Origin of the sequence: Dactylosporangium aurantiacum, from assembly GCF_000716715.1 — a bacterium.
GTDB lineage: Bacteria > Actinomycetota > Actinomycetes > Mycobacteriales > Micromonosporaceae > Dactylosporangium > Dactylosporangium aurantiacum.
The window spans coordinates 1-115,343 of record NZ_JNYJ01000020.1 but is presented as its reverse complement, the minus strand read 5'-3'; the positions used below and the strand labels follow the sequence as shown (position 1 = coordinate 115,343).

Here is a 115,343-nt window from a genome sequence, read left to right as displayed (position 1 = left end):
TCGTCGGTGAGCCGCTCCGGCGCCAGGTAGGACGGGGTGCCCAGCACCTCGTCGGGCAGGGTCCCGTCACTGCCGGGGCTGACGGACGCGGCGATGCCGAAGTCGACGACCTTGGCGCCGGTCTCGGTCACGATCACGTTGGACGGCTTGATGTCGCGGTGGACGAGGTCGGCGGCGTGCGCGGCGGTCAGGGCGGCGGCGACCTCGGCGCAGATGCGGAACGCGACCCGCGGCTCGACCGGTCCCTCGGCCATGCGCTGCTCGAGCGTCTGTCCCGGGACCAGCTCCATCACCACGTACGGGACGGTCTGGCCGTCCTCCTCGGCCTCGCCGTAGTCGTGGACCTGGGCGACGTTGGGATGCGACAGGGTGGCCGCGGTCCGGGCCTCGGCCCGGATCCGGCGCAGCGACTCGGGCTTCGCGGCATGGTGCGGCGCGAGCATCTTGACCGCGACCACGCGCTGCAGCACCTCGTCGGTGGCGGACCAGACCACAGCCATGCCACCGCTGCCGAGCTGCTCCCGCAGCCGGTAACGGCCACCCAGCACCTGCCCCTGCACGTCCGGCTGCCTCCCAGCGTCGACGTCGTCCCGCACGCCGTATCCTGCGGGAGATTCCATCGCGGCGCCAGTCCGCTGATGGGCACCTGGCAAGAGCCTACATTTGTATCCAAACAAATATACACTCGCCCATACGCTCAGTCGACCAGGCCGGCCCGGAACGCGGCGATGGCGAGCTGCACCCGGTTCGTGGTGCCCAGCTTCTCGAACAGGTGCGTGACGTGGCTTTTGACGGTGGCCTCGCTCATGTGCAGGCGGGCGGCGATGTCGGCGTTCGGGTGGCCGCGACCGATCTCGACGAGGACCTGCCGCTCACGCTCGGTGAGCGGGTCGAGACGGGCGAGCGCCTCGCGGCGGCGGCGGCCCGGGTCCTCGGCGGTGAGCCGGGCGATGACCTGCCGCGTGACGGCGGGGGAGAGCATCGAGTCGCCGGCCGCGGCCATCCGCACCGCGTGCAGCAGCTCCGCCGGCGGGGTGTCCTTCAGCAGGAACCCGGTGGCGCCCGCGGCGAGGGCCTGGACCACGTCGTCGTCGGTGTTGAAGGTGGTCAGGACCACGACCGCCGGTGGCCGCGGTAACGCCCGGATCGCCCCGGTCGCCGCGATGCCCCCGTAATGCGGCATCCGCAGGTCCATGAGCACCACGTCGGGCCGCAGCCGGGTCACCGCGTCGAGGGCGGCTTGCCCGTCGGCGGCGTCCCCGACCACGGTGAGGTCGCCGGCGGTCTCCAGGATCATCCGGAGCCCGGCGCGGACCAGCGCCTCGTCGTCCACGAGCAGCACCGAGATCACCGCGCGGTCGCCTCCTGCCACGGGACGACGGCCGCCAGCCGCCACCCGCCGCCGGCGGGCCCGCTGCGCAGCGTGCCACCGGCGAGCCGGACGCGTTCGGCCAGGCCGACCAGGCCCGCGCCGGAGCCGGGCAGGTCCAGGGCGGCGCCGCCGGCGGGGTTGGCGACGGTGACGGCGACCGCCCCGGCCGGGTCGCGCTCGACGGTGACGGTCACGGGCGCGCCCGGCGCGTGCTTGCGCGCGTTGGTGAGGCCCTCCTGCGCCACCCGGTACACGACGCGGGCGGTCCCCGCGGGCAGCGGGCCGGCCAGGTCGCGCAGCTCGACCCGCTGCCCGGCGCGGGTCGCGGCGAGCACCAGCGCCGGCAGGTCCGCGAACCCGTCGTCCGGCGCCGCCGGCTGCCCGGACGGGACGGGCGGCGGCGAAGACGCGGCGGGCGGGGACGCCTGCAGCACGCCGAGGACCGTCCGCAGGTCCTGCAGCGCCTCCCGGGCGGTGCCCCGGATCAGCCCGGCGCCCTGCTGGAAGCGGGTCGTGTCGGTGGTGACCTCCAGCGCACCCGCGTGCAGCGCGATCAGCGACACCTTGTGCGCCAGGACGTCGTGCATCTCCCGGGCGATCCGGTTGCGTTCGGCGGCCCGGGCCTGCTCGTCGCGCAGGAGCCGTTCGGTGTCGGCGCGTTCGGCCCGCTCCTGCCACGACGCCCGCAGCTCCCGCAGCGCCGCCACGTACAGGCCGAGCCCGGTCACCAGGACCGCGCCCACGGCGGAGAACACCACGTCGTCGGCGTCGAGGCGGCCCTCGTCGACCCACGACCAGCCGGCGATCCCGGCCCACCCGGCCACCCCGGCGCCGGCGGCGCCGCGGCGGGAGCCGTGCACCGCGCCGGAGTAGACGCCGACGAGCAGCGGCCCCGGGTTGCCCGACAGCGGGTACGCCGCCGCGCCCGCGACCGCGGCGAGCCACGGCAGCCGGCGCCGCCACCACTGGGCGCCGGCGCCGGCGACCCCGGCCGCCGCGATGACCGGCGCCGGCAGCACCGACCACGACGCCCGCACCGCCAGGGCGGTCAGCGCCAGGCAGGCGAGCACCAGCACACCGTCGGCGACGTCGCGTCGCTGCAGGAGCCTCATGTCCGAGCAGCGTAGACAGCCGGCGGCCGGCCGCGCATGCGCCGAGGGTCGACGGCGGCACCGACCAAAGTCGGAGCCGGGTGCCGACCCGGCGGCGATGTGCGGGCCCGGGCCGCGGCGGCAGGCTCGGGACCGTCCCCGCCCCCGACGTGGAGGTTCCCGATGCGCCGTGCCCTGCTCGCCCTGTGTCTCGCCGTGCCGCTGCTGCCGGTCGCCCCCACGGCGGCCTGGTCGGCGCCGCCCGGGTGCGCCGACCCCGCGGGCGCCGCCGCGTTCTTCGACGGGGCGCTGCCGCCCCGGCTGGAGCGCTTCCGCGTGCCCGGGGCGGTCGTCGCGGTGACCGGCCGGGCCTCGACGGTGTTCGCGAAGGGCTACGGCCTGGCCGACGTGGCCGCCGGCAGGCCGTTCGACCCCGAACGGTCGCTGGTGCGCATCGCCTCGGTCACGAAGACGTTCACCTGGGCCGCCGTGCGCCGCGAGGCCGCCGCCGGGCGGGTCGACCTGGACGCCGACGTCAACACCTACCTGCGCGGCTTCGCCGTGCCGGCGACCTTCCCGCGGCCCGTCACGCTGCGGGCGCTGATGGACCACACGGCCGGGTTCGAGGACCGGTTCGTCGGCGTCGGTGCCCGTACCGCCGCCGACGTGGCACCGCTGGAGACCTACCTGGCGCGGCACATGCCGGCCCGGATCCGGCCGCCGGGGGAGGTCTCCGCCTACTCGAACTACGGCGCGGCGCTCGCCGGGTACGTCGTCGCCCAGGTCAGCGGCGAGCCGTTCGACCGGTACGTGCAGGCGCACATCCTCGACCCGCTCGGCATGGCGCACACCACGGCCGCCGAGCCGGTGCCGGCCGCCCTCGCCGGTGACCTCGCCCGCGGCTACGACTCCGACGCGGCGCCACCGGCCGCGATCCCGTTCACCTTCGACCGGATGCCGCCGGACGGCTCGATCAGCGCCACCGCCGCCGACATGGCCGTCTACGCCCGCGCGCAGCTGGCCGAGCCGCCGGCCCGGTCGTTCGCCGCGGACGCCGTGCTCGGCGGGTACGCCGGCGGCTGGATGGAACGGTTCCGCAACGGCCACCGGGTGCTCATGCACGACGGCAGCTGGGAAGGGTTCCAGAGCGTGCTGGTCCTGGTGCCCGGCTGCGACCTGGGGCTGTTCGTGTCCGCCAACGGCACCGGCGGGATCGAGGCGTTCGGCGAGGTCATGGACGCGTTCTTCGACCGGTTCACCCCGGCGGGGCCGGTCGCGCAGACCCCGGCGGCCGCGACCTGGCCGGTGCGCGTCACCAGGTCGGCGCCGCGGGCCGGGTTCTACCAGCCGGCCCGGCACGCCGAGTCGACGGTGGAGAAGCTGACGACCCTGCTCGGCTCGCTGCGCCTCAGCGTCGACGCGGCCGGCGCGGTGCACCTCAAGGGCAGGACATGGCTGCCGCAGCCGGACGGCACGTTCACCGCCGAGGACGGCCGCGACCACCTGGTGTTCCTGACCGGCTCCGGCGGCCGGCGCTACGCGGCCACCGACGGCCCAACCTACGAGCTGCTCGACCGCACCGAGACCCTGCCCTTCAACCTGCTGGTGCTGCTGGGCTTCGCGCTCGTCGCGCTCAGCGCGGTGGCGAACCTGCGGCGCCGCACCGGGGCGAGCCGCCGGTGGCGGGTGTCGCGGGCGCTGGCCGCCGGCGCCTGCCTGACCGGTCTGGTGTTCCTCGCCGGGCTGGCCGTCGAGGTGCTGTACAACCCGGGTGCGTTCCTCTACGGCGTCCCGGCGACCTTCACACTGCTGCTGGTGCTGCCGCTGCTCGCGCTCGCCGGGTGGGCGGCGGCCGTGGCCGGCACCGTCACCGGCTGGCGGGCCCGCGGCGCCCGGACCGCGGCCAGGGTCCACCAGGTCGTGCTGCTCGCCGGGGCGCTGCCCTTCGCCTGGTTCACCTGGCAGTGGCACCTCATCGGCTGGTGGTATCCGTGACCGCGCGCCATCTGCCGTCCAGGGCCGGCACGTCGATGCTCCCCACCGACCTCGGCCAGACCGTGCGCGGCGCCTCCCGCCGCACCGACCCGCCGTTCGACCGGGAGCGGCCCGAGACGCGGGTGGCGCGGCGCCGCTCAGCGCTGGGCGGGCCACTCCAGGTCCGGGTCGACCGGCTGCGCGTAGTCGACGCCGGGCACGTCGAAGCCGTACAGGCCGCGGAACTGCGCGCGGAACCAGTCGACGTCGGCGACCTCGGCGATCGTGTCCGGGGTGATGGCCCGCCAGCGGTCGGCGACGGCGGCCTGCACCGCCGGGTCGAGCTCCCACCGGTCCAGCCGCAGCCGGCCCTGCTCGTCGAGGTCGAGCGGGGCCGCGCCGGTGAGCTGGTCCCACAGCCGCACCGACTGCTCGACCGGGGACTGCAGCGCGTCGCCGAGCACGGCGCGCAGCAGGCTCACGTACAGCGCGATGCCGGGGATCGCGGTCGACGCCTGCGTGACGGCGGCCCCGTTGACCGAGGTCAGCGCCCGGCCGCCGACCGCGGCGAGGCGCTCGTCGAGCTCCCGGGCGGTCTGCTCCAGGTGCAGCTTCGCCGCGCCGATCGTGCCGTCGCGGTAGATCGCCGAGGTGAGGCCGGAGCCGATGTACGACAGCGCGACGGTGCGGAACCCGTCGCCCAGCAGCCGGCGCTCCCGCAGCGCGTCGATCCAGCGGGACCAGTCCTCCCCGCCCATCACCCGCACCGTGTCGGCGGCCTCGGCCTCGCCGGCCGGCTGGGCGGTCACCTCGCGCAGGACGGGGGTGCCGTCGCCGTCGAACTCCAGCGTCCTCGTCGTGTGCGCGGCGCCGAGCGGCTTGATGACCGACTGGTACGTCTCGCCCGTGCGCGGGTCCGACCGGCGCGGCGCGGCGACGCTGTACACCAGGAAGTCCACCCGGCCGAAGCGCTTGGCGAGCAGCTCCAGCACCTCGTCCTTGGTGGTGTCGGCGAACGCGTCGGCGTTGACGAACGTGAAGTCGCTGCCGGCCTCGGCGGCGACCGCGTCGGTGGCGATCGTGCGGTACCACCCCGCGGTCGCGGTGCGCCGCCCCGGCGGCCGCTCGAACGCGACCCCGGCGCCGTGGATGCCGTGCCGCCGCAGCCCCGCCACGGTGGCGGCCAGGCCGTAGCCGGCGCTGGAGCCGATGACGAGCGCGACGGGCCGCTCGCCGCCCGCGGGCACCGCCGGCACCCGCGCGACCATGTCGGTGACGCTGCGGAAGCACCCGGTCGGATGCGCGTCGAGCAGCAGGAACCCCCGCCCGGTGGGACTGACGACACGTGCGGCCACGACGCTCTCCCTCGGTGATCACCTGGTCCGCCCACATCCTGTCATGCCGCCCGGCCGTGTCCGGATCCCGGCAGCGGTCGCGGGCCTGACCTGCGTACGGTGACGGTCGTGGATCTGATCGCCAGCGCCGATGCCAGCGCCGACAACATCCTCGACTACTCGGTGACGCCGGCGTGCCAGGCGTACGTCATCGGCGAGCACGTCGTGCGGATCCCGCGCTGCCAGGTCCTCGCGGTGGCGAACCTGTCCAACCACCAGCCACCGGCGTTCCCGTTCCCCCGGGTGCCGTCGGCCCCGCCGGACCTGCGGGCCGGTGCGCATGCCTCCGTCGGGCTGCGCGACGGCGCGACCGGCGCCTGGGACCACACCGTGCTGGCCCGGGCCGAGTCCGACGACTGCCGTGCCGTGAGCTTCCGGGTGTACGTCGAGCAGGGCTGGGCCGGCGTCACCGGGCTGGTCTTCCGCACCGGCGCGGTGCTCCCCGGCTCGGCCAGGGTGGAGCTGGAGTCGCACCGGATCGTCTTCGACGCCGTCACCGGCCTCATCTTCTTCGCGGTCACCACGTCACGGGCGGCGGAGGCGGAGGCCGACGACACCGACCCCGACGAGTACGCCCTGACCACCGCCCGCGACCTCGCCCCCGACGGCCTGCACCTGCGGGTCCGCTCCCTCGACCGGCCGCTGCCGCCCGGGCGCAGCTTCCGCGTCGACCCCGACACCGGCGCCGTCATCGAGGTGCGGAGCCGGGCGCAGCCGTAGTCCAGGCCGGCGTCAAGGAGTGGGGAAGGGCGACGGCATGACGATGGAGCCGAGGGAGGCGTCGCTCAGGCCGCAGTGGATCCGCACGAGGTCGCCGTCGAGGGGCTCCATCGAACCGGGGAAGACGACGTCGGTGAGGTCGGCGCGCTTCGGTGGGGCGGGCGGGAAGTCCGACCGCATCACGATGACGCGGGGTGTGGTGGTGGTGCGGGCGGCCGGGTCGATGGTCCAGCAGGCGCCGGCGTACTCCTGCGGGCCGCCCTCTTCGCCGACGGCGATGTGGCCGAGCACGCCGATGCGGTCGCCGAGGTCGTACAGCTCGTTGACGCCCAGCTTGGTGTCCTCGGCGACCTGGTCGTGGAAGACGTGGGCCTTGGCGACCAGCTCCGCCGACAGCTCGGTGTAATCATCGGCCATGATGAGGCTGACCCGGCCGCGGCCGGCGGTGCCGCCCTGTGGACGCCCGCAGATCGCCAGGCCGTCGGGGCGCTGCAGCAGGCGGATGTCCTTCATGTCCGGCACCTCGACGAACGGGTCGGCCGGGTCGAGCCGTTCCACGTCCGGCGCGGCATGGAAGCGGGTCACGACCCGCGGCGGGTCGTGCCGGAAGTCCAGCGACACGACGCCGAACACCAGGACCGGCTCGCCGTCACGGCCGCGGACCCAGGCGGCGAACGGGTCCTCGGCCGCGGTGAACACCGGGGTGCCCGGGGCGGGTCGCCAGCCGCCGGCGGTGCGCTCGTAGAAGCGGATCTGCGGATCCCATGATGCGGCGTCGCGCCAGTAGCTGTCCGGCGACTCGACGCGTACCGCGAGCAGGGTCCGCGTGCCCTGCCGCACCACGCACGGGTTGTAGGCGAGCCGGTCGCCGACGTCCGGGATCACCTCGGCGACCCCGGACGGGCGGTCGGGCCGGCGCAGGTGCTCGGCGACGAGGGCTCGGTACCCGGTAGCGGGCGGCGTCATGGCACTCCTTCGGCGCAGGACGGACACAAGCACCGTAACGCCGGATTCGCGGCCGGATGGCCGGAAGCGGGGTGAATGTCGAAAGCGAAACGCCCGTCGTGCCCGTCGGTCCGGGCGGTGGTCGCCGCACTAAGCTGCTCTGATGGCACACGACGGTGCGCGGCGCGGCGGCGCGCCGACCACTGCGGGCGGTGACGACGGCACCGTCACGGCGGTGGTGCGCGCACTGCTGTCGGCGGTGCCGGCCAGCTGCACCTGGCTGCAGCCGCTGACGGGTGAGGACGGCCGGGTCGACGACTTCCTGATCGCGGCGATCGGCGGGCGCGGCGACGACCTGTACGGCCGCGGCGTCGACCGGATCGGCGAGCGGGTCGGCGAGCTGTACCCCAGCATGGTCGGCGGCCCGCTGTGGCTGCTGTACTTCCAGGTCCTGGACACGGGCGTGCCCGCCGAGCTGCCCGACTTCCGGTATGCCGAGCAGCGGGCCGGGATCGTCGCGGACTCGCTGTTCGAGGTGAGTGTCCAACCCGCCCTCGGCGGGCTGCTGGTCTGGTGGCAGCGCACCGACGAGGCCCGCCGCCGGCTGGAGCGCACCGAGCTGCTCGGCAGCCTCGGCTGGGCGGAGTACGACCTGATCACCGGGCGCAGCGAATGGTCGCCGGGCATGTTCCGGATCTTCGAACGGGACCCGGCGCTCGGGCCGATGTCCCGGGCGGAGCAGTCCGCGGCGCTGTTCGCCGACGACCGGGGGATCAGCGAGACCGCGTGGCAGACCATGGACAGCGGCGCCGCGTCCGACGTGACCGTGCGGGTCCGGACCGGCGACGCGGTGAAGTACCTGCGGATCCTGTCCGACGTCGCCCGCGACGCCGACGGCAGCCCGCTGAAGGTGTATGCCGTCGTGCAGGACGTCACCGCCCGCGAGGACACCCGCACCGCCATGGAGCGCCTCAGCGACCAGCTGCGCACCCGCGAGATGACGGCCCTCGCCGAGCACCGCCTGGCCGCGCAGCTGCAGACCATGATCCAGCCCGTGCCGCCGGAGCCGTTCGACCTGGCCGGGCTGCAGGCGGTGGTGAGCTACCTGCCCGCGGAGCGGGCCGTGCGGGTCGGCGGCGACTGGTACCACGCGCAGACCCTGCCGGACGGCCAGGTGGCCCTCGCGGTCGGCGACGTCGCCGGGCACGGCATGGACGCCGCCAACGGCATGGCGCACCTGCGGTTCTCCCTGGTGGCCTGGCTGTCGATCGGCATCCGCGACCCCGGCGCGCTGCTCGGCCACATGAACCTGCTGTGCCTGCAGCTGGGCATCACCGGCACCGCCGTGATCGGCGTCTACGACCCGGCCGCGCGGACGCTGTCGTGGGCGCGGGCCGGGCACATGCCGCCGCTGCTGGCCCGCGGCGGCGCCGTCAGTGAGCTCGACCGGCCCGCCGGGCTGCTGCTCGGCGCCGCGGGCGACACGGTCTATCCGGTCCTCGCCCCGACGCTGCAGGACGACGACCTGGTCCTGTTCTACACCGACGGCCTGGTCGAGCGCCGCTCCACCGACACGGACGTACTACTGGATCAGGTGAAACAGACCCTCGCGGAGGTCTCGGCCGACCCCGACCGGCAGTCGCTGGACCGGCTGCGCGCGCTGCTGCACCACCCGAGCCCCGACGACGACACCTGCACCCTGGCCGTGCGCGTGCGGTCCTGACCGGTGCTCAGAGGTGCAGGCGCAACCGGACCGTGGTGCCGTCGGGGCCGCTGACGGAGTCGACCTGGTCGCAGATCCGCTCGACGATCGCCAGCCCCCGGCCGCGGACCGCTTCGGGTGCCGGCATCGGTCGCTGGAACGTCCGCGGCGGCCCCTGGTCGACGACGTCGCAGACGACCTGCCCGGCGTCGGCCCACACGCGGACCCGGCCGCCGCCGGTGGTGTGCTGCATCGTGTTGGTGGCCAGCTCGTTGACGGCGAGCATCAGCAGCTCCGTGCGCGCCTCGGACATGCCGAGGGCGAGGGCGTGGCCGCGCACGAACTGCCGGACCGCGTTCAGGTCACCTGCCTCGCGGTAGGACAGGGTTTTCGGGAGCGCGCCGCCGGCGTCCGGCTCCGGCGGGTTCACGACACCGGCCCGGTGCCGTTGACCGGCGGTGCCAGCAGCTGACCGATCCCCGTCATCTCCAGGACCTGCGCCACGGTGCCGGAGGCGTTGACGACGTGCAGCCGGTGCCCCTGCCGCTGGGCGGCGTGATGGCCCTTGACCAGGCCGTGCACGCCGCTGGAGTCGATGAACCGCAGCCCGGCCAGGTCGACCACGGTGACCGGCGCGCTGTCGACGGCCGCGAGCAGCGCCGCCGTCAGCTCGTCACGGACCGTGAGGTCGCACTCGCCGACCAGGGACACGACGGCCCGGCCGTCCTCGGCCGACGTCCGCGCCTCGAACAGCGCCATCGCACCACCTTCCGCGTCGTCAGGAGCCGTCCCGGCCACCATCATGGCATCTGCGGCAGGCCTCGGCGCGCGGCGCGTCACCCGCGCCGGGGCCCGCTCACGCCGGCGGCGGTGCGGTGCCGCGCGGGGCCGGCACGACCAGGCCGCTCTCGTACGCCACGACCACCGCCTGCGCCCGGCTGCTCAGCCGCAGCTTCGCCATGAGCCGCTTGACGTGGGTCTTCACCGTCGCCTCGCTGAGCACCAGCCGCTGCGCGATCTCGGAGTTGCTCAGCCCGTTGCCGACCAGGCACAGCACCTCGGTCTCCCGGGCGGTCAGCTCGTCGAGGCGGGCACCGTCCGGGGCGCGGCGGTGGTGCATCGCGTACGTCTCGATCAGCCGGTGCGTGATCCGCGGCGCGATGAGGATGTCGCCGCCGGCGACGGTGTGGACCGCCGAGATGATCCGCTGCGGCGGGGTGTCCTTGAGCAGGAACCCGGACGCGCCGCCGGCGAGCGCGGCGTACACGTACTCGTCCAGGTCGAACGTGGTCAGCACGACCACCCGCGGGTGCTGCTCGCCGGGCGCGGCCAGGATCCGGCGGGTGGCGGCGATGCCGTCCAGGACCGGCATCCTGATGTCCATCAGCACGATGTCGGGCGCGGTCGCGGCGGCGAGCGCCACCGCCTCGGCGCCGTCGGCGGCCTCGCCGGCGACCTCCAGGCCGGGCGCGGCGCGCAGCAGCGCCACCAGCCCCGCGCGGATCAGCGCCTGATCGTCAGCCACAAGCACTCGCACCGTCATGGCGTCACCTGCGCTGCGCTGGCGTCACCTGCGCTGCGCTCCGGCGCCGCCCTGACCGCGAAACTGCGCCCATGATGCCCGGCTCCTCGCTCCGCTGCGGGCCGGTCATGGCCCCACCTCCACCGGCAGGCGCAGCTCGACCGCGAACCCGCCGCCGGCGGCCGGTCCCGCGGTGAGGACGCCACCGTACAGCTCGGCGCGCTCCCGCATGCCCAGGATGCCGTGCGCCGTCGGCGAGCGGTGGCCGCGCTGCGGCGGGCGGCCGGCGCCGTCGTCGGTGACCCGCACCGTCAGGGTCCGGTCGCCGTGCTCGACGTGGACCCGGGCGGTCGCGGGCCCGGCGTGCTTGAGCACGTTGGTCAGCGACTCCTGCACCACCCGGTACGCGCACAGGTCCGGCCCGGGCGGCAGGGGGCGCGGCGTGCCGGCCACGGCGACCTCGACCGGCAGGCCCGCGCCGCGGACCCGCTCGACGAGGTCGTCCAGCTGGGCCAGGCCGGGCTGCGGGGCCAGCTGCGCCCCGTCGACGTCGTCGACGCGGAGCACGTCGAGCAGGCGGCGCAGGTCCAGCAGCGCGTCCCGGCTGGCGCCGCCGACGGTGGCGATCGCGGTCCGGGCGGTCGGCAGGTCGGTGTCCAGCACGTACTCCGCGACACCCGCCTGCAGCGAGATCACCGACATGTGGTGGGCGACGATGTCGTGCAGCTCCCGGGCGATGCGGACCCGCTCGGCGGCGACCAGCCGCGCCGCCTGCGCCGCGAGCCGCTCGGCCCGCCGCGCCCACCGCCGGGTGCTCTCGCCGAGGACCCACGCGCCGAGCATCACCAGCAGCGACTGCGCGACCTGCGACCACACCACGGCGGAGGCCGCGGTGGCGAACGCGATCGACGTCGCGACGACGGTCGTGGCGAACATGACCGCGGCGACGGGCCGGGACCGCAGCGTCGCCACGGTGAACATCGCCACGACCATGCCGATGCCGCCGTTGGGGAAGTCGCCGAAGCCGGCCAGGCTGTACGCGACGAGCGCGGCCACGATGACGAGCATGGTCAGCACCGGGGCGCGCTGGCGCAGGGCGAGCGGCGCCACGGTCAGCACGCCGAGCACGGCCGCCCGCCAGTCGGCCGGACCCGCCTGCCCGGCGAGGGTCGCCACGCTCAGCCCCGCGAGGACCGCCGCGAGCAGCACGTCCACCAGGGCGGTGTTCAGGGGGAGCCGCACCGTGCCCACGCTAGCCGCGACCGCGCCGGGCATCGACCGCCGGCGGTGGTATCCGGGCGTACCCCCAGGAGGGTAGCCGCGGTTGCCGTCCCGGGGCGACGACGGGCGTCGATGCGCCGCCTAGCGTCGAGGACATGAGAAACCTCGTGATGACCCTGACGGCGATGACCGCCGTGACCGCCACGCTGGGCACCGCCGGGGTGGCCGCCGCCGCCCCGCGGGTGGACACCCGGGCCGTGCTGCAGCGCGACAGCGACGCCCTGCTGGCGCAGGGCGCGCCAGGGGTGCTGGTCGAGCTGGACACCGCCCGCGGCGACGTCCGGGTGCGCAGCGGCTACGGCGACACCGCCGCGCGGACCCCGGTGCCGTGGGACGGCCGCTTCCGCGTCGGCAGCTACACCAAGACGTTCGTGGCCGCGACCCTGCTGCAGCTGGTCGGCGAGGGCCGGCTGACGCTGGAGGACCCCGTGGAGCGGTGGCTGCCCGGCGTCGTGCGCGGCAACGGCAACGACGGGCGCGCCGTCACCGTACGGCAGCTGCTGCAGCACACCAGCGGGCTGCCGGAGTACCTGGCCGGGCTGCCGTACCTGTTCGAGCGGGAGGGCTTCGAGCGGCACCGGTTCGACACCGTCACCCAGGAGCAGGCGGTCGCGCTGGCCATGGCGTTCCCGCCGGAGTTCGCGCCCGGCACCCGGTGGAGCTACTCGAACACCAACTACGCCCTCGCCGGGATGATCATCGAGCGGGTCACCGGGCACACCTGGCAGCACGAGGTGCGGCGGCGCATCGTCGGGCCGCTCGGGCTGCGCGACACCGTCGTGCCCGGCACCGACCCGGACGTCCCGCGGCCGCACGCCGTCGGCTACGAGCGTTTCCCCGCCGGCGGTACCCCGGACGACCCGAGCTACGGCGAGCCGATCGACGCGACCAGGCTCAACCCGTCGTGGGGCGGCGCCGCCGGGGCGATCATCAGCACCGCCGCCGACGCCAACCGCTTCCTGCGCGCCCTGCTCGGCGGGAAGGTGCTGCGCCCGGCCGAGCTGGCCGAGATGCGCCGCACGGTGCCGACGAACGACGAGTTCCGCGCGAACTGGCCCGGCGCCCGCTACGGGCTCGGCCTCATGTGGGTGCCGAACTCGTGCGGCGGCTCGTGGGCGCACGGCGGCGACATCCACGGCTACCGAACCCGCAACGGCGTCACACCCGACGGCACCCGCAGCGTGGTGGTGTCGATGAACACCGACTCGTTCCAGCGCGCGCCCGGCGTACCGAAGCCGACCAAGGACATCACGATCGACCTCATCGACCACGCCCTGTGCGGCGGGCACTGACGCCTGGTTTACTGCCACATCGTGGAGCACGTGCTGGAACCCGACGACCGGACGCTGCACGGTTACTTCTCGCCGGACTATCCGCCGGTGCTGACCGTGCGGCCCGGCGACAGCGTCACCTTCCGGACCCTGGACTGCTGGTGGTCGGCCGGCCCGTCCACCGGTGAGGCCCCGCCGGACCGCCCGCGCGTGCCGCAGCACCGGCCCGAGTACGGTCACGCGCTGGTCGGCCCGGTCGAGGTGGCCGGCGCGAAGGCCGGGCAGACCCTCGAGGTCCGCATCGACGCCGTGGTCCCGGCGCCGTGGGGGACCACGGTCGCGGGCGGCTGGCCGAGCGGGCCGAACCGGCGCTACCACCTGGAGGCCGAGGGCGTCGTGCACGCCTGGCAGCTCGACCCGGCCGCGATGACCGGCCGTAACCAGCACGGGCACACGGTGCCGCTGCGGCCGTTCATGGGCGTGCTGGGCATGCCGCCGGCGGAGCCCGGCGAGCACTCGACGATCCCGCCGCGGGTGCACGGCGGCAACCTCGACTGCAAGGAGCTGGTCGCCGGCACCACGCTGCTGCTGCCGATCCCCGTCGACGGTGCCCTGTTCTCCGTCGGCGACGGGCACGCGGCCCAGGGCGACGGCGAGGTCAGCGGCACCGCGATCGAGTGCCCGATGGACCGGGTGACGCTCACGTTCGGGGTGCGCGACGACTTCCCCGTGACAGGACCGGTCGCCCGTACCGGCGACGCCTGGCTCACGATGGGGCTCGGCGACACCCTCGACGACGCCGCGTACGCCGCGCTGGAGTCGATGTTCGCGCTGCTGGAGCGGCTGCACGGGGTGGCGCGCGCGGACGCGGTCGCGCTGAGCAGCGTCGCGGTCGACCTGCGGGTCACGCAGATCGTCAACCAGGTCGTGGGCGTGCACGCGGTCCTGCGCGACGGCGCGGTCACCTGACCGGGCGCATCGACGGCGGTTGACCCGTCGCGGGCCGGTGGCTACGGTGTCGTCAGGAATACGCTTTCCTCGCGTGTCGACGGCAGACCCGCCCAGTCACCGGCCGTCCACCCCGGGCGCGCGCCCGCCGCCCCCATGGAGCTCCCTCGTGGACAACCGAGTCCCCATCCGCCGCCGCTGGCCGGTGCTCGCCGCCGCGGCCGTCGCGGCCGCCGCCGCCGTGGTCCTGTCCGGCCCGCTCGCGTTCGCGGCCACCCTGTTCACCGACGACTTCGCCGACGGCGCCGCCGACGGCTGGTCGAAGTCCGGCGGCACCTGGTCGGTCGTCAACGACGGCTCGGCCGTGTACCGGCAGTCCAAGGCCGCCAGCGACCTGGCCCGCGCGTTCGCCGGCCAGTCCGGCTGGAGCGACTACACCGTGGTGGCCAGGGTCCGGCCGCTCGCCTTCGACGGCGCCGGCACCGACCGCTTCGCCGGCCTCGCCGCCCGCTCCACCGGCTCCACCAGCTACGACCGGCTCGTGCTGCTCAGCGGCGACCGCGTGGAGCTGCAGGCGGTGCGCTCCGGTGCGGTCACCGTCCTGGGTGTGGTGAGCCTGCCGGTGAGCACCGGGCGCTGGTACACGCTGCGGCTGGAGGAGTCCGGCACGACCGTGCGCGGGTACGTCGACGGCGCGCTGGTCGGCAGCGGCCCCAGCCAGTCGGCCACCGGGCGGCTCGGCGTGCAGACGTTCCGCGCCTCGGCGGACTTCGACGACGTGGTCGCGCAGACCGGCGGCGGCACCGGCCCGTCACCCGGCACCCCGGCGAGCGGGTCGCCCAGCGCGCCGGCGAGCCCGTCGCCCAGCACCTCGGCGAGCGTGCCGCCCGGCAGCACCCTGATCGTGGCGCCGACCGGTGACGACGCGGCCGCCGGCACCCTCGCCGCGCCGCTGCGCACCATCCAGCGCGCGGTCGACCTGGCCCGGCCCGGCACGACGATCGCGCTGCGCGGCGGGACGTACGCGCCGGCCACCAACGTGCAGCTGGTGAAGAGCGGCACGGCCGCGGCGCCGTACACGATCACGAACTACGCGGGGGAGCGGGTGCTGCTGGACGCGGAGCAGATGCCGCACACGCCGGCGCCGCTGGACGCCAGCATCCCCAACGCCGAGCGGGGCGCGATCCACATCGAGGCGTCGTACTGGCGCATCGTCGGCATCGAGATCGCGCACGGCCCGTACGGCATCTTCTGCCGCGACTGCTCCGACAACGTCTTCGACCGCCTGGTCACCCGCGACAACTACGAGACCGGGCTGCACATCCAGGGCGCCTCCAGCCGCAACCAGGTCCTGAACCTGGACAGCTACGGCAACCACGACCCGCGTAAGAACGGCGAGAGCGCCGACGGCCTGGCCGTCAAGGAGGGCTCCGGCACCGGCAACGTGGTGCGCGGCGCCCGGCTGTGGAACAACGTCGACGACGGCTTCGACGCCTGGGAGTTCCTGTCGCCGATCACGATCGAGTCGTCGGTGGCGTGGGGCAACGGCGTCAACCGGTGGAACTTTCCCGATTTCGCCGGCGACGGCAACGGGTTCAAGCTCGGCGGCGGCGACGAGGACCTGCCCGCCGGGCACGTGGTGCGCGACAGCATCGCCTTCGACAACGCCCAGGGCGGCTTCATCGACAACGCCAACCCCGGGGCGCTGCGGCTGGACCACGTCACGGCCTGGCGCAACGGCGGCACCGGCGTCGACGTCGCCGACGCCGCCGCGACCGTGACGGCGAGCCTCGCGGTCGCCAACCGGGTCCAGGTGTCGCTCGGCTCGTCGGCGAGCAGCGGCAACTCGTGGGACCTCGGCGGCACGTGGACGCCGCAGAGCACCGACGCGTCGGTGATCACCGGGCCGCGCACGTCGTCCGGCGCCATCGCGTCCTCGCCGTTCCTGCGCCCCGCCGGCGGCGCGGACGTCGGCGCCCGCATCTGACCACCCGGGCCGGGCGGCGACGCCGTCCGGCCCGGCACCCGCGTTTGCCGGACAGACCTCCGCGCGCAGCGGATCGCGGCCGGGTCCCGTCCCCGCCTACGCTGGACGTTCCTGGGGGCACGGACCGCGGCCGGCCGCGGCGCCGCCGCCGACCGGGGAGCTCAACCCCCTCGAGCTCGCGCCAACCGGTCGTCATGGCGTCCGCGGCCGGCCGCCGACGATCGGAGTCATCCTTGCCGCACCCAGCGTCCGTCCGGTTCGAGATCGCCCAGATCGTGGCCGCGCTGGAACAGGTGGCCGCCGCGCTGGCCACCGGGCCGGCCGGTGACGCCGAGCGGCTCGCCCCGGCGGTGCGCCGCGCGCACGGCGCCGCGCTGCGGCTGTCCGCCTACCTCGACGACGAGCTGCGACCGGGCCACGACCCCGGCGCGTAGCCCCCGGCTCACCGGTGCAGGGTGGCCGACGGGGTCTCGCCGAACCGGGCCCGGTACGCCGCCGCGAAGCGCCCGAGGTGGCCGAAACCCCACCGGTGCGCCACCTCGGCGACGGTGACCTCGTGCGGTCCGGCGGCCAGCAGCTCGTCGCGGGCGCACCCGAGCCGGATGCGGCGCAGCATCGCCAGCGGGGCGAGCCCGACGTGCCGGCGGAACCCCTCCTGCAGCGCCCGGACGCTCACCCCGGCGACCGCGGCCAGCTCCGTGACCGTGAACGCGCGCGCCGGGTCGGCCCGTATCGCGTCGACGGCCCGCTGCACGGTGCGCGGCCGGGCCGGCGCGGCGGGCTCGAGCAGCTCCGTCAGGTGGCGGTGGCCGGCCGCGTACAGCAGGCCACGCAGCGCCTCCCGGCCGAGCCCTTCGGCGATCGGGGCGCGGGACACCAGCCCGCCGGCGTTGTGCAGGTCGGTGCTGAGCAGCCGCAGCAGCCGTACCCAGCTCAGCGCCGCGCCGCTGGTGACGCCCATCGCGGGGGCCAGCTCCAGCGGCCCGCGGACCGGCCGGCCGAGCAGCGACTCCAGCTCCTCGTGCAGGGCGGCCCGGTCGAGCTTCACGCACAGCACCCGGTCACCGCTGCCCCACCGGTCCAGCCGGATCTGGCCGTGCGGGCCGAAGACGACCGCCCGGGTGGGGTCGGCCTCCACCTCGACGCCCCGGTGCACGGCGCGCAGCGTGCCCGACAGGGGGACGTTGACGTGGTACGCGGTGTCCAGGTCGGTGTGGCTCATCCGGATCGCCGCGCCGAACTCCAGCTGCGCGAGCGTGACCGGCCCGGCGACCAGGGCGTCGAAGGAGAACGGCAGCGGCGCCGACGGCTCGACCGGCTCCAGGCGGATCGGGTAGAAGTACTCGTGGCACAGGGCGCGGGCCTCGTCGACGCCCTTCACCCTTCGTGACATCCGCTGTGCTGGGTGCATCCGTTCGATCCTGGCAACACCCGTCACCGCACGTCAAGCGGCTGGACCGGGGACGGCCGGGTGCCCGCCGGGACCATGCGCCCCGGTCATTCCGGCCGGGTGAGACGCCGTCGTGACGGCACGGCGAGCCTTGGAGTCGGCCGTGCCCGTCGAAGGTCCGGCGGCAGGCGGCCGAAGGGCGGCTGAAGGGCTCGAGAGGGGACGCACACATGGCACGCGCTGTGGGAATCGACCTCGGCACGACCAACTCCGTGATCGCCGCGTACGAGGGTGGCCGGCCGACCGTCCTGCCCAGTGCGGAGGGCAGCAGGACGACGCCGTCGGTGGTGGCGTACACCGAGGGCGGCGAACGGCTCGTCGGGCAGCTCGCCCGCCGGCAGGCGGTGCTCAACCCCAAGGGCACGATCTACTCGGCGAAACGCTTCATCGGCCGCAGGTTCGACGAGGTGAGCGAGGAGACCCGCGCCGTCACCTACGACGTCGTGTCCGGCGCCGACGGCACGGTGCGCTTCGACGTGCGCGGCAAGCAGCTGTCGCCGGAGGAGGTGTCCGCGCAGATCCTGCGCAAGCTCGCCGACGACGCGGCCAAGCACCTCGGCGAGAAGGTGACCGAGGCGGTCGTCACGGTCCCCGCGTACTTCAACGACGCGCAGCGGCAGGCGACCAAGGACGCGGGCAGGATCGCCGGGCTCAACGTGCTGCGGATCATCAACGAGCCGACGGCGGCGGCGCTGGCGTACGGGCTGGACAAGAAGGGCCACGAGACGGTCCTCGTGTTCGACCTGGGCGGCGGCACCTTCGACGTCAGCATCCTCGACGTCGGCGACGGTGTCGTCGAGGTCCGGGCCACGTCCGGCGACACGCACCTCGGCGGCGACAACTTCGACCACCGCCTCGTCGAGCACATCGCCGGGCAGTTCCAGCAGGAGACCGGCATCGACGTGCGCACCGATCCGCAGGCGCTGCAGCGGCTCACCGAGGCCGCCGAACGTGCCAAGATCGAGCTGTCGTCGGTGACGCAGACGCAGGTGAACCTGCCCTTCATCACCGCCGACGCGACCGGGCCGAAGCACCTCACGATGACGCTCACCCGCGCGACGTTCGAGGAGCTGACCCACGACCTGCTGGAACGCACGATGGGGCCGGTCCGGCAGGCGATGCAGGACGCGAAGATCACCGCCGGCGACCTCGACGAGGTGATCCTCGTCGGCGGCGCCACCCGGATGCCGGCCGTGCAGGCCCTGGTGCGCCGCCTCACCGGCGGCAAGGAACCGAACATGACGGTCAACCCCGACGAGGTCGTCGCGCTCGGCGCGGCCATCCAGGCGGGCGTGCTCAAGGGCGACGTGCAGGACGTCGTGCTGCTCGACGTGACGCCGCTGTCGCTGGGCGTGGAGACCCTCGGCGGGCTCATGACGAGGATCATCGAGCGGAACACGACGATCCCGGCCCGGCGGGCCGAGACGTTCTCCACCGCCGAGGACAACCAGCCCGCCGTCGACGTCGTCGCGCTGCAGGGCGAGCGGGAGCGCGCGGCGGACAACCGGGTCCTGGGCCGCATGCGGCTGGAGAACATCCGGCCCGCCCCGCGCGGCGCCCCGCAGATCGAGGTGACCTTCGACGTCGACGCCAACGGCATCCTCAACGTGTCGGCGAAGGACAAGGACACCGGCGCCGCGCAGCAGATCACCATCACCGAGAGCGGCACCCTGGACACCGCCGAGGTGGAGCGGATGGTCCGCGAGGCCGCGGAGCACCGGGCCGAGGACCAGGAGATCCGCCAGCGGGTCGACGCCAGCAACGAGCTCGACGGTGCGGCGTACCAGCTGGAACGCGGTCTGCAGGAGCGCGGCGACGTGCCCGAGCACGAGCGGGCCCGGGCCACGGTGCTGATCGGCGAGGCCCGCGAGGCGGTACGGGAGCAGGCGCCGACCGCGCGGATGCGGCAGCTGACCGAGGACCTGCGGCAGATGACCCTGGCGCTGAGCAGCCAGGCCGCCCAGCCGCGGGCCGCCGCCGGCGCGCAGGGCGCCGACGACGTCATCGACGCCGACTTCAACACGGGGTGACGCCGTGGCCGACGACAACGCGGTCGCGTCCGCCGAGGACGTCGCCGAGCTCACCGAACGCTGGCGGCGGGCGGCCGCCGACGTGGAGAACACTCGCAAATGGGCCGACCGGAACTCGGCCCGGCAGCGGGAGGAGGAGCGGCTCACGGTGACCGCCGCGTGGCTGCCGGTGCTGGACAACCTGGACCTGGCGCTGCAGCACGCCGGCGCCGACCCGGCCACGATCGTGCAGGGCGTCGCCGGGGTGCGTGAGCAGGCGGTCGGCGTCCTCGCCCGGCTCGGCTTCGCCCCAGTCGGCGAGGTCGGCGAGCCGTTCGACCCGGTGCGGCACGAGGCGGCGGAGGTCGACCGGGACAGCGACGCGCCGCCGGGCACGGTCGTGCGGGTGCTGCGCCCCGGGTACGGCGACGGCGACCGGCTGCTGCGCCCGGCGGTCGTGGCGGTGAGCGCGCCGCCGGGCCTGGAGCCGGCGGACCGGACCGAGCCCGGCGCGGCGCACGACACCGGGCCCGACCCGCAGCCGGAAGCGGGCCGCGACGGTGGCTGAGGACCGCGACCCGTACCAGGTGCTCGGCGTGGCCAGGGACGCTACGCCGGAGGAGATCCAGCGCGCATACCGCACCCTGGCCCGCCGCCAGCACCCCGACATCAACAAGGACCCCGGCGCCGAGGAGCGCTTCAAGCAGATCAACGAGGCGTACCACGTGCTGTCGGACCCGCAGCGTCGCGCCGCGTACGACCGTTCGCGCGCCCGCCGGCGGGCCCGGGCCACCGCCGGCGCGTCGCCCGGCACAGGCCGGCCGGGCGCGGCCGCGGGTTGGCAGCAGCCCGGCGCCGCCGCCGGTTGGCAGCAGCCGGGTGGCGGGTGGCCGGGTGCCGGCGGCACCTCCGTCGACGTCGACCTGGAGGACCTGCTCGGCAGCATGTTCGGCGGCGGGCACGGCACCGGGCCCGGCCCGGTCCCCGGCGCCGACACCAGGGCCGGCATCACCATCGGCATCGAGGACGCCTTCCGCGGCGGCCGGCACCAGGTGAGCCTGCCGGGCCCCGACGGCCGGCCCCGCCGCTACGACGTGCGGATCCCGGCCGGTGTGGTCGACGGCCAGCGGATCCGGCTCGCCGGCCAGGGCAACCCGGGCGTCGCCGGCGGCCCGCCCGGCGACCTGTACCTCGTCGTGCACCTCGCGCCGCATCCACGCTGGCGGGTCGAGGGCCGCGACGTCGTGCTGGACCTGCCGGTCGCGCCGTGGGAGGCGGCGCTCGGTGCGCAGGTGCCGCTGGACGCGCCCGGCGGCCCGGTCCGCGTCGGCGTGCCGGCCGGGACGCCGTCGGGGCGCCGGCTGCGGCTGCGCGGTCAGGGCCTGCCCAACCCGCGCGGCGCCGCCGGTGACCTGTACGCCGAGGTGCGGATCACGGTCCCGGCGACGCTGACCGAGCCGGAGCGTCACCTGTTCGAGCAGCTGCGCGCGGCCTCCACCTTCGACCCGCGGGCCTCCGGCACGTCGTGATCAAGCGGCACCGCCGCTGATCGCGTACCGTGCCTGCTGTGATCGGCACGGCTGAAGCCCCACGGGCGCGCAGGTGGGACCAGTGGAGCACGTCCCGCTGGTTCGCCTCGGTCCTGATCGTGATGGTGGTCCTGGTCCTTGCCGGCGCGGCGGTCGGCACGGCGGTGCTGTCACGCACGGCGTCGGTGTCCAACCGGCTCAGCGACCGGATCTCCCCGGCCCGCACGGCGGTCGTCGAGCTCACCGCCGCCCTGGTCGACCAGGAGACCGGCGTGCGCGGGTTCCTGCTCAGCGGCGACGAGCGGTTCCTGGAGCCGTACGCCCGGGGGCTGGCCGGCGAGCGGGCGCTGCTGGCCCGGATCCGGCAGCTGCTCGAGGACGAGCCGGTCGCCCTCGCCGACCTCGACCGGGTCGAGCAGCAGGCCCGCGAGTGGCGGACCACCGTGGCGGACCCGTCGATCGAGACCCGCCGCCGCGCCGGCGACCCGGCGGCCGCGGTCGACGCCGTGCTCAGCGGCAAGGCCGCGTTCGACGCGGTCCGCGCCCGGATCGGCACCCTCGACGGGCACCTCGCCCAGATCCGGGACCGGGCCCGCGCCGACCTGGACGAGGCCCGCCAGCTGCGCGACCTGGCGTTCCTCGGCATGGTCGGGTTCATGCTGCTGTTCATCACCGTGATCGCGGTGCTGCTGCGCCTGGTGGTGGTGCGCCCCCTGGACCGGCTGAGCGTCGGGGTGCGCCGGGTCGCCGGCGGGGAGTTCGACCACCGGCTCGCCGTGCAGGGCCCCGCCGACCTGGCCCGGCTGACCGGCGACGTGGAGACGATGCGCCAGCGGATCGTGGACGCGTACATCGCCAGCCAGCGGGCCCGGGCGGCGCTGGAGCAGCAGCAGCTGGAGCTGCACCGCTCCAACGCCGACCTGGAGCAGTTCGCCTACGTCGCCTCGCACGACCTGCAGGAGCCGCTGCGCAAGGTCGCCTCGTTCTGCCAGATGCTGCAGCGGCGGTACAGCGACCAGCTCGACGACAAGGCCCGGCAGTACATCGCGTTCGCCGTCGACGGCGCGACCCGCATGCAGCGGCTCATCACGGACCTGCTGACGTTCTCCCGCATCGGCCGGGTCTACGACGACAGCCGCTCCGTCGACCTCGACGAGGTCGTCGAGCAGGCCGAGGCGAACCTCGCCGGCGCCATCACCGAGCGGCGGGCCCGCATCGAGCGCCCGCCGCTGCCGACCGTGCCCGGCGACATGACGCTGCTGACGATGCTGTGGCAGAACCTCATCAGCAACGCCATCAAGTTCCGCGACCCCGACCGGGACCCGGTGGTGCGGGTCGCGGTCGGCGAGGCCGACGGCATGTGGCAGTTCAGCGTCGAGGACAACGGCATCGGCATCGACCCCAAGTACGCCGACAAGATCTTCGTCATCTTCCAGCGGCTGCACTCGCGGGAGACGTACACCGGCACCGGGATCGGGCTGGCGGTGTGCAAGAAGGTGGTGGAGTTCCACGGCGGCACGATCCGGCTCGACGAGACGTACCGCGACGGCGCACGGTTCGTGTTCACGCTGCCCCGCGCGCCGGCCGGCGCGGAGCCGTCCGCCGAGCCCGCCGCCGGCGGCACCGCGGAGACCGCCGGCGCCGAGGACGGCAGCGCGCTGACCGTGCGCTGACCGTGCTCGGCCGGCGGTGAGCGGCGTTGCGGGGCGGGCCGTGGCGGCGCGGTGCGTCGGCTTGCCGTCCGTGCGTGTGGGTCCTTCGACGCAGACGCGGCGCCGCCGGGGGCGGATCGTCCGGGGTGAAGGAGGTACACCCCATGACGAAGCATCATCCGGACCACGCGGTGGTCCTCGGCGGCAGCGTCGCCGGGTTGATGGCGGCCGCCGCGCTGGCACAGCGGTACGCCCGGGTCACCGTCGTCGAACGTGACGTCCTGCCGCGCGGCGGCCCCCACGCCCACCGCCGCGCGGTGCCGCAGGGCCGGCACGTGCACGGGCTGCTGCCGCAGGGGCGGCGGGTCGTGGAGGAGCTGCTGCCCGGGTTCACCGAGCGGATCGTCGCCGCCGGCGGGCACCGGGGCGACATCCTCGGCAACACCCGCTGGTACCTCAACGGCCGGCGGCTGTGCCAGGCGCACACCGGGCTGACCGCGGTGTCGGCGAGCCGCCCCCTCATCGAGGGGACCCTCCGCGACCTCGTCCTGGCCCTGCCCAACGTGACGCTGCTGGACGGCCACGACGTCGTCGGCGTGTGCGGCACCGCCGAGCGGGTCACCGGCGCCCGGGTCACCAGCCTGCACGGCGCGGGCTCCCGGGTCGTGCCCGCGGCCGTCGTCGCCGACGCCACCGGCCGCGGGTCCCGCGCCCCGCAGTGGCTCGCCGACCTGGGCCTGCCCGTGCCGCCGGAGGAGTCGGTGCGCATCGACCTGGCGTACACCTCACGGGTCTTCGCCGCGCCCGAGGACCTGCTCGGCGACGACGTCGTGGTGGCCACCGCCCGCTTCCCGGGCCAGCACCGCAGCGCCGTCATGCAGCGCCTGGAGGGCGGCCGCGTCCTGGTCACCCTCGCCGGCGTGCACGGCGAGCGGGCCCCGGCGGACCTGCCGGGGTTCACCGAGTACGCGGCGTCGCTGCCCGTGCCCGACACGGCGGACGCGGTACGCGCGGCGACCCCGCTCGGCGAGGCGATGCCGTTCCGGTTCCCGACGTACGTGCGCCGCCGCTACGAGCAGCTCGAGTCGCTCCCGGAGGGCCTGCTGGTGCTCGGCGACGCGGCCTGCGCCTTCAACCCCGTCTACGGCCAGGGCATGTCGGTGGCCGCCATGTGCGCCGACGTGCTGCGCGGCACGGTCGAGCCGGCCGCGTTCTTCGCCGCCCAGGCCCGGCTGCTGGACGCCCCGTGGACCCTGGCGGTGCGCGCCGACGTCGAGGGCCCGTCCGAGCCGCTGCGCCGCCTGCAGCTCGCCGCCGAGCACGACCCGGAGCTGGCCGCGGCGTTCATCAGGGTGACGTCGCTGGTCGACCCGCCGTCGGCGCTGGCCGCCCCGTGGATCGCGGAGCGCCTGTCGCCGGCCGGGCCCGCCCCGCGGGCGGCTACCGCCGGACCACGGTGACGCCGCGGCGGAGGCCCTCGGCGGTGGCCGCGGACAGCAGGACGGCACGGTGGCTGCCGAGGTCGGGCCGCACGCACTGGCAGCGCCCGGGCCGGACCGGCGCGTCGTGACGCCGGCGCCGACGACGACGTCGACCAGCCGGGGCCGGCGCCGCTCGGGCCGACCGCGAGGATCTCCGCGTCGGAGCCTTCGAGCCACGCGTCGCCCAGAGCCGGGACTGGTGCGGGTGTGACCCGTGCATGAGTCGCGGGGGCCGGTGGGTATGAGGGGGCGCATGACGGTCTTCGGGTTGCACAACTCCCACGAGCAGATCCATCCGTCCGCGCTGCTGGCGGCGGTGCGGCGGGCCGAGTCGGCGGGGTTCACCGCCGCCATGTGCTCCGACCACTTCTCCCCCTGGAGCGAGCGGCAGGGCCAGTCGGCGTTCGCCTGGTCGTGGCTCGGGGCGGCGCTGCAGGCCACGCAGCTGCCGTTCGGGGTGGTCAACGCGCCCGGGCAGCGGTACCACCCGGCGATCATCGCGCAGGCGATCGGGACCCTCGCGGCGATGTACCCCGGCCGGTTCTGGGCGGCGCTGGGCACCGGCGAGGCCAGCAACGAGCACATCACCGGCGGTGGCTGGCCGCGCAAGGACCTCCGCAACGCCCGGCTGCGCGAGTGCGTCGACGTCATCCGGGCGCTGCTGGCCGGCGAGGAGGTCAGCCACGACGGCCTCGTCACCGTCGACCGGGCCCGGCTGTGGACCCGGCCGGACGAGCCGGTGAAGCTCATCGGTGCCGCCGTCAGCGTGGAGACCGCCGGCTGGGTCGGGCAGTGGGCCGACGGGCTCATCACCGTGAACCAGCCGGAGGAGCACCTGCGGCGGATGATCGAGGCGTACCGGTCCGCCGGCGGCCGCGGCGAGCTGTGCCTGCAGGTGCACCTGAGCTGGGCGCCGACGCAGGAGGAGGCCCTGGCGGTCGCGCACGAGCAGTGGCGCAGCAACATCTTCGCCCCGCCCGTGTGCTGGGACCTGGAGACCGCCGAGCACTTCGACGTCGTGTCGCGGGACGTGACCCCGCAGCAGGTCACCGGGACGGTGCACGTCAGCGCCGACCTGGGCCGGCACGCCGAGATCCTGCACCGGTACGTCGAGCTCGGCTTCGACCAGATCTACCTGCACCACGTCGGGCAGCAGCTCGACGAGTTCGTCGACGCCTTCGGTGCCAAGGTGCTGCCCCAGCTGAGGTAGTCCACCGGAAAACCGAAGGACGGGCCCGCGGCGACCGATAGGCCCGTCATGTGGTCCGTCGTGCCGCGCGCCGGGGTCCTCGCCACACTCGTCGCGGCCCTCGCCGCGGCCGTGTCGGTCGGGGCCGGGGTCGTGCTGGACCGTGCCCAGGAGCGGGAGCTGACGCAGGCGCTGGACCGCAAGGTGAGCGCGGTCGCCGCGGCCGTCGTGCACGAGACCGGCCGGTACGTCGACACCCTGCGCACCGTGGCCGCGGCGGCCGGCGCGTTCGAGCCGCTCACGGCCGGCAACTTCGCCCAGGCGGTCGAGCCGCTGCGGCACATGGGACTCGCGGGCGCGACGTCGATCGCGTTCATGGTGCCGGCGCAGGACGGCGACGTCGACCGGGTGCAGGCGCTGTGGCGGCAGCGGGGCGTGCCGGACCTGACCCTCACGCCGGCGGGTCCGGGCCCGGGGCACATCTTCTCCATCTTCAGCGAGGCGTTCGACGGCACGACCGCGGGTGCGGTGGGCATCGACGTGACGCAGGCGGAGACGCCGGCGCGGGCGCTGTGGGAGGCCCGCCGCTCGGGCGGGGTCACGGTGTCCGACACGTACCTGCTCATCCGCGACCGGGGCCTGCCCGAGGACCAGCGGCAGAAGTCGTTCGTGCTGACCGCGCCGGTGTACGGCGCGCCGGGCTCGCCGCGGGCGTCGGACCCGGCCGGGGTCCGGCCGTTCCTCGGCTGGGTGCTGATGGGGCTGCGCGGGCAGGACTTCATCGCCGCCGCGGTGCGGCGCACCACCCAGGACACCGCGGACGTGACGCTGACGGCCCCCGACGCCGACGGCGCGCCCGCGGTCGTCGCCGCCGTCCGCGCGCACTCCGACCGGCGCCGCACGGAGCACCGGACCGCCGACGTCGCGGTGGCGCAGGCCCGGTGGCGGTTGCGGATCAGCGTCGTGGCCGCCGACCTGCCCGGGGCGGGCCCGTTCCCGGCGGCGATGTCGACCGCCGGACTGGGCCTGGGCGGGCTGCTGGCCGCGCTGACGTTCGTGCTCGGGACCCGGCAGGCCCGCGCCGACGCCCTGGTCGTGGCCGCGACCGCGCGCCTGCGGCGGACCGAGGCGGAGGCGCGCGAGCACGCGGACCTGCTCACCGCCGTGGTCGACAGCGTCAGCGACGGCGTCGGCGTGGTCGACGAGCGGGGCCGGTTCCTGCTGCACAACCCGGCGGCGCGGGCGCTGCTGGGGGTGGAGGACAGCCAGACCGGCGCGGAGTCCTGGCAGGAGCACTACGGCATCTTCCGGGTCGACGGCACCACCCCGTTCCCGAGCGGTGAGCTCCCGCTGGCCCGGGCCCTGGCCGGCGAGCCCAGCGAGCAGGTGCCGATGGTGATCCGCAACGCGGCCAACCCGGACGGGATCGTCATCACCGTGTCGGCCCGGCCCCTGCACCGTGGCGCCGGGCGCCCCGGCGCGGTGGCGGTGTTCCACGACGTCACCGCGCGGGCCGCCGCGGAGCGGGCCATCGCCGAGGCGAACGCGGCGATGCGCGAGGAGCTCACGCTGCGCGAGGCCGCCGAGGCCGGGCTGCGCGCCGCGCGGGACGAGCTGGCCGCCGAGCGGGCGTACCTGCGGCAGGTCCTGGACGCCCTCGACGTCGCCGTCGTCACCTGCGACGCCGGCGGCCTGGTGGTCCACACGAACCGGGCGGCGCGCGCGGCGATCCCGGGCGTGGACGCCGACGCCGGCGTGCCGCTGACGGTCGCGGAGACCAGCCGCCGGGTCCGCCTCGCCCACCCGGACGGCACGCCGTTCACGGAGCGGGACCTGCCGCTGCTGGTGGCGCTGCGCGGCGGGCGGGTCGACGGGGTCGAGGCGCACGCGACGTACGCCGACGGCCACCATCACGTCGTGATGATGCACGCCCGGCCGTTGCGGGACCGGGAGGGGCGGATCGCGGGCGCGGTCGCGTCCTCGTACACGATCACGGCGCTGCGGCAGCGCGAGGCGGAGCTCACCGCGTTCGCCGGCATCGTCGCCCACGACCTGCGCAGCCCGCTCACCGCGATCGGCGGGTTCACCGAGTACGTCCGCGACTCGCTCGCCGACGGCGGCCCGGGGCACGAGCACCGGCAGGAGCGGGAGGTCCTGGACCGGACCCTGGCGACCACGGCGCGGATGCGCCGGCTCATCGACGACCTGCTCGGCTACGCCGCGGCCCGCGACGCCGTGCTGGACGCCCGCGATCTCGACCTGCGTGCCGTCGTCGACGACGTGGTCACCGAGCGGCTCGCGGCGCTGGCCGCCGACCCGACCAGCCCGCCGCCGCAGATCTTCGTCGGCGCGCTGCCGTCGGTGCACGCCGACCCGGCGCTGCTGCGGCAGCTGCTGGACAATCTCATCGGCAACGCGTTGAAGTACACGCCGCCGGGGCAGCCGGCCCGCGTGGACGTGTGCGCGACCCCGCAGGACGACGGCTGGGTCCGCGTGGACGTCGCCGACCGCGGCATCGGCATCCCCGAGGGCCAGCACGACGCGATCTTCACCGGGTTCCACCGGGCGCACCGCACCGCCGGGTACGCCGGCACCGGCCTGGGCCTCGCCATCTGCCAGCGGGTCGTCGAGCGGCACGGCGGCACGATCACCGCCAGCGACAATCCCGGCGGTGGGGCGCGGCTGTCCTTCACCCTGCCGGTCGCGCGGTCCGCCCGCCACACCCGCTCGCGCGTCCCCTCCGACCGGCCGTTTGAGTGACGCCAAATCGGTAAAAAAGATGATATGGCTGCTGTGGTGGTCGCCGATGACGACCCGGTCGTCCGGCAACTCGTCGCCCGGATGCTGCGCCGCTGCGGGCATCACGTGGTGACCTGCGACGACGGTGAGCAGTTGCTGGTGGCGGTCCGCCGGCACCCGCCGGACGTCGTGGTCACCGACCATCAGATGCCCGGCCTCACCGGGCTGGCGGTCGTCGCACGGCTACGGCAGGACCCCGCGACGGCCGGCATCCCCGTCGTCGTCGCGTCGGGCTCGGTCGGCCCCGACGAGGCCGCCGCCCTGCTGGGCGACGCCGACCGGCTCCTGGTCAAGCCCTTCACCACCGCGCAGCTGCGCGAGACGGTCGAGGACGCCCTGCGGCGCCGGCCGTTCAGCCCGGCAGAGTGAGCACGAACCGGGTGCCCGGGTCGCCCGGCTCGTAGGTCAGGTCGCCGCCGTGCGCGGGCCGGCTCCCGCACGATCCACAGCCCGGGGCCGACCGGCCGGTGGTCCTCGCCGCCGCTGTACCGGCAGAAGAGCGCACCGCGATGGGCGGTCGGCGGCGGCGTCCCCGCACCCGCGGCCGGAGCGCAGGGGCGCCGCGGTGCGGGGCTCACAGGTTGACGGTGCTGCGGTGGCCGCTGGACGGCCAGGCCGGGATCGGCAGGACGGTGAGGGTGCCGGTGCCGCGCTCGCGGGCGGCGACGACGGTGCGGCCGCGGGCCGGGATGTACACGTCCATGCCGGTGATGAAGGTCTGGGCGTAGAACTCCGGCAGCGGCGCGGTCAGGTCGGTCACGCCGTCGCTGCCCCGGTCGAAGGCGAAGATGCCGATGACCCGTTTCACGCGCGGGCTGTTCGCCTCGTTGAGCACCTCCAGCCCGTTGATCCGCAGCCGGTCGCTGCCCGCCCACCACTCCTTGTCGCGGCTCACGACGATCGCCGCGTGCCGCTCGCCCGTCTCCACCAGGGCGCCGGGCCCCTCGCCGGGGGTGCTGGTGAGCAGCCGGATCAGCCGGTCCGTGCGCTGGAACGGGGTGAAGTGGCAGTGGTGCGTGGCGGCGCCCGCGCGCACCACCGCGAACTCGTAGCGGGTGCCGCCGTCGGCCACGACCGGGCCGAAGGCGCCGTCGCCGGCCAGGGCGGCGGTCGCGACCAGCCGCCGGCGCCCGCCGAGCGCGTCGAGCGCCCACACCTGCAGCGTGCCGGCCGGCACCCCGGCGTTGACCGGGGAACAGCACGGCGCGGCCGGACAGCGTGACGCGCCGCTGCGGCACGACCCGGGTCGTGCGCGGCTCCCGGCCGGTGAGGAAGCGGTGCACCTGCACGAAGCTCTCCACCGAGGTGACCGTCTGGGTGTGCGACTGGTCGGGCAGCGACACGTTGGTGGCGCCGGTGATCGTGCGGGGCGGGTCGCCCTCGCCTCAGATCGCGAGGGTCGGCACGCCGCCCGGCGGGGCGGTGGCGGTGCGCCCGTCGAGGTTGACGTAGTGCGCGACCAGGTCGACCCGGTCGGTGCCGGCGGCGCGCAGCAGGCGGTCGATGCGCGCGTCGAGCCCGGACCAGACCTGCTCGAGCGTGTGGAGGGCGAAGGTGGAGTCGTACTCGTGCGCCTCGACCAGCGCGGCGGGGTAGCCGTTGCTCGCGAAGCGTTTGGCCTGCGTCTGGTACTGCAGCGCGGACCCGGCCGGCGCTATGGTCCGGGTATGGGGACGGACACCGATCGACGCTTCGAGCACGCGGACATGTCCGGCGCGCGGTTCAGCATGGTGCGCCTGGCCGGCGCCAGGTTCCAGGACGTGGACCTCACCGGCGTGGTGATGCGCGGCGTCGAGCTGGTCGACGCCGAGATCAACGGCGAGATCGTCAACCTGACCATCAACGGCGTCGACGTCGGCCCCCTCGTCGAGGCCGAGCTCGACCGGCGGCACCCCGACCGGGTCAAGATGCGCCCGTCCGACGCGGCCGGCTTCCGCGAGGCGTGGGACACCGTCGAGCGGCTCTGGGACGGCACCGTCGAGCGGGCCCGCCGCCTCGACCCGCGCCTGCTGCACGAGTCCGTCGACGGCGAGTGGTCGTTCATCGAGACGCTGCGGCACCTCACCTTCGCCACCGAGGCCTGGATCCGCCGGGCGGTCCTCGGCGACCCGGCCCCGTGGCACCCGCTGTCGCTGCCGTGGGACGGGATGCCGGACACCCCCGGCGTGCCCCGCGACCGCGCGGCCCGCCCGTCGCTGGACGTCGTGCTGGAGCTGCGCCGCGACCGCATGGCCACGGTCCGCGCGCTCGTCGACGGACTCACCGACGCGGACCTCGACCAGCGGACCACGCCGGTGCACGGTCCGGGGTGGCCCCCGCCGCACGACTTCCCGCTGCGGGAGTGCCTGTCGGTCGTGCTCAACGAGGAGTGGCAGCATCGCCTGTACGCCGAGCGCGACCTCGCCGTGCTGGAGACCCGGTCAGCCGGACACTGAGAGCCGCGTGCCGTGGTGCCGCGGCGAGCGCCGAACACCTGCCGGAGCTGCTCGCCGCCCGCCGCTCCCACGCCGCCGCCACCGGCGCGTCGTGCCTGGTCCTAGGCATCCGCCGCCGGTGCGTCGCCGGCCGGTGCGTCGGTGGTGGCCTGCTGCGCTGCCGGAGCGGGCGGCACGGGGTGTGCCGGCGGCTCGGGGTGTGCGGGGGCGGCCGGCAGGTGCGCGGACGGGTCGGGGCAGATGTAGTAGGGCATCGGCCCGAGCGCCGGGTGCGGCGGCCAGGGCTGCGGCGCCTTCGGCACGAAGTAGCGGTGCGCGGGCGGCAGCGCCACCAACAGCACCACGGCGAGGGTGAGCACCAGCACGGTGAGCGCGACGAGCAGCGCGCCGCCGAAGAAGATCTCGGAGAACAGGTCCGGGTCGGCGTAGAGAGTGTCGAGGAAGTCCGAGTGCTCCTCCCACGAGACGCCGTCGTCCACGACCACGTCGTCGCCGCCGTCCGGGACGGCGAACGCCAGCGGCAGCAGCAGGAAGCCGCCGCAGAACTGGCAGAGGGTCAGCAGCAGCTGGCCGCCGCCGGCGACGAAGACGAAGACGCGCGCGACGTTGCTGCCGCGCAGGACCGGCCGCGCCGTCGCGCTGAGCCAGGCGGCGAGCACCAGCGCCGGGACGCCGACGAACAGCGTCGCCACGACGTTGCCGGTGCGTTCGTCGCGGACCTCGTCCGGGTCGGCGCTGCCCACCAGCGCGGCGACCCGCGAGATCTCCCGGTCGTAGTGCACCGCGTGGGCGATCGCGAGCCCGGTGAGTCCCAGCAGCAGCACGACGGCGGCCAGTTGCAGCCAGAAGGCGACGGTCACCTGCGCCGGGCGGGGCGGGCGCGCGACATCCACGGTCATGGCACGCACGCTACGGCCCTTCCCGGGCGATCACATCAGCCCTCCCGGTGCGGCCCGGCGAGCTTCGACGGGCCGCGGTGACCTGACCCCGCCGCCGCTACCGGTGGCAGGGTCAGGTCCGGTGGACGGTTACGCCGCCACGCGGCGGGTCCACTGCTGGTTGGTGCCGCCGCCGCAGGTCCACTGGATCACGGCGGTGCCGTCGGCGGTCGAGGCGCCGCTGACGTCCAGGCACTTGCCGCTGTGCCGGGCGACGAACCGGACGTAGCCGCCCCCGGCGTCCTGTACCTGCCACTGCTGGTTGGTGCCGCCACCGCACGTGTACTGCACGACGGTCGCGCCGTCGGCGGTCGAGCCGCTCGTGACGTCCAGGCACTTGCCGCTGTGCCGGGCCACCAGGCGCACGTATCCGGTGCCGAGGTCCTGCACCGTGAAGCGCTGGTTGGTCCCGCTGCCGCAGGTGTACTGCAGCGTGCGCGCGCTGTCGGCGGTGGAGCCGGAGGAGACGTCGAGGCACTTGCCGCTGTGCCGGGCGACGAGCTGCTCCGCCGGGCCGGCGGTGCCCTGCACCACTCCGGTCGCCGTGTCGATGCTGACCTGCGGCGCCCAGCCCAGGCTCAGGCTGGTGGCCGTCGGGAACTGCAGCGGCAGCCAGATGTACTGCGAGTCGTTGACCCGCCCGCCCCACGCCCCGGCCCAGCGGTCACCGAGGTACAGGTACGAGGTGGTGGTGCTGCCCTGCACCGGCAGCACGTACGCCGTCTGCGAGCCGTAGGCGGTGTTGTCGCCGGTGTTCTGCAGCCCGCTCCAGGTGCCGGTGACGGACGTGGCAGTCGCGTACTTCTGCTGGTTCGGGGCCCAGCCGGTCGCGCCGGACGTGAGCAGGAAGTACACGCCGTTGCGCTTGAACATGGCCGGTGCCTCGCGGTAGGAGCCCGGCCACAGCCGCTGCACCTGAGCGCTGACGCCCAGGTAGTCGGCGGTCAGCCGGTACACGTGCAGGTCGGCGTTCTCGTTCGCCGCCGAGATCATGTACGCGGTGCCGTCGTCGTCGCGGAACAGCGTGATGTCGCGCGACATGTACCCCAGCGGCCGGAAGCTGCCCCGGTACGTGTACGCACCGTCCACGGTGGACGATGTGGCGACGGCGGCGCGGGCCTCGGCGTAGTTCGTGGCGCCCTCCTTGTGCATCCACATCACGAACTGCCCGGTCGAGCTGTTGTAGACGACCTTCGGCCGTTCGATGTTCGCCGACGCCAGCTCGGCGTGCGACGCCTGGGTGAGCACGTTGTTGCGGAACTCCCAGGTGCGCAGGTCCGTGGACCGGTACACCGAGACGTTGCGGAAGGTGTTGTCGGTGTTGCGGTTCTCGCCGAACCAGTAGTAGTACTGGCCGACCTTGAGCACGCCGCCGCCGTGCGCGTGCACGACGTTGCCGGCGGTGTCGCGGAACTGGCCGCCGCTGGCCACGGTCACGGTGGCGGCGTGCGCCGGCACCGCCACCAGGCAGGCGAGCAGCAGGGCGGCGGCCGGGACCAGCCGGCGCAGCCAGGGTCGGGGTGCGGACATCGGCACTCCTCGTGGGGTGTGGAAGGGGGTTGGCGGTCCCCTCCGGGCATATGGGCGGGTCGGGCCGGGGGCCCGACGGTGGTGCCGGACGGCGGGCGGGGCGCGGCCGGGCACCGTCGCCAGGCCGAGGGTGATCGCCACCGTCTATGTGAGCGCTCACACGGCACGATAGCTCAGCCGGCGCCGCGGCGCAGCCACCGGCGGGATCGGGCCGCCCGGCACCGCGGGCGCGGCGGTCAGTGGCCCGCGGCGGCGAGCGGTGCCGGCGCGGCCAGGTGCTGGACCGTGCGCCACCAGATGACGAGCTGGGTCAGGGCGAGCACGACGACGAACGGCGGCAGGATCCAGATCCCGGCACGGTCGGCGATCGCGCCGGCCAGGAACGGAAACAGCGCACCGCCGAGGACGGAACCGCCGTTGAGCAGCCCGATCGTCGTGGGGGCCAGTCGCTGCCCGGCGAACGACGGGGCGACCGCCATCGTGGTCGGGAAGATCGGGCCGAGGAAGAAGCCGAGCAGCGCGAACGCGACCACCGCCACGGCCGTCACCGGGGCCGCCCACAGCAGCGCGGTGGCGGAGGTGACGCCGAACAGGCACGCGAAGGTCAGCCGGGTCGCGGTCCACCGCAGGCGGGCGGCGAGCGGGCTGAGCACGAACCGGCCGAGGGTCAGGCCGAGCCAGTAGCCGCTGACCGTGTACCCGGCGAGCAGGTCGCCGTGCCCCCGCTCGCCGACGAGGAAGCTGAAGCCCCAGTTGCCGACGCTGATCTCCAGGCCGACGTACACGGCGAGGAAGACGGCGCCGAGCAGGACCGCGGGCCGCCGGACCGCCGACCGCAGCAGCCCGCCGTCCGCAGCCGGGTCCGCCACCGTGTCCACTGCCGGGCCGGCTGCCGGGCCGGCTGCCGGGGCCGCGACCGGGACCGCTGACGGGTCCGGGGTCGCGGCGCGCGACGTCAGGTAGAAGCCGGCGACGAGCGGCACGCACGCCAGCGCCAGCACCAGGCACACCGACGTCCACGCGGTGAAGCCCAGCATCCAGGTCGCCAAGGGCGGGCCGGCCAGCGCGCCGACGCCGAAGAACGCGTGCAGCCAGTTCAGCAGCGTCGTCGAGCCGGGCAGCGCCGCGAGGTGGGCGTTGAGCACCGACTCCAGCACGCCGGTGCCGTAACCGGCGACGATCTGCACGGCGACGAGGGCGGCGAACGACGGGCGGGTCGCGGTGTACAGGCCGCCGGCGACGAACGCGAGCCCACCCGCGCCCAGCGCGGCCCCGGTGCCGAGCCGGTGGATGAGGGCCCCGGCGGTGGAACCGGCCAGCAGGAACCCGGCGGAGAAGGCGAAGAACGTGACGCCGATCGTGGCCTTGTCCAGCCCGTAGTCGCCGATCTGCGCGGGCAGGAGCACCCCGCCGACCCCGGCGCTGAGTCCGACCAGGACGAAGGTGGCGTACGCGAACACGATCGGTGCCGCGGGACGTGGAACGGACGCTGACACCGGACCTCCAGCAGCACGGGGCGATGCTCGTCCACATCATGCCCGACCGCGGGCATCCGTTGGTGTGATTGGTTTTTCGAAATGTCAGCCGCCGCCGGGCGGGTGTGCCTCGAGGGCGCCGGCGAGGGCGGCGCGGGAGGTGACGCCGAGCTTCGGGAAGGCGCGGTGCAGGTGGGCGCCGACGGTGCGGTGCGACAGGAACAGCCGCTCGCCGATCTGCTTGTTGGTGAGGCCGGTCGCCGCGAGCGTGGCGATCTGCCGCTCCTGCGGCGTCAGCGCCGCCGACGCGCCGGCCCGCGACGTCGCCACGCCGGCGGCGCGCAGCTCGTTGCGGGCCCGGTCCGCCCACGGGCGGGCGCCGAGCCGGTCCAGGCACTCCAGGGCCTGCCGCAGCTGCAGCCGGGCGGCGGTGGTGTCGCGGGTACGGCGCAGCCACTCGCCGTACGCGAGCCGGATCCGCGACCGCTCGAACGGCCACTGCTTCGCCTCCGGCGTGGCCAGCGCCTCGGTGTACAGCCGGTCGGCCTCCTCGTCGGGCGCGGCGAGCGCGGCCGCCCCGGCGACCTGCAGCGCGATGCGGCTGGACACCTCGGCGACCCGGGCGCGGCGGGCCGCCTCGACGTGGGCCCGTGCCTCGTCGAGGTGTCCGAGGTGGACGGCGGCGTCGACGAGGTCGAGCACCATCCACCGGTCGGGGACGCCGACGCCCGGCCGGCCGGGCGGGGTGATCCGGCTCGCCTGCAGGTAGGCGTCCTCGTAGTCGCGGCGGCCGAGGGCGGCGATCGCGCGGGCCTGCGTCGCCAGCGCCTGGGTCAGCCCGACCCCGCGCTGGGTCGTCCAGCGGGCCACGTCGTCGGTGAGCGCCCGGGTGCGGCCGAGGTCGCCGCGCAGCGCCCCGATCAGCGCCAGCCGGCACCCGATCTGTCCTTCGAGGAGGTGGTAGCCGTCGGTCCGGGCGGCGTCCAGCGCCTCCTTCGCCAGCTGCTCCGCCTCCGCCCAGTCCCCGTGCGCGACCGAGTCGACGCTGAGCATCAGCAGCCCGGCGATGACGACGGTGACGATCCCGCCGTCGCGTTCGCGGTCGATGATGCGGCGGCACACGTGCCGGTACTCGCCGAGGGCGTCGAGCTGGACGGCCGCGTACGCGAGAGGGATGAACTGCCACGGCGCCGGATCCGCGGACAGCGCCTCGAAGGCGGCGTCGAGCCGCTGGACCGGGCGGGTTGGGCCGGCCGGATCGGCGAACGCGTCGTAGCACAGCCGCAGCGCGGACACGGCCGCCGGGTCGAACCGCTCCAGCGCGACCCGCAGCAGGTTCCACGGCTGTGCGCGTCCACTGTAGACGGACACGAACAGCAGCGCGTACAGCACGCCGTAGGCGTCCCATCCCTCGGCGCCGTCGGACTCGGCGCCGAGGGAGTCCAGGGCCTTGGCGAGCAGGGCTTGGGCCGTGTTGAGGTCGCACTCGCCGTTGGTCAGCAGGTGCGCGGTGGCGGCGAACACGAGCCCGGTCGCCGTGTCGGTGCTCTGCCCGGCGTCGTGCAGCAGGTGCGGCACCCGGTCGAGCTGGCCGGTCACGTTGGCGAGGAAGGCCGCCTCGACGAGCCGCCGCGAGCGCTGGTGCGGCCGCTCGCTGAGCTCGCTGGCGCGTACGAGCGCGCTGACCGCCCCGGCGGCGCCGCCGTGCGGCCGGCCACCGCGGCCGCCCCAGGCCGTCTGGGCCACCTCGTCGAGCGCGCGGGCGACCGCCTCGTCCGGGCTGGTCGCGGCGGCGGCGAGGTGCCGGGCGCGGCGCTCCGGCGCGGTGCCGCGGTACCCCGAGGGGGAGGCGGCGAGCGCCTCGGCGAGGGCGCGGTGCGCGCGGCGCCGCTCGTCGGCGGAGGTCAGCTGGACGATCGCGGCGCGGATCAGCGGATGGCGGAACACCAGCCGGTCGCCGGCCTCGTCGACGGTGACCAGACCGGCCTGCCGGGCCGGGGCCAGGTCCCGCACGTCGGCGTGCGGCCCGGCGGCGGCCCGCAGGACGGACAGGTCGGCCTCCTGGTCCAGCGCCGCCGGCAGCAGCAGGGCGCGGGCCGGCTCGGGCAGCGCCGCCAGGCCTTTGGCGAACGTCGCATCGAGGCGGTTGTTCAACGGCAGGAACTGCGGCAGGGCCACCTGCCCGGAGCGTTGCGCGTCGGTGAGCGAGCCGGGCAGCTCCAGCAGGGCCAGGGGGTTGCCGGCGGCGTCGGCCAGCAGCCGTCGCCGCACCACGCCCGGCAGGCCGGGGTGGCGGGAGTCCAGCAGCGCGACCGCCGCCGCCGCGGGCAGCGGGCCGACGATGTGCTCCGGCAGCCGCATCTCGTCGAAGAGGCACGCCGTGCCGGTGCGAGCCGCGGCCAGGAACCGCGCGGAGGTGCCGCCGACGCGCCGGGCCAGGAACCCGAGGACCGTCGCGCTGGCCGGGTCGATCCACTGCACGTCGTCGGCCAGCAGCAGCAGCGGCCGGCCGGCGGCGATCTCCTGCACGAGGGCCAGCACGGCGGTGGCGAGCACGAGCTGGTCCGCGTCGCGGGCGCCGCCCCGGCCGAACACGTGCGCCAGGGCGTCGCGCTGGTCGTCGGGGAGCCGCCCGGCGACGTCACGGTCGGCATACAGCATCTGGTGCAGTGCCGAGAAGCGGATGTCGGCCTCGAACGGCGCGCCGCCCGCCCGCAGCACCCGCGCGCCGGCCGCCACGGCGCGGGCCCCGGCGGCGTCCAGCAGGGCCGTCTTGCCGGCGCCCGGGTCGCCGCGCAGCAGCAGGCACGGCCCCGGCGGGTCGGTGCCGGCGAGCACCGCGTCGATCGTGCGCAGCTCACCCGCCCGGCCGAGCAGCTCGGCGGTGGGGCGTGCGCCGGAGTGCCGGCGGGAATGTGCTGGAACCGTCACCGTGACCTGCCCCCGCGACGAGGGTGCGGACCTGTGCGCGTCCCACGGTAGCCCGCGATTGAGTCATCTGACCCATGCGGCGGCACGGCGCCCGCCAGCAACATTCATTGGTGACCACGTCGAGACAAGGAGTAACCATGCGGGTACTGATGATCGCACCACCCGGAGCCGGCAAGGGGACGCAGGGCGGGCGGATCGCCGCCCACTTCGGTGTGCCGCACCTCGCGACCGGCGACCTGCTGCGCCGCCACGTCGCGCTCGGCACCCCCCTCGGCCGCCGGGTGCAGCGGCATCTGGACCGGGGCAGCCTGGTGCCGGACCTGCTCATGCAGGACCTGGTCCGGGGCTCCCTGGCCGACGCGACCGCCGCCGGTGTCGGCTACGTGCTCGACGGCTACCCGCGCACCGCCACCCAGGCGTGGGCCGCCTATCAGATCGCCGCGTCGATCGGCGCGACGGCGCACGTGGCGCTGCACCTGCGCACCGACGACGACGAGGTGGTCCGGCGGCTGCTGGCGCGAGCCGGGACAGAGCACCGCTCCGACGACACCGAACCCGTCATCCGGCGGCGGCTGGCCCTGTACCACCGGGTCACCGAGCCGATCCTGGACTGGTACCACCGCCGCGGCATCCTGCTGTCCGTGGACGGCATGCCGGGCGCCGACCACGTGACCTCGACCGTCGTGGCCGCGCTGGAGGCGATGCGGGCCCGGCGCCACGTGGAGCCGCCCGGTCCGGTCCCCGCGCTGGCCGCCTGACCGGGCCACGCGGCGCGTCCCGCGCCGGAGGACGGGATCCCGCCCCCCGGCGCGGCGGTGTTCAGCCGGCCTTGACGCTCGGCGCGACGACCTGGCCCGACGGGCTCGGCCGCGGCTTGTCCGGCGCCTTGCCGTCCGGCGACACCCACAGCACCACCACGGTGTTGGAGACGGGGGCGGTGTCGTAGACGATCCAGTCGCCCGGCACCTGCGCCTCCGTGGCGGCCAGGGAGTCCCAGCCGACCCGGTACTCCGCGGTCCTGCCCTGCGCCACGAGCAGCCGGCGTGCCTCGGACACCCGCTTGCCGACCAGCGCGTCAGCGTCGGCGTTCTGCTGGTCGGAGCCGCCCTCGACGAACTCGCCGGGCAGCGGGGTACGCCCGAACGCGACGACCGCGTAGGACGTGAAGTTCAGCGGCACCTTGAACCCGACCTGGCAGGCGCCGTTGGCGGTGCACCGGCCCGGATCCTCGATCGCCTCCAGGGTCGGCCCGCCGCCGGTGTCGCCGACCTCCTCGTGCACCACCTTGCCGACGTCCTGGGGGTTGGCCGGCACCAGCTCGATCTTGATGTTGAGCCCGTGCCGGGCCAGTTCGTCGCGGTACCGCTGGGGATCGGCCGCCGGGTCCTTGATCGTGACGATCAGGTAGCCGGCGTCCTCGGTGAAGGCGAGCGCCGCGCCGGCCGGCGCCGGCCCGACCGGCGTCGAGGTGGGCAGCAGCGCGCTGACCGCGACCGCGGCCGCGGCCAGCCCGGCGACGGCCGGCACGGCGACCAGCAGCCGGCGCCGCCACGGCGACGGCCGTTCGGTGCGCAGGATGTCGCGCAGCAGCTCGTCACCGGCCGCCTGCGCCGCGGACGGGACGTGCACGGTGGGGGACAGCAGCCGGACCAGGTGGTCCTGCTCCTCGTCGACGTCAGTCACGGTGGCTCCTCGAACGGCTGGTCAGGGACGGCGAGCGCAGTGCCTCGGCGAACCGGCGGCGGGCGCGGTGCAGGCGGATCCGGGCGGCGTTGACCGAGCAGCCCAACGTGACCGCGAGGTCCTCGGCGGTCAGGCCCTCCCAGGCCACCAGCCGCAGCACCTCCTGGTCGCCCTCGGGCAGGCCACGGAACGCGTGGGCGATCTCCGGCGGCACCGCCGGCTCGATCGCGGTGGCGTCCGCCAGCTCCCGGCGCAGCCGCGCACCGAGGTCGGCGCGGCGCCGGTCGGCCCGCTGATGGTTGGCCAGGACGTTGCGGGCGACCCCGAACAGCCACGGCCGGGCCTGCTCGTCGGGGATCTCGTCGATGCGCCGCCAGGCGACCAGGAACGTGTCGGCGACCACGTCGGCGGCCGCCTCGGGCCGCTCGACCCGGCGCAGGGCGTAACCGAGCAGATCCTGGTAGCAGGCGCGGTACAGGGCTTCGAAGCGGGCGGCGCTCGGGGCTCGTGCCAAGGGTGGCTCCCATCCTGCGGAGGCGGTGTGTCGCCCATACATGTCCGCCGGGGGCCGTGCATTTCACCGCTCGCGGGCCAGCCTACGGACCGGCCGCCGGGATCGTTGACCGGTGGCGGCGGCGCTCGGTAGATTCTGGCCGCGAGCCGTGGTGGGAGCCGAGCGGCCGGTGCGGCACACGAGCCGCGACACCGGCGCGTGCCGTGCCCGATCCGCACCCCCGCCGTGGAGGCGCCATGTCCCGCCGTTTCCGACTGCTCCTCGCCGCCGTCGCCGCCGTGCCGCCGCTCGCCTGGGCCGGGCCCGCGGCGGCCGACACCGTGCCCGCCTTCAGCTGTGACTACCGGTTCTCCGCCTGGACGGGCGGGTTCGTCGCGGACCTCACCGTCGTCAACCACGGGCCCGCGGTCAACGGGTGGGCGGCCAGGTGGACGTTCCGCAGCGCGACCGGCAACCTCACCGCCTGGCAGGCGAGGATGGCGCAGCCGGACCCGTTCACCGTGACCGCGACGAACGAGTCGTACAACGCGCTCATCGACGCGGGCCGGTCGGTGCGGTTCGGCTGGACGGCCTCGGCGGCGAGCACGGAGGTGCCGTCGGACATCACCGTCAACGGCGTGCCCTGCTGACCGGTGACCGGCGTGCCGCGCCGGGCCGGCGGTGCCGTCGGGCGTGCCCCGGCGGGTTCGTCGCCGGCGTGCCGGGACGGCCTCGTCGCGGGTACGCCGGGGCGGCCCGTCACCGGCCGGCCGGGCCGGCCCGGCGGGTGCGGGCCTCGCCGTCCAGGGCGCCGGCGAGCCCGTGCCGGTCGCCGGTGCGTTCGGCGAGGGCGCGGGCGGCGGCGAAGCGGCGCGCCGCCGCGTCCGGGCGGCCGGCGGCCAGCAGCACGTCGCCGAGGGTGTTGAGCGCCTCCACCTCCAGGCCGCACTCGCCGGTCGCGCGGCCGATGGCGAGGGCGCGCCGCAGGTGGCCGAGCGCCTTCGCGGGCCGGCCGGCGCGGTGGTACGCGGCCCCGATCGTCGCGTGCGCGGTGCCCTCGCCGCCCCGGTCGCCGGCCTCGACGCAGCGCGCCAAGGCCTCCCGCAGGTGCCCGAGGGCCTGGACCGGCCGGCCGGTCGCGCTCTCCACCGCGCCGAGGTTGCCCAGCGCGTAGCCCTCCAGGCGGCGGTCGCCGAGCTCGGCGAAGAGGCCGGCCGCCTGCCGCAGGTGCCGTTCCGCCGTCGCGTGGCGGTGCATGCGCTGGTACGTGAACCCGAGGTTGAGCAGCTGCGCGGCCTCGCCGTGCCGGTCGCCGGCGGCCCGGTACATGGCGAGCGCGTCGCGGAGCCGGGCCGCGGCCTCGTCGTGGTCGCCGAGCCGCTCGTGCACCAGCGCCAGCCGGGCCGTCGCGCGGGCCTCGCCGGTCGTGTCGCCGGCCGCGCGGTGCCCGCGCAGCGACCGTCCGAAGTGGACCCTGGCCCGGTCGTGGTCGCCGAGCAGCCAGTGGACCGCGCCGAGGCTGGTGTGCGCGCCGGCGTCGTCGTGCGCGGCGGCGGCCGTGTGCAGGGCGAGCGCGTCGCGGTAGTGGCCGCCGACCTCCAGGTACCGCCACAGCACCCGGGACAGCTCGACGGCGGCACGGGACCGGGCCAGGGCGACGAGGGCGGCGCGGTGCCGGTCCAGCCACCGCTGCGCCGCGCCCGGGCCGTCCACAGTGGAGCGCGCGGGGCGGTGGTGGTCGTGCGGGAACAGGGCGGCGGCCGCCGCCGTGGCGGTGTCCAGCAGGTGCGCGGCGAGGCGGTCCAGGGCGGCCCGGGCCGCACCGTCGGGCAGCCCGGCGGCGAGCTCGGCGCTGTACGCCCGCAGCAGGTCGTGCATCCCGTACCCGCCGTCGCCGGCCGGCTCGACGAGGTGCGCGCGGGCCAGCTCGTCCAGCGCCGCCCGGCCGGCGGGCACCGGCACCCCGGCGAGCGCGGCCGTCACCGGCGCGTCGACGACCCGGCCGGGATGCAGCCCGAGCAGCTGGAACGCCGCGGCGGCGGGCGGGCCGAGCCGCCGCAGCGACCACGAGAAGACCGACCGCAGCGCGGTGCGCGGGTCGCCGCCCGCGTCGAAGGCGTCCAGCCCGCCGGTCGTGTCCTGCGGGTCCCTGGTGGCCGCGACCCGCAGCGCCAGCGGCAGCCCCGCGCACCGCCGGGCGAGCAGCTCGACGGTGCCGGTGTCCGCGGCCGGGCCGAGCAGCCGCCGCAGCAACGCCCGGGAGGCGGCCGGGTCCAGCCGGTCCAGGTGGACCGGGTGCGCACCGTCCCGGGCGACCAGGCCGCCGAGCGCGTCGCGGCTGGTCACCACCACCACGCAGCCGCCGGTGCCGGGCAGCAGCGGCCGCACCTGGTCGGCGGTGGAGGCGTTGTCGAGCAGGACCAGCAGTCGCCGGCCGGCGACCTCCGTGCGGTAGCGGGCGGCCCGTTCGGCGGTGGTGGCGGGGATGCCGGAGGCGGGCACGCCGAGGCCGCGCAGGAACCCGGCGAGGGCGTCACCGGGGTCGACGGGCTGCTGCGGGTCGTACCCGCGCAGGTCGACGTGGAGCTGGCCGTCGGGGAACCGGCCGGCGACCCGGTGCGCCCAGTGCACCGCGAGCGCGGTCTTGCCGACGCCGGCGGTCCCGGCGATCAGCGCGACCCGCGGCGCCCCGGCCCCCGGCGGCCCGCCGGCGGACGGGGCGTCGAGGAGGGCGTCGAGGCCGGCGAGCGGCGCCGCCCGCCCGGTGAACGCGGGCACGTCGGGCGGCAGTTGCCGGGGCACGGCGACCTCGGGCACCGAAGGCGGCACGACGACCTCAGGCACCGGCGGCGCGGCCGCGGGCCGGCGGTGCTCCTCGACCCGGTCGCGCGCGGTCGCCAGGGCACCCTGCTCCGCCGGGGACGCGCCGAGCAGCCGCACGAGGACGTCGAACCGGTCGGTCGGCGGCAGCACCCGCCCGCCCAGGTACCCGCCGATGATCCCGTGCGACCAGCCGGTGGCGGCGGCCAGCTCCCGGTAGGTCAGCTCGGCACCGCCGCGGCGGCGGGCGTCGCGGCGGCGCAGCTCCCGCAGCAGCCGCGCCAGGTCCGTGGTGTCGCGGACACCGGCGACCGCGCCCGGCGCCAGGAGGGCGTCGGGCGGGCCGGTGCGGGCGCGGGTGTCGATGGGGGCAGGGTAGGCCGGACCCGGCCGCGGTGCGCGGGGCCGCCGCGGCGGCGAACCCCGCGCACCAGGTCACGGCGTCACACCATGGTGCAGGGCGAGCCGTTGAGCGTGAAACTCTCCGGCAGCGTGTACGGGCTGGCCGTGCCGAGGAAGCCCGGGCTCGCGCTGTAGCCGGGGGCGATCGTGCCGCCCCACGCCGGCGGGCTGATCGTGCCGGCGCTGCCGGAGCGGGTCACGACGCCGCCGAACGTGTTGGTGATGACCGCGGTCGCCGGCAGGGTGAAGCCGACGGACCAGCCGCTGACCGGTGCCGTCGTCGTGTTGGTGATCGTGACGGAGACCTGGAAGCCGGGGTTGAACTGGACGATCTGGACGCGGCAGGTGGGCGTGGCGGTGGTGGCGAGGGTGGTGAACGTGACCGGCGCGGACCGGGCGGAGGTGTTGCCGCGCGCGTCGAAGGCGAGGACCCCGTAGGTGTACGAGGTGCCGGCCGCCAGCCCGGTGAGCCGCTGGAACCGGCTGAACGCGTCGACGGTGCGCACCGTGGTCCAGGCGCCACCGACCAGCTGCTGCAGGTGGTACCCGGTGACCTGGACGTTGTCGGTGGACTCGCCCCAGACCAGCGACGCCGCCGTGGTCGTGACGCTGCTGGACAGCGGGGTGCCGGGCGCCGACGGTGCCACGGTGTCGGGGCCGGGCAGCGTCGTGAACGTGACCGGCGCCGACGGCGGGCTCGCCGCGTACCCGGACGTCGGCGTCGGCAGCGAGTACACCCGGAACGTGTACACCGTGCCGGGCTGCAGGCCGGTGAGGGCGAGGGTGCCGTAGGCGCCGCGGGCGTACTCGGTCCAGGTGCCGCCGACGTTGCGTTGCACGACGTCCTGGTCGGTCAGCGGGTCGTGCGACCACCACAGGTCGGCGCCGGTGTCGGAGACGTGCACGGCCTGCACGCCGGTCGGCGCCGTCAGGGTGGTGCTCGCGTGCGCCGGCGCCGGGGCGAGCGCCAGCACCGCGGCGCTCAGCAGCGCGATGGAGCGGATCAGTCTCATGGAGGGCCTTTCGATGCGGGGTCACGCCGCCCTCATGGTCGGTGTGACCCCGCCCCGCCGGCCCGCGATCCTGGACGGCGGTGGACACCGTTGGACAGCGGGGCCCACCGCGCCGGCCGGGTGGTCGTCAGGCGGCCGCGCCGTGCCGCAGCGCCAGCTCGGCGAGCATGACGGCGCCGTCGACGAGGACCCCGTCGTCGAACATCGCCCGGGGCGCGTGGTTGTTGGGCAGTCCCACGTGGTCGTCGGCGACCGCCGCGCCGAGGAACAGGTACGCGCCCGGCACCCGTGCGAGGACCCGCGAGAAGTCCTCCGAGCCCGGGTCGGGGTGCGCCATCCGCTGGAACCGGTCGGCGCCGAACACGTCGGCGGCGGTGGACGCGACGAGGTCGTAGCCGGCGTCGTGGTTGACGGTCACCGGGTACTCCTCCTCGAAGCGCACCTCTGCCCGCAGCCCGTGCGCGGCCGCGATGCCCTCGCACAGCCGCACCGTCTCGCGGGCCATGGTGCGGGCCGCGGCGGCGGAGAACGTGCGTACCGTCGCCTCGAAGACCGCCTCGTCGGGGATGATGGTGCGCCGGGTGCCGGCGTGGAACGCCCCGACGGTGAGCACCACCGGCTCGAACGGGCTGATGTGCCGCCCCACCATCGCGTGCAGCGCCGTCACCATCTCGCACGCGGCCGGGATCGGGTCGCGCGCGTCGTGCGGCGCCGACCCGTGCCCGCCCGCGCCGACGACCTTCACGAACAGGCCCGCGGAGGCGGACATGAGCGGCCCGGGCCGGCACGCGAACACGCCCCGCGGGAAGTCGGTCGCCAGCACGTGCAGGCCGTAGGCCGCCTCGACGGGCCGACCCGCCGCGTCCAGGACCCCTTCCCGCAGCATCAGCCCGGCACCGTCGTAGCCCTCCTCGCCGGGCTGGAACATGAACACCACGTCGCCGGCCAACTCGCCGCGCCGGGCCGCGAGCAGCCGGGCCGCGCCGACCAGCCCGGCGGTGTGCAGGTCGTGCCCGCAGGCGTGCATGACGCCGTCGACCCGCGACGCGTACGGCAGCCCGGTCAGCTCGGTCACCGGCAGCGCGTCCATGTCGCCGCGCAGCAGCACCACCGGCCCCGGCCGGTCGCCGCGCAGCACCGCGGTCACCGACGACAGCGCCTCGCCGGTGCGCACCTCCAGCGGCAGCCCGTCGAGCGCCTCCAGGACCCGCGCCTGCGTCGCGGGCAGGTGCAGCCCGATCTCCGGCTCCTGGTGCAGCTCGCGGCGCAGCCGCACCAGGTCGTCCCGCAGCAGCTCGCCGTCCTCGCGAAGACTCATCCCGCCACCGTACGCGAGGCGCCCGGCACCGTGCGGCGTCCGCGCTTTCCACGACTGGCGGGACCGGCCGCCGGACGGTATGAGTTTGCGATGGACTGGACCGTCATCCCCACCCTGCTGATCGCCATCTTCCTCGGCGCCGTCATCGGCCTGGAGCGGGAGATCGGCGCCCAGCCGGCCGGCCTGCGCACCCACATGCTCGTCGCCGCCGGCGCGGCCCTGTTCACCATCGCCGGCAAGGAGGTCGGCACCGACCCGACCCGCATCGCCGCGCAGGTCGTCACCGGCATCGGGTTCCTCGGCGCCGGCGCCATCTTCAAGGAGGGCGTGAACATCAGCGGCCTGACCACCGCCGCGTCGCTGTGGGTCACCGCCGCGATCGGCCTGGCGACGGGGCTGCGGCTGTTCTGGGCGGCCGGCGCCGTCACCGTCATCGCGCTCGGCGCGCTGTGGCTGTTCAAGGTCGCCGAGGCCAACTGGCTGCCGGACCGGCACCGCATCCAGGTGACGCTGACCCTGGCCCCCGACTTCCCGCTCGACGTGGTCGAGCGGGAAGCCCTCGAGGCCATGCCGGGCGCGCACGTGCTGCGCGTCGACTACGCAGGGCACGACCAGTCGATCGTGCTGACCGCCCGCGGCGACAACAGCACCTCACTGCCGGCGATCGCGGAGACCCTGCGCCTGCTGGACGGTGTGCAGGGCGTCGAGATCGCCCGGTGACGCCGCCGGTGCGGCACCGGCCCGCCCGGTGAGGGCCGGCGCCGCACCGTCAGGGTTCAGCTCGCCGACGGCGACGGCGACGGTGACGCGGACGCCGACGTGGTGGCCGGGACGTACGGCACCGCGCTGCCCTTCACGTACTGATCCCAGCTGGTCGACCAGTCGGTCCAGCCGTTGCCCCACTTCACCTGCTCCTCGGTGCCCTTGATGATGACCGGGTCACCGATGCGGGTCTGCTTCCACAGCCACTCGGCGTGGGCGGCGGAGATGTTGGTGCAGCCGTGGGACACGTTGCGCTTGCCCTGGTCACCCTCCGACCACGGGGCCGAGTGGATGTACTCCCCGTCCCAGGTGAGGCGCTGCGGCCAGTACACCTTCGTGCGGTAGCCGGCGTCCGAGTCGGCCGGGACGCCGTAGGTGGACGAGTCGAACCACTCCCACTCGTTCTTGATCATGATGATGAAGTTGCCGCTGGCCGACGGGTTCTTCGGCCGGCCCAGGCTGACCGGGATGGTGCGCAGCAGCTGGCCGTCCTGGGTGACGGTCATCTGCTTGGTCGCGTTGTCGACCTCCATCACGAACTTCGGCCCGACGGTGGCGGTGAAGGCGACGTCGCGCTCGCCCCACCACTTGCCGTCCAGGTTCGTGCCGCCGGTGCGGGCGTTGACGGTCAGCTTGGTGCCCGGCTGCCAGTACTCCTTCGGCCGGAAGTGCAGCTCCTTGCCGGTGAACCAGTTGAACGCGCCCTCCTGCGGCGGGTCGCTGGTCACCTGGATGCGCTGCTGCACCGCGGCGCGCTGCTCCTTGGCCACGTCGACGCCGAACGTGATGATCACCGGCATGCCGACGCCGACGACCTGCTTGTCGTTGATGATGCTGGTGACCTTGCCGAGCTTGCCGGGCTTGGCCATGGTGGTGAAGGTCGTGGTCGCCGTCGTCGGCTTGCCGTCGGTCGCCGTGGCGGTGACGGTGGCGGTGTACTTCGTCGAGTACTTCAGCTGCGCCGCCGGCTGCCAGCCCTTGCCGTCGGCGCGGGCCGCCCCGGCGACCTCCGCCCCGGCCGCGTCGGTCAGCTTGACCGTCACGTCGGCGGCGTTGGTGGCGGTGTAGCCGAGGTCCAGGGCGGTCGGCACGTTCGCCGCGCCGTTGGCGGGGCTGCTGATCGCGAGCTCCACCGGCAGCGCCGGCGCGGCCGGGCTCGCCGTCGGTGTGCCCTGGGCCGCGCCGGGGTCCTTGGCCGCGGGTTTGTCGGTGCAGGCCGTCAGCAGCAGCGCCGCCGCGACGGTCAGGGCGACGGCCGGCCGCACGCGGCGGCGGACGGGCGTGCGCGAAGGTGGTGTGTCGGTCATCGAGGTGTTCGCCATCCGGGTCTGTGGTCGCCGGGGTGGGCCCGGCGAGGCTGGTCGGGTCGGTGCGGGGTGGCGCCGCTCGGGGCGCCGCTGAGGTCGTACGGGTGGCGCCGCTGCGGTCTTCCGGGGGACGCCGTGCGCGGCTGAGGTCGTACGGGGGACGCCGCGGGCGCGGCTGAGGTTGCACGGCGGGCGTGTCGCTCCTCAGCGCCGCCAGACCTGCAGCTGCGCCAGCGACGGGCGCGACGGGGGGCCGGCGGTGGCGGACCGGTGCCCGGGCGTGGCCGCGGGACCGTCGGCCGGGTAGCCGGCGCCGGTGTCGTCCTGGCCGAGGCCCGACGGGTGCAGCCGGCCCGCGGCGGCGTGGTCGCCGCGGTGGTCGCAGCGCGTGGGGCCGCCCGGGCTGCCGATGAACGCGCAGGCGGCCGTCCCGGTCTCGCCGGCCGCACCGGTCTGCACGGTCCCGCCGGTCTGCCCGGCTCCGCCGCTGTGTGCGGTCCTGCCGGTCTGCCCGGTCTCGCCGCTGTGTGCGCTGCCGCCGGTCTGCGCCGTCCCGCCGGTCTGTGCCGTCCCGCCGGTCTGCGCGGTCTTGCCGGGCTGTCCGCTGCCGGCCGGGCGCTGCGCGGCGCTCGCGTCATGGACGGTGCGCACCGGGCCGCCGACGGCCAGCCAGCTCACCACGAGTGCCAGCAGCAGGACGGACAGCGACCGTCCGGGGCGCGGCGGCCACACGGCTCGCGCGACCGGCCCCCAGTGCACGATTGCTCTCCCTGCGCCGCCCCGTTGCTTGCCGTGAGATTACCCCGCCGGGACCACCTGGATGACGGCCGGGAAGGCGCCTGAGATGCGCGGTATTGACGGCGTTTCAGCAGTTTTATGGCGACTGGCGGTTCGCGGGTCCTTGGATATGCTGGCCGCGATGCTGACTGCTCCGACCCGGCACCTGCGCGGGCTGCTGATGCTGATGGTGGTCTCCCTGCTGCTCGGGGTGGCCGGGATCGCCGACCCCGCGGCCGCGGAGCCGGGCGAGGACGGCGGGCAGAATCTCACCGTCCGGCAGGCGCTCGACAAGGCCAACGCCGAGTACAACGACGCCAAGGGCCGCCTGGACAAGTCCGTCGCCGACCAGACCGCGATCACCGAGCAGCTCGCGGCGACGAAGACCCGCCTCGGCGAGCTGGAGGCGTCCGCGGGCGCCGTGGCCAGCGCCGCCTACCGCGGGCGGCGGGTCAGCCTGGCCAACGTGCTGCTCGCCAGCGACGACCCGGACACCGCCATCCACGGCATGACCACGGTGCAGTACATGCTGTCCCGCGACGACAAACAGCTGCGGGAGCTCGCGGCGACCCGCCGCCAGCAGGAGCAGCAGCAGGCCGACCTCGCCGCGGCCGTCGCCAACCAGCAGGCGCAGCTGAAGATCATGGAGGCGAACAAGAAGGCCGCCGAGGACGCGCTGCGCAAGGCCGGCGGCGGCGCGGCCGTCACCGGCGCGCCGAGCGGCGGCAGGGTCACCACCAACCCGGTCGGCCGCAACAGCGACGGGTCCTACGCCAAGCAGGGCTGCACCGAGGACGACCCGACCACCTCGGGCTGCATCAGCCCGCGGATGCTCAACGCGTACAACGAGGCGCGCAAGGCCGGTTACACCCACTACACGTCCTGCTACCGCAGCGGCGGCGGCGGTGACCACCCGCTGGGCAAGGCCTGCGACTTCTCCGCCAACGCCAAGACCTTCGTCGACGCCCGGGCGACCGGCGCCGACCAGCAGTACGGCGACGCCCTCGCCGCCTGGTGCGTGGCCAACGCGAAGAACCTCGGCGTCAAGTACGTCATCTGGTACAAGCGCATCTGGCAGCCCAGCAGCGGCTGGAAGTCCTACGGCGGCGACGGCACCCCCGCCGGCGACCACTACAACCACGTGCACCTGTCGATGCAGTAGCACCCCCCGAGCTGGCTCGCGCGTGGCGGTCCGCCGCGCTGCAACCAGCCTGCTCCCGGCCGGACCGGTCAGGTCGCGGCACCCCGCGCCGATGGAAGGATCGGCGCTTCGGACGGCGGAGCCGCCCGTCGGGAGGACAGGAGACCTGTGGTGCCGCGACCGTCCCGACTGCTGCGCACCGGCGCCGTGCTCGGCCTGGCCATCGTGCTGCTCGGCCTGACCGGCGTCAGTGTCGTCGGCACCACCCGTACCCGCGCCTCGGCCGACACCGCGCTCGCCGCCACCGCCCTCGCCGAGGCCTACGACCTCGCCGACGACGCGGTGGCCCTGGAGGAGATCGCCGAGCAGCAGTACCGCCTGGAGCCCGGCGAGGCGGCCCGCGAGCTGCACCGCGGCGCGGCCGGCGCGCTCGAGGTGGCGCTGCACGACGTCGAGCTGCGCGGTTCGGCCGCCGACCGGCACCTCGCCGCCCGGGTGCGGGTGCTGCAGGCGTCGTACCTGAGGGCCATGGCGCGGCTGTTCGACGCCGTCGACCGCGGTGACCTGGCGGCCGTCGTACACATCGACGACACCGAGGTCGACGCGACCGCCGACGAGATCGGCGGACTGGTCCACGACGCCACCGCGACCAGCGCGGCGGAGGCGGCGCAGGCGATGCGGGACCTGCACCGCGTCGAGGGTCTCGTCTTCACCGCCACGACCGCGGCGTTCGGGGTCGGCCTGGTGCTGCTGGTCGTGTTCGCCGCCATCGCCGGCGGCTACCAGCGCCGGCTGCTGCGCCACGCCGCCGACCAGGAGTATCACGCGTCGCACGACGCGCTGACCGGCCTGCCGAACCGCACGCTGTTCACCGAGTCCACGACACGGGCGCTCGGCGAGGCCGGCGCCCGCGGCGTCGCGGTGCTGCTGCTGGACCTGGACCGGTTCAAGGAGGTCAACGACACCCTCGGCCACCAGTACGGCGACGAGCTGCTGCGGCAGGTCGCGGCCCGCACCACCGGCGCGCTGCGGACCGGCGACGTCGTCGCGCGGCTGTCCGGCGACGAGTTCGCGGTGCTGCTGCCCGGCGCGTCCGCCGACGCCGCCGCCGGCCTCGCCGCCCGGCTGCAGAACGAGCTGCACCGCACCTTCGCCCTCGCCGACGTCGCCGTCGACGTGGAGGTGAGCATCGGCATCGCCGTGGCACCCGAGCACGCCACCGGCACCGAGGCGCTGCTGCGCTGTGCCGACATCGCCATGTACGCGGCGAAGGACAGCAAGACCGGCGCGACGCTGTACCGGCCGACCATGCACACCGAGGACGGCAACCGCCTGCTGCTGCTCGGCGACCTGCGGCGCGCCCTGGACGTCACCGACCAGCTCACCCTGCACTATCAGCCGAAGGTCCGCCTCGACGACGGCCGGCTGTCCGGCGCCGAGGCCCTCGTGCGCTGGTCGCACCCGACCCGCGGGGCGATCCCACCGGCGGAGTTCGTGCCCGTCGCCGAGACCACCGGCCTGATCACCCGGCTCACTCTGTACGTGCTGCGCCTGGCCATCGCGCAGGCCCGGGCCTGGCTCGACGAGGGGCTGCTCGTGCCGATCGCGGTCAACCTGTCACCGCGCTGCCTGCTCGACCCCGACCTGGTCGGCCACGTGACGCGCCTGCTGCACGAGCACGGGCTGCCCGCCGACCTGCTGCGCCTGGAGGTGACCGAGACGGCGGTCATGGCCAACCCGGCCCTCGCCACCGACACGCTCACCGCCCTGCACCGCCTCGGCGTCCGGCTGTCCATCGACGACTACGGCACCGGGTACTCCTCGATGGCCTACCTGAAGAGCCTGCCCGTCGACGAGCTGAAGGTCGACCGGACCTTCGTCATGCACATGGACGACGACCCGGAGGACGCCGTGCTGGTCCGCGGCGCGATCGAGCTCGGCCACAACCTCGGCATGTCGGTCGTCGCCGAGGGCGTGGAGGGTGCCGCCCACGTCGCCGCGCTGCAGCAGCTCGGCTGCGACATCGCGCAGGGGTACCACTACGCCCGCCCGATGCCGCCGGCCGACCTGACCACCTGGCTGCTGTCCCAGTCCCGCCAGCTCGCCGGCCCGCTGCTCAGCGGGTCATCCGCAGCAGGTCACTGACGTCCCGGTCGAACGTGAGCTCGCGCAGGATCGTGGTCGGCCGCCCGTCCGCCATCCGCCAGATGAACGCGTAGAGCACCGGCTCGCCGTCCTTGACCCGCCGCATCATGATCGCGGCTGCCTGGCCGCCGAGGTCGGTGGTGGCCGGGAACGTCACGTCGTCGGCGGGCTCCCCGATACGCCGTCCCTGCTCCCGCAGCGCCCGGAAACGGGCCATGAACTGGTCCTTGGTGAGCGTGACCGTCCGCCCTTCCCGGTCGACCCGGACGTTTTCGAAGTCTGGGTCGTACAGCCGGTCGAGCGCGTCCACATCCATCGCCGACCCGGCGTTGAGGTACGCCCACATCCCGTCCACGAGCGCCTGCTCCATGCCGCCACCTCTCTATAACGTCATTACACTGCGCTCGAATGTAACAGGGTTATAGGGTGGCGTCCATGGACGCGGAGACGATCGTCAGCCAGGGCCTCGCACTGCTGAAGCAGGACGGCCTCCCCGGCGTGACCTTCCGCCAGCTCACCACCAACCTGCGGGTCAAGGCCCCGGCCATCTACTGGCGGTTCAAGGACAAGCGCGAGCTGCTCGAAGCCATGGCCGAGGCGATGCTGCGTCAGGAGCTGGGCGACCTCGCCCCGATGCCGGCGGGCCAGGCCGGCCGGCCGTGGCTCCGCTCGGTGCTGCACCGCCTGCGCCGGGCCATGCTCGCGTACCCGGACGGCGCCCGCGTCGTGGCCGGCGCCCGGCCGGTGCGCACACCGACGCTGGCCCGCATTCCCGAGTACGGGCTGCGCGCGCTGGAGGACGGCGGTCTGCCGCTGGCCCGGGCGGCCACGATCGTGTACACGGCCGTCCACTACACGTTCGGCCACGTCATCGAGGAGCAGGACTCCGCCGGGGCCGAGGCTGCGGAGGAGTTCGCTGTTGCCTATCCGACGGTGGCCCGCGTCATGCACGAGGGCCGCCGGCTGGGCCTGACCGCTACCGACATCTTCGACGCGGGCCTGTCCTTGATCCTCGCTGAGAGCGCCGATCCTGAGTAAGCGCGGCTATTTCCGGCGAATGCGGCGATGTATGCGAACGCTGTTACTCGGGCGAATCCGGCTATTCGGGTGAATCCGGCGATTCGGGGACCGCGGTAATCATTGGCGAGCGCGGCGATCCATCGGTGACCGCGGTTTTCCGCGCGAGACGACCTCGTGACCACGACGGCCTCGTGACCACGACGGCCTCGTGACCACAGCGGAGCTTGCGAGGCCCGATCGCCGAGACGAGCTGCCCTTCGTCTCCCCGCAGCTCGCAGCGCCGTGGTCGAACCTCCAAACTCGCGACCTCGACAGCCAACGGTGCCACGCGGACGGGAATGGGGGCCGTGCCGGCGCCGGCTTGTGCGCCGGGCGCCCTCGGCTTGCTGCTGCCCTTGTACCTCGCCGGTAATGCAGCGCGCCGCCTGCGGTGCACTGCTGCCTGCTTGAAGCGGAGCCGTCTCCCTGCCGGCGTCCCGTGCCAGCTGGGTGCTGCCGTGCCCGGCGGCCGCTGGGCCGGACAAGCGGCTCCGCACGCTGCAACTACTCCGCACGAAGGCCGCGGCGCCGCAGCCGGACCTTCCGGCTTACCCACGCCGATCCGCCCGAGAACCGGAGCCGCCGCCATCGCCCTGTCGCACCACGCCATCCCGGTCCGGTCGGGGCGCTGCCATGCCGTGCCGGACAGCCGCTCGGCCACCGATCGGTCCGACGAGCGTCCGTTGCGGTTCGGCGCCGCTGATGGTTCGGCGCAGATGATGCGGTTCCGCGCCGCTGATGCGGTTCGGCGCTACTGGTGCGCTCGATGTCACCGGCCCGGTGCGCGGCTGGCTCGTTCGAGGTCACCGGCCCGGTGCGCAACTGGCTTCGTTCGAGGTCACCGTTCGGGATCGCCGCCTCGGCCGAAGGTCATCATCCCGCCTCGACGTTCAAGCGGGCCCGACGCGCAGCCCGCCCAACCAGCCCGCCCAACCAGCCCGCCCAACCAGCCCGCCCAACCAGCCCGCCCAACCAGCCCTGCCAACGAACCCTGCCCAACCAGCCCGCCAACTCACCCTGCCCAACGTGCCGACGAACCCTGTCCAACGTCCGAGAGCGGCGGGGGAGCCGGCCGCGTTCGACGCCGCAGATCCGAGCGGATGTCACCCGTTCGAGGGTCGGGTGGCGCGTCGCCGGCGGGAAGAACGGGTGGGTCAGGCCGGTCCGGTGCTGCACTGCAGACCTTACCCGAACCGTCCTAATCGATCTTCGAAGCGGCCACGCTGCGTGAGTGGTATCAGTCGGCGGCCTTGCCGAGCTGGGGTTGGTTGCGGGCGATCTTCCGGTGGCGCAGGCGGAGCTTGAAGGGCATCATCGCGCTCTCGACCTTGGTGGCGGTGGTCATCTTCGACACGCCGTCGGTGCGCTCCTCGAAGCGGATCGGCACCTCGATGATGGTCTGGCCGAGCTTGGTGGCCAGGAAGTGCATCTCGACCTGGAAGCTGTAGCCGTTCGACTGGACGCGGTCCAGGCCGATGGCCCGTAGCGCGTCCGCGCGCCAGATCTTGAAGCCGGCGGTGAGGTCGCGGATGCGGACCTGCAGCAGGGTGTGCACGTACAGGTTGGCCCAGCCGCTCAGGACGCGGCGGTACATCGGCCACGCGTCGTCGAGCTGGCCGCCCGGCACGTACCGTGAACCGATGACCACACCCGCGTGGGTGGACAGCAGGGCGCCGAGCATGCCTGGCAGGGCCTCCGGCGGGTGGGACAGGTCGGCGTCCATCTGGGCCACGTACTTGGCGCCGTCCTCGAGGGCCTTGCCGATGCCGTCGACGTACGCCCGGCCGAGGCCCTCCTTGCCGGGGCGGTGCACGACGCGGATGCGGCCCGGGTGCTCGGTGGCGAGCTTCTCCGCGACCTCGCCGGTGCCGTCCGGGGAGTTGTCGTCGGCGATGAGGATGCTGAGTCCCGGCAGTGGCAGGGCGAGCAGCCGCTCCACCAGCCGGGGCAGGTTGCCCGCCTCGTTGTAGGTCGGGACGACCACGGTCAGGGGCTCGTCACACCACGGTGACGGCAGCCGCACTGGCTCGATCATTACGAAAGACCATCCTCAGGTCGCCGGCAAGGGTCAGAGAAGCAAGGGTCAGAGGAGCGGGGGCAGAGGAGCGGGGGCAGAGGAACAGGGGCAGAGAAGCGAGGGACGAAAAAGCAAGGGACGGAGAAGCGCGGTCGGAAGCAGGTGTCAGACAGCAAGGGTAGTCGGGCCGGACACCCCGCCCGAGCACCGGGCCCCACCCGGCGGATGCGGCAGGCCCCACCCGGCGGATGCGGCAGGCCCCACCCGGCGGGTGCGCCGGGCCCCACCCGGCGGATGCGACAGGCCCCTCCCCGCGTCGCGGAAAGGGGCATGTGCACTTCGGCGCCGGTCTATGGGCTCGCGGCGAGGAACAGGAACGCGGCGCAGACGGCCAGGTGCACGGCGGCCTGCAGCAAGGTGGCGCGGCCGGGCATGACGGTCAGGATGCCGACGCCGGCGGTGAGCGCGAGCAGCACGATCTGCGTCGCGCCGAGGCCGAGGTGCAGCGGCCCCTTCAGCCAGATGGAGGCGACCGCGATCGCCGGGATGGTGAGCCCGATGCTGGCGATCGCCGAGCCGAACGCCAGGTTCAGGCTGATCTGGACCTGGTCGCGGCGGGCGTTGCGCACCGCGGCGAGGGTCTCCGGCAGCAGGATCAGCACGGCGATGACGACCCCGACGAAGGAGTGCGGCAGGCCCAGCCGGGCGACGCCGGCCTCGATCGTGCCCGACTCGACCTTCGCCAGCCCGACGACGGAGGTCAGCGCGACGAGCAGCAGCACGAGACTGATGAGCGCCTGGCGGCCGGACGGGGAGTCCGGGTGCTCATCGGGCGGCGCGGCGACCGGCATGAAGTACTCGCGGTGCCGGATGTTCTGCACGATGACGAACAGCGCGTACAGCGTCAGTGACGCGACCGCGGCGAACGCCAGCTGCGGCCCGCTGAACTGTGGCGTGGGCGCGCTGATGGTGAACGTCGGCAGGACCATGCTCAGCGTGGCGAGGGTGATCACGGCGGCGAGCGCGGCGCCGGTGCCCTCGGCGTTGAACACCGCGACGTGGCTGCGCAGCGCCGTGACCAGCAGCGACAGCCCGGCGATGCCGTTGCAGGTGATCATGACGGCGGCGAAGACGGTGTCGCGGGCGAGGGTGGCGGTGCCGGAGCCGCCGGACACCATGAGGGTGAGGATCAGGCCGACCTCGATGACGGTGACGGCGACGGCGAGGATGAGCGCGCCGAACGGCTCGCCGACCCGGTGGGCGACGACCTCCGCGTGGTGGACGGCGGCGAGCACCGAGCCGCCCAGCAGCGCCACGACGACGACCTCGACGGGGATCGGCAGGTGGCGGCCCCAGACGGCGACGAGGACCGCGAGCGCGAGCGGCGGCAGGACGACGGTCGAGCGGTTCAGGACAGTGCGCACGCGGCCAACTGACCGTCGTTGCACGCGCGAAACATCCGTGCCATTGATTCCCGCAGCGCAAATGGGATCATCGCGCGTCGGGGGGTAACTGTCTGCCAGGGAGGCACCATGGACGATTCGTCCGCCGTCGCGAAGACCACCGCGACCCAGCCGGCACCACGCAACGGGTTCGACCGGTTCTTCGACATCACCGCACGCGGCTCGACGCTGAGCCGGGAGGTCCGTGGCGGGCTCGCCACGTTCTTCACGATGGCCTACATCGTCGTGCTCAACCCGCTCATCCTCGGCAGTGGCGTCGACAGCACGGGCGGCAAGCTCGCGATCGCCGCGGTCGCCTCGGCGACGGCGCTCGTCGCGGGCGTCATGACCATCCTCATGGGTGTCGTGGCCCGGTTCCCGCTGGCCCTCGCGGCCGGGCTCGGCGTCAACGCGCTCGTCGCGTTCGAGATCGCGCCGCAGATGACCTGGGCCGACGCGATGGGCCTGGTGGTGATCGAGGGTGTGCTCATCGCCGTGCTGGTGCTGACCGGCCTGCGCACGGCCGTGTTCCGGGCCGTGCCGACGCAGCTCAAGACCGCCATCGGCGTCGGCATCGGGCTGTTCCTGGCACTCATCGGCTTCGTCGACGCCGGTTTCGTCCGGCGGGTACCGGACGCCGCCAACACCACCGTGCCGGTCGGGCTCGGCATCGGCGGCAAGCTGATCAGCTGGCCGGCGCTGGCGTTCTGCGTCGGCCTGCTGCTCACCGTCGTGCTGGTGGTGCGCAAGGTGCGGGGCGCGATCCTCATCGGCATCCTCGTCTCCACCGTGCTGGCGATCATCATCGAGGCGATCGCGAACGCGGGCCCGTCGTTCGTGGACGGCAAGCCGAACCCGAAGGGGTGGAGCCTCAACGTCCCCGTCCTGCCGGACCAGGTCATCGACACGCCGGACCTGTCGCTGCTCGGGCACTTCAACGTACTGCACTCGTGGCAGACGGCGGGCGTGCTCGTCGTGCTGATGTTCGTGTTCACCCTGCTCATCACCGACTTCTTCGACACGATGGGCACCATGGTCGCGGTCGCTCAGGAGGGTGACCTGCTCGACGCGGAGGGCATGCCGCCGCGGACCCGCGAGATCCTGCTCGTGGACTCCGTCGCCGCGGCCGCCGGCGGTGCCGCCAGCACGTCGAGCAACACCAGCTACATCGAGAGCGCGGCCGGTGTCGCCGAGGGCGCCCGCACCGGCGTGGCGAGCCTCGTGACGGGTGCGCTGTTCCTGGTCGCGATGTTCTTCGCGCCGCTGGTCACGGTCGTGCCGTTCGAGGCGGCGTCGGTCGCGCTGGTGGTCGTCGGGTTCCTGATGATGACGGCGGTCCGCACGATCAACTGGTCCGACTACGAGATCGCGCTGCCGGCGTTCCTGGCGATCGTGATCATGCCGTTCACGTACTCGATCTCCAACGGCATCGGCGCCGGGGTCGTGTCCTACGTGGTGATCAAGCTGGCCGCAGGCAAACCCCGCGAGGTCCACCCGCTGCTGTACGGCGTCGCGGTGCTGTTCATCGTGTACTTCCTGCGCGGCCCGCTGGAGCTGCTGTTCTGAGCCGGGTGAGCCAGTCGGCGACGGCGGTGACGACGGACCGGTCCACGTGCTGGGCCGGTTCGTACTCCGCCGGCGTCGACGGGCCCCGGCCGGGGAAGAACAGGTGGTTGCCGGCGTCGTGGACGTGGACGGTGACGCCGGGACGGTGCGCGAGCCCGGCCCGCCACCGGGCGAGGTCGTCGGCGACGGTGACCTGGTAGTCGCGGCCGCCCTGGACGAGGAGCACGGGCAGGTCCAGGGCGGCCGTGGCGGCGACCGGGTCGTAGTCGCGCTCGTCGAGCCAGTACGAGGCCGGCAGCCCCAGCGGCAGGTCGGCGGCGGGCGTCGCCGGGGTCAGGTCCGGCCCGCCGGCCAGCGCGGCCTGCCGGGTGATCGCCGCGACCGCCGCGTCGGCGTCCGGGCCGGGGCGCAGGGCGGCGAGGTGCCGCACCACCCGCACCGCCGACAGGCGCATCGGCTGCGCCTCCGCGGCGAGCAGGACGAGCCCGGCGACGGCGGGTTCGGCGGCCGCGACCCGCGGCGCCGCCTTGCCGCCCAGGCTGTGCCCGAGGACGGCGACGCGGCCGGGGTCGACGCCCGGCTCGCGCCGCAGCAGGTCCACGGCCGCGACGGCGTGCGGCACGTACTCCTCACGCATCGTGAACCCGGCCGCCGCCACCCGCGGGTGGGTGTGGGTGACCTTGTCGAACCGCAGGACCGCGACGCCCCGACCGGCCAGCCCCCAGGCGAGGTCCTTGAGCGGCCGGTTCGCCCCGGTCGTGCCGTCGCGGTCGAACGGGCCGCCGCCGGCCAGCAGCACGACCCCGGGGTGCGGGCCGCGGCAGCGCGGCACGCTGACCGTCCCGCCCACGGCGAGCGGCCCGGCACCGACGGTGACGTCGTGCTCGGTGAAGCGGCGGGTCCGGGCGTACCGCGGCGGCGTCCACGGCACGCCGGACGGCGCGGCGAGACGCAGCCCGTGCAGCAGGCCGTCGCCGTCGACGGACATGACGACCGTCAGGGCGCCCCGCGCGCAGGTCACCGGCACGCTGACCCGGACGAGTCCCGCGTCGGCGGGCTCGGTGACCGGTGCGTCGACGGCACGGACACCGCCGCGCCGGTCGAGCTCCACCTGCCAGGCCACCCGGACGGTCCCGGCGGAGACCACGGCCCGCAGCCGCGGCGCGAACAGCTCCTCCAGCGCGTCGAACCGCCCGGCACGCAGCAGCTCGACGACGGTCCCGGCGACACCGGCCGGATCCTTTCTCATATTTGCGAACGTTAGCATAGCTAAGATCGGTGCGATGGACCCGTTGGAGCTGCTGGCACACCCCGTCCGGCTGCGCGTCGTGCACGCGATGCGCGGCGGGCGCACCCTCACCACGTCACAGCTGTGCGAGCGGCTCCCCGACGTCTCCAAGGCCACCGTGTACCGGCACATCGACCTGCTCTACGACGGCGGCGTGCTGGAGGTCGCCGAGGAGCGGCGGGTCCGCGGCGCCGTCGAGCGGCTGTACCGGCTGCGCCCCGACCGGGCCGTCGTGGACGCCGGCATGCTGGAGTCGCTCACCCCGGACGACTACCGGCGCGGCTTCGGCGTCGCCATGGCCGCCCTGCTCGCCGAGTTCGACGCCTACCTCGCCCGCGGGCACGCCGACCCGGCCGCCGACCTGGTCGGCTACCGCCAGCACGCCGTCTGGCTCAGCCGCGACGAGCTGCTCGAGCTGATCGCGGACCTGCGCCGGGCCATCCTGCCCCGGCTGGCGAACACCGCGACCCCGCAGCGCAGCCAGTACCTGCTGAGCCCGATCCTGTTCCCGATCGACGAGCCCCTCGACGCCTCCGGCGGCGCCGACGGGTAGGGCGCGCCGGCCCGTCATCCCGGACGGACCGGGACCTCGGCTCGCGTACACGTGACGGCCACCTGCCGGGCCTACCGTCCGGCGTCATGGCAAATGTCGACCGGCGTACCTTCCTGCAGCTGGCGGCCGCGGCCGCGGTGCCGCTGCCCTTCGAGCGGGCCCTGTCCATCCCGGCGCACCACCGCACCGGTTCGATCGAGGACGTCGAGCACGTCGTCATCCTCGTGCAGGAGAACCGTTCCTTCGACCACTACTTCGGCACGATGCGCGGCGTGCGCGGCTTCGCCGACCCGCATCCGGTGACCCTGCCGAACGGCCGGCCCGTGTGGCACCAGCCGGACGGCGACGGCGAGCTGCTGCCCTTCCGCCCGCCGGTGCGCGACCTCGGCCAGACGTTCCTGCCGGACCCCCCACACGGCTGGAACGACACCCACGCCGCCTGGAACAACGGCCGGCACGACCGGTGGGTGCCGAACAAGGGCGTCACCACGATGACCCACCACACCCGCGCCGACCTGGCCTACCACCACGCGCTCGCGGACGCGTTCACGGTCTGCGACAACTACTTCTGCTCGCTGCTCGGCCCGACCGACCCGAACCGCTACCACATGTGGACCGGCTGGGTCGGCAACGACGGCAAGGCCGGCGGCCCCGTCATCACCAACGCCGAGGCCGGCTACGACTGGTCGACCTACCCGGAGCGGCTGGAGCGGGCCGGCATCGCGTGGAAGGTGTACCAGGACATCGGGCTCGGGCTGACCGCCGAGGGCTCCTGGGGCTGGACCAACGACCCGTTCATCGGCAACTACGGCGACAACTCGCTGCTGTACTTCCACCAGTACCAGCAGGCCGCGGCCGGCTCGCCGCTGGCGAAGGCGAAGACGGGCACCGAGGTGAACAAGGCCGGCCGCAGCCCGGACGCCCTGCTGGCCGACTTCGCCGCCGACGTGCGCGCCGGCACGCTGCCCGCGGTGTCGTGGATCGTCGCGCCCGAGGCGTACACGGAGCACCCGAACTGGGAGCCCGGCTACGGCACCTGGTACACGTCGAAGGTCATCGACATCCTCGCCTCCAACCCGGAGGTCTGGAGCAAGATGGCGCTGTTCATCACGTACGACGAGGAGGGCGGCTTCTTCGACCACCTCGTCCCGCCCACGCCGCCGGCGAGCCGCGCGCAGGGCCTGTCGACGGTGCCGGTCACCAACGAGATCTTCCCCGGCGACGCCGGGCACGTCGCGGGCCCGTACGGGCTCGGCGTCCGGGTGCCGATGATCATCGTCTCGCCGTGGACGCGGGGCGGCTACGTCAACTCGCAGCTGTTCGACCACACGTCGCTCATCCGCTTCCTCGAGGCACGCTTCGCGCGGGGGCGCCGGGACCTGGTCGAGGCGAACATCACGCCGTGGCGCCGCGCCGTCGTCGGCGACCTGACCTCGGCGTTCGACTTCAAGACGCCGAACTCCTCGCGCCGGGTCGACCTGCCCGACACCGGCACGTTCAAGCCCGCCGACCTGACCCGCCGGCCCGACCAGGTGCCGGTGCCGCCGGCCGACCCGCGGCTGCCCGGGCAGGAGCGCGGGGTGCGCCCGGCCCGCGCGCTGCCGTACACGCTGCACGCCGACGGCTACGCGACCGGCACCGCGTTCGGTTTCGAGTTCCGCAACGAGGGCGCCGCGACCGGCTACTTCCACGTGCGGTCCGCCGACCCGGCGCACGACCCGCGCGGGTACACCGTCGAGCCGGGCCGGCAGCTCACCGACGAGTGGCCGCTCACCGGCGGCGGGCACGACCTGTCGGTGCACGGCCCGAACGGCTTCTTCCGCCGCCGCAAGGGCGTCGCCGGCGGCGTCCAGCAGCACCTGGCGATCCGGGCCGGCTACGACGAGCGGCGGCACGAGGTCGCGCTCCGGCTGACCAACCGCGGCCCGCGGCGGCTCGACCTGGACGTCCACGACCGGTACGGCGGCCGGCACACGAAGGTCAGCCTGCGCGCCGGCGAGACGCGCTCCGTCGAGTGGTCGACCGCGAAGAGCCGCGGCTGGTACGAGCTGACCGTCACCACAGCGTCCGACCCGGGATTCGGCGCCTGGTTCGCCGGCCACGTCGAGGACGGTCACGAGTCGATCAGCGACCCGCTGATGGGCGGTCTGGTCTGACCGGCGCGACCCGGCCCGGAACGATCGCCTGATCATTGTTGTGGCCAGCTCAGGGGGCATCCCCTGGGCCGGCTCCCCGCATCCCGAGGCGCCGGCGGCCCGGCACTAGCCTGAGGCGGTGACGGTCGAGCTGATCCTGCTGGGGCGGGTGTCCTACCGGGGGCGGGAGGTCGTCGGGCCGCGGCAGTGCGGGCTGCTGGCGCTGCTCGCCGGGGACCTGCCGGCCGGCTGCGGCACCGGGCGGCTCGTCGACGGCCTGTGGCCCGACGGGCGGCCCGGGCACCCGGCGAAGGCGCTGCAGGTCGTCGTGTCACGGACCCGGGCGCAGGTCGGCGCCGGCATCGTCGTGCGCACCGCGGGCGGCTACCGGCTCGGGGTACCGGCGCCGGCGCTGGACACCTCGGCGGTGCTGCTGCACGCCGCCGCGGCGGCCGGGGCGGCCCGCGCGGGGGACCACCGGGGCGCCCTGGCCGCCGCCGAGGCCGGGCTCGCGCTGTGGGCCGGGGCGGAGCCCGCCGACCCCGGCGGCACCGACCCGCTGACGGTGCTGCGCGCCGCACGGGAACCGACCCGGCAGGCGCTGCTGGCGGCCCGCGCCCTCGCACTGTCCCGGCTCGGGCGGCACGCCGAGGCCGTCGGGCCGCTCACCGAGCTGGCCCGGCAACGCCCCCGCGACGAGACGGTGCTGCTGGAGCTGCTGCGCAGCGAGGCGGCCACGGCCGGCGCGGCGGCCGCCCTCGACCGGTACGAGACGTACCGGGAGACACTGCGCGACGAGCTCGGCACCGACCCGGGACAGGCCCTGCGAGACACCCACCGGCGGCTGCTGCTGGACGCGGCGCCGGCCGCGCGGCGGGGCGTGCCGCACGACCCGAACCCGCTGCTCGGCCGCGAGCAGGACATCGCGGCCGTCACGGCGCTGCTGGCCACGGCGCGGGTCACGTCCGTGGTCGGCACCGGCGGGCTCGGCAAGACCCGCCTGGCGTACGCGGTGGGCCGCGACGCCCCGTTCCCGGTCGTGCACCTGGTGCCACTCGCCGGCGTGGGCAGCGACGCCGACGTCGCCCGGGAGGTCGCGGCGTCGCTCGGCGCCGGCACCGCCGGGGACCGCCGCGCGGCCGAGGCCGGGATCGTCGACGCGCTCGGCGGCGGCCCGGCGCTGCTGGTGCTGGACAACTGCGAGCACGTGGTGCGGGGCGTCGCCGAACTCGTGCGGGCGCTGGTGTCCGCGACCCGCGACCTGCGGGTCCTGACGACCAGCCGGGCACCGCTCGGGTTGCTGTCGGAGTCGGTGTACCCGCTGCCGGAGCTGCCCCTGGACACCAGCGTCGAGCTGTTCCGGCAGCGGGCCCGCGCCGCCCGGCCCGGGGCGGACCTGCCCGACGCGGCGGTGCGGCAGCTGTGCGCCCAGCTCGACGGGCTGCCCCTGGCCGTGGAGCTGGCCGCGGCCAGGGTCCGGGTGCTGTCGGTGGCGCAGATCGCGCACGGGCTCGACGACCGGTTCGCGCTGCTGCGCGGCGGGGCCGGGACGCGCCGCCGCGGCACCGGACGCTGCACGCCGTCATCGACTGGAGCTGGAACCTGCTCGAGCCGCCCGCCCGCGCCGCGATGCGGGCCCTGTCGATCTTTCCGGGCGGGTTCACCGCCGCCGCGGCCCGGCACGTCCTCGGCGGCGGCGACGTGGTGGCGGTGCTCACCCAGCTCGCCGACCAGTCGCTGCTGAAGGTCACCGACACCGTGTCCGGGACCCGGTTCCGGATGCTGGAGACCGTCCGCGAGTTCAGCACCGCGCACCGCGAGCGGGCCGGCGAGACCGGCCGCGCCGTCGACGGGCTGATGGCGTGGGCCCGCGAGTTCGGCACCGCCGAGGCCCAGTCGGTCTTCGGTGCCGACCTCGTGCCGGCCGCCGAGCGGGTCCGCGCCGAGCAGGACAACCTCGTGCTCGCCCTGCGGCACGGCCTGCAGCGCGCCGACGACGCGACAGTGGTGGCGGCGGCAGCGGTACTGGCGGCGCTGTGGGGCGTGCAGGGCAACTTCGTGCGGATGACGGGCCTGACGAAGGACACCGCCTGGTACCTGTCGCACGTGCGGCCCACACCGCGCACCGCCGAGACGACCCACACCGCGGTGCTGCTGTGCGCGATGGCCGACTACCTGATGCGGGGGCCGCTGCCGCTGCGGCTGCTCGTCACCCTGCGCCGGCTGCCGCCGGCACCGGCGGGCACGCTCATGGGCGCCGCCGACACGGTCGTGCGGGCCATGATCGAGGACCTGGGCGCGCTGGACGCGCTGTGCGCGAGCGACGAGCCGCTGGTGGCCGGGGTCGCCAGCGGCGCCGCCAGCTACGTGTACGAGCAACGCCAGGACATCGAGGGGGCGCTGCGGGCCGCCCGCACCACCCTCGCCGTCTTCGGCAGCCGGGCCACGCCGTGGATGCGGGCCGTCGCGCACTCCCGCATCGGCGAGCTGTGCCTGCAGCTCGGCCGCGGCGAGGAGGCCGGCGCGCACCTCGTGGAGACCCTCGCGGTGCTCGACGCGCTGCGGGAGCCCGGCGTGTCGTCCGGCGCGTCCCGGGTACGCGGCGCGATGGCCCTGGCGAACCTGCAGCGCGGCGCCGTCGACGAGGCCGAGCACTGGCTCGAGCCGGCCGCCCACGGCGAGGGCGACACGGCCGCCGACCTGTTCATGTTCGGCTCGTCGGTCCGCGCCGAGATCCTGCTCGCCCGCGGCGACGTCGAGGAGGGCCTGGCGCTGTGGCGGCGGGTCGCCGGCCGGCTCCGCGACACCGCCGGGTCCGGCGAGGCGACCGGGGAGCTGCCGGGCTCCGCGTCGTGGGCGCTGGAGGTCCACGCCACGGCCGTGATCGCGCACGCCCGGCACGACCGGCTCGACCTCGTGCCCGACCTGGTCGGCGACCTGCCGGGGGTGCTCGCCGACCTGCTCGACGGGCCGGCCGCCGGGCCGGAGATCGGCGAACCGGTCCGCGGCGCGCTGCTGCTGGCCCTCGCCGTCGCCGACCTGGACCGGGCCCGCCGCACCGCCGACGCGGCACTGACGGCGGCGGCGGTGCGGATGATCGCGCTGGCCGAGGCGCTGCGCTTCCTGCGGGAGTTCCAGCCGACGATGTCCGCCACGCACGCCCGCGACCTCGCCGAACAGTCCGACGCCGCCGCGTACGCCGAGGCCGGGGCGGCGTACGCGGGCCTGGACCGGGACGCGCTGCGCGCCGCGGCGTCGGCTGCCCTGCGCGCCCGCACCGCGGCGGCAGGGTAGCGACAGCCGCGGCGCCGGCGGGGCGCCGCCCGCTACGGTCGCGGGGCCCGGTGGAACGCGGCGCGGGCCCACAGGTAGCCGGCGACGGCCAGGCCGGCGCACCAGGCGACGGCGACCAGCCCGCGGCCGCCGACCGGGGTGTCCATCAGCAGCCCGCGCAGCGTGTCGATGATCGGCGTGAACGGCTCGTTGCGGGCGAACCACCGCACCGGCCCCGACATCGACTCCGGCGTCACGAACGCGCTGCTGACGAACGGCAGCACCTGCACCAGCAGCAGGAACCCGGTCGTGCCCTCCGGGGTCGGCGAGGCCAGGCCGATCGCGACCGCCAGCCAGGTCAGCGCCAGGACGAGCAGCAGCAGGACCCCGGTCGCGGCGAGCCACCGCAGCGGGTCGCCGGTCGGCCGGAACCCCATCAGCAGCCCCACCCCGATGACCAGCGCCGCGCTGAGCATGGTGCGGATCGTCGCGGCCAGGACGTGACCGGTGAGCACCGCGCCGCGGGTGATCGCCATGGTGCGGAACCGGTCGATGATGCCTTCTGTCATGTCCCGGTTCACCGCGAGGGCCGTGGTGGAGGCGCCGTAGCCGACCGTCACGAGCAGGATGCCCGGCACCACGTAGTCGATGTACCCGCCGCCGCCGGCCATGCCGGCGTGGATCGCGCCGCCGAACACCCCGACGAACAGCAGCAGCAACATGACCGGGATGAGCAGCGACGTGACCATCGACGACGGGTAGCGCAGCGTGTGCCGCAGGTTGCGCCGCAGCATCGTGGCGGAGTTGGCCACGGCGTGGGTGAGCGTGCTCATCGGGTGGCCTCCTGCGCGGCGGGCTGGTTCGTGGGGGTACCGGTGAGGGCGAAGAACACGTCGTCGAGGTCGGGGGTGTGCACCGACAGGTCGGCGACCTCGACGCCGGCGGCGTCGAGCCGGTCCAGCAGCGCCCGCAGCGCACCGGCGCCGCCGTCGCCGGGGACCCGCAGCGTCAGCGCGTCGTCGTCGCGGGCCGCGCCGTCGAACATTGCGGCGGCCCTGTCGAGCCCGGCGGCGTCGGCGAAGCGCAGCCGGACGTGCCCGCCGGGGATGAGCCGCTTGAGCTCGTCGGCGGTGCCGGACGCGACGACCCTGCCGTGGTCGAGCACCGCGATCCGGTCGGCGAGGGCGTCGGCCTCCTCCAGGTACTGCGTGGTGAGGAAGACGGTGACGCCACCGGCGACCAGCCGGCGGATGATCTGCCACATGGTGCGCCGGCTGCGCGGGTCGAGCCCGGTGGTCGGCTCGTCGAGGAAGATGACGCTCGGCTCGCCGACGAGCGTCATCGCCAGGTCGAGCCGGCGCCGCATGCCGCCGGAGTAGGTCGCGGCGGTCCGGCGTGCCGCGTCGAGCAGGTCGAAGCGGGCCAGCAGGTCCGCGACCCGCCGCCGCCCCTCGGCCCGGCCCAGACGGTGCAGGTCCGCCATGAGCCGCAGGTTCTCCTCTCCGGTGAGCAGGCCGTCGACCGCGGAGAACTGCCCGGTGACGCCGATCGCGGCCCGGACCGCGCCGGGGGAGCGGTCCACGTCGTGCCCGGCGACGGCGGCCTGCCCGCCGTCGGCGCGGATCAGCGTGGACAGGATCCGCACGGTGGTCGTCTTGCCGGAGCCGTTGGGGCCGAGCAGCGCGAAGACCGTGCCGCGCGGCACGTGCAGGTCGATGCCGTCGAGCACCACGTGGTCGCCGAACGACTTGCGCAGCCCGGAGCTCGTGATCGCCGGTGGGGACGGGGTGGTGGCCACGTCGTTGCCTTCCCATCGTCGCTGTGGCGTGGTTCGCCACGACTGCGACGATCGTGCGGCGGCGCGGATTCACCGCGGTTTCACCGGGTTTCACGGGCCCCCGCGGCCCGTGCCGGCGGCCGGTCGCATCCGCACCGTCAGGACATCGACACTGTTGCGTGGGTTCGGAGCCAGCCGGCGAAGTCGCCGACGGCCCGGTCGGCGGCGTCGGTGGTGCCGGCGGCCATCTGGAACGTGTGCAGCTGACCCGGGTAGACCTCCAGGTGCGCGCCCGCGCCCGCCATCGCGTGCAGCGCACGGCCGTCGTCGAGCAGGCCCTCGTCGCCGCCGACCTGGATGAGCATCGGCGGCAGCCCGGTCAGGTCGGCCTGCAGCAGGTCGACGGCCGGGTCGTCGGCGCCGGCCGGGCCGAGGAAGTTCGCCGCGAGCGCGTCCACGGTCTCCTTGTGGAAGAACGGGTCCGTCGCGGCGTTGGTCCGGTAGCTCGCGCCGCGCTGCGTGAGGTCCACCCACGGCGAGATGAGCAGCATCGCCGCCGGCAGCGGCAGGCCGCGGTCGCGGGCGCGCACCGCGAGGGACAGGGCCAGCCAGGCGCCGCAGGAGTCGCCGGCGAGCACGAGCCGCCCCGGGTCGGCGCCTTCGCCGATCAGCCAGGTGTACGCCCGCGTCACCCGGTCCAGCTGCGCCGGGTGCACCTGCCCGGGCGCGTACGGGTAGCTCACCAGCAGCGCCCGTGCCCCGATCGCGGTGGCCAGGTGACCGACCAGCTTGCGGTGCGTCCAGACGCTGCCGCTGACGAACCCGCCGCCGTGGATGTAGCACATGAGTGGGCCACCGCCGGCGGCGGCGGGCTCCACCCACAGCGCCGGGGCGCCGCCCGCGTCGACCTCCCGGTGGGTCACGCCGGCCGGCTCCGCGGTGAGCGCCTCCCACGGCCCGGCGGTACCCTCGGCGGTGCGGGTCCAGTGCCGGCGGACCGGATCGTCGTGCTGGTGCATCGGATCTCCCAACGTTCGTGGTGGACACGGATGCAGACCACCACGGCGCGGGAAAGGAACCGGTCCGGCGATTCCTTTCCGGGGCGGACGGAGTCTGTATGGGCGTGACCGACCCGCTGACCGAACACTTCGAGCGCGAGCGCCGCGGCCTGCTCGCGCACAGCTACCGCATGCTCGGCACCTGGGACGAGGCGGAGGACGCCGTGCAGGAGGCGTACCTGCGCGCGTTCCAGGCGTGGCCCGGGTTCCAGGAGCGCTCCAGCACCCGGACCTGGCTGTTCCGGATCGTCACCAACGTCTGCCTGACCGCCCTGCGGGGCCGCGGCCGTCGGGCGCTGCCGGCCGGGCTCGCCGCGGACGGGTCCGCGGCGTGGATCCAGCCGGTGCCGACGTCGCTGGTCGACCCGGAGACCGCGGCCGTCGCGAGGGAAGGGGTGCGGCTGGCGTTCGTCGCCGGGCTGCGGCACCTGCCCGCCCGGCAGCGGGCGGTGCTGCTGCTGCGGGAGGTCCTCGCGTTCCCGGCCGCGGAGGTGGCGCTGACGCTGGGCATGAGCGTGGCGGCGGTCAAGAGCGCGCTGCAGCGGGCCAGGGCCCGGCTGGCGGAGGTGGCGCCGTCGCCGGAGCAGGTCACCGAGCCGCCGGACGGCCGTACCCGGGAGCTCCTCGCGCGGTACATGGCCGCCTGGGAGCACGCCGACCCGGTCGCGCTGGAGCGGGTGCTGCGCACGGACGCGGTCCTCGACCTGGTGCCGTCCGGCGACCACGCCCGGGGCAGGGCCGCGTGCCTCGCGCTCGCCGCGCCGTCGATGGACGGCGGCTGGCGGATGGCACCGACCGGCGCGAACGGCCAGCCCGCCGCCCTGGCCTGGTGGCACGGCGAGCCGTTCGGCGTCGCGGTGCTCACCCCGGCGGCCGGCGGCGTCGCGGCCGTCACCGTCTTCGCCGACCCCGCCCTGGTGGCCCGCTTCTCCGCCGCGGATGTACCCGCCGCCGGAGCCTGAGCGCCGCCGCGGCGAGCACCGCCGTCACCCGCGGCTACCTGCGGGCGACGACCTTCGTGGCGACGGTCGTCGCGCCGGTCTGGGTGCCGGTGACGGCGACCGGCATGCCGGCGCGGACCGCGCCGAGCCCGGCGGCCGAGCCGTTGACGACGACGGCGGTGCCCGCGGTCACGGTGAACCTGACCGTCTTCGGCCGGCTGTCCCGGAACCGGTACGCCCGGGTCACGACCAGCGACGAGTCCGCGGCCCGCACCGACGCGACCGTGCCGACCACCGACACGCCGGCCCCCGGCGCCGCGGCCCCGGCCGGGCCCGCCCACGCGGTCGCCGGTGTCAGCAGCAGCAGCCCACCGGCGACCGCGCCGGCGATCAGGCCCGCGGCACGGTGTTGACCTCGCGACAAAGCTTCCCCCCACAGGTGCGCTGGAACCCTGAACGGTCCCGGCTCAGGGTTGCGCCACCGGTGCCGTCCGGGTGCCGTCGGGGAGCGGCCGGTCGATCCCAGTGCCGATCCGGCGGGCATGCGGCGGGGTCACCGGTTGTGCTCAGGCCGGCCGTGCCCCGGTCGATCCTCACGGGGTGCTGCATCGGACGTTCGTGCTGGCCGTCGCCGTGACGGTGACCGGGCTGCTGGCGCTTGACGGGCCCGCGCAGGCGGTCGTCATGGTCGCCAGCGGTCTCGTGCCGGCCGCCGCGATCTGCTGGCACCTGCGGCACCGCCGGCCCGCGACCGGCCGCCCCTGGCATCTCGCGCTCGTCGGGCTCGGCCTGCTCACCGCCACGAACCTGCTCGGCCTCGGCCGCACCCTCGGCGTCGAGCCGCCCGGCGGCACCCTCGTCGCACCGTTCCTGCTCGCCGCCGGGTTCCTCGGGCTGCTGGCGGCGAGCGCGGTGGTGGTGACCCGGCACACGGCCGGCGACGGCGGCGGCATCATCGACGCGGCGCTGATCGGGGTCGGCTCGGCCGGGCCGCTGTGGGAGTTCGCGCTGCGGCCCCGGCTCGCCGCGGTGCACGCCCCGGCGCCGGTGCAGCTGCTGGCGCTGGTGAACGTCCTGGCGCTGCTGGCCACCCTCGGCTCGATGCTGCGCATCGCCGGGACCCTCGGCAGCGGGTCGCTGCGGTACCTGTACGTCTCGATCGCGCTGGGCCTCGCCGGCACCGTCAGCTCGGTGCTCACCGCCGGCGTGCACCACCCGGGCGCGGCGCAGCTCGCCCCGACGCTGTGGGCGATGGCCTACCTGAGCTTCGGCGCCGCGGCGCTGCACCCGTCGGCCGTCACGCTGACCGAGCCGGTGAGCGCGCCGGGCGGCCGGCCCACGTTGCGCCTGACGTACCTCGGCCTGGTCCTGGCGGTGAACCCGGTCGTCGGCGCGCTGCCCGTGCTGTGGGGCACCACCGCCGACGCGGCGCTGCTGAGCGCGGGCACGCTCGTGGTCATCGCGCTCGTGCTCGCCCGGATCGGCCAGCTGCTGCGGCAGCGGGCCGAGGCGGAGTCGGCGCTGGCCCACCGCGCCACCCACGACGAGCTCACCGGCCTGCTCAACCGCCGCGGCGTGCTGGCGAGGCTCGAACAGTCGACCGGCGCCGGTGTCGGGGTCCTCTACTGCGACCTCGACCGCTTCAAGCCGGTCAACGACGCGTTCGGTCACCTCGCCGGCGACGAGGTGCTGCGGCAGGTCGCGTGCCGGCTGCGGGCGAACCTGCGCCCCGGTGACCTGGTCGGCCGCATCGGCGGCGACGAGTTCCTGGTCGTCTGCCACGGCGTCGACCAGGCCCAGACCGAAGCGCTGCGCGACCGGCTGCAGCAGGCGGTCGCCGCGCCGATGCGGGTCGCCGGCCGGTCCGTCGACGTCGGCGTGACGATCGGGTGCGCGCTGTCAGGGCCGGACCCGGTGCCGGCCGACCAGCTCGTCGCCGACGCCGACCGGGAGATGTACGACCAGAAACGCCTCACCCACGCCGCGGCCGCCTGACCCGGTCAGGCCGCTTCCCGGGTCCGCTTCCCCCGCTGCGGGGCCCGTCCCGCGTGCTCCCGGGCTCGTCCCGCCGTCTCCGTGGCGCGCTCCGCCGTCTCCGTGGCGCGCTCCGCCGTCTCCGTGGCGCGCTCCGCCCGCTCCGGGGCGGGGTCCGCGTCGACGAAGTCGCCGAGGTCGACGCCCACCTCGCCCAGCACGTCGGCGAGCTTGCCGACGCTCGGCACCGTCCGGGAGACCCCGGGGCCGACGAGCCTGTACCAGGCCACGGAGCCGATGCCGCCGACCTCGACGCGCCACGTCCCGTCGGGTGTCTGCATCGCCGCCGAGGTCACCTCCCGACGCTACGACAGCGTCACGACCAGCGGGAAGACATGATCGAGAAGTACACCGATGTAGTTCACGACCGCCGGTGTGGCACGATCCTGCGGTGCGTCTGGTGCTGCTGTACGCCGCCGTGGCGGGACTCGCGGTCGCGGCGTCCGCCGTGTCCGCGACCGAGGTGTCGTTGCGGTGCGCCGCCGCGGCGTCCGCGGTGCTCGCGTGGCAGGCCGCGACCGGCGCCCGGACCGCGGCGCCGGCCGTGCGCTGGGCCCTCGCCGGCGGCTGCGCGCTGTTCGCCGCCGCCGCGCTGGTCCGGCAGTCCGCGTACAGCGAGGAGCCGACCGACGTCGGGTGGTTCGGCTACGGCCCGCCGGGCACCGCCGAGCTGACCGCGATGCGCGACCAGACCGGCTGGTGGCTCGGCCGTGAGCTGGCCGCCGCCGGCGTCCAGCTCGGCGCCCTGGTCCTGTGCGCCGGCGCCGTGTACTGCCTGCCCCGCGCGCGCCGGCGGGCCCGTGCCGTGGTTACGGTGGCCGCCGCCGCGCTGCTCATCGCCGCGGTCGGCGCGGACCGTCGGCTCGGCACCGACCCGTGGGAGGTCGCCCCGGCGCTGCGCGAGATCTGGCCGGGCGTGCTGGCCGTGGTCGCCGGCCTCACCGGCCTGGTCCTCGCCGGCCGGCGCGCCGACCACCGGTGGCTGGTCGTGGCGGGGTCGGCGCTGGTCGCGGTCCAGGCGGCCATGACCCTGTCGGACCTGACCGTCCTGTGGTTCACCTGGTCGTCGCTGGTGGGCCCGACCGGGGACGCCTTCCTGGAGCCCGGCATCGCCATCAGCGTCGCGACCGGCGAGCCGGGTGGGCTCGAGCTCGGCGAGGCGCTGCGCACGGCGGTGACCCTCGCCGGGCCGGGCCTGCTGGTCCACGGCGCGCTGCGGGCCGGCACACCCGGGCCGGCGCCACAGCGCCCCGCCGGCCCGGCAGCGGGGAACGGGACCGGGCCGGGGTGAGGAGGCACGCCGTGCCTCCTCACCGCCGTCGCCTCAGACGCCGATGCGGCGCCAGTCGCCCCAGATGGCGAACGTCATACCCCGGCTGGCCTGGATGTTGACGAACAGCGTGTGCCCGTCCGGGGAGAACGTCGAGCCGGCGAACTCGTCGTCGTAGCGGGGCGCGCCGGTGCTGCTGACGAGCCGGTTGAGCGCGATGTCGAACAGCTCGCCCCGCGGGGTCAGCCCGCGCAGGTAGTTGTCGTTCGTGTTGTCCTCGCACACCACGAGCGTCCCGCGCGGGCTGGTCGTGACGTTGTCCGGGAAGTCGAGCACGTCGGGGCCGCTGGACTGGTACAGCAGCCGCAGCACCCGCTCGCGGATGTGGTACGCCCAGATCTGCCCGTGACCGTTGCCGAAGCCGTCGGCGATCGGGCCGGTGCCCGTCTCCTCGGGGCCGCCGCCCTGCGTCGAGGTGAAGTAGACGACGCCGCGGTCGTAGGTGGCGCCCTCCAGCCGCGAGAAGTACGCCGCGCCGCGCGCCCAACCCTGCCGGGCGACGTGACTGATCGCGTCGTTGTTCGTGGTCGGCGCCGGCTGCCCGGGCGTGTACGGGTACACCGGCGACGGGTCGTCGATGTCGACCCACTCGACGGGGAACACCGACCCCGGCCGCAGCGACGCCTCCAGGTGGACGTTCGGGCGCCCCTTCACCTTCAGCATCTGCAGCCGGCCCTTGTTGCCGAGCCGGCCGGTGCGCATGGGGTGCTGCCGCGGCGTGTACCGGTAGAAGCCCGACGCGAAGCCGAAGTCGTCCTCGGTCAGGTACAGCGCGCCCTCCCGCGGGTCGAACGCGACCGACTCGTGCGCGAAGCGCCCCGCGGCCGTGACCGGCTCCCGGTCGGCGGTCCCCTTGACGGGCACCTCGAACACGTACCCGTGCGGCTGCCGCAACGGCACGTTCGACACGCCGGTGAAGTCGGCGCCGACGTCGGGGCCGTTGACGGTCTCCTCGCACGTCACCCAGCTGCCCCACGGCATCGGCCCGCCGGAGCAGTTCATCTGCGTGCCGTTGATGCTCGTGTACGACCGCACGACCTCGCCGAACCTGGTCACCTCGACGGTGGTGGTGCCGCCCTGCGCCATCGGGTCGTACGCGGCGGCGGCGTCACCGAACGCGGGCCCGGGACCGTTCACCTCATGGTTGCGGATCAGCGTGTAGTTGCCGCGCGGCCCGCGGAAGGCGGCCATGCCGTCGTGCCGCCCCGGCAGCCTGGTGCCGTCGTCGAGGACGACCGGGGCCTCGGTGTCGTGGAACGAGCGGTACTCGAACCCGTCGGGCAGCCACAGCCGGACCGCGCCGTCGCGGTGGTCCGGCACCGGGCCGAGCGTCGGGCGGGGGCGGTCGTGCTGTGCGGGTGCGGCCTCGCCGCGCGCGGCGAACCCGGCGAACGGGCCGAGCGCGGTGCCGCCGATGATCGCGGCGGCCCCGCGTAACGCGGTCCGCCGGTCGATGCCAGCCATGGGCACTCCCTTCGATGGCGTCCTTGCCATTGAGAAGCCCCGATCATCAACCCGCCGTTCACCTCCGCGCAAGGCTGCCGCACGGTGTTCACTCCGCGCCCCCGGTGCGGGCCCGGGTGGGCCGGCGGTCGGCGCGGCCCGGTGGGTCCGGTGATCGGCAGGGTCACAATGCTTCATTCGGCGCGTGGGCGGCCGATAGGTTCACGTGTCCCGTCTGCGTGTGGTGGCGGACGTCTGCGTGCGCCTGTTGGACGCGCCACCCGATGACGGCCACCTGCTGGAGCGTCTGGTGTCCGCGGTCGGCGCGGAGCTCACCGGGTGCTGCGTCGCGGGCGCCCTCGCCGGGCCCGGCGGCGCCGTTCCCGTGGTGCGCGCCGTCCCCGGCGGCGCCGACCCGGCGGCGGCCGGCGCGCTGCTCGACGCGGTCGTCACCGCCGTCGACGGCGAACCCGGCAGCGAACCCCGCGGCGACCTCAGCACCGGACCCTACGCCGACGTCAGCGACGAGCTTGACTCCGCGGGCCGGCCGCCGGGCGGTGCGCTCGTCGTGCCGGTCCTCGTCCGTGGCGCCGTCATCGGCGCCATCGGTGTCCTGGTGCCCGGTGGTGGGCCGGTCCCGCCCGCCGACGCCGCGTTCGTCGAGGCGGTCGCGGTCGCCGCGGGCGGGGTGATCGAGCGCAGCCACGCGTTCGCCGCGACGCTGGAGCTCCTGGAGGACGCCCGCCGGCAGGGCGACCTGCTCGACGCGATCTCCGACGCGATCGTGTCCTGCGACGCCGACGGTGTGATCGTGAGCTGGAACTCCGGCGCCGAACGGCTGTACGGGTACTCCTCCGGCGACGCGGTCGGCTGCGACTTGCTGGCCCTGCTCGCCACCGCCTGCGTCGCCGACGGCGTGGAGCGCAGCGCCGCGCAGATGCTGCGGGACGTCACCACGGCCGGCCGCTGGGAGGGCGAGCTGCGGGAGCGGCGCTCCGACGCGGCGCCGCTGACGGTGCTGTCGTCCGTCTCGGCGCTGCACGCCGCCGACGACGGCGGGCCCGCCGGGTACGTGTTCGTCAACCGTGACGTCACCGAGCAGCGCCGGCAGGAGCACGAGGCGGCGCACGACGTCCTGACCGGCCTGCCGAACCGGCGCCGGCTGGTCGGGCGCATCCGGGACGCCGTCGAGCGGGTCCGCCGCGGCGGTGGCCCGATGGCGGTGCTGTTCCTGGACCTCGACGGGTTCAAGCCGGTCAACGACCGGCACGGCCACGCCGTCGGCGACGAGCTGCTGATCCGCATCGCCGGGCGGCTCACCGGCACGGTGCGCAGCACCGACTTCGTGGCCCGGCTCGGCGGCGACGAGTTCGTGGTCGTGCTGGAGCAGTTCGGCGGGGTCGAGCGGCTCATGCCGGTGCTGCGGCGGATCCTGCACGCGGTCGAGGAGCCGATGGAGCTGTCCACGGCGACGGTGGCGGTCTCCACCAGCATCGGCGTCGCGCTGGCCGGCGACACCGACGCCCCGGCCGAGCTGGTCGTCGACCCGGAGGACCTGGTCAAGGCGGCGGACGAGGCGATGTACCGGGCGAAACGCCGCCCCGGTCACGTCGCGTTCGCCGACCCGGAGCTCGACCCCCACTGGTCCGCCACCGAGCCGACCGGCTGAGCCGACCGGCTGAGCCGACCGACTGGGCCGACCGACGGGGCCGACCGACTGGGCCGACCGACTGGGCCGACCGACTGGGCCGACCGGTTCAACCAGCGGCTCCACCCGCCCGTAGGGGCGGTTCAGCCGCCGGAGCGGGCCGCGGTGACGACGACCGTGGTGTAGTGCGTCGCGAACCCGCCGCCGAGGCCGTCGATCGCGGCCCCGAAGCCGTCGATCACCTCGGCGAGGACCGCCGCCGGCAGCTGGGTGTGGCCGCCGAAGGTGGGCACCTGGTCGAGCCACGCGTCGCGGGTGTACGTGACGTCCCACTCGTGCCGCCACCGCTCCGGGTCGCCGAACGCGCCCGACGCCCGGATGCCGTCGGCGGCCCTGTCGCACAGCACCGAGTACGGCCCGCCGGCGGTCGCGGCGGCCGGCGCGGCGGCGGCGAACGCCGCGGCGGCGGGCGAGTCGGGCAGGACCCGGCGGTAGACGGCGGCGAACGCCTCGGCGGCCGCGGGCTCGGGCTGGAAGGCGTTCCAGAACACCGCGAGCCGCCCGCCCGGGCGCAGCACCCGGGCCGCGGCGGCGGCGCCCGCGTCGGGGTCGATCCAGTGCCACGCCTGGCCGGCGACGACCGCGTCGAAGCGGCGGTCGCCGGGATCCCAGGCCTCGAACGTCGACACCTCCACCTCGAGGCCGCCGCGGCGGGCGAACTCGGCCATTCGGGCGTCGGGCTCGACCCCGAGGACCGTGCAGCCGGCCGCCGCGAACTGCCGGGCGGCGATGCCGGTGCCCGCGCCGACGTCGAGCACGTCGCGGCCGGGGCTGGCGGCGACGATCCGCTCGATCATGGCCGCGGGGTAGCTGGGTCTGGTCCGGTCGTACCGCTCGGCGTCCACGCCGAAGGACTCCGCCACCTCGCGGGCCCGGTGCGGCTCTATAGTGGGCATGTGCCCACGCTAGTGGGCGTGCGCCCACTCGTCAACGGACGAGGTCGCCGCCGGGGAAGGGACGGGCCGCAGTGCCGACAGGGGTCGCCATCCGCGACGTCCGCGAGCAGCTGTTCGGCGCCGCGGAGCGGGTCCTGCTCCGCGCCGGGCCGAACGCGCTGACCAGCCGGGCCGTCACGACCGAGGCCGGCTGCGCGAAGGGGGTGCTGCACAAGCACTTCGCCGACTTCGACGCCTTCCTCGCCGAGTTCGTCCTGGACCGCGTCGCCCGGCTCGACGAGCGCACCGCCGCGCTGCGCGACGCCGCCGGCACCGGCACCGTCGCGGACAACCTGACCGGAGCGGTGACGGCCCTGTTCGCCTCGACGGCCCTCGCCCTGGTCGGCCTGATCGCCGCCCGCGACGAGCTGCGCGCCCGGCTGCGCCGCGACCTGCCGGCGGGCGTGCCCGTGCTCACCGAGGCCGCCGAGCTCATCGCCGGGTACCTCGCCGCCGAACGGGACCTGGGCCGCGTGGCGCCCGGCGCCGACGTCGACACCCTCGCCGCGATGCTCATCGGCACGACCCACCTGCGCTACGCCGGCCACGGCGACACCCCGCCGGCACCGGACACCGTGCGCCGCATCGTCACCGCGGTCCTCGCCACCGCCGCGCCGCCGGGGTGACGGCGGCGGGGTGACGGCCCGGCCCAGGGTGAACGTTTCACCCCGGATCGCCGGGCTGACCAGCGCCGACGCGGCGCGCCGGCGGCGGCGCGGTGCGGGGCCCGCCGGGTCCGCCTACCGTCGGGCCGACCCTGCGGAAGGACCCCCGATGCGACGCTGGAAGCCCCTGCTCGCCGCCACCGGCACCCTCATCGCCGCCACGCTCGTCTTCGCCGAACCGGCGCGGGCGGCGGCGCCCTACGAGGACCCCTCCCTGCCCGTGGCGACCCGGGTCGAGGACCTCCTCGGCCGGATGGGCCTCGACGAGAAGATCGGGCAGATGACGCAGGCGGAGCGCGCGTCGATCAGCGCGGCGGAGGTCACCCAGTACCGGATCGGCAGCGTCCTCAGCGGGGGCGGGTCGGCACCCTCGCCCAACACGCCCACCGGCTGGGCCGACATGGTCGACGGGTTCCAGCGCGGCGCGCTCGCCACGCCGCTGCACATCCCGATGGTGTACGGCTCGGACGCCGTACACGGGCACAACAACCTCTACGGCGCGACGATCTTCCCGCACAACATCGGGCTCGGCGCCACCCGCGACCCGGCGCTGGTGCAGCAGGTCGGCCGGGCGACCGCGGAGGAGGTCGCCGGCAGCGGCGTCGACTGGACGTTCTCACCCTGCCTGTGCGTGGCCCGCAACGACCGCTGGGGCCGCACGTACGAGTCGTTCGGCGAACGCCCCGAGCTGCCGGTGTCGATGGCGAGCATCATCGACGGGTACCAGGGCGGCAGCGGCACGTCCCGGATCATCGCCACGGCCAAGCACTACGTCGGCGACGGCGGCACCACCGGCGGCGTCGACCAGGGCGACACGCAGATCTCCGAGGCGGAGCTGCGCGCGGTGCACCTGCCGCCGTTCCAGGAGGCGGTCCGGCGCGACGTCGGCTCCGTGATGGTGTCGTACTCGTCGTGGAACGGCCAGAAGCTGCACGGCAGCGAGTACCTCATCACCACCGTGCTCAAGGGCGAGCTGGGCTTCAAGGGCTTCGTGGTGTCGGACTGGAACGGCATCGACCAGATCGAGGGCGGCACCGGCTTCACCGCGTCGGAGGTGCGCCGGGCCGTCAACGCCGGCATCGACATGGTGATGGTGCCGACGGCGTGGAAGTCGTTCATCGCCACGCTCAAGGCGGAGGTCCAGGCCGGCCGGGTGCCGATGACCCGCATCGACGACGCCAACCGGCGCATCCTGACGAAGAAGTTCGAGTACGGCCTGTTCGAGCACCCGCTCGCCGACCGCGGTCTCGCCGCGACCGTCGGCAGCGCCGCGCACCGTGCCGTCGCCCGGCAGGCGGTCCGCGAGTCGCAGGTGCTGCTGAAGAACACCGGCGTGCTGCCCCTGGCCAAGACCGGCGGGAAGCTGTTCGTCGCCGGCCGGCACGCCGACGACATCGGCCGGCAGTCCGGCGGCTGGACGATCAGCTGGCAGGGCGGCACCGGCCCGGTCACCCCCGGCACCACGATCCTGCAGGGCATCCGGGCCGCCGCACCGGGCCGGACCGTCACCTACAGCGCCGGCGGCGCCGGCATCGACGCCTCGTACGCCGCGGCGATCGCGGTCGTCGGCGAGAGCCCGTACGCCGAGGGGCAGGGCGACCGGCCCGGCTCCCTCGGGCTGGACGCGACCGACCTGCAGACCCTCGCGACGCTGCGGGCCTCCGGCGTCCCCGTGGTGGCCGTGCTCGTCTCCGGCCGCCCGCTCGACATCACCACGCAGCTGCCGGACCTCTCGGCGCTGCTGGCCGCGTGGCTGCCCGGCACCGAGGGCGCCGGCGTCGCCGACGTGCTGTTCGGCGACTTCGCGCCGACCGGCAAGCTGCCCGTCACCTGGCCGCGCAGCGCCGACCAGGAGCCGGTCAACGACGGCGAAGGGCTGTTCCCGTTCGGGTACGGCCTGACCTACACCACGGACCCCGGCGCCCCGGGCGCGCCGACCGGCGTGACCGCCTCGGCGGTGAACGCCACGTCGGCGACGCTGTCGTGGACCGCGGCCACCGGCGGCACCGCGCCGCTGAGCTACCGCGTCGCCCGCACCGGCACCGTCCTGGCCACGGTCACCGGCACCACGTACGCGCTGACCGGCCTCACCCCCGGCACCACGACCAGCTACACGGTGACCGCGGTCGACGCCACCGGCGCCGCGGGCCCGGCGTCCGCACCGGTGAGCGTGACGACCCCCGGCGGCACCGACACGGCCACCTGCCAGGTCACGTACGGCGTCAACGACTGGGGCGGCGGCGGCTTCGGCGGCAGCGTCACGATCCGCAACACGCACCCGGCGGCCGCGGTGAACGGCTGGACCCTCGCCTTCACGTTCCCCGGCACCCAGCGCGTCACCCAGGGCTGGTCCGCCGTCTGGTCCCAGACCGGCGCCTCGGTCACCGCCCGCAACGAGTCGTGGAACGCCGCGATCCCGCCGAACGGCACCGTCTCGATCGGCTTCAACGGCACGTACACCGGCGGCAACCCCCGACCGACCGCCTTCACCCTCAACGGCGGCCCGTGCACGGTGCTGTGACCCCGCCTGGTCGTCCCTGAAGTGCCACCGCCGCCGGCGAGATCGACCGGTCTGCGGTGCGGGCCGGCGGCGCCACGGGCAGCCGGACCGCGGACAGCGGCACGGTCGGCGAGTCGCCGCTGGAACTGCGGGACCGAGCGCGCCGAAACGGCTTTGACCGTGGTGTGCGGGGTGCGGGACCCTGCACGGTGTGCAGCGAGCCCTGATCACCCGGGACCTCATCGCCCTGCCCGCCCCCGGCACGCCCGTCGCCTCGGCGGCGTCGCTGGCCACCGTGGCGGCGAACATCGCCTACTACGGCTTCGCGCTGTCCGCCCGGGCGTACGCGACGCTCGGCGGGGCCGGCGAGGAGGCGCTGCGCGCGTGGTGGGGCGGGGTCGAGCCGGTGCTCGCCGCGCTGACCGGCGACGACAAGCGCATGGCGGACTTCGTCGTCTACCGCAACTTCCCGGCCGAGGTCCTCGCCATGGACGAGGCCGAGTACTGGACCCGGCAGATCCTCATGTACTGGGGCCTGCCCAACGACCTGGTCACCGAGGAGGAGGCGGGGCGGGCGCCGCTGACGGAGCTGCCGGCGCCGCGGGTCCTGCACCCCGCCGACGACGCCGCGCCGGCGCGCATCCTCGCCGGGCTGCTCGCGCTGCCGGCGCGCTGGACCGACGCCCAGTGGGACGACGTGGCCACGCTCGTGCGGACCCCCGTCGACCTCGCCGAGGTCTCCTTCGTGGACAACCGGATCCGGCTCGCGGCGCGCCTGCTGGAGACCGGCGTCGTGGCGCGGGTCGGCACCGCGACCGACGTGCTGCGCCTGGCGGTGGCGCTGTCCGGCGGCGACCCCGGCCTGCGCGGCGCCTCCCGGCTGCGCGGCTTCACCCGCGCCGAGCGGCGCTACCTGCTGGGCCTGCTGGAGGGCGCCCCGCACCTGCTCGACGACGTCGCCCGGCGCCGGGAGCCGTTCAAGCGGCTGCTGCGCGCCCTGCACCCCGGCGACTACCGCGCGGCGTTCCCGCGGGTCGTGCGGGCCTACCACGTGCTGTACACCGGCGCCGCGACCGGCGGGTTCGCCGCCGACGTCGAGCGGCTGCTCGCCGAGCGGGACCCGGCCGCGGCGCCGCTGCTGGCCACCCGGCCCGGCGAGTACGCCCGCCGCCTGCACCACCTGGTCCGCACGTTCGGCGAGGCACCGGACGCCGGCCCGGTCATGGCCCGGCTCAGCACGCTGCAGCTGCTGCGGGTGCAGCGGCACCTGCGCACCGCCGGCGACCGGCGGTGGCGCGTGTTCCCGCCCCGCGGCAACTGGTGGAAGGCGCAGTTCGTCGAGGCCGGCGACGGGCTGGCGCTGCCGGCCGGACCGCGCGACGCGGTCCTCGGGGTCATCGGCGCCGAGCTGACCCGGCGCCTCGCCGGCGTCCCGGTCGCCCTGGACCCGGCGACGGCGAAGGTGAAGCTGCCGACGAACGATGCCGAGCTGGCGCCCTACGGCCGCGGCACCGTCTTCGGCATCCCGGACCGGGTCCGGTTCGTGCGGACCGCCGCGTACTGGGCGACCGGCGCGACGGGCGCGAACGTCTGGTACGACAACAGCTGGAACTTCTTCGACGCCGCCTGGCGGCCGCTCGGCGAGTGCTGCTGGGACCGCGAGCGGTTCGGCGCCGCGGCGGTGTTCTCCGGCGACCCGACGAACTCCAAGGACCTCGACGGCCGCGCCTGCCAGCTCATCGACCTGTACCTCGACGAGCTGGCCGGGGCCGGCGTGCGGTACGCGGTGTGGAGCCTGCTGTGCTACTCCCGCCGCACGTTCGCCGAGGCCAACGACGTGCACGCCGCGCTGCAGTGGGGTGAGCGGCCGCAGGAGGGCAAGCTGTTCGAGCCGGGCCGCACCCAGCTGTCGTTCCCGGTCCGCGGCGCCGCCCTGGCGAAGTTCGTCGCCTACCTGGACCTGGACCGCCGGGAGCTGGTCTACCTGGACGCGAACCTGCGCGCCCGGGTCCAGTCGGCCTCCCGCAACGGCGAGCAGCTGGCGCAGATGCTGCCGGCGTACGTGGAGTACCTGGACAGCCTGCCGAGCGTGCACGACCTGTTCCGGCACGCCCCGGCGGACCCCGGCGGGATGCCGGTCCGCTACGACGACACGGACGCGCCCGTCGCCGGCGGTCCCGCCTACGTGTTCCGTCCGTCCAATCAGGACAGTAATTACGCCGCGGTGGACCTGGCGCCCGTGCTAGCATCGACCGGCGAGGCCATGGTGGTCCTTCCTTCTCCTTAGAATCGCCTCGGCGATTTTGCCTATCAGGGCCGCCGCTTTCCTCGCCCTTCGCCCGGCATGTGGTTGCATGAGGCGGTGACCGCTCGAGACGTCGCCGCCGCCCTGCCGGACATCCCCGTCCTGCGCGAGCGCTGCCAGGCCCTCGCCGCGCTGGACGCGATCCTCAGCCCCGAGTGGGAGTCGCGGTACTTCTCCTTCGACGCGCACTGGGGGCCGGGGGAGCAGGTCGCGTCCATGCGCAACGGCTCCGGCGACGAGTACGACATCGTGTTCGGCGAGGCCGGCGTGTTCATCCGCGGCTTCGCCCACGAGTCGCCGATGAGCCCGGCGCACGACGAGGACGGCGAGCTGTGGCCGGGCCTGCTCGACGCGGTGCCCGAGGTGTTCGCCGGCAGCGTCGCGGAGCCGGCCTTCAGCTACGACGGCCGGCTCGAGGCGACCGTGTGCGTCTGGCGCGAGACCGGCGACGACCGGTGGCACACCGGTGACGTCGACCACCCCGCCGGCCCCGACCCGGACGGCGCCGACGGGCTGTTCGCCGTGCTGGTGGCGGGGACCCCGCAGGCGTACCGGGCGTTCGCCGAGGACTACTACGAGCGGCCCGTCGACGCCGGCGCCGTGCGCGCCGTCTTCGCCCACGAGCCGCTGACCGACGCGCTCGTGACCCGGTTGAACCCGGACCTGACCCTCGCGGACCTCGCCGAGGACCTGGCGCGGATCGGCTACGGCGCCCGATAACCCTTTGCCGGGGCGGGTGGGGCGTTCCTAGGCTCGCCGGCATGGGGCGCACGGTCATCGTCGGCGACGTCCACGGCTGCTTCGACGAGCTGATGGAGCTGCTCGACGCCGTCCGGCTGCGCCCCGACGACCTGCTGGTCAGCGTCGGCGACCTCGTCGACCGGGGGCCGAAGCCGGCCGAGGTGGTCGCGCTGTTCCGGCAGCGGCCCAACTCGGTCGCCGTCATGGGCAACCACGAGCGCAAGCACGTCCGCGGCGTGTACTCCTACGCGCAGGAGATCACCCGGCTGCAGCTGGGCGACGGCTACGCCGGCGCGGTCGAGTGGATGCGGACGCTGCCGTACTGGTTCGAGGACCAGCACGTGCGGGTCGTGCACGCGGCCCTGATCCCGGGCGTGCCCCTGGACCGGCAGCCGGAGGAGGTCCTGTGCGGCTCGACCAGCGGCGAACGGCGGCTCGCCGCCCTCTTCCCCGGCGGGTACTGGCACGAGCACTACACGGACGCGAAACCGGTCGTGTTCGGCCACCACGTGACCGGGCGCGAGCCGCTGCTGCGCGACGGCCGGATCTTCGGCCTGGACACCGGCGCCTGCCACGGCTGGAACCTGACCGCCCTGTGCGTGCCCGGCTTCACCGTCCACGCGGTGCCGGCCCGCGCCGACCACTGGGCGCTCACCCGGCGGGCCTGGCAGCTGCCGGTGCTCGGGTCCCGGCCGTGGCGCGAGCTGACCTGGCCGGAGATCACCGCCGCCGTCGCGCGGTACGCCACCGTACCGGACGGGGCCACCCGTGACTGGCTCGCCGCGGTCGAGGCGTGGGCGGACGAGCTGCGCGCGGCGCTGCCCGCCCTGGCCGGCGCGGCGCGCGACCTCGCCGGGTCGCTGAGCACCGACGAACTGCGCGCCCACCCCGCCGGCCCGGTGCTGTTCCAGGCCCGCGGCGGCCGCCTGGACGCGGCCGCCCTCGCCCGCCGGTGCGTGACACCACGCCGGACGGCGGACCTGGCCGCCGCGCTCGGCGTGCCCGTGCCGGACCTGCCGGACCTGCCGGCCCTGCCGGAGCCGCCCGACCGGCCCGGCCCACCCGGCTGACCACCCGCCCCGGCCGGCCCGGTGCACGGCCGAACAGCCCGCCGGGCCGGTCCCGGGGGACGATCGGCGCGGCGGTGTCCGGGGCGGTACGGTGCCTCGGCAGGCGGATGTCGCTCAGGTTCCGCGGGGCGCGGTCGATGAGCCATCCGGACGAGCAGGCAGGAAGACGGGCGGCAGATGACCGGATCGGGACGGCCGCGGCCGGCGGCGCGTCTGCGCGAGGCCGTGTTCGGGCCCTCCTACGCCGATGTGACGGCGCAGATCGTGATCGTCGTGGTCGCGTGGGCCTGGTTCGCGATCAACCTGCGCGGGCCCGTCGGCCCCGCCGTGCTGGGCTGGGTGCCGAACCTGTGCTCGGCGGTCCTCGCGGGTGCCGCGCTGTGGACCGTCGGCGCCGACACGCGGGTGAACCGGGCGGCCGCCCGGTTCTGGCGGTACATGGGCGCCGGCACGCTGCTCGTCGGGTTCGGCTCGGTCGTGCGCGGCGTGCACTCGATCGGCGGCTCCGACGGGCGCATCGGCGCCGTCGACGGCGCGGTCTACCTGCTGGCGGTGCTGCTGGAAGGGTGGGCGCTGCTGCGGCTGCCGCTGGGCCTGGACAGCCGGCCGCGCCGGGTCACGTTCCTGCTCGACGCGGGCACGGTCGTCGCCGCCGGCGGGCTGTTCCTGTGGCAGTTCTGGCTGCGCCCGTCGCTGGAGCAGGACAGCGGCAACCGGACCGTGTTCCTCACCGGCCTGGTCACGCTCGTGGTGGCGCTGCTGGCGCTGTTCGCCATCGTCAAGGTCGCGCTCACCGGCTCGTCCACCGTCGACCGGGGCGCGCTGCGGTGGTTCGGCCTGGCCATCGTCGTCGGCGCGCTCGCCTCGGCGCCGGAGGCGCTGCTGCCGGCCGGCGCGCCCAGCCCCAGCCAGGCCGCCGTGCCGCTGAGCTGCCTGTTCGCCGTGTTCGCGGCGCGCCTGCAGCGCCGCGGCGGACCAGCCGCGGACACCGCGGTCGTGCCGCGGCGCCGCCGGGCGTTCAGCGTGCTGCCCTACGCCGCGGTCGCCGCCGGCAACGTGCTGCTGCTGTTCGTCATGACCTCCGACGACCCGCAGGAGCGCCTCGGCGTCGCGGTCGGCGTGGTCATCCTCGCCGTGATGGTCGTCGCCCGGCAGATGCTCACCTTCCAGGAGAACGCGCGGCTCGTCGCCCGGCTCGACGCCGGCATGGTCGAGCTCGGCGACCGGGAGCGCCGGTTCCGCTCGCTGGTGCAGAACGCCTCCGACCTCATCACCGTCACCGACGCCGACGGCGTGCTCACCTACGTCAGCCCCGGCGCGACCCGGCTGCTCGGGCGGCCCGCGGAGCAGTGGCCGGGCCGGCCCGCCGCCGACATGCTGTACGTCGACGACGTCGGTGAGGTGCTCGCCGCGTACGAGCGGGTCATCCGCGAACCGGACACGCCGGTGGTGTTCCAGGCCCGGCTCGCGCACGTCGACGGCAGCTCCCGGTGGACCGAGATCACCATGGCGAACCTGCTGCACGACCCGGGCGTGGCGGGCATCGTGTGCAACTCCCGGGACATCACCGACGCCCGCGACTTCCAGCAGCGCCTCAGCCACCAGGCCAGCCACGACGCGCTCACCGACCTGGCCAACCGCAACCTGTTCGGCGAGCGGGTCTCCGAGGCGCTCGCCGCCGGCCCGCCGGAGCGGCTGCGGGTGCTGCTCATCGACCTCAACGAGTTCAAGACCGTCAACGACACCCTCGGCCACGCCGCCGGCGACGCGCTGCTGGTGGCCGCCGCGGACCGGCTGCGGGGCGCGGTGCGCCGCGGCGACATCGTCGCCCGCCTCGGCGGCGACGAGTTCGCGATCCTGCTCGAGCACGCCGACGACGCCGCCGCCCAGGCCGTCATCACCCGCATCGCGGCCGCGTTCGACGAGCCGGTCGACATCGACGGGCACCGGCTGCGGCTCGCCGCGAGCATCGGCGTGGCCCTCGGCACCGTCGCCGCCACACCGCAGGAGCTGCTGCGCCGCGCCGACGTCGCCATGTACGCGGCGAAGGCCGACCGCGACGGGCCGCGCATCCGCCACGTCGCCTACGCGGCGCCGCTGGACGTGCCGGTCCGCGCCCGCGCCACCCTCGAACGGGACCTGCGCACCGGCATCGACGAGGAGCAGTTCTCCGTCATGTACCAGCCGATCGTCGCCCTCGACGGGCCCGACCTCGGCGACGGCGGGGTGCCGGCGATGGTGGAGGCCCTGGTGCGCTGGGAGCACCCGGAGCGCGGCACGGTCCCGCCCGCCGACTTCATCCCGGTGGCGGAGTCGACCGGGCTCATCGTGCCGCTCGGCCGGTGGATCCTGGAGCGCACCTGCCGGCAGGCGGTGCGATGGCACGCCACGTACGGCGCCGCCGCGCCGCGGCTGAGTGTCAACGTGTCGGCCCGGCAGCTGCAGGAGCCCGACTTCGCCGCCGACGTCGAGCGGGTGCTGACCGCGACCGGGCTCGCCCCGCACCGGCTGACCGTCGAGATCACCGAGACGGCGACGCTGCACCCCAGCTGCGTGCAGTCGGTGCACGCGCTGCGGGCCCTCGGGGTGCGGATCTCCCTGGACGACTTCGGCACCGGGCACTCCAGCCTCAGCACCCTGCAGTCGTGCCCCGTCGACGAGCTCAAGCTCGACCGGGCGTTCACCGGTACGTGCACCGCACCCGACGGCCGCACCGTCGCCGCCGCGGTGATCCAGATGGCGCGGGCGCTGCGGCTCGCCACGGTCGCCGAGGGCATCGAGACCGAGGCCCAGGCGCGGCGGCTGCGGGAGCTGGGCTACCCGCACGGGCAGGGCTACCACTTCGCGAAACCGCAGCCCGCGGAGCGCATCGGTGAGCTGCTCGCCGCCGGGGAGGCGCTCGCCGAGGCCCGGTGAGCGTGCCGCGGCTACCATGGGCGGTCGGCGCCACGGTGAGGAGCGGGCATGCGATGGTTCCGGCGGAAACGGGCCGAGCAGCCGGCGGTCGACCCGGCGCGGCAGGAGGCGCTGCTCGCCGACGTCCGCCAGCGGTTCGGCGGGCACGTGCCGGCCCCGGCCCATGAGCAGGCCGCCGCGCTGGCCCCGCTGCTGCGGGGCGACGACGGGGTGGCCGTCGCGACCCGGATCGTGCACGACACGGCCGAGCACGCCCACGCCGAGCTGCGGGCCCGGGCCGCCGCCCGCGGGCTCGGCCTCGACCGGCGCAACTACCGCGCGCTGTACCGGCAGCTCGGCCCTGACCTGCAGTACCGGCTGGCGGACGGGGGGCCGCCGTTCCACCCGTACGTGCACCTGCCCGCGGCCCTGAGCGCCGTCGACGCGGACGTGCGCCGGGCGATGGCGGTGACCGACCCCAACTGGCTGCTGATCCACACCCTGGAGCTGCTCGACCTCACCGTGTCCGGCTGGGAGTTCGCCCGGGTCCCGGTCACCGCCGACGCCGCCGGGCTCGTGTCGCGGCTCATCGCCGCCGCGACCCGGATGCGCCTCACGGAGGACGAGCCGCCGGCGCTGCCCCCGGGCATCCGCGAGGTCATGCGCACCAACCGCACCCTGCACGTCCACGACCAGACCGGCGCCGTCGTGGGCACCATCAACGTGGGTGCCGAGACCCGCCGCTCGTTCCTGCTCTGACCGGACGGCGGCGGCCGCGGACGGTCGGGCGGGCCGCCGGTCACCGGTCGCGCCGCGCTCCGGCGACCCCGTCGACCGGGTAGGCGGCGCGCCCCGGACCGGGGTGCGGGGCGGCGTCTGGTTGACTGGGCCCGTTCCGGACAGGGGTACGGGATCATCGCGAGGGAGCTGGGCCTTGGCCGCACGAGTCGTCCGCAAGGTGACGCCGACGCTGGACGTGGAGACGTCGCTGTGGGACCGGGGGCACGTGACGGTCGCCGGCATGGACGAGGTCGGCCGCGGCGCGTGGGCCGGGCCGATCACCGTCGGCATCGCCGTGCTCGCCAAGGGCTGCCCGGCGGTGCCGGACGGCCTCGCCGACTCGAAGTTCCTGTCGGAGGCGCAGCGGGAGCGGATGGTGCCGGTGGTGCGCGCGTGGGTCGGGCAGTGGGCCGTCGGGGAGGCCAGCGTCGAGGAGATCGACCGGCTCGGCGTCACCGCGGCGCTGCGGACCGCGGGCTGGCGGGCCCTGGCGGCGCTGCCGACGCACCCGGACGTGATCATCCTGGACGGCGCGCACGACTACCTCAGCGACCCGATGGAGGAGACGCTGTTCTGCCCGGAGCGCAGCATCCCGCCGGTGCGCACCGAGGTGAAGGGCGACGCCAGGTGCGCCGTGGTGGCCGCCGCGTCGGTGCTCGCCAAGTCGCACCGGGACCTGCACATGGCCGCGCTCGCCGGGCAGTTCCCGCAGTACGGCTGGGAGCGCAACGCCGGCTACGCCGGCGCCGCCGAGCACGTCGACGGCGTCGCCGCGCACGGGCTCAGCGTGCACCACCGCCGGTCGTGGCGGATCCCGGCGCAGCCTGCGGGGGCGTGACCGACCTGGTAGAAACGGCAGCATGACGACGGCGGCGGCGATGCGGGCCGAGGCGGCCACCCTGCTGCACGCGGCGCCGGCGGCCGGGCTGCCGTTCGGCGACGACGCGCACCGCCGCTGGATCGAGTACCGGCTGCGTCCCCGGCCCGGCCTGAGCCTCGGCGCGCTCGACCCGGACGCCCGCAAGACGGCGCACCGGCTGCTGGCGACCGCGCTGCGCCCGCACGCGTTCGCGCAGGCCGCCGTGATCCTCGCCCTGGAGGAGGTGCTCGACCGCGAGGAGGGCTACCGCCGCGGCCGGCACAGCGACGACTACTCGGTCGTCGTGTTCGGCACCCCGGCGCTGGGGCAGCGGTGGGGGTGGCGGTTCGAGGGCCCACCACCTGTCGGTGTCGATGACCCTCGACGGCGACACCGTGCACCCGACCCCGGTGTTCCTCGGCGCGAACCCCCTCGCCACCCGGCACCGCGGCCGCGTCGTGACCCGCCCCCTCGCCCCGGAGGAGGACCTGGGCTGGGCCGTGCTGGACGCCGTGCCGGCGGGGCTGCGCGACCGGGTGGTGCTGCGGCCCGCCGCGCCGCCGGACATTCACAGCGGGCCGCGGGCGGCGGTGCCGCCGGTCCCGGCCGGCGTCCCGGCGGTCGAGCTGCCCGACCCGGCCCGGCACCTGCTCGACGACCTCGTCGCGGTGTACCTGGAGCGGCTGCCCGCCGACATCGCCCCGGCCGTGGACCGCGACGCGCTGACGTTCGCGTGGGAGGGCGCGACCGAGCGGACCGGCCGGCACTACTACCGGGTGCAGGGGCCGGACCTGCTCATCGAGTACGACAACACCGCCGAGGACCTCAACCACGCCCACACGGTGCTGCGCCGCCCGGACAGTGACTTCGGCGGTGACGTCCTGGCCGGTCACCGCGCCGAGTGGCACGGGACCGGCCGGGGCCGCGGTCAGTAGACGTACGGCCAGCCCGCGGCGTCCCAGCCGAGCCGGTTGATGCCCAGGAACGACGCGCCGCTGTCCGCGTAGTAGTGGTAGAAGAGCACGTCACCGTCGGTGTCGGCGATGACCGCCTGGTGCCCCGGCCCGTGGATCGCGCCGTGGCCGGCGAGCACCTGGGTGCCGCCGCCGGAGGTCAGCGGGGTGCCGTTGCGGTCCGTGTACGGTCCGGTGACGCTCGCCGACCGGCCGACCATGACCCGGTACGTGCTGGCCGCGCCGCGGCAGCACGCGTCGAACGACACGAACAGGTAGTACGCGCCGCCGTGCCGGTACACGAACGGGGCCTCGACGGCGCCGTTCGCGGACGGCCGGGAGGCGAGCGACCGGACCGCCGGGTCCGTCGTGGAGCGCCGTCCGGTGGCCGGGTCGAGCCGGATCAGTTTGATCCCGCTCCAGAACGACCCGAACGTCAGCCACCACTGCCCGGCGGCGTCGACGACGAGGTTCGGGTCGATGGCGTTGTAGTCGACGGCGCTGCTGCTGTCGATGACGAGCCCCTGGTCGGTCCACGAGCCGGACGCCCCGGTCGGGCTGGTCGCCAGGAAGATCGCCGAGCGTTGCGAGCCGAACGTCGACGCCGAGTAGTACAGGTAGTACCGGCCGTTGCGAAACGAGATGTCCGGCGCCCACAGGCTGGCGCCGCCGGCGGTGTACGCGGTGGTCCACGGCGCGCCGCCGGGCCAGACGACCCCGGCGTTGCGCCACGCGGTGCGGTCCGTCGACGTCTTCAGCGGCAGGTTGTTGCCGGTGGCGGCGAGCAGGTACGTGCCGGCGGGCGTCTTCGCCACCGACGGGTCGTGCACCCGGGTGTCGCCGGTGACGACGCCGGGGTTCGGGTACGCGGCGAGGGCGGCGCCGGTCGCCGCGCCGGCCGGCAGCGGCGCGAGGACGGTCAGGCCGGCGGCGGCCACGAGCGGCGCGACGCACAGCGCGAGCCGCGTTTGGCGGCGCCGGCGGGCGGAGCGGGGTGCTGGGGGAGCGGTCATCGACCCTCCGATCCTTGAGGCGGATCCGGATTGTTAGCGCTCTCATGCACTCGGGTCAATGTCTGCTGCCGGCTGCCGTTGCGCGGCGGTGGAAGTTTCAGGTGCCGCAGAAGGTCCGGTACGCGCCGAAGTCCGCCGGCGCCGGCTCCGCGTAGCGCTCCAGGCCCGGCCGCGGGGTGAACGGGTCATCCAGCACGTCGACCAGCCGCTCGAACGGGTCGAGGTCGCCCCCGGTCGCGGCGGCCAGGGCCTCCTCGACCAGGTGGTTGCGCGGGATGTACACCGGGTTCACCCGGTCCATCGCGGCCGCGTCCGGGCCCACGGCCAGCCAGCGCGCGAGCCAGGAGCCGCCGAGCGGGCCGGGCAGCAGCCGGTCGGCCGGGCCGGCGTCACCGCGGGCCGCCGCGGCGAGGGCCCGGTAGGTCGACGTGTGGTCGGCCGCGCCGGTCTCCATCAGCGTGAGCAGGTCCGTGACCAGGTCCGCGGCGACCTCGTCGGCGAGCCCGGCGGGCAGGCCGAGCTTCGCCCGCATGCCGTCGGTCCACGCGGCCTCGTACCGTGGACGGAACCCGCGCAGGGAGTCCACCGCGAGCGCGACGGCCCGCTCCTGGTCCTCGTCGATGAGCGGCAGCAGCGCCTCGGCGAGCCGGGCCAGGTTCCACTCCGCGACGAGCGGCTGGTTGCCGTACGCGTACCGGCCGCCGTGGTCGATCGAGCTGTACACCGTCGCCGGGTGGTATGCGTCCATGAACGCGCACGGACCGTAGTCGATGGTCTCGCCGGAGATCGTCATGTTGTCGGTGTTCATCACGCCGTGCACGAAGCCGACGAGCATCCACCGGGCGACGAGCGCGGCCTGCGCGGCCACGACCGCCTCGAACAGCGCCAGGTACGGCCGCGGCGCCGAAGCGGCCGCCGGGTGGTGCCGGGCGATCGCGTGGTCGGCGAGGCGGCGCAGCAGGCCGGCGTCGCCGGTGAGCGCGGCGTACTGGAAGCTGCCGACCCGCAGGTGGCTGCCGGCGACCCTGACGAGCACGGCGCCCGGCAGCGGCGTCTCCCGGTGCACCGGCCGCCCGGTCCCCACCACCGCGAGGGACCTGGTGGTGGGGATGCCCAGGGCGTGCATCGCCCGGCTGACGACATACTCCCGCAGCATCGGCCCGACCGCCGCCAGCCCGTCGCCGCCACGCGCGAACGGGGTCCGCCCCGACCCCTTCAGGTGCAGGTCACGGACCTGGCCGGCGGTGTCGACGAGCTCGCCGAGCAGCAGCGCCCGGCCGTCGCCCAGCCGGGGCGAGAACCCGCCGAACTGGTGACCGGCGTAGGCCTGCGCGACAGGGGTGGCACCGGCCGGGACGTCGGCGCCGATCAGCAGGCGCACGCCGGCGGGGCCGCGCAGCCACCCGGGGTCGAGCCCCAGCCCGGCGGCGAGGTCCGCGTCGAGCGCCAGCAGCCGCGGCTCGACGACCTCCTCGGCCTGCCACGGCACCGCCATCTCCGCCAGGTCACGGGCGAACCGGTTGTCCAGGGTCACGGTCGTCGCGCTGCTCACCCGACCGAGACTACGTCGGATCCCGCCCGGCCCGCCGTGCCCGCCGTCACGCGGGCTCGCGGACGCCGCCCGTCCCGCCGTCGTCGCCGGGCATCGGCTCGACCGGGGCCGCCGGCAGCTCGTCCGGCGTGTCGGGCAGCAGCTCACCCGGATCGTCCGGCACCGGCTCGCGCGGGTCGATCGGCGGGTACTCCTCGGGGTCAAGATCCGGATTCGTCATCACAGCAGTATCTGGCACCGCCGCGCCGCGCGCCTCTCGGCGGGGCGTCCAACCGACAGCGTCGTGACGGTACGCCGTCGCTCCACCGCGCCGGTGACGTGTAGCAGCTCGCGGACCTGATCGCCGGGAACGCCATCAGCGTCGAAGCCGATGGCGGCGCCTGGGACCAGGCCAACAAGCGCTGCTGGTCCTGGCGCACCGCGCAACGGCGACACCTACAGTCGTCTGGCCGCCGGCTTCGCCATCGGCACCAGCACCGCCTGGCGCTACGTACGAGAGGCGATTGACCTGCTCGCCGCTTCGGCCGACGACGTCACCGCCGCTGTCCGCGCCGCGCCACCGCCGTGGTGCAAGCCATCACCGTGCCGCATCACGTCGAGACCCGCCACGATGCGGCATGAGCATGCCTGCATCGCGCTTTCCTTGCGGCGCACCGGGCCGGAATCCAGCCTGCACAAATGCAGGCAGAGCCACGCGGCACTCGAGATCAGGACTGCTCTGTCACTGGACGTCTGCAACCGATACCGGCTGACACCCGAGGCCGGTTGAGCTGAGCCCAACGTCCACGCTCAGCAACGAAATCCCGCTGCGGGAGGAACCCCAGGGCCACGCCGTTGATGCTCATCACGATGAAAATGGCTCGCTGTAGAAAAAGCATTGCAATCATGGGCGTCCGTCTGAATGTCTGTCGTTCAGCGGTTGGATTTTCCGGGTGAACCTTCGGCTTGATACTGAATCTCGGGCTGGCTGATGTCGACCCTGGCTGATTACGGGTGCGGCCCTTGATCGATCATTCCTCTTGTCCGGGGAAGAAGATTCGATCAAAGGCTGCGGAGGATCAGCGTGCCTGACGGTGGCCATGGTGGTGCGGGTGGGATCTCGGCCGGTTCTGCGGTGAGTTGTACCGCTGCTTGACGGCCGCTGCCTCGTGCCGGCGATGGCCGGATCGTGCTCGCCGGACTGATCGCAGCATCGGCGGCCCGCGACCCGCAGACGTGGGTCGTCGGGGACGCCGGCTACGACGCCGCCCGCCTCGCCCGGCTACCCACCACCCGGACGCGACCCCGGACGCGACCCCGGGCGCGACCCCGGATGGATTCGCAATCGTTTCTCTGGCCGCAGCGTCGTATTTTGCTGCACCCGTGGAAAGGATTATAGCTGGCGCACCGGGCAAATCGGTGGAACTTGGAGGCGGAATGGATGGTCCCCTTGACTGATAGAGGGCCAATTCGCCGATTTAGTCTCGAAGGAAATCGCCGCCTGGTGGCATTGATGAGTTTGGAGAAGTCTATTTAAAGGTCCTAACAAAGTCGTCTGACGTGTCGGTACGTGATGATGCAGGTCGCGAGGCCGAGGAAGGCTTCGTGGATGTCGTCGCGGCGTTCCCAGCGGATGCGGAGCCGTTTCATGCCGTGGTACCAGGCGATGGTTCGCTCGATCACCCACCGGTAGACGCCGAGGCCGGAGCCGTGCGGTGTGCCACGCCGGGCGATCCTCGGATGGATGCCCTTGCGGCGGAGGACGTTGCGGTACTTGTCGAAGTCGTAGGCGCGGTCTGCGAACAGTTCGGCCGGTCGCCGGCGTGGTCGGCCGCGTCGGCCGCGCACCGGCGGGACCGCGTCGATCAGTGGCAGCAGTTCGGTGATGTCGTGGCGGTTGCCGCCGGTCAACGATGCGGCGAGGGGGATGCCGGCGCCCTCGGTCAGAACGTGGTGCTTGGAGCCCGGGCGGGCGCGGTCGACCGGGCTCGGTCCGCTTTTGGGCCACGGCGAGCAGCGCGGACGTGCGAGGAGTCGATGACCGCTCTGGACCAGTCCAGCTTCCCCGCGGCGTGCAGTTCCGCGAGGAGCAACTCGTGCAGCTGCTTCCAGACTCCGGCCCGGTTCCACTCCTCCAGCCGCCGCCAGCACGTCATCCCGGACCCGAACCCCAGCTCCTTGGGCAGGAACTCCCATTGGATGCCGGTGTGCAGGACGAACAGGATCCCGGACATGCGCTGCCACAGCCCGTCCGGCACGATCCACGGCGGCTGTTCACCACGCCTCACGGCCGAAGATGTTAGATCATCCTCCACAAAGGACGGAAGACCCTCGATCAACTTTGTTAGGACCTATTACTCGCGATCATCGTCCAGCTAGCCTTCGCGTCACGTCCACACGGGGAGGTCGGCACATGGCCGGACGGCGACTTCATGCTGCGCTGAGCACGGTACGTCAACGGCCTCTGAGGGGGCGTCACCGCGGACGCAGACCCCTGAGCGCCACCACCGCACTTGTCGTCCTCGTCTCGCTCTTCGTCGGACTCGAGGTTGCCGCGTACGTCGACGGGTTGCCCCCAGGCGCTTCGAAGGACCGGCCCGGGCAGGTGACCGGCGATGCCGAAGGACAGCACCGCCGTGTCGACAGCACGGCCACGCAGGCGCCCGGTGCTGCGGCCCGGTCGGGTCAGATACCGCATGTCGCGGGGGCTGTCGGACCAGAGGCGCGCTTCGCCGACGTCGTTCTGCCCAAGGATACGGCACCCGGTAACGGTGAACTGCGGATGACCTTGACACCACGGACGTCCACGGGTGTCGTCGCGGGCTCGGTCGAGGACACGTCCCAGCGCACCGCCCGCTCCAGCGTTTACGAGAACCCGGACGGCACCAAGACGCTGCGCACGTATGAAGACGACACGTTCGTCGAGATGTCCGACGGACACTTCGAGCCTTTTGACGGCACGCTGCACGGACGCCCGGACTTTCGGCTGTCGCCGCGTGCGGCAGCTCCTGCGACGTTCGGCCCGGACGCAACCGGCGTCCTGGCGACGCTCGACCTCGGCGGTCCGCGGGTCGGGTTCCGGCTCGACGGCGCCGCCGCCGTGCGAGCTCAGGTCAACGGCGCCACGGTGACCTACCCGTCGGTGTTCCCCGGTGCCGACGTCGTGCTGAGCACCTCGGTCACCGACGTCAAAGAAGACCTGGTGCTGCACGGCCCGCAGGCGCCGAGCAGTTGGCTCTTTCCGCTGGAGCTCGACGGGTTGACGCCCCGGTTGGACGCCGAGTCCGGGGAGGTGCTCCTCCTTGACGCCATGGGCGTCGTGCGCGGAAACATCCCGGCCGGGTGGATGGTCGACGCGAACGTCGGGCCCAGCGGCGAGGGGGCGGTCTCGACCGGGGTGCGTTACAGCCTGGAGCGGTACGGCACCGGCACCGGCCTGCGGGTCGAGCTGGACGAGGCGTGGCTGCGCGACCCGGCGCGGAAGTTCCCGGTCACGGTGGACCCGACGCTCCGGTACGGTCCCACCGACGACACCTACGTCTCGTCGCACGACTTCGCCAACACGAACAACGGCAGCAAGGACAACCTGCGGGTCGGCACCTACAACGGCGGCGCCGAGAAGTCGGCGGCCTACCTCGCGTTCGACACGGCTACCGCGGCGATGAGCGACAAGTACATCCTCGGGGCGTCGCTGAACCTGTACAACTACTGGTCCTACTCGTGCCAGGCGAGGCCGGTGACGGTGTACCCGGTACTGCAGACCTGGGGTGCCGCCACGGCGAAGACCTGGCCCGGTCCGTCCTACAACGTGCAGGCACCGCTGGTGACGAAGTCCTTCGCGCACGGCTGGACCGGCTGCCCGGCCGGTGCCTGGGAAAGCTTCCAGCTTCCGGCCGACCGGATGACGGGCATCTTCCACCGGCGGGAATCGTTCTACGGCTTCACGGTCCGCGCGTCGGAGACCGACAGTTACGGCTGGAAGCGGTTCAACTCCGGCAACCACGCCACCACCAGCAGCAGGCCGTTTCTCGACATCAACTACTCCGACAAGGGCGCCTCGTTCGAACTGCTGACGTCATACTTCGAGCCGGCGGTCACCGTCGGCTCGGGCAGCACCCTCAAGGTCCGGGTGACGAACCAGGGCTCCACGACGTGGTCACCGACGAGTGCGGAGAAGCTGAGCTACCGCATCTTCAACAGCTCCGGCCAGCAGGTGTACATCCAGCCGAACATCGCCGTGCCGACGACGGTTCCACCCGGCGGATCGTTCGACCAGGTCCTCGACGTGCCGGCGGCACCGGCGCTCGGCGACTACTCGATGAAGATCGATATGTTCGACACGCCTGGCTGGTTCCACGACGTCTACGGTTCGCCCACCGGGGACCTGTCGTACTCGGTGTCGAACTCAGCGCCGACCATCAAGGGCAACTCGCCGCCGAACAACGGCTACGTGTACTCGCTGCGGCCCGCCCTGTCGGTGGACTACTACGACCCGGACAACACGCCGAACGCCCGCAGCGTGCTGTTCAAGATCTGCAACGGCACCCCGGCGGCCCCGGTCGGCTGCCAGAACTCGGGCTGGACCAGTTCGACCCGATGGGTCGTCCCCGACGGCGTCCTCAACTGGAGCCGGCCGTCGTTCTGGTACGTCACCGTGTCCGACACCCAGCTCACCAGCCCGGAGATCGGGCCGTTCCAGCTCACGCCGAAGGTCTCGCAACCGGCGATCACCAACCACCTGTCCAGTGCGTCGGCGTCCGCCGACATCCCAGGGGTCGATCCGCAGGTCGGGAACTATTCCAGCGAGGTTGTCGACGCCAAGGTCGACGTGCCAGGCCCAGCCCTCAGCGTCGTGCGGACGTACAACTCGCAGGACCTGCGCCGCACCGGAGCGTTCGGCGCGGGCTGGAGCACGTCGCTGGACCAGCGGATCGAGGCGGAGCCGGACGGCAACGTGGTGGCGACGCTGGCCTCCGGCATGACGGTCCGGTTCGGTCGCAACCCGGACGGCTCCTACGCGGCACCCGACGGCAGGAACCTGACGCTGGTCCGTACCGCGGGGCCGCCACTGTCGTGGACGCTGCGGGACGCGTCCGGTGCCACACGGCGGTTCGACGCGCTGGGCCGGATCACCGACGTCATCGACGCCGACGGCCGCGTGCAGCAATACACGTACGACACCGCCGGGAAGCTCACCACGGTCACCGACCTCGTCAGCGGCCGGGCACTGACCCTCGGCTGGACCGGCGCGCACGTGACCAGCGTGGCCACCGACCCGCCGGCGGCCGGGCAGCCCGCACCGACATGGACCTACACGTACGCCGGCGACCAGTTGACCCAGGTGTGCGCACCGTTGTCGGCACAGTCGTGCGTGTCGTATGCATACACAGCCTCCAACCACTACCGGTCGCTCGTCCTGGATGACGGGGCTGTCGGCTATTGGCCTCTCAGCGATGCCTCGGGCACCGTTGCGACGAACGTTGCCGCCCGCCGCAGCGGTGAGCTGGACGCCACCTTCAACAGCGCCGTCCAGCGTGGCCAGCTGGGTGTGCTGGACGGCAGCACTGACACATCCGCCCGGTTCAGCAACGTCGCACAGAGCTCCATCGACCTGCCGAGAGGACTGGCGGCCACCTCCCGCATGTTCGGGTTCGAACTGTGGTTCAAGGCCGACACCGGCACGTCGGGACCCTTGCTCGGGCAGATGTTCGACCTGGGTGGCGCCATCTTGAACGACGGCCAGGTGCTGCAGGTGAAGTCCGACGGCAAGCTCGTCGGTGGCCTGCGCTATCTCACCAGCGGCGGCACAACCGCACGCGCCGCGATCACGTCGGCGGCGGCGGTGAACGACGGTGTATGGCATCATGCGGTGCTCACCGGCACCGACACCCGTCAGGAGCTGTACCTGGACGGTGCGTTCGTCGGGAGCCGGGACGGCGCGGTAAGCCCTTCCGATCCGTCGGACCGGATGACCGTCGGATACGGCAGGACGTTCTCGACCACCACGTTCACCTATGTGTACTCCCGCTTCACGGGCCTCATCGACGAGGTCGCGTTCTATCAACGACCGCTCGATGCCGCCGCGATCGCCGAGCACTGGGCGGCCCGCAACCAGACCAGTCGATTGACGGGCGTGACCGAGCCGGGCGGGTTCATCGCCAACCAGATGACCTACGACGCGGTCAGCGGCCGACTGGCGACAATCACGGACCGGCACGCGACGACATGGTCCCTGGCCGCACCGACCCTCGCCGCCGACACCATGCAGGTCGGTGTCACCTCGACCGCCCGGTCCGCGATCAACTATGTGTACGACCCGTTCCGGGGCAACCGGATCGTGGAACGCCGCACGGAGAACGGCGCCCGGCAGTGGCAGTACAACGATGCCGGATTCGTGTCAGCGATCGTGGACGAGAACGGCCACACGACGACGTACGATACGGACGCGCGCGGCAACGTCATCGGAATCACCACATTCCGCGGTGGCTATCACACCAGACGGTTCGGTTACTACCTCAACGCCGGCGACCCGCTCGACCCGCGCAACGACGCGATGATCTGGCAGTCCGACGCCCGCTCGGCGTCCGCGACCGACACCACCTACCGCACCGGCTACGACCTGGACACCGCCGGCCGGGTGACCCAGGTGACGTTCCCGGTGCCGGAAGGCCAGTACGACCACCCGGTCGAGACGTTCACGTACTCGACGACGGCGACACCGGCCGAGGGCGGCGGCACACTCCCGGCGGGGCTCCTCGTCAGTTCCTCCGGACGCAACGGCGGGACGACCCAGTTCTTCTACAACAGCAAGGGCGACCTGATCCGAGCGGTCAGCGCGACGAACCTCGAGACGCGCTACACCCGCGACGCGCTCGGCCGGCGCACCTCGGAGTACGCCACCGCCGGCACCGGCAACTACGCCACAACGACGTACACGTACACACCGACGGGGCTGGTCGCGACCGAGACCCGGTCGGGCGTCACCGAAGCCACGAACTCCAACGTCACCCACACCCGCCGCACGACCAACGGCTACGACGCGATGGGCCGGCGGACCAGCACCGCGGTGTCAGACCTCACCGGCGGCGACACGACCCGCACAACCACCTGGGCGTACGACCCGGCAGGACGGCTCATCTCGACGCAGGAGCCGACCGGAGCGACGACCACGCAGGAATGGAACGAACTGGCCGACGTGACCAAGCGGACGCTGCCGAGCGGCCTGGTCCTGGAGTACGTCTACAACAACGAGCACCAGGTGGTGGAGACGGTGGCGACCGGCGTCGGGGTCGACCCGACCGACCCGGCGGCCACTCGTCTGGTGCTGGAGGCGAGAGCATACGACCCGGCTGGGCGGCTGGCGACCGTGACCGCCGCAGGTGGCCGGCAGACCAGCTACAGGTACGCCGACGACGACCTGCTGACCGAGGTCTGGCAGTCGACGACGCTGGTCTCCAACGGGGAGGGAGAAGGTACCGCCGGGAACCTGGTCAAGACCGGCAGCCGCGGCTACGACGCGGCCGGGAACACGACCCGCGTGGAGAGCCAAGGCAGGATCGTCGACCTGACGTACGACGCTGCGGGCTACGTGGCGCAGCAGTCGATGCCGGCGACCGTTCCGGTGCGTACGATCTCCTACACGTACAACGCCGATGGCTCGATGCGCACCGAGAAGGTGCCGGGCGGATCCTCTGTGCGGTCGTTCAAGGGGTACAGCTACGACCCGCTCGGATTGGTGACGGAGGTCGTCGACTACTACGCCGGCGTCGAACACGGCTCCATGGCGCGGACCCTCGTCCAGTACAACCGCGACGCTCGAGGCCTGGTCCAGCAATCGGTCCAGGGCGGTGCGGTCACCAACTTCACCTACGACGCCGCGGGCGAAGTGACGGGGGTCTCCGGCACCAATCACACGGTGTGGCAGAACGGGGTCGCCAGCACCGGATCGTCGACGGTGGCGCTGGGCCGCAACACGTTCGGTGAGGTCACCTCGCAACTGGACGGCAATGGCCTGCGCCAGCTGCGGTATGACGCCGCCGGCCGACCGACAGAGCTGCAGCTGCCGCCTTACACAGCACCCGGCGCCATGGTGGCCACGCAGGCAAAGTATCTCTTCGAGTACAACCAGTCGGGACAGCCGACGAAACTCACCGATCCGTTGAACCGGATCACGACGATGACGTACGACAAGTACGGACGGGCGACATCCGTCGTTCAGCCGGACCCGGACGGCGCCGGACCGAAGACAACGCCCATCACGACCACCAAGTACACCGTGACCGGCGAGCAGAGCGAGGTCATCGATCCGACCGGGGCCCGCCGGCTCTTCACCTGGGACCCGTTCGGCCGACGTCTCACCTCGACCGCCGCCGAACGCAACGGCGCACAGACGCTGTACTACACATCCACCTACGGCTACGACACCGCGCAGATCAGGCCCGAGCCGGTCACGCTCACCGTGCCTGGCGGTGGCGTCATGAAGATGTCGTACACGGGGGCGGGGGAACCCGCCCGCATCACCGACCCGACCGGCCGCTTCGTGGAGTTCGCATACGACGAAGCTGGCCACACGACCCGGCAACGGCAAGGCCGGACATCCGGCACGACCGATACGTACCTCGACGTCATGATCGGCATCGCCTACGACACGATGGGCCGCGAAACCGCCGTGGCGAGCTGCGCCGTCACCGCCGACAGCAACTGCCTCAGCAACCCGTACGGCAAGACGACCATGACCTACGACAGCACCAACGGCCTGATCGAGTCGAAGACCAGCGGTGAGGGCCGGGTCACCCGGTACGGCTACGACAACGTCAACCAGCTCACCTCGATCTCGCAGCTGAAGAACCCGGGCGACGAGGCGTCCGTCATCCTGACCCAACTCGGCTACGACCAGATGGGCCGCAAGTCCCGCATGGTGGACGGCGCCGGCCACGCCACCGACTACACGTACAACGTGTGGGACCTGCCGGAGTCCACGATCGAACCCGCCACAACGGCGCACCCCGCGGCAGCCGATCGGACCTGGACCACGATCTACGACGCGGCCGGTCAGCCGATGACGGAGAAGCTCCCCGGCGGCGTGGTCCGTAACCGGACGTTCGACGGGGTCGGCAGGCTCACGGCCGAGACCGGCACGGGTGCCGAGGCGGCCACCGCCGCGAGGTCCCTGGACTACGACGCCGCCGGCCGGATCGTCCAGATGGGTGGCCCCAACGGCAACACCACCTATACCTGGAACGACCGGGGGCTGCTCACGCAGTCGACCGGTGCGGCCGGTGCGGCCACCTTCACCTATGACGGCGACGGCCGCGTGATCACGAAGACCGACGCCGCCGGGACGTCGACCATCACCTACGACCTCGCCGGACGCATCCTCACGGCAACCGACCCGCTCACCGGCACCACGCAGAACTTTACCTACGACAGCACCAGCGGGCAGCTCACCAAACGGCAGTACGGCACGGGCGCACAGCAGATTTACACCTACGACCCCCAGGACCGTCAGGTCAGCACCGAGGAATGGCGCAAGTCCGACAACACTGTACTCAGCAGCACGACCTACGACCGGGACCGCGACGGTCTGCTCACCTACCGCCGCTCCGGCCCGCAGACCGCCCAGAACCCTGGCACCACCTACGCCTACGACGGGCTCGGCCGGCTGACCTCGGCCACCGCAGGCAGCACAGCGACGACCTATACGTATGACAAGGCGTCCAACCTGGTCAGCACGACCAGCTCGGGCACAACGCGCACCGCCACCTACGACGAGCGGAACCGGCTGCTGTCGGCGACCTCCACCGGAGCGCAGCCCGGCACCGAGACCTACACCTGGTCCGCCCGGGGCACCCTCGCCACCGCGGTGACCGGCGGAGCCACCAGCACGTACCAATTCGACGCATTCGAACGGCTGACGAAGGCCGTCACACCTGGCCAGACGCTCGACTACACCTACGACAGCCTTGACCGGCTCGCCCAGCGCAACGGCTTCAACTCCGTCTACGCCGACCTGACCAACAACGTCATCAAAGGCGCCGGGTCCGACGAGGAAGCCACGCTGTTCCGGCTGCCGAGCGGCTTGGTCACCTCGTCGAAGGTGGGCACCGCGGCGGGTCAGGCGCTGCTCACCGACCCCCAGCACGGCGACGGCGTCGTCACCGCCGACCCGGCCACCGGCGCGGTCAGCGGCACCGCTGCCTACAGCCCGACCGGGACGAGGACGACGACCGGTGCCGGCGTGCCGGTCGGGTTCCAGGGCGGAGTCACCGACGCTGCCACGGGCATGACCAACGCGAGCGCCCGCTGGTACTCGCCGTCGACCAGGTCGTTCGTGTCCCGCGACACGTGGACCCTGGAACCGGAGCCGGTCCCGCAGACCAACCGGTACCTGTACGCCAACGGTGCACCGACCACCTGGTCCGATCTCAACGGTCACTACCCCTGCTTCCCGTGCCCGGACGGACCTGGCGGCGACAACCCGCCACCGGACCAGCCCACTCCGCCGCCCCCGCCTCCGTGCACCTCGTGCGGTGGTGGCGGTGGCGGTGGCGGTGGCGGCGGCGGCGGCACCAAGGTCTCGATTCCGCCGCGCAAACCGATTGGTTCGGAGCCGAACCAGCGCCCCGGCAGCGTCGACCTCAACGGCGGCCAACCCGTCGGCAACGCCAACTCCGTTGCGACACCACCAACGGTCTCCGAATGCCTCGACGACTGTGCCAACGGTCCGAATTACACGCCTGCGTACATCCCCGCCCATAACCCGGGCCCGATCCCGTGCAACGGACCGAACACGTGCCCGTTCGGTCACGACGGCACGCCCACCGTGCGAGTCTGTGACCTGCCGGGAATGGAAACCGTGTGCCCGTTCCCCGAATGGCTTTGGGACAACCTGCCGATCTGGGCCGAGAAGCTCTGCCGAGCCGGCATCTGCGGGGGGTTGTCGGTGCTCTTTGGCATACTCGTCGGCATGTTCTGCGCTGCCGAAGCCATCGTCTGCCTCGCAATTGGCGCCGTGCTCATCGGGCTCTATCAATTCGCCGTCTGCGTGTGGCTGAACGACCCGCAGACCTGGGACCAGTGGTCCTACTGCGTGACCGACACGTTGTACGCAGTTTTCGGTGCCGTCGGCGGCGGCAAGTTGCTCGGGAGCGGGTTGCGGAAGCTGTGGGAGTACTTGTTCGGCACACCCGTTCCTCGGTGGAACCCGAAACTCCCGGGAGTGCCGAACATCCCAGGACTGCCGAAACTGCCGGGATTCCCGAAGCTGCCCAAGCTGTTCGGGCCGTGGTGACATGATGCGAAAAGCTGTCGCAGCGGTAGCGGTCGCACTCTTCGCCGGCTGCCTCGTATGGCTCCACCGCGTCACCGGTCTCTCGGTGTTCCTCGTGTTGACCGGCATCGCGATCGGCGCCCTCATCAGAATCCTCTGGTTGGAGCGTCCGGACGAGCGCAACACTCCTCCGGAGCGACCGCAACCTGAGGACGAAGATCGGGCAGGCTCGACCTGACAACACGTCGACCCGGCTTCTGTGCGTGTTCGCTGCCGGCCGCGCAGCGAACACGCACAAGGGAGGCGGCCGGCGACCTCCGGCGGCGGGCTAAATCGATCGCGGCCGGTGGCGCCGCGGTGCGATGATCGACGCCTGGGTCGCTAGCTCAACTGGTAGAGCATTCGACTGAGTAGCGCGTCCGCTCTCCGCCTGCGCGGGCATGGATGTGCTTCCTTCTCCTGTTGGATCGAAGGGTTCGGGGTTCGAGTCCCCGGCGGCCCACCCATGCCAGCAGCCGAACGGGGGACCGTGTGCTCGAGAAGCTGATCATTCGCAAGACGCTGCGGGTACCCGCCGCCGCCGGCGCGCCCGGCGACGGCTCGGCGGTCGCCCGGCAGCTGGACGCCGCGCTGCTCGACGCCGGGTTCGCCGCGTCGCGGGCGCTGCTGTCGCACGTCGGGGCCCTCGCGCCGGCACCGGCGATGGACCTCGCCGCCACCGTCGTGTCCGCGGTCCGCGAGCTGGTCGGCGACCACGTCCAGCACAACGCCTACTTCATCGGCTTCCCGCACGACGTGCCGGACACCGTCGAGTTCTGGGTCGAGCGGCTGCGCGCGGCCGTGCTCGCCGGCGGCGGCACCGCGCTGACCGAGGCGCAGCTGCGTGCCGCGGTCACCCAGGGCGGGGTGAACCTGCTCGACCTGCCCGGGTACGGCACGTACCAGCACACCTACGACGAGCTGCTGGCCGCGCACGACGCGTTCGTCGGCGCCGCCGGCGACCGGCTGACGGTGCTGCACCTCGGCGACACCGCCGAGGTGGAGGCGCAGCGGCTCTACCTGGCCCTGGCCGGTGGGGTGACCCCGCTCGGCGAGGCGGACCTCGCGGCCCTCGGCGAGCTCGCGGTCGCCTGCCTCGACGGCGTCCAGCCGGACACGGTCCCGGTGCGCGAGCACCGCGCCGTGCTCAACGGCGTCCGGCTCGTCCTGGGCCGGCCGCTGGTCGCCGTGGACACCACCACCGACGTGCTGCGCCTGGCCTGCCAGGCCTCCGGCGGGGACACCTCGCTGGCGACGCCGGCCCGGTTCCGCTCGTTCCGGCGCCCGGAGCGGCGGGTCCTGCTGGCCGCGCTGGACGCGGTCGTCGCGGCGAGCCCGGACAAGCTCGGCGACGTCGCGCGGTACGCGGAGCGGTGGAAGCGGCTCGGCGAGCGGCTGCACCCGCACGAGCACCGGCAGTGGCCGCACGCGCAGGAGGTGTTCGCCGTCGCCCGTGGCGAGCGGCGGGTCCCCAACCTCGCCGGCCGCGCCGAGGCGGCGATCGACGCCGGGGCCGTCGCACCGGCGGCGCGGGTGCTGTCGGCCGCGCCGGGCCTGCTGCTGCGCGCCGCGGACCGGCTGCTGCGGCTGGCGTCGCCGGCCGAGCAGGCCGCCGTGGTCGAGCAGGTGACCGCCGCGCTCGGCACCGCGTCGGGGCGGGTGCTGTGCTCGCTGCGTGAGCACGTCGGCAACCGGCTGGCGCCCGCGTCGGCCCGCATGTACGCGAACCGTTCGCGCCGCGCCTGGATCGGCCGGGACGAGCGGCCGCCGCTGCCGGCCGGGCTGGTCGCCGAGCTGTCCGCGCGGCTCGACGCGCAGATCGGCGCCCGGCTGCCGCAGACGCAGCGGCCGCTGCTGGTCGACCCGGACGTGCTCGGCGTCGCGCTGCCGCTGTCGGGCAAGGCGGCCGAGGGCGGCTACGCGGTGCTGCCGCGTGGCTCGCGGGCGCCGGTCTCCGGCGAGCTGCTGCGCTTCTTCACGTACTGGCGCCAGACCAGCCGCCGCACCGACTTCGACCTGTCGGTGCTGCTGCTCGACGACGGGTACCACACGGCGGGGCAGGTGTCGTGGACGAACTACCACCACGACGGCATCGTGCACTCCGGCGACATCACCGACGCGCCGCACGGCGCGACCGAGTTCATCGACGTGCCCCTGACCGTCGGCGCGCGTTACGTCGTGCCGCAGGTGCACATCTACTCGGGCGAGTCGTTCGACGAGGTCGCCGAGTCGATGTTCGGGTACCAGACCCGGGCGCTGGACCAGCGCGGCGCGCCGTTCGACGCCCGCACCGTGCGGGCCCGCTCGGACCTGCGCGGCCCGGGCCGCATCGCGCTGCCGATGGTGTTCGCGCACGGCGCCGAGGGCTGGCAGGCGGTGTGGCTGCACCTGTACCTGCACGGCCGGGCCTCGTTCAACCGGGTGGAGAACAACACGTTCACCACCGCCGACCGGGTCCGGGCGCTGATGGAGCGGCGGTACCTCACCATGGCCTACCTCGTCGACCTGTGGCGGGCCCGGGCCGAGGTGACGGTGTGGGACGGCCGGCTGCCCGACGAGCCGGTCACGTTCGTCGGGCTCGAGGCGCCGGAGGGCCTGCCGGACGGTTCGCAGACCTATCCGCCAGCGGAGGGCTGCGAATCAGCAGCTCAGGGTGGAGCTCAGGCCGGCGCCGGAGCGTAGCGGAGGTGACGGCATGAGCGGCCCGCAGCGCAGGTGACGGCATGAGCGGCGGCGGCCGAGGCCATGTGGGCGCTTCCTTCTGTTCCGTTCGAATCGGGAGCCCCCGCGCGAGCGGGGGATCTGGTAGTCAGCGTCCGCGCTTCCCTCGGCCGCCGCGTCACCGCGGGAGACGGCCCACCCGCCCTTTCGGTTGCCTGGGGCCGGTGTCGTACATGTGGCTGACAGGCGAATGGGTCGTTGGGGAACCTTTGGGGCTCCGAAGGAAGATCCAGACCGTCGCGTGAGGTGTCGTGAACAACGCCGTGGGCAGTGCCGCCGGCAGCGCCGTGCGCGGCGGCACCGGGACGGCCCTCACGGTCGGTGTGCTCGGCCCGACGCTGGTGCGCCGCCACGGCGCCGACGTCGCCGTGGGTGGACCGGCGCCACGCACGGTGCTGTGCCGGCTGGTCGTCGCCCGCGGCCGGTACGTGTCCATCGACGCCCTCGTGGACTGCCTCTGGCCGCACGAACCGCCGCCGAGCGCCCGGATCACCGCGCAGGGCTACCTGTCGGTGCTGCGCCGCGCCCTCGAACCGGACCGGCCGCCGCGGGCGCCCGGGCGGCTGCTCGTGCGCGACGGCACCGGGTACGCGCTGCGGCTGGAGCCCGGCACGCTGGACGCCGACCGGTTCGCCGCGGCGCTGCACCGGGGCCGGGACCTGCTCGACGGCGGCGACCCGCGGGCCGCCCTCGCCTGCCTCGACGAGGCGCTCACGCTGTGGCGGGGACCCGCGTACGCCGACTGCGCCGACCGCGTGTTCGTGCTCGCCGAGGCGCACCGGCTGCGGGAGCTGCGCACCGCCGCGACCGAGCACCGGCTCGCCGCGCTCATCGAGCTCGGCGCGCACGAGACGGCCGCCGCGCAGCTGCGGGCGTTCCTCGCCGCGCACCCGCTGCGGGAGCGCGCGTGGGCGCTGCTGGCGCGGGCGCTGTACCTGGCCGGCCGGCAGGGCGACGCCCTCACGGTGCTGCGCGACGCCCGGCACCGCCTCATGGCGGAGCTCGGCGTCGAACCCGGCGCGGAGCTGGCCGGGCTGCACCACGAGATCCTGGACCGCGGGCCCGGCGACGCGCCGGCGGGTAACCTGCCGCATGCCGTGTCCGCGCTCGTCGGGCGGGACACGCAGGTCCGTGCGGTGGAGGGCCTGCTGCGCCGGCACCGCCTGGTCACGCTCACCGGCGCCGTCGGGATGGGCAAGACCCGCCTCGCCCTGGCCGTCGCGGCGGGCCGCGCCGACACCGACGGGCCGTGGTTCGCCGACCTGGCCGGGGTGCGCGAGCCCGCCGCGCTCGCCGGCCGCGTGTGTGCGGCGCTGGGCATTGCCGGCCCGGCCGGCACCGGCTCCCTCGTCGCGGCGCTGCGCAACCGGCGGCTGCTGCTGGTCGTCGACGACTGCCAGCACGCCGCCGCCGGGGAGCTGGTGTCGGCGCTGCTCAACGCCTGCCCGCAGGTGCGGGTCCTGGCCACCGGCCGGGAGCCGCTGCGGGTCGGCGGCGAGCAGCGGTTCGAGGTGCCACCGCTGCCCGCCGGCGAGGCGGTCGAGCTGTTCACCGCGCGGGCCGCGGCGGTGCTCAGCGGCTGGTCGCCGGGGGCCGGCGAGCGGCCACTGATCGCCCGGATCTGCGCGGCGCTGGACGGCATGCCGCTGGCGATCGAGCTCGCCGCCGCGCAGATCCGGATGCTGTCGCCGCGGCAGCTCCTGCAGCACCTCGACGAGGACCGGTTCGCGGTGCTGACCGGTGCCCGCACCACGTTGCTGGAGCTGATGGACGCCTGGTACGAGCGGCTCACCGGCACCGAGCAGCGGCTGCTGCAGGCCCTGGCCGTGTTCGACGGCGGGTTCGGGCTGGCCGCGGCCACCGCGGTCGCCGGGCCCGGCGGCGTCCTCGCCGACCTCACCGCGCTGGTGGACAAGTCGCTGGTGACGGTCGTGGCCGGCGCCGGCGAGCGGCGGTTCGCGCTGCTGGCGACCGTGCGGCAGTACGCGGTGCGCCGCACGCCCGCCGGGCGCCGGCAGGCGCTGGGGGAGCGGCACACCGCGTGGCTGGCTCAGGCCGCCGGCCCGCCGCGCGCGTCCTGCGGCAGCTGAACGCCGGTGAGGTCGGCGCACTGCGCCAGCAGCGCCTCCAGCAGCGCCGGGTCCAGAACGGCGCCGTCCGGCCGCCACTCCCGGTCGGTGAAGTACTCGCCGGTGACCAGGACGGCGGCGTCGGTACCGGCGGCGAGGCGCGCCTCGGCCCGGGCCGCATCCTCGGGGCTGGTCGGCGCGGTGTCGCCGCCCATCTTCGTGCGGACCCAGCCGGGGTCGAGCGCGTTGCTCAGCGTCGACGGCCACCGCCGGGCGATCGCGGCGGCGAGCATCAGGTCCAGCAGCTTCGTCGTCGAGTACACCGTGACGCCGTCCCACGGGCGCCGGTCGAACTGCAGGTCGGCGAGGTCCACGGCGCCGCCGGCGGCCATCGCCGAGGACAGGAACACCAGCCGCTCCGGTTGCGGCAGCAGCGCCGTCAGCAGGTACGCCGCCAGCACGTTGACCTGGAACATCGACTCGAGCCCGTCGCCGGTGAGCTCCCGCCGCGGGCTGTCCAGGCGGGCGATGCCGGCGTTGTGCACGATGCTGTCGAAGCGGCCGTACGCCTCCAGGGAGCCGGCGAGGGCGACGGTCCCGGCCAGGGAGCCCAGGTCGCCGACCGCGACCCCGGCCGCGCCGGGCAGCGCCGCCTTGGCCTCCGCGGCCCGGCCCTCGTCGCGGGCGTGCACGATCACCCGGTGCCCGCCCGCGATGAGCTGTGCCGCGGCGTGCCGGCCGATGCCGTCGGCGGATCCGGTGACAAGAACGGTGCGCATGAATGGTCCCTTCGTTGTGTGCGCCCACGATGATCGTGACCGTTGGGAGCCCGTCGGGACCTGGTTGGGAGCCGGTTGGAGACGCCCCGCCGGCGGCAGGCCCCGTGGGCGACGGGCCCGGGACCCATCAGGAAGACTGGCGGGCATGGCAGACCTGAGTGACCCGAAAGCGGCGCTGCACCACTACCTCCGGCAGACCCGCGACGACCTGATCTGGAAGCTCGACGGGCTGAGCGAACGCGATGCCAGGTTGCCGCGCACCCCGACCGGCAACAACCTGCTGGGCGTCGTCAAGCACTGCCTCAACATCGAGGCCGGCTACTTCGGGCTCACCTTCGGCCGCGAGTTCCCGACGCCCGGGGATCTCGTCCCCATGGAGATGTACGACGAGGACCCGCAGGCGGACTGGTACGCGCGGCAGGACGAGACGAAGGACGGGCTGATCGACCTGTACCGCCGGGTGGCCGTGTTCGCCGACGAGACGATCGAGCGGCTCCCGCTCGACGCGCCGGGGCGGGTGCCCTGGTGGCGGCCGGGTCACCAGGACGTGACCCTGCACCGGATCATCATCCACGTCACCTGCGACATCGCCCGGCACGCCGGGCACGCCGACATCATGCGCGAGGAGCACGACGGCGCGACCGGCCTGCGGCAGGACAACACCAACATCCCCGGCGGGTACGACTGGCCGGCGTACGTCACGAAGCTGACGGCCATCGCCGACCGCTTCGCGTAGTGCGGTGAGCTGGTCGCTGTACGTGGTGCCGGTGGACGCGCTGGGGCGCGACGGCATGGCGGAGTGGATCGCCTCGGCCGACCACAGCCGGGGTGTGCCGGCGGTCGTGCCGCGGGTCGTGCCGCGGCCGTCGGTCGGTGCGGTCCTGGACGCGTTGCGGGCGGCCGGCTGCCACGGCACGAACTGGTTCGAGGTGGCCGGTGAGCCGGCCGGCTCGCGGTTGCCGGAGTGTCCCGGGGCGGCGGCATGCGGCGCGGCGGTGGATCTCGGTGAGGTCAGCGTGTACACGGCCGGCCGGAGCAGCAGCGTGCCGGCCGTGACCGCCGACGCGGCCGTGGAAACCGTGACGTTCCGCAAGCCGGACCCGGCCGCGGTGCTGCGGGCGGTGTGCGCCCTGGCGGCGGTCGCGGGCCCGCAGCTGGTGTTCGACGAGGGCGGCGCGGCGGCGTTCGTGGTGTGGTCCGGGGAAGGGGCCGAGGCATTGGCCGGCGAGTGGCCCTGGTGAAGGCGACGCGGCTACGGGCAGTTGCGGCTGGTGCGGTGCTGGGTCGGTGACACCGGACCGGCGGTGCGGATCGGGCCGGTGCCGGCGTTGCCGTCGGTGGTGATGCCGGACGGGACGCCGTCGAAGACGGACTCGACCTTGTCGGCGTTGCCGCGGGTGTGGTCCGGGTCGCGGGTGTCGTCGTGCTGCTCGTAGTGCAGGTGCTCGACCTTGGTCGCGCCGGTCCGGCCGACGTGGCCGAGGAGCTGGCCCTGCTTGACGGACTGGTCCTGTTTCACCTCGGGCCAGGTCTGCAGGTGGCCGTACGAGCTGAACCAGCCGCCGCCGTGGTCGATGATGACGCCGAAGCCGAGCCCGCCGCGGGTGCCGATGGTGCCGGGGGCGGCCGGGGCGCCGGTGTCGAGCGTCGCCTGCCAGCCTGACCAGGCGACGGTGCCGGCGGCGGAGGCGAGCACGGCGCGGCCGCCGCTGGGGCCGCCGTCGTAGAAGAAGTCGATGTCGTAGTCGTCGTGGCCGGCGTACGTGGTCAGGCTCCACGACTCGCCGCAGGGGAACGGCAGCTGGAAGGCGGGGCGCGGGCCGGGCTGCTGCGGGTGGCCGTCGGCCCGGCGGGCGAGCACGACGTAGGACACGATGACGCAGGTGACGATGACGAACAGCATCGTCAGCCGGTAGACCCCACGCGCACTCACCAGCGATCAATCTACCCGGCCGCCGCAACGCGTTGTCCCGGGACAACGGGTGAAACGTTCACGGTCGGCGCGGCGCGGGCGAGCGCCGGGCGACAGGGGGCGTACCAGCGAAAATATCGCCGGGAAGGGGCGTCGACGGGGGCCGCGGCGCATTGACAGTGCTCAGCGCCGAACCTAGTGTCCGGCCCGCCGGTCCCGGGTCACGGGGCTGCTCACACCGACGTTTCGAGGTTTCCATGAGGAGAAGACTCAGCGTTCTCGGCGCCGTGCTGGTCGCGGTCGCCGCTTCCGTGGTGATGTTCGTGCAGCCCGCGTCCGCCGCCGTCGGCCTGCACATCAGCGGGCGCAACATCGTGGAGGCGAACGGGCAGAACCTGATCATGCGCGGGGTCAATCACCCACATGTGTGGTACACCGGCCAGACGTCGTCATTCGCGGCGATCAAGGCGGCCGGGGCGAACACGATCCGGGTGGTGCTCGGCACCGGCAAGCGGTGGGGGCCGTCCAACGACGTCCCGGCCGTGATCGGCCTGTGCAGGCAGAACAAGCTGATCTGCGTGCTCGAGGTGCACGACACCACCGGCTACGGCGAGGAGGGCGCCGCCGCGTCCCTCGACGAGGCGGCCAACTACTGGATCAGCCAGAAGGCGAACCTGGTCGGCCAGGAGAACTTCGTCGTCATCAACATCGGCAACGAGCCGATCGGCAACACCAACCCGGCGCAGTGGACGGCGGCGACCGCGGCCGCGATCCAGAAGCTGCGCACGAACGGCTTCGAGCACCTCATCATGGTCGACGCCCCGAACTGGGGTCAGGACTGGCAGAACGTCATGCGGGACACCGGCCAGACGGTGCTGGACGCGGACACCAAGCACAACACGGTGCTGTCGATCCACATGTACGCCGTGTACGCGAACGCCTCGACGATCATCGCCTACTTCGACGCGTTCAAGAACAAGGGCTGGCCCCTCGTCGTCGGCGAGTTCGGCTGGAAGTTCAACTCCGGCGAGGTCGACCACGAGACGATCCTGTCCGAGGCGCAGGCCCGCGGGCTGGGCTGGATCGCCTGGTCGTGGAGCGGCAACAGCGACCCGATCCTGGACATGACGGTGAACTTCAACCCGGCGCAGCTGACCACGTTCGGTGACCGGATCGTCAACGGCGCCAACGGGCTGAAGGCGACGTCGCGCGAGGCGTCGATCTACAGCGGCCAGAGCGCGAGCCCGTCGTCGGCCTCGCCGTCGGTGTCGCCGTCGGTGTCCCGCAGCCCGTCGACGTCGCCGTCGGCCTCCCGCAGCCCGTCGTCGTCGCCGAACGGCACGAAGACCTGCACGGCGACGTACGCGATCACCGGCCAGTGGCCGGGTGGCTTCCAGGGCGAGGTGCGGGTCACCGCCGGGAGCTCGGCGGTCTCCGGCTGGACGGTGGGCTGGACGTACGCCGACGGCCAGACGGTCAGCAACGCGTGGAGCGCGACCGTGACGAGCTCGGGCGCGGCGGTCACCGCCCGCAACGTGAACTACAACGGGACCCTGGGGGCGGGCGCGACGGCGTCGTTCGGCTTCCTCGGGTCGTGGACCGGCACGAACAGCGTCCCGGCGGCGCTGACCTGCGCGGCGAGCTGACGACCGGCGAGGGCGGACGGCCGGGCCCCGGGTCCGGCCGTCCGCCGTATCGTCGTCAGGGGTCGCGGCCGGGGTGCCGGCTGTCGTAGTCTGGCCGACTTTGCCGGGGTACGGCAGCGAGCACGGGAGGTCACGATGGCCGGGTATCCACCGGAGGTCACGCAGCGGTTCCACGGCACCGCGGAGCAGTTGGCGGCGGGGTTGGTCGGCGAGGCGCCGGCGCGGTGGCGGTCCGTCGTCGTGGCGGACTACGACCCGGCCTGGCCGCAGCGGTTCGCGGCGGCCCGCGCGGCGATCACCGAGGCGCTCGGCGACCTGGTCGTGGCGATCGAGCACGTCGGCTCGACGGCGGTGCCGGGGCTGCCGGCGAAGCCGGTCATCGACATCGACCTGACGGTCGGCGACAGCGCCGACGAGGCCGCGTACGTCCCGGCACTGGTACGGCTCGGCTACCGCCTCGTGCTGCGCGAACCCTGGTGGCACGGGCACCGGATGCTGGTCAGCGCCGCGGAGGACGTGCACCTGCACGTGTGGCCACCGCACTCCCCGGAGCTGGTCCGGCACCGGCTGTTCCGGGACTGGCTGCGCACCCACCCGGACGACCTGGAACGCTACGCCGGCACGAAGCGGAGCCTGGCCCGCGACACCGCGGAGCGACCGGGCGACTACAGCCTGGCGAAGAACGACGTCATCGACGCCATCTTCGCGCGGATCTTCGCCGCGGCGCAGGACGGACTACCCTCGTCGTAAGTGTCACCGCCGCACGTGGGAGTGCCCCGATGTCCACCTCACCGCCCGCCGCCGCCCCGCCGCCCGCCGATCTGCCCGCCGGACCGCCGGTGGACGGGGCCGGGCCGACCCTGCAGAGCGGGCCGGCGGTGGACGACGGTTCCGGCCCGCTGGTGGACGAGGAGGAGGCGCGGCTGCGGGTCGGGCCGCCCGCCGACCACGCCGCCGGCCTGCAGGCGGTGCGGCTCAGCATGGCCAACGCGGTGCGGCAGATGGGGGTCGTCAAGGCCACCCGCAACCTGCGCGCGCTCAACCAGGTCGACGGCGTCGACTGCATGAGCTGCGCGTGGCCCGACCCGAAGGGGCACCGGCACACCGCCGAGTTCTGCGAGAACGGCGCGAAGGCCGTGTCCTGGGAGGGGGTCCGGCAGACCGTCGGGCCCGAGTTCTTCGCCGCGCACTCCCTGGCCGACCTCGCCGGGCGCACCGACCACTGGCTGGAGCGGCAGGGCCGGCTCACCCATCCGATGGTCCGCCGCGCCGGCGCGGAGCACTACGAGCCGATCTCGTGGCAGGACGCGTTCGCCCTCATCGGCACCCACCTTAACGGGCTGGCGGGCCCGGACGAGGCGGTCTTCTACACCTCCGGCCGCACCAGCAACGAGGCCGCGTTCCTGCACCAGCTGCTGGCCCGGGCGTACGGCACCAACAACCTGCCGGACTGCTCCAACATGTGCCACGAGTCGACGTCGGCCGGGCTGGCCCGCACGATCGGCGTCGGCAAGGGCTCGGTGTCGCTGCAGGACCTGCACGAGGCGGACCTCATCGTGGTGTCCGGGCAGAACCCCGGCACCAACCATCCGCGGATGCTCACCGCGCTGGAGACCGCCAAGCGCAACGGCGCCCGGATCCTGGCGATCAACCCGCTGCAGGAGGCCGGGCTGATGCGCTTCGACAACCCGCAGAAGCTGCGGGGCCTCGCCGGTCGCGGCACCGGCCTCGCCGACGAGCTGCTGCAGATCCGCTCCAACGGCGACCTGGCGCTGTGGCAGGCGATCGGCCGGCTGCTGCTGGAGGCCGAGGACGCCGCGCCCGGCACGGTGCTCGACCGGGCGTTCATCGACCAGTACACCACCGGCTTCGACGCGTGGCAGCGGCACGTGCGGGCCGTCGACCGCGACGCGGTCCTCGCCGCGACCGGGCTCACCTGGTCGCAGATCGAGACGGCGGCGGCGATGCTGGCCTCGTCGAAGCGGATCGTGCACTGCTGGGCGATGGGCATCACCCAGCACCACAACGCGGTCGCGACGATCAAGGAGTTCGTCAACGTCGCCCTCGCCCAGGGCATGATCGGCAAGCCGGGTGCGGGGCTGTGCCCGGTCCGCGGCCACTCCAACGTGCAGGGCGACCGGACGATGGGCATCTGGGAGGCGCCGCCGGCGTTCTTCCTCGACGCGCTCGGCGCCGAGTTCGGCTTCGCGCCGCCGCGCGAGCCCGGCTTCGACGCCGCCGACGCCGTGCGGGCGCTGCGCGACCGCCGCGCGAAGGTGTTCATCGCGCTCGGCGGCAACTTCGTCGCGGCGATGTCCGACACGGACGTCGTCACCGAGGCGATGCGCGGCGCCCAGCTGACCGTGCAGATCTCCACCAAGCTCAACCGCAGCCACGTCGCCGCCGGCCGCACCGCGCTGATCCTGCCCACGCTCGGCCGCACCGAGCAGGACCTCACCGGCGGCCGGCCGCAGCGGGTCACCGTCGAGGACTCCATGTCGGAGGTGCACGCGTCCCGGGGCCGTTCGGCGCCGGCCGGTCCGCTGCTGCGCTCGGAGGTCGACATCGTCTGCGGCATCGCCGCCGCCACGCTCGGCGACCGGCACGGCATCCCGTGGCAGGACTTCCCCGCCGACTACGACCGCATCCGCGACCGGATCGGCCGGGTCGTGCCGGGCTGCGCCGACTACACCGAGCGGATCCGCACCCACGGCGGCTTCACCATGCCGCACGGGCCGCGCGACTCCCGCACGTTCCCGACCCCTGAGGGCAAGGCCGTGTTCACGGTCAGCCCCCTGGAGGTGCTCAGCGTGCCGCCGGGCCGCCTGGTGCTGCAGACGATCCGCAGCCACGACCAGTTCAACACCACGATCTACGGCCTCGACGACCGGTACCGCGGCATCCGCTCCGGGCGGCGGGTCGTGTTCATCAGCGCCGCCGACCTCGCCGAGCTCGGCCACGCCGACGGCGACGTGGTGGACCTCGTCTCGGAGTGGACCGACGGGCGGCAGCGGCGCGCCGAGCGGTTCCGGCTGGTGGAGTACAACACGCCGAAGGGCTGCGTCGCGGCGTACTACCCGGAGACCAACCCGCTGGTGCCGCTGGACTCGCAGGCTGCGGTCAGCGGCACCCCCACGTCGAAGTGGGTCGTGGTGCGGTTGGAACCTAGCGGTACGTGATGTCCGAGGCGTTGTAGAAGCAGTTGACGCCGTCGGCGCCCGATCCGACGTGGGTCGGCTCACTGCCCTTCGGCGCGCCCAGGTACTTGTCGCAGATCGTCGCCGAGCCGTAGACGGTGACGCGGGTGAACCGGGCCGTGTCGCCCCAGTTGATGTTGATACCGGCGATCACCTTCGTGGACCTGGCGATGATGTTGTCCACGACCACGTTGCGCTGGTAGGAGTTGGTGCAGTTGCCGCAGGCGCGGTAGAGCTTGCCGGCGTTCTCGACGTAGAAGCCGGAGATGTTCACGGTGCCGTTGCCGTTGTGCTGGAACACCTTGTCGCTGGCGGAGCGGGCGCCGCCGCCGATGACGTAGCTGGTGCCGCCGC

At 74.3% G+C, this 115,343-nt stretch carries 87 protein-coding genes, 1 tRNA gene and 3 pseudogenes (1 of these 91 running past the window's edge); 50 read left to right on the top strand and 41 right to left on the bottom strand.

Features of this window, described 5'->3' with window-relative positions; all coding sequences use genetic code 11:
• The 3 genes from OP18_RS22230 to OP18_RS22220 all read right to left on the bottom strand — a co-directional run.
• Nucleotides 1-596 carry the 5' portion of a serine/threonine-protein kinase gene (locus tag OP18_RS22230; protein ID WP_052387133.1) on the bottom strand. 964 nt of this gene lie to the left of the window's left edge, so the window shows 596 of its 1,560 coding nt (coding positions 1-596); the start codon lies at nt 594-596; its stop codon lies beyond the left edge, outside the window.
• Nucleotides 597-697: 101 nt separating this feature from the next.
• Nucleotides 698-1,351 carry a response regulator gene (locus OP18_RS22225; protein WP_033361016.1) on the bottom strand — a complete coding sequence of 218 codons (654 nt, stop codon included), beginning with the start codon at nt 1,349-1,351 and terminating at the stop codon, nt 698-700.
• Nucleotides 1,348-2,484 carry a sensor histidine kinase gene (locus OP18_RS22220; protein ID WP_052387132.1) on the bottom strand — a complete coding sequence of 379 codons (1,137 nt, stop codon included), beginning with the start codon at nt 2,482-2,484 and terminating at the stop codon, nt 1,348-1,350. Before OP18_RS22220 ends, OP18_RS22225 begins: the two co-directional genes overlap by 4 nt.
• A gap of 162 nt (nt 2,485-2,646) precedes the next feature.
• Between OP18_RS22220 and OP18_RS52880 the strand changes: the two genes are divergently transcribed.
• Nucleotides 2,647-4,458 (top strand): serine hydrolase domain-containing protein, encoded by a 1,812-nt coding sequence (locus tag OP18_RS52880; protein ID WP_052387131.1) that lies wholly within the window; start codon nt 2,647-2,649, stop codon nt 4,456-4,458.
• Nucleotides 4,459-4,595: 137 nt separating this feature from the next.
• Here OP18_RS52880 and OP18_RS22210 read toward each other — a convergent pair whose 3' ends face one another.
• Nucleotides 4,596-5,792: a trans-2-enoyl-CoA reductase family protein gene (locus OP18_RS22210; protein WP_033360895.1), complete on the bottom strand. Its 1,197-nt coding sequence runs from the start codon at nt 5,790-5,792 to the stop codon at nt 4,596-4,598.
• 108 nt (nt 5,793-5,900) lie between these two features.
• On the opposite strand from OP18_RS22210, the gene OP18_RS22205 reads away from it, so the two are divergent.
• A complete protein-coding gene (locus OP18_RS22205; protein WP_156089693.1) occupies nt 5,901-6,551 on the top strand; it encodes a hypothetical protein in 651 nt (216 codons plus the stop codon).
• Nucleotides 6,552-6,563: 12 nt separating this feature from the next.
• Here OP18_RS22205 and OP18_RS22200 read toward each other — a convergent pair whose 3' ends face one another.
• Complete coding sequence (locus OP18_RS22200; RefSeq protein WP_033360893.1) at nt 6,564-7,517, bottom strand: DUF1861 family protein; 954 nt, start codon at nt 7,515-7,517, stop codon at nt 6,564-6,566.
• A gap of 142 nt (nt 7,518-7,659) precedes the next feature.
• On the opposite strand from OP18_RS22200, the gene OP18_RS22195 reads away from it, so the two are divergent.
• A complete protein-coding gene (locus OP18_RS22195; RefSeq protein WP_081970993.1) occupies nt 7,660-9,219 on the top strand; it encodes a PP2C family protein-serine/threonine phosphatase in 1,560 nt (519 codons plus the stop codon).
• Between the two features lie 7 nt (nt 9,220-9,226).
• Here the strand turns inward: OP18_RS22195 and OP18_RS22190 are convergent, their stop codons facing one another.
• The 4 genes from OP18_RS22190 to OP18_RS22175 form a co-directional block, all read right to left on the bottom strand.
• On the bottom strand, nt 9,227-9,628 hold the full coding sequence (locus OP18_RS22190) for an ATP-binding protein (protein ID WP_052387130.1): 402 nt from the start codon (nt 9,626-9,628) through the stop codon (nt 9,227-9,229).
• Complete coding sequence (locus OP18_RS22185) at nt 9,625-9,957, bottom strand: STAS domain-containing protein (protein WP_033360892.1); 333 nt, start codon at nt 9,955-9,957, stop codon at nt 9,625-9,627. Before OP18_RS22185 ends, OP18_RS22190 begins: the two co-directional genes overlap by 4 nt.
• 97 nt (nt 9,958-10,054) lie before the next feature.
• The gene (locus OP18_RS22180; protein WP_033360891.1) at nt 10,055-10,741 is read right to left on the bottom strand and encodes a response regulator; all 687 of its coding nucleotides are present in this window, start codon (nt 10,739-10,741) and stop codon (nt 10,055-10,057) included.
• A 105-nt stretch (nt 10,742-10,846) separates the two neighbouring features.
• Nucleotides 10,847-11,962 carry a sensor histidine kinase gene (locus OP18_RS22175; protein ID WP_033361011.1) on the bottom strand — a complete coding sequence of 372 codons (1,116 nt, stop codon included), beginning with the start codon at nt 11,960-11,962 and terminating at the stop codon, nt 10,847-10,849.
• A gap of 134 nt (nt 11,963-12,096) precedes the next feature.
• Here OP18_RS22175 and OP18_RS22170 point away from each other — a divergent pair, with 134 nt between their 5' ends.
• The 4 genes from OP18_RS22170 to OP18_RS22155 all read left to right on the top strand — a co-directional run bounded on the left by OP18_RS22170 (nt 12,097) and on the right by OP18_RS22155 (nt 16,641).
• A complete protein-coding gene (locus tag OP18_RS22170; RefSeq protein ID WP_081970992.1) occupies nt 12,097-13,293 on the top strand; it encodes a serine hydrolase domain-containing protein in 1,197 nt (398 codons plus the stop codon).
• 21 nt (nt 13,294-13,314) lie between these two features.
• Nucleotides 13,315-14,241: an acetamidase/formamidase family protein gene (locus tag OP18_RS22165; protein WP_033360889.1), complete on the top strand. Its 927-nt coding sequence runs from the start codon at nt 13,315-13,317 to the stop codon at nt 14,239-14,241.
• Between the two features lie 148 nt (nt 14,242-14,389).
• Nucleotides 14,390-16,207 carry a right-handed parallel beta-helix repeat-containing protein gene (locus OP18_RS22160; RefSeq protein ID WP_245635493.1) on the top strand — a complete coding sequence of 606 codons (1,818 nt, stop codon included), beginning with the start codon at nt 14,390-14,392 and terminating at the stop codon, nt 16,205-16,207.
• A 233-nt stretch (nt 16,208-16,440) separates the two neighbouring features.
• A complete protein-coding gene (locus tag OP18_RS22155; protein WP_033360888.1) occupies nt 16,441-16,641 on the top strand; it encodes a hypothetical protein in 201 nt (66 codons plus the stop codon).
• A gap of 8 nt (nt 16,642-16,649) precedes the next feature.
• Here OP18_RS22155 and OP18_RS22150 read toward each other — a convergent pair whose 3' ends face one another.
• Nucleotides 16,650-17,600 (bottom strand): AraC family transcriptional regulator, encoded by a 951-nt coding sequence (locus OP18_RS22150; RefSeq protein WP_033360887.1) that lies wholly within the window; start codon nt 17,598-17,600, stop codon nt 16,650-16,652.
• A gap of 227 nt (nt 17,601-17,827) precedes the next feature.
• Here OP18_RS22150 and dnaK point away from each other — a divergent pair, with 227 nt between their 5' ends.
• The 8 genes from dnaK (at nt 17,828) to OP18_RS22105 (ending at nt 28,685) form a co-directional block, all read left to right on the top strand.
• Nucleotides 17,828-19,687, top strand: coding sequence for a molecular chaperone DnaK (gene dnaK, locus OP18_RS22145; RefSeq protein ID WP_052387127.1), 1,860 nt, complete (start codon nt 17,828-17,830; stop codon nt 19,685-19,687).
• A 4-nt stretch (nt 19,688-19,691) separates the two neighbouring features.
• A complete protein-coding gene (locus tag OP18_RS22140; protein ID WP_063745561.1) occupies nt 19,692-20,234 on the top strand; it encodes a nucleotide exchange factor GrpE in 543 nt (180 codons plus the stop codon).
• Complete coding sequence (locus OP18_RS22135; RefSeq protein WP_033360886.1) at nt 20,227-21,195, top strand: DnaJ C-terminal domain-containing protein; 969 nt, start codon at nt 20,227-20,229, stop codon at nt 21,193-21,195. The genes OP18_RS22140 and OP18_RS22135 overlap by 8 nt, the downstream gene beginning before the upstream one ends.
• A 38-nt stretch (nt 21,196-21,233) precedes the next feature.
• Nucleotides 21,234-22,868: a sensor histidine kinase gene (locus OP18_RS22130; protein WP_063745560.1), complete on the top strand. Its 1,635-nt coding sequence runs from the start codon at nt 21,234-21,236 to the stop codon at nt 22,866-22,868.
• Nucleotides 22,869-23,011: 143 nt separating this feature from the next.
• Nucleotides 23,012-24,307, top strand: coding sequence for an FAD-dependent oxidoreductase (locus OP18_RS22125; protein WP_052387126.1), 1,296 nt, complete (start codon nt 23,012-23,014; stop codon nt 24,305-24,307).
• Nucleotides 24,308-24,581: 274 nt separating this feature from the next.
• On the top strand, nt 24,582-25,538 hold the full coding sequence (locus tag OP18_RS22120; protein ID WP_033360885.1) for a TIGR03885 family FMN-dependent LLM class oxidoreductase: 957 nt from the start codon (nt 24,582-24,584) through the stop codon (nt 25,536-25,538).
• 48 nt (nt 25,539-25,586) lie between these two features.
• Complete coding sequence (locus tag OP18_RS52875) at nt 25,587-28,277, top strand: ATP-binding protein (RefSeq protein ID WP_052387125.1); 2,691 nt, start codon at nt 25,587-25,589, stop codon at nt 28,275-28,277.
• 24 nt (nt 28,278-28,301) lie between these two features.
• Complete coding sequence (locus OP18_RS22105) at nt 28,302-28,685, top strand: response regulator (RefSeq protein ID WP_033360884.1); 384 nt, start codon at nt 28,302-28,304, stop codon at nt 28,683-28,685.
• Nucleotides 28,686-28,890: 205 nt separating this feature from the next.
• On the opposite strand, the gene OP18_RS52870 is transcribed toward OP18_RS22105, so the two are convergent.
• Both OP18_RS52870 and OP18_RS55370 read right to left on the bottom strand, forming a co-directional pair.
• Nucleotides 28,891-29,493: a hypothetical protein gene (locus tag OP18_RS52870; RefSeq protein ID WP_052387123.1), complete on the bottom strand. Its 603-nt coding sequence runs from the start codon at nt 29,491-29,493 to the stop codon at nt 28,891-28,893.
• Nucleotides 29,494-29,701: 208 nt separating this feature from the next.
• Nucleotides 29,702-30,016 carry a lipase family protein gene (locus OP18_RS55370; RefSeq protein WP_081970991.1) on the bottom strand — a complete coding sequence of 105 codons (315 nt, stop codon included), beginning with the start codon at nt 30,014-30,016 and terminating at the stop codon, nt 29,702-29,704.
• On the opposite strand from OP18_RS55370, the gene OP18_RS22095 reads away from it, so the two are divergent.
• The gene (locus OP18_RS22095) at nt 29,984-30,751 is read left to right on the top strand and encodes a DinB family protein (protein ID WP_033360883.1); all 768 of its coding nucleotides are present in this window, start codon (nt 29,984-29,986) and stop codon (nt 30,749-30,751) included. The two genes, OP18_RS55370 and OP18_RS22095, sit on opposite strands and share 33 nt — an antisense overlap.
• 101 nt (nt 30,752-30,852) lie before the next feature.
• Here the strand turns inward: OP18_RS22095 and OP18_RS22090 are convergent, their stop codons facing one another.
• From OP18_RS22090 to OP18_RS22075, 4 genes are all read right to left on the bottom strand, one after another.
• On the bottom strand, nt 30,853-31,650 hold the full coding sequence (locus tag OP18_RS22090) for a hypothetical protein (protein ID WP_033360882.1): 798 nt from the start codon (nt 31,648-31,650) through the stop codon (nt 30,853-30,855).
• 129 nt (nt 31,651-31,779) lie between these two features.
• Complete coding sequence (locus tag OP18_RS22085) at nt 31,780-33,219, bottom strand: RICIN domain-containing protein (RefSeq protein WP_052387121.1); 1,440 nt, start codon at nt 33,217-33,219, stop codon at nt 31,780-31,782.
• 236 nt (nt 33,220-33,455) lie between these two features.
• The gene (locus OP18_RS22080) at nt 33,456-34,715 is read right to left on the bottom strand and encodes an MFS transporter (protein WP_081970989.1); all 1,260 of its coding nucleotides are present in this window, start codon (nt 34,713-34,715) and stop codon (nt 33,456-33,458) included.
• Between the two features lie 84 nt (nt 34,716-34,799).
• Nucleotides 34,800-37,625 carry an AAA family ATPase gene (locus OP18_RS22075; RefSeq protein WP_052387119.1) on the bottom strand — a complete coding sequence of 942 codons (2,826 nt, stop codon included), beginning with the start codon at nt 37,623-37,625 and terminating at the stop codon, nt 34,800-34,802.
• Nucleotides 37,626-37,762: 137 nt separating this feature from the next.
• Between OP18_RS22075 and OP18_RS22070 the strand changes: the two genes are divergently transcribed.
• Nucleotides 37,763-38,383, top strand: a complete 621-nt coding sequence (locus OP18_RS22070) for an adenylate kinase (RefSeq protein ID WP_052387118.1) — start codon at nt 37,763-37,765, stop codon at nt 38,381-38,383.
• A 61-nt stretch (nt 38,384-38,444) separates the two neighbouring features.
• On the opposite strand, the gene OP18_RS22065 is transcribed toward OP18_RS22070, so the two are convergent.
• The gene (locus OP18_RS22065; protein WP_033360881.1) at nt 38,445-39,308 is read right to left on the bottom strand and encodes a hypothetical protein; all 864 of its coding nucleotides are present in this window, start codon (nt 39,306-39,308) and stop codon (nt 38,445-38,447) included.
• Nucleotides 39,301-39,822, bottom strand: a complete 522-nt coding sequence (locus OP18_RS22060) for an RNA polymerase sigma factor (RefSeq protein ID WP_033360880.1) — start codon at nt 39,820-39,822, stop codon at nt 39,301-39,303. Before OP18_RS22060 ends, OP18_RS22065 begins: the two co-directional genes overlap by 8 nt.
• A gap of 236 nt (nt 39,823-40,058) precedes the next feature.
• Here OP18_RS22060 and OP18_RS22055 point away from each other — a divergent pair, with 236 nt between their 5' ends.
• A complete protein-coding gene (locus OP18_RS22055; RefSeq protein ID WP_033360879.1) occupies nt 40,059-40,451 on the top strand; it encodes a cellulose binding domain-containing protein in 393 nt (130 codons plus the stop codon).
• A 109-nt stretch (nt 40,452-40,560) separates the two neighbouring features.
• Here the strand turns inward: OP18_RS22055 and OP18_RS22050 are convergent, their stop codons facing one another.
• The 3 genes from OP18_RS22050 to OP18_RS22040 form a co-directional block, all read right to left on the bottom strand.
• Complete coding sequence (locus OP18_RS22050; RefSeq protein WP_052387117.1) at nt 40,561-42,774, bottom strand: ATP-binding protein; 2,214 nt, start codon at nt 42,772-42,774, stop codon at nt 40,561-40,563.
• Between the two features lie 290 nt (nt 42,775-43,064).
• Nucleotides 43,065-44,036, bottom strand: coding sequence for a cellulose binding domain-containing protein (locus OP18_RS52860; protein ID WP_052387116.1), 972 nt, complete (start codon nt 44,034-44,036; stop codon nt 43,065-43,067).
• Nucleotides 44,037-44,163: 127 nt separating this feature from the next.
• Nucleotides 44,164-45,354 (bottom strand): M20 metallopeptidase family protein, encoded by a 1,191-nt coding sequence (locus OP18_RS22040; protein WP_033360878.1) that lies wholly within the window; start codon nt 45,352-45,354, stop codon nt 44,164-44,166.
• A 90-nt stretch (nt 45,355-45,444) separates the two neighbouring features.
• Between OP18_RS22040 and OP18_RS22035 the strand changes: the two genes are divergently transcribed.
• Nucleotides 45,445-46,074: an MgtC/SapB family protein gene (locus OP18_RS22035; RefSeq protein WP_033360877.1), complete on the top strand. Its 630-nt coding sequence runs from the start codon at nt 45,445-45,447 to the stop codon at nt 46,072-46,074.
• Between the two features lie 56 nt (nt 46,075-46,130).
• On the opposite strand, the gene OP18_RS22030 is transcribed toward OP18_RS22035, so the two are convergent.
• Together OP18_RS22030 and OP18_RS22025 are read right to left on the bottom strand one after the other, a co-directional pair.
• A complete protein-coding gene (locus tag OP18_RS22030; protein WP_033360997.1) occupies nt 46,131-47,423 on the bottom strand; it encodes a L,D-transpeptidase in 1,293 nt (430 codons plus the stop codon).
• A gap of 204 nt (nt 47,424-47,627) precedes the next feature.
• Nucleotides 47,628-48,182, bottom strand: coding sequence for a hypothetical protein (locus tag OP18_RS22025; RefSeq protein ID WP_156089692.1), 555 nt, complete (start codon nt 48,180-48,182; stop codon nt 47,628-47,630).
• Between the two features lie 160 nt (nt 48,183-48,342).
• Between OP18_RS22025 and OP18_RS22020 the strand changes: the two genes are divergently transcribed.
• Both OP18_RS22020 and OP18_RS22015 read left to right on the top strand, forming a co-directional pair.
• Entirely contained in the window at nt 48,343-49,362 is a 1,020-nt protein-coding gene (locus OP18_RS22020) for a coiled-coil domain-containing protein (RefSeq protein ID WP_033360996.1), read from the top strand.
• Between the two features lie 150 nt (nt 49,363-49,512).
• A complete protein-coding gene (locus OP18_RS22015) occupies nt 49,513-51,486 on the top strand; it encodes a putative bifunctional diguanylate cyclase/phosphodiesterase (RefSeq protein WP_156089691.1) in 1,974 nt (657 codons plus the stop codon).
• Here OP18_RS22015 and OP18_RS22010 read toward each other — a convergent pair.
• Nucleotides 51,458-51,856 carry a nuclear transport factor 2-like protein gene (locus OP18_RS22010; protein ID WP_033360875.1) on the bottom strand — a complete coding sequence of 133 codons (399 nt, stop codon included), beginning with the start codon at nt 51,854-51,856 and terminating at the stop codon, nt 51,458-51,460. The two genes, OP18_RS22015 and OP18_RS22010, sit on opposite strands and share 29 nt — an antisense overlap.
• 65 nt (nt 51,857-51,921) lie before the next feature.
• Between OP18_RS22010 and OP18_RS22005 the strand changes: the two genes are divergently transcribed.
• Nucleotides 51,922-52,524 (top strand): TetR/AcrR family transcriptional regulator C-terminal domain-containing protein, encoded by a 603-nt coding sequence (locus tag OP18_RS22005; RefSeq protein ID WP_033360874.1) that lies wholly within the window; start codon nt 51,922-51,924, stop codon nt 52,522-52,524.
• Between the two features lie 1,258 nt (nt 52,525-53,782).
• Here OP18_RS22005 and OP18_RS22000 read toward each other — a convergent pair.
• Together OP18_RS22000 and OP18_RS21995 are read right to left on the bottom strand one after the other, a co-directional pair.
• Entirely contained in the window at nt 53,783-54,580 is a 798-nt protein-coding gene (locus OP18_RS22000) for a polyprenol monophosphomannose synthase (protein ID WP_033360873.1), read from the bottom strand.
• 332 nt (nt 54,581-54,912) lie between these two features.
• Complete coding sequence (locus OP18_RS21995; RefSeq protein WP_211273633.1) at nt 54,913-55,986, bottom strand: calcium:cation antiporter; 1,074 nt, start codon at nt 55,984-55,986, stop codon at nt 54,913-54,915.
• Between the two features lie 108 nt (nt 55,987-56,094).
• Between OP18_RS21995 and OP18_RS21990 the strand changes: the two genes are divergently transcribed.
• A complete protein-coding gene (locus tag OP18_RS21990; RefSeq protein WP_033360871.1) occupies nt 56,095-57,570 on the top strand; it encodes an NCS2 family permease in 1,476 nt (491 codons plus the stop codon).
• Here the strand turns inward: OP18_RS21990 and OP18_RS21985 are convergent.
• Nucleotides 57,527-58,819: an alpha/beta hydrolase gene (locus OP18_RS21985; protein ID WP_033360870.1), complete on the bottom strand. Its 1,293-nt coding sequence runs from the start codon at nt 58,817-58,819 to the stop codon at nt 57,527-57,529. The two genes, OP18_RS21990 and OP18_RS21985, sit on opposite strands and share 44 nt — an antisense overlap.
• Nucleotides 58,820-58,853: 34 nt before the next feature.
• Here OP18_RS21985 and OP18_RS21980 point away from each other — a divergent pair, with 34 nt between their 5' ends.
• The 4 genes from OP18_RS21980 to OP18_RS60760 all read left to right on the top strand — a co-directional run bounded on the left by OP18_RS21980 (nt 58,854) and on the right by OP18_RS60760 (nt 64,840).
• Nucleotides 58,854-59,411, top strand: coding sequence for a helix-turn-helix domain-containing protein (locus OP18_RS21980; RefSeq protein ID WP_033360869.1), 558 nt, complete (start codon nt 58,854-58,856; stop codon nt 59,409-59,411).
• Nucleotides 59,412-59,497: 86 nt separating this feature from the next.
• Nucleotides 59,498-61,567 carry a phosphocholine-specific phospholipase C gene (locus OP18_RS21975; RefSeq protein WP_033360868.1) on the top strand — a complete coding sequence of 690 codons (2,070 nt, stop codon included), beginning with the start codon at nt 59,498-59,500 and terminating at the stop codon, nt 61,565-61,567.
• Nucleotides 61,568-61,685: 118 nt separating this feature from the next.
• Nucleotides 61,686-63,290, top strand: a complete 1,605-nt coding sequence (locus tag OP18_RS60765; protein ID WP_245635492.1) for an ATP-binding protein — start codon at nt 61,686-61,688, stop codon at nt 63,288-63,290.
• Complete coding sequence (locus OP18_RS60760) at nt 63,176-64,840, top strand: hypothetical protein (protein WP_245635491.1); 1,665 nt, start codon at nt 63,176-63,178, stop codon at nt 64,838-64,840. Before OP18_RS60765 ends, OP18_RS60760 begins: the two co-directional genes overlap by 115 nt.
• Before the next feature lie 32 nt (nt 64,841-64,872).
• On the opposite strand, the gene OP18_RS21965 is transcribed toward OP18_RS60760, so the two are convergent.
• From OP18_RS21965 to OP18_RS21955, 3 genes are all read right to left on the bottom strand, one after another.
• Complete coding sequence (locus tag OP18_RS21965; protein WP_033360867.1) at nt 64,873-65,652, bottom strand: ABC transporter permease; 780 nt, start codon at nt 65,650-65,652, stop codon at nt 64,873-64,875.
• On the bottom strand, nt 65,649-66,617 hold the full coding sequence (locus tag OP18_RS21960) for a daunorubicin resistance protein DrrA family ABC transporter ATP-binding protein (RefSeq protein ID WP_033360866.1): 969 nt from the start codon (nt 66,615-66,617) through the stop codon (nt 65,649-65,651). Before OP18_RS21960 ends, OP18_RS21965 begins: the two co-directional genes overlap by 4 nt.
• A 137-nt stretch (nt 66,618-66,754) precedes the next feature.
• Complete coding sequence (locus OP18_RS21955; RefSeq protein WP_052387112.1) at nt 66,755-67,615, bottom strand: alpha/beta hydrolase; 861 nt, start codon at nt 67,613-67,615, stop codon at nt 66,755-66,757.
• 98 nt (nt 67,616-67,713) lie between these two features.
• Between OP18_RS21955 and OP18_RS21950 the strand changes: the two genes are divergently transcribed.
• On the top strand, nt 67,714-68,616 hold the full coding sequence (locus OP18_RS21950; RefSeq protein ID WP_052387111.1) for an RNA polymerase subunit sigma-70: 903 nt from the start codon (nt 67,714-67,716) through the stop codon (nt 68,614-68,616).
• 34 nt (nt 68,617-68,650) lie between these two features.
• Here OP18_RS21950 and OP18_RS21945 read toward each other — a convergent pair whose 3' ends face one another.
• Nucleotides 68,651-69,019, bottom strand: coding sequence for a hypothetical protein (locus OP18_RS21945; RefSeq protein ID WP_033360865.1), 369 nt, complete (start codon nt 69,017-69,019; stop codon nt 68,651-68,653).
• 176 nt (nt 69,020-69,195) lie between these two features.
• Here OP18_RS21945 and OP18_RS52855 point away from each other — a divergent pair, with 176 nt between their 5' ends.
• Nucleotides 69,196-70,590, top strand: coding sequence for a GGDEF domain-containing protein (locus OP18_RS52855; RefSeq protein ID WP_052387110.1), 1,395 nt, complete (start codon nt 69,196-69,198; stop codon nt 70,588-70,590).
• Between the two features lie 5 nt (nt 70,591-70,595).
• On the opposite strand, the gene OP18_RS21935 is transcribed toward OP18_RS52855, so the two are convergent.
• Nucleotides 70,596-70,925 (bottom strand): hypothetical protein, encoded by a 330-nt coding sequence (locus OP18_RS21935; protein ID WP_033360864.1) that lies wholly within the window; start codon nt 70,923-70,925, stop codon nt 70,596-70,598.
• Nucleotides 70,926-71,020: 95 nt separating this feature from the next.
• Here OP18_RS21935 and OP18_RS21930 point away from each other — a divergent pair, with 95 nt between their 5' ends.
• Nucleotides 71,021-71,920 carry a hypothetical protein gene (locus tag OP18_RS21930; protein ID WP_033360863.1) on the top strand — a complete coding sequence of 300 codons (900 nt, stop codon included), beginning with the start codon at nt 71,021-71,023 and terminating at the stop codon, nt 71,918-71,920.
• Between the two features lie 33 nt (nt 71,921-71,953).
• On the opposite strand, the gene OP18_RS21925 is transcribed toward OP18_RS21930, so the two are convergent.
• On the bottom strand, nt 71,954-73,423 hold the full coding sequence (locus tag OP18_RS21925; protein WP_033360862.1) for a PhoX family protein: 1,470 nt from the start codon (nt 73,421-73,423) through the stop codon (nt 71,954-71,956).
• A 238-nt stretch (nt 73,424-73,661) separates the two neighbouring features.
• On the opposite strand from OP18_RS21925, the gene OP18_RS52850 reads away from it, so the two are divergent.
• On the top strand, nt 73,662-75,071 hold the full coding sequence (locus OP18_RS52850; RefSeq protein WP_156089690.1) for a sensor domain-containing diguanylate cyclase: 1,410 nt from the start codon (nt 73,662-73,664) through the stop codon (nt 75,069-75,071).
• 122 nt (nt 75,072-75,193) lie between these two features.
• On the opposite strand, the gene OP18_RS21915 is transcribed toward OP18_RS52850, so the two are convergent.
• On the bottom strand, nt 75,194-76,006 hold the full coding sequence (locus OP18_RS21915; protein WP_033360861.1) for a class I SAM-dependent methyltransferase: 813 nt from the start codon (nt 76,004-76,006) through the stop codon (nt 75,194-75,196).
• A gap of 71 nt (nt 76,007-76,077) precedes the next feature.
• Here OP18_RS21915 and OP18_RS21910 point away from each other — a divergent pair, with 71 nt between their 5' ends.
• The 9 genes and pseudogenes from OP18_RS21910 to OP18_RS51365 all read left to right on the top strand — a co-directional run bounded on the left by OP18_RS21910 (nt 76,078) and on the right by OP18_RS51365 (nt 88,795).
• Nucleotides 76,078-76,671: a TetR/AcrR family transcriptional regulator gene (locus OP18_RS21910; protein WP_033360860.1), complete on the top strand. Its 594-nt coding sequence runs from the start codon at nt 76,078-76,080 to the stop codon at nt 76,669-76,671.
• 148 nt (nt 76,672-76,819) lie between these two features.
• Nucleotides 76,820-79,231: a glycoside hydrolase family 3 N-terminal domain-containing protein gene (locus tag OP18_RS21905; protein WP_063745559.1), complete on the top strand. Its 2,412-nt coding sequence runs from the start codon at nt 76,820-76,822 to the stop codon at nt 79,229-79,231.
• A 190-nt stretch (nt 79,232-79,421) separates the two neighbouring features.
• Nucleotides 79,422-81,497 carry a hypothetical protein gene (locus tag OP18_RS21900; protein ID WP_052387108.1) on the top strand — a complete coding sequence of 692 codons (2,076 nt, stop codon included), beginning with the start codon at nt 79,422-79,424 and terminating at the stop codon, nt 81,495-81,497.
• A gap of 57 nt (nt 81,498-81,554) precedes the next feature.
• A complete protein-coding gene (locus OP18_RS21895) occupies nt 81,555-82,235 on the top strand; it encodes a hypothetical protein (protein WP_033360859.1) in 681 nt (226 codons plus the stop codon).
• A 41-nt stretch (nt 82,236-82,276) separates the two neighbouring features.
• On the top strand, nt 82,277-83,326 hold the full coding sequence (locus OP18_RS21890; protein WP_052387107.1) for a metallophosphoesterase family protein: 1,050 nt from the start codon (nt 82,277-82,279) through the stop codon (nt 83,324-83,326).
• Between the two features lie 177 nt (nt 83,327-83,503).
• A complete protein-coding gene (locus tag OP18_RS52845) occupies nt 83,504-86,242 on the top strand; it encodes an EAL domain-containing protein (protein WP_052387106.1) in 2,739 nt (912 codons plus the stop codon).
• 48 nt (nt 86,243-86,290) lie between these two features.
• Nucleotides 86,291-86,980: a hypothetical protein gene (locus OP18_RS21880; RefSeq protein ID WP_033360858.1), complete on the top strand. Its 690-nt coding sequence runs from the start codon at nt 86,291-86,293 to the stop codon at nt 86,978-86,980.
• A 175-nt stretch (nt 86,981-87,155) separates the two neighbouring features.
• Nucleotides 87,156-87,839, top strand: coding sequence for a ribonuclease HII (locus OP18_RS21875; RefSeq protein ID WP_033360857.1), 684 nt, complete (start codon nt 87,156-87,158; stop codon nt 87,837-87,839).
• A gap of 22 nt (nt 87,840-87,861) precedes the next feature.
• Nucleotides 87,862-88,795 (top strand): annotated as a pseudogene (locus tag OP18_RS51365) (DUF3500 domain-containing protein).
• Here OP18_RS51365 and OP18_RS21865 read toward each other — a convergent pair.
• From OP18_RS21865 to OP18_RS59160, 3 genes are all read right to left on the bottom strand, one after another.
• Nucleotides 88,789-89,826, bottom strand: a complete 1,038-nt coding sequence (locus OP18_RS21865) for an arabinan endo-1,5-alpha-L-arabinosidase (RefSeq protein ID WP_081970984.1) — start codon at nt 89,824-89,826, stop codon at nt 88,789-88,791. The pseudogene OP18_RS51365 and the gene OP18_RS21865 overlap by 7 nt on opposite strands.
• Nucleotides 89,827-89,923: 97 nt before the next feature.
• Nucleotides 89,924-91,378: a protein adenylyltransferase SelO gene (locus OP18_RS21860; protein WP_033360856.1), complete on the bottom strand. Its 1,455-nt coding sequence runs from the start codon at nt 91,376-91,378 to the stop codon at nt 89,924-89,926.
• 46 nt (nt 91,379-91,424) lie between these two features.
• Entirely contained in the window at nt 91,425-91,598 is a 174-nt protein-coding gene (locus OP18_RS59160) for a hypothetical protein (protein ID WP_169788963.1), read from the bottom strand.
• Between the two features lie 121 nt (nt 91,599-91,719).
• Between OP18_RS59160 and OP18_RS55365 the strand changes: the two are divergent.
• Nucleotides 91,720-91,928 (top strand): annotated as a pseudogene (locus OP18_RS55365) (helix-turn-helix domain-containing protein); the annotation flags it as partial.
• Between the two features lie 971 nt (nt 91,929-92,899).
• On the opposite strand, the pseudogene OP18_RS59760 reads toward OP18_RS55365, so the two are convergent.
• Nucleotides 92,900-93,591 (bottom strand): annotated as a pseudogene (locus tag OP18_RS59760) (IS5 family transposase).
• Nucleotides 93,592-93,698: 107 nt separating this feature from the next.
• On the opposite strand from OP18_RS59760, the gene OP18_RS21845 reads away from it, so the two are divergent.
• The 4 genes from OP18_RS21845 to OP18_RS21830 all read left to right on the top strand — a co-directional run bounded on the left by OP18_RS21845 (nt 93,699) and on the right by OP18_RS21830 (nt 107,476).
• Nucleotides 93,699-102,647 carry a LamG-like jellyroll fold domain-containing protein gene (locus OP18_RS21845; RefSeq protein WP_162189823.1) on the top strand — a complete coding sequence of 2,983 codons (8,949 nt, stop codon included), beginning with the start codon at nt 93,699-93,701 and terminating at the stop codon, nt 102,645-102,647.
• 354 nt (nt 102,648-103,001) lie between these two features.
• Nucleotides 103,002-103,128: transfer RNA gene (locus OP18_RS57440), tRNA-OTHER, on the top strand.
• A gap of 29 nt (nt 103,129-103,157) precedes the next feature.
• On the top strand, nt 103,158-105,347 hold the full coding sequence (locus tag OP18_RS21835) for a TerD family protein (protein ID WP_052387105.1): 2,190 nt from the start codon (nt 103,158-103,160) through the stop codon (nt 105,345-105,347).
• A gap of 290 nt (nt 105,348-105,637) precedes the next feature.
• Nucleotides 105,638-107,476: an ATP-binding protein gene (locus OP18_RS21830; protein WP_052387104.1), complete on the top strand. Its 1,839-nt coding sequence runs from the start codon at nt 105,638-105,640 to the stop codon at nt 107,474-107,476.
• On the opposite strand, the gene OP18_RS21825 is transcribed toward OP18_RS21830, so the two are convergent.
• On the bottom strand, nt 107,437-108,234 hold the full coding sequence (locus OP18_RS21825) for an SDR family NAD(P)-dependent oxidoreductase (protein ID WP_033360853.1): 798 nt from the start codon (nt 108,232-108,234) through the stop codon (nt 107,437-107,439). The genes OP18_RS21830 and OP18_RS21825 overlap by 40 nt on opposite strands.
• 145 nt (nt 108,235-108,379) lie before the next feature.
• Here OP18_RS21825 and OP18_RS21820 point away from each other — a divergent pair, with 145 nt between their 5' ends.
• Both OP18_RS21820 and OP18_RS21815 read left to right on the top strand, forming a co-directional pair.
• Complete coding sequence (locus OP18_RS21820; RefSeq protein ID WP_033360852.1) at nt 108,380-108,970, top strand: DinB family protein; 591 nt, start codon at nt 108,380-108,382, stop codon at nt 108,968-108,970.
• A gap of 4 nt (nt 108,971-108,974) precedes the next feature.
• The gene (locus OP18_RS21815) at nt 108,975-109,475 is read left to right on the top strand and encodes a hypothetical protein (RefSeq protein WP_033360851.1); all 501 of its coding nucleotides are present in this window, start codon (nt 108,975-108,977) and stop codon (nt 109,473-109,475) included.
• A gap of 11 nt (nt 109,476-109,486) precedes the next feature.
• Here the strand turns inward: OP18_RS21815 and OP18_RS21810 are convergent, their stop codons facing one another.
• Complete coding sequence (locus tag OP18_RS21810) at nt 109,487-110,167, bottom strand: M23 family metallopeptidase (RefSeq protein ID WP_052387103.1); 681 nt, start codon at nt 110,165-110,167, stop codon at nt 109,487-109,489.
• Between the two features lie 236 nt (nt 110,168-110,403).
• Between OP18_RS21810 and OP18_RS21805 the strand changes: the two genes are divergently transcribed.
• The 3 genes from OP18_RS21805 to OP18_RS21795 all read left to right on the top strand — a co-directional run bounded on the left by OP18_RS21805 (nt 110,404) and on the right by OP18_RS21795 (nt 114,971).
• Nucleotides 110,404-111,792: a cellulase family glycosylhydrolase gene (locus tag OP18_RS21805; protein ID WP_033360850.1), complete on the top strand. Its 1,389-nt coding sequence runs from the start codon at nt 110,404-110,406 to the stop codon at nt 111,790-111,792.
• Nucleotides 111,793-111,927: 135 nt separating this feature from the next.
• Nucleotides 111,928-112,542 (top strand): GrpB family protein, encoded by a 615-nt coding sequence (locus tag OP18_RS21800; protein WP_033360849.1) that lies wholly within the window; start codon nt 111,928-111,930, stop codon nt 112,540-112,542.
• A 29-nt stretch (nt 112,543-112,571) separates the two neighbouring features.
• Complete coding sequence (locus OP18_RS21795; protein ID WP_081970982.1) at nt 112,572-114,971, top strand: FdhF/YdeP family oxidoreductase; 2,400 nt, start codon at nt 112,572-112,574, stop codon at nt 114,969-114,971.
• On the opposite strand, the gene OP18_RS21790 is transcribed toward OP18_RS21795, so the two are convergent.
• The coding region (locus OP18_RS21790) for a pectate lyase (RefSeq protein ID WP_033360848.1) at nt 114,958-115,343 on the bottom strand (386 nt) is incomplete at its 5' end. The two genes, OP18_RS21795 and OP18_RS21790, sit on opposite strands and share 14 nt — an antisense overlap.

Coding starts and splice junctions, on each gene's coding strand:
- OP18_RS22220 (WP_052387132.1), bottom strand. CDS start 2,484: ATGAGGCTCCTGCAGCGACGCGACGTCGCCGACGGTGTGCTGGTGCTC.
- OP18_RS52880 (WP_052387131.1), top strand. CDS start 2,647: ATGCGCCGTGCCCTGCTCGCCCTGTGTCTCGCCGTGCCGCTGCTGCCG.
- OP18_RS22200 (WP_033360893.1), bottom strand. CDS start 7,517: ATGACGCCGCCCGCTACCGGGTACCGAGCCCTCGTCGCCGAGCACCTG.
- OP18_RS22195 (WP_081970993.1), top strand. CDS start 7,660: ATGGCACACGACGGTGCGCGGCGCGGCGGCGCGCCGACCACTGCGGGC.
- OP18_RS22185 (WP_033360892.1), bottom strand. CDS start 9,957: ATGGCGCTGTTCGAGGCGCGGACGTCGGCCGAGGACGGCCGGGCCGTC.
- OP18_RS22180 (WP_033360891.1), bottom strand. CDS start 10,741: ATGACGGTGCGAGTGCTTGTGGCTGACGATCAGGCGCTGATCCGCGCG.
- OP18_RS22170 (WP_081970992.1), top strand. CDS start 12,097: ATGAGAAACCTCGTGATGACCCTGACGGCGATGACCGCCGTGACCGCC.
- OP18_RS22150 (WP_033360887.1), bottom strand. CDS start 17,600: ATGTCACGAAGGGTGAAGGGCGTCGACGAGGCCCGCGCCCTGTGCCAC.
- dnaK (WP_052387127.1), top strand. CDS start 17,828: ATGGCACGCGCTGTGGGAATCGACCTCGGCACGACCAACTCCGTGATC.
- OP18_RS22125 (WP_052387126.1), top strand. CDS start 23,012: ATGACGAAGCATCATCCGGACCACGCGGTGGTCCTCGGCGGCAGCGTC.
- OP18_RS22120 (WP_033360885.1), top strand. CDS start 24,582: ATGACGGTCTTCGGGTTGCACAACTCCCACGAGCAGATCCATCCGTCC.
- OP18_RS52875 (WP_052387125.1), top strand. CDS start 25,587: ATGTGGTCCGTCGTGCCGCGCGCCGGGGTCCTCGCCACACTCGTCGCG.
- OP18_RS22105 (WP_033360884.1), top strand. CDS start 28,302: ATGGCTGCTGTGGTGGTCGCCGATGACGACCCGGTCGTCCGGCAACTC.
- OP18_RS22095 (WP_033360883.1), top strand. CDS start 29,984: ATGGGGACGGACACCGATCGACGCTTCGAGCACGCGGACATGTCCGGC.
- OP18_RS22090 (WP_033360882.1), bottom strand. CDS start 31,650: ATGACCGTGGATGTCGCGCGCCCGCCCCGCCCGGCGCAGGTGACCGTC.
- OP18_RS22085 (WP_052387121.1), bottom strand. CDS start 33,219: ATGTCCGCACCCCGACCCTGGCTGCGCCGGCTGGTCCCGGCCGCCGCC.
- OP18_RS22070 (WP_052387118.1), top strand. CDS start 37,763: ATGCGGGTACTGATGATCGCACCACCCGGAGCCGGCAAGGGGACGCAG.
- OP18_RS22055 (WP_033360879.1), top strand. CDS start 40,059: ATGTCCCGCCGTTTCCGACTGCTCCTCGCCGCCGTCGCCGCCGTGCCG.
- OP18_RS52860 (WP_052387116.1), bottom strand. CDS start 44,036: ATGAGACTGATCCGCTCCATCGCGCTGCTGAGCGCCGCGGTGCTGGCG.
- OP18_RS22040 (WP_033360878.1), bottom strand. CDS start 45,354: ATGAGTCTTCGCGAGGACGGCGAGCTGCTGCGGGACGACCTGGTGCGG.
- OP18_RS22035 (WP_033360877.1), top strand. CDS start 45,445: ATGGACTGGACCGTCATCCCCACCCTGCTGATCGCCATCTTCCTCGGC.
- OP18_RS22030 (WP_033360997.1), bottom strand. CDS start 47,423: ATGACCGACACACCACCTTCGCGCACGCCCGTCCGCCGCCGCGTGCGG.
- OP18_RS22020 (WP_033360996.1), top strand. CDS start 48,343: ATGCTGACTGCTCCGACCCGGCACCTGCGCGGGCTGCTGATGCTGATG.
- OP18_RS22010 (WP_033360875.1), bottom strand. CDS start 51,856: ATGGAGCAGGCGCTCGTGGACGGGATGTGGGCGTACCTCAACGCCGGG.
- OP18_RS22005 (WP_033360874.1), top strand. CDS start 51,922: ATGGACGCGGAGACGATCGTCAGCCAGGGCCTCGCACTGCTGAAGCAG.
- OP18_RS22000 (WP_033360873.1), bottom strand. CDS start 54,580: ATGATCGAGCCAGTGCGGCTGCCGTCACCGTGGTGTGACGAGCCCCTG.
- OP18_RS21990 (WP_033360871.1), top strand. CDS start 56,095: ATGGACGATTCGTCCGCCGTCGCGAAGACCACCGCGACCCAGCCGGCA.
- OP18_RS21985 (WP_033360870.1), bottom strand. CDS start 58,819: ATGAGAAAGGATCCGGCCGGTGTCGCCGGGACCGTCGTCGAGCTGCTG.
- OP18_RS21980 (WP_033360869.1), top strand. CDS start 58,854: ATGGACCCGTTGGAGCTGCTGGCACACCCCGTCCGGCTGCGCGTCGTG.
- OP18_RS21975 (WP_033360868.1), top strand. CDS start 59,498: ATGGCAAATGTCGACCGGCGTACCTTCCTGCAGCTGGCGGCCGCGGCC.
- OP18_RS60760 (WP_245635491.1), top strand. CDS start 63,176: ATGCGGGCCCTGTCGATCTTTCCGGGCGGGTTCACCGCCGCCGCGGCC.
- OP18_RS21965 (WP_033360867.1), bottom strand. CDS start 65,652: ATGAGCACGCTCACCCACGCCGTGGCCAACTCCGCCACGATGCTGCGG.
- OP18_RS21955 (WP_052387112.1), bottom strand. CDS start 67,615: ATGCACCAGCACGACGATCCGGTCCGCCGGCACTGGACCCGCACCGCC.
- OP18_RS21950 (WP_052387111.1), top strand. CDS start 67,714: ATGGGCGTGACCGACCCGCTGACCGAACACTTCGAGCGCGAGCGCCGC.
- OP18_RS21925 (WP_033360862.1), bottom strand. CDS start 73,423: ATGGCTGGCATCGACCGGCGGACCGCGTTACGCGGGGCCGCCGCGATC.
- OP18_RS21915 (WP_033360861.1), bottom strand. CDS start 76,006: ATGCCCACTATAGAGCCGCACCGGGCCCGCGAGGTGGCGGAGTCCTTC.
- OP18_RS21905 (WP_063745559.1), top strand. CDS start 76,820: ATGCGACGCTGGAAGCCCCTGCTCGCCGCCACCGGCACCCTCATCGCC.
- OP18_RS21895 (WP_033360859.1), top strand. CDS start 81,555: ATGTGGTTGCATGAGGCGGTGACCGCTCGAGACGTCGCCGCCGCCCTG.
- OP18_RS21890 (WP_052387107.1), top strand. CDS start 82,277: ATGGGGCGCACGGTCATCGTCGGCGACGTCCACGGCTGCTTCGACGAG.
- OP18_RS52845 (WP_052387106.1), top strand. CDS start 83,504: ATGACCGGATCGGGACGGCCGCGGCCGGCGGCGCGTCTGCGCGAGGCC.
- OP18_RS21880 (WP_033360858.1), top strand. CDS start 86,291: ATGCGATGGTTCCGGCGGAAACGGGCCGAGCAGCCGGCGGTCGACCCG.
- OP18_RS21865 (WP_081970984.1), bottom strand. CDS start 89,826: ATGACCGCTCCCCCAGCACCCCGCTCCGCCCGCCGGCGCCGCCAAACG.
- OP18_RS59160 (WP_169788963.1), bottom strand. CDS start 91,598: ATGACGAATCCGGATCTTGACCCCGAGGAGTACCCGCCGATCGACCCG.
- OP18_RS21825 (WP_033360853.1), bottom strand. CDS start 108,234: ATGCGCACCGTTCTTGTCACCGGATCCGCCGACGGCATCGGCCGGCAC.
- OP18_RS21820 (WP_033360852.1), top strand. CDS start 108,380: ATGGCAGACCTGAGTGACCCGAAAGCGGCGCTGCACCACTACCTCCGG.
- OP18_RS21805 (WP_033360850.1), top strand. CDS start 110,404: ATGAGGAGAAGACTCAGCGTTCTCGGCGCCGTGCTGGTCGCGGTCGCC.
- OP18_RS21800 (WP_033360849.1), top strand. CDS start 111,928: ATGGCCGGGTATCCACCGGAGGTCACGCAGCGGTTCCACGGCACCGCG.
- OP18_RS21795 (WP_081970982.1), top strand. CDS start 112,572: ATGTCCACCTCACCGCCCGCCGCCGCCCCGCCGCCCGCCGATCTGCCC.